The sequence below is a fragment of the Corynebacterium sp. USCH3 genome (genome assembly GCF_037619475.1).
Taxonomy (GTDB): Bacteria; Actinomycetota; Actinomycetes; order Mycobacteriales; family Mycobacteriaceae; genus Corynebacterium.
The window spans coordinates 169,601-284,943 of sequence record NZ_JAQPZT010000006.1 but is presented as its reverse complement, the minus strand read 5'-3'; the positions used below and the strand labels follow the sequence as shown (position 1 = coordinate 284,943).

Genomic DNA, 115,343 nt, shown 5'->3' with positions numbered 1-115,343 from the left:
CGTGATCGGCGATGCGGTGAACGCCGCCGCACGGCTGACCGAACTGGCCAAGGACACCCCCGGCCGCGTGCTGACCAACGCCGCCACCCTACGCAAGGCCAACGAGGCCGAGCAGGCGCGGTGGACGCTGATGAAGTCCGTGGAACTGCGCGGACGCAAGGAGATGACCCAACTGGCGAGGCCGGTCAGGTCGACGCTGGCAGAACGGGGTTAAACTCTCGCCGACGCCCCCCCCCACCAGGGAAAAGTCTGTTCCCGTGCACTCGGGATCCCGTCTGTCTTGCACGGGAACAGACTTTTTCCGTACCCGCCGGGGTGACCCCGCCTTTCCCCACGGCCGTCCCTACGCCTGGCCGGTGAGGGTCAACCAGATCAGCGCCACGTTCAGGGCGATGATCACCGCACAGATCACCGCCGCGAGCCCCGTCAGGGTGTGCGGGTTCGCCCACCGTCCCATCACCGATCTCCGCGCCGTCGCCGCCACCAACGGCACCAGCGCGAACGGGATACCCACGCTGAGCACCACCTGACTCATCACCAACGCCCAGGTCGGCTCCACTCCCGCACCGAGGATCACCAGCGCCGGCAACATCGTGAGGAAGCGACGCAACAGTAACGGGATGCGAACCTTCAACAGGTCGCGCATCACCATGTCGCCGGCGTAGCACCCCACCGACGTCGACGCCAGCCCGGAGGCCAGCAGTCCGACAGCGAACAGCACCCCGATCACCGGACCCAGTGCCCCCTCCACCGCAGCATGCGCACCCTCGATCGTGTCAGTGCCGTCGACCCCCCGCAGCGCCTGCGCCGCCAGGCACAGCATCGCGATGTTGACGGTCCCAGCCACCACCAGCGCCGTGCCCACGTCCCACTTCGTGGCCTTCAGGTGCAGCCGCATGCCGGCGTCGCCGTCAGGCGTGAACTTTCGGTCGCGGACCAGACCGGAGTGCAGGTAGACCGCGTGCGGCATCACCGTGGCGCCGAGCATGCTCGCGGCCAGGACCACGGAGTGCGTGCCCTGGAACCTGGGGACGATGCCCTGCACCATCTCACCCACGCTCAAGCCGGTGACGAACAGCCCGGAGAGGAACCCTACGGTGATCACCAACAGGAACGCCATGATCACGAACTCGAAGCGGCGCTGGGTGCGTCCCCCCTGCAGGGTGAGCATGCCGAGTGACACGACACCGACGATCACGCCACCGAGCACCAGTGGTGTCCCGAACAGCAGGTTCAGCGCGATGGCACCACCGACGACCTCCGCCACGTCCGTCGCCGCGGCGATGATCTCCGCCTGACCCCAGTAGGCCAGACGCCCCGCCTTACCCCGGCGCCGTTGAGCTGTCGTGCCGCGGCGCTCGCGTGCGTCGAACCAGTCCGCGAGGGTGGCGGAGAGTGACTTCGAGGTGACCAGCCCCAGTTTCGCCGACAGGTACTGCACTACCGCCGCCATGAGGTTGGCGACGATGAGCACCCAGAGCAGCAGGTACCCGTATTCGGCACCGGCTGACAGGTTCGCCGCGACGTTGCCCGGGTCGACGTAGGCGATCGCGGCGACGAACGCCGGCCCAAGGAGACTGGTCAGCCGCGGTGCCTGTGCCTGGCTTTCCGACTGCGCCTTGTCCTGCCCCAGATCGACCTTCGCCGCATCCACCGACATTGTTCGCCACCTGTCACCACAGAGTTCAATAGAGAGAACATCATGATAGGGCCGGCTGGAACAGTGGTCAAATGTCCGGCGGTATCCGCTCGGTACCCTGCTACACCACCCTCGAGGTCTGGATATGTGACCCGACCTTGGCTACGACGGCGACGATCAGGCCGGCGGCGGATAGCACTGTGCTGCACACCGCGCCGGCGAGCACATCCATGTAGACGACGTCCACCGTGGTACTACTCAACCCGTAACCACTGGATTCGGTGCCTCCGGAATTCGCGAAACAGACCACTGCCGCGATCGCCCCCACGATGAACAGGAGCATCCCGCAGGTCGACCAGACCGGGAAGGGGTCTTTCGGGGGAATCTCCGGCGCGGGATTCACCTTCGGTGACGGTGCACCGTGAGAGACCGGGGGCGTTCCGGCCGGTACCGGCCGACCCTCCGGCCTACCTGCCTGACTGTCGTATTCGCCCCACCGTCCGGGTACGTCCGCCGACTCAGCCATTCCTACGACTCCTCTCCGTCAATTTTCATGATGGAGACTATCGTAGCGGCCTGTCACAGAAAGGTCTGCGCCCGTGCACGTGTCAGCAGTCGAAACGTGCACGGGCGCAGACTTTTCCACGCAGAGGGAGTCCTCGCCGACCCCGATCAGCTCTTCTTGGCGGCGGCCTTCTTCGCAGCGGCCGAGGTCCCCTTCTTCACGGTGCGCTTCGTCGTCGACGTCACGGACTTCTTCGTACTCTTCTTCGAGGACTTCTTCGCCGTGCTCTTCTTCGCCGACGTCGCCGACTTCTTCGCCGGAGCTCCGCCGTCGGCGGCTTCCTTGGCACGCCGCTCACTGAGCAGCTCATTGCCGCGGGCGTCCGTCATCGTCTCCGGGGAGTCGCCGCGGCGCAGCGAGGCGTTCGTCGTGCCGTCGGTGACGTACGGGCCGAACCGACCGTCCTTCACCGTCATCGGCTTACCGGACACGTCATTGTCGCCCAGCTGCTTCAACGGCGGCTTGGCCGCAGCCCGGCCGCGCCGCTTCGGCTCGGCGTAGATCCGCCGCGCCTCGTCCAGGGTCACCGTGAAGATCTGCTCCTCGTTGGCCAGCGACCGCGAGTCCGACCCCTTCTTCAGGTAGGCCCCGTACCGGCCGTTCTGCGCGGTGATCATCTCGCCGTCAGACGGGTCCACACCGACCTCACGCGGCAGACTCATCAGCTTCAGCGCCTCGTCGAGAGTCACGGAGGCAGGATCCATGGACTCGAACAGAGACGCCGTCTTCGGCTTCAGCGTCTCCTGGAGGATCTCCTTGACCCGCTTGTCCTTCTTGTTCGCCGCGGTCTTGGTCTCCCGGCTCAGCGGCTTCTTGCCCTCGGCGGCACGGTCGGCGTCCTCCTGGTCGCGTTCCGCCTCCACGGTCTTCTCCGCCTCGGCGGTGACGCGGGCCTCCTCATCGTCCTTCACCTGCTCGGTGACGTACGGGCCGTAGCGTCCCTCGCGGGCCACGATCATCCGGCCGTTCTCCGGGTTCACGCCGACCTCGCGGCCGCTCTGCGGGGTCGCGAAGAGCTTCTCCGCGACCTCACGGGTCAACTCGTCCGGGGTGATGGTCTCCGGCAGGTTCGCCCGCTGCACCTCCGGCTCGGTGCCCTCCGGGGCCCCGTCCGGCACCGGCTTCGTGCGCTCCAGGTACGGACCGTAACGGCCCACCCGCACGATCACCGGGACGCCCTCGGAGTCGTCGAACAGGTGCAGGGAGTTCACCTGGCGGGCGTCGATGTGCTCCAGGTTGTCGCCGACCATGGTCTTCAGTCCACCCAGGCGGGCGATGGTCTCCGCAGTGGCGTCGGACGCCTTGTCGTCGCCGAAGTAGAAACCGCGCAGCCAGTGCGAGCGGTTCTCTTCACCACGGGCGATGCGGTCGAGCTCGTCCTCCATCGAAGAGGTGAACTCGTAGTCCACCAGTGAGCCGAAATTCTGCTCCATCAGCCCGACCACGGCGAACGCCACCCAGCTGGGGACCAGGGCGGAGCCACGGGAGACCACGTACCCGCGGGCCTTGATCGTGTTGATGATCGAGGCGTACGTGGACGGGCGCCCGATGCCGAGCTCCTCCATCGTCTTGACCAGGGAGGCTTCGGTGAAACGGGCCGGCGGGTTGGTCGAGTGACCGTCCGCGGTGACCTTGTCGGTGGTCAGGTCGTCGCCCTCGGCGAGCACCGGCAGCGCCTTCTCCGCGTTGTCGGCGACGTTGCGGCCGTCGGAGAGCTGGCTGGTCTCCACGTAGGCCTTGAGGAAACCGGGGAAGGTGATCGTGCGGCCGTTGGCCTGGAAGTCCGTCTTCTCCCCGCTGCTCGCCGTCCCGGAGACGGTCACCTTCATCGAGGTGCCACGGGCGTCCGCCATCTGGCTGGCCACGGTGCGCTGCCAGATCAGCTCGTAGAGCTTGAACTCCTCGGCGTCCAGCTGGCTGGAGAGCTTGCCGGGCGTGGAGAAGGTCTCGCCGGCGGGTCGGATCGCCTCGTGGGCCTCCTGCGAGTTCTTCACCTTGCGGTTGTACTGGCGCGGGGCGTCGGCGACGAAGCTCGGGCCGTAGAGCTCCCGGGCCTGCTGGCGGGCGGCGTCGATACCGGACTTCGACAGTGTCGTCGAGTCGGTACGCATGTAGGTGATGAGGCCGTTCTCGTAGAGCCGCTGCGCGATACGCATCGTGCGCTCCGAGGTGTAGTGCAGCTTCCGGCCGGCCTCCTGCTGCAGCGTGGAGGTCATGAACGGCGGGTAGGGACGCCGGGTGTACGGCTTCTCCTCCACCTTCGACACCGACATCGCCGCACCGGTGAGGTTCTCCGCCAGCGTCTCCGCGGTCTTCTGGTCGACCACGGTGACGTTGGTCTGCGCCTTGCCGGACTTCAGCCTGCCGTCGTCGCCGAAGTCGCGGCCCTGGGCGACCCGCTTCCCGTCGACGGCGACGAGGGAGGCGTCGAAGGAGGTGGGGTTGGCGGAGTCGGTTGCTCCCGCCGTCCCCTCCGTCGCCAATGTGGCGGTGAGGTCCCAGTACTCCGCGGACACGAACGCCATACGCTCGCGCTCGCGCTCCACGATCACCCTGGTCGCCACCGACTGCACACGGCCCGCGGACAGCCGCGGCATGACCTTGCGCCACAGCACCGGGGAGACCTCGTAGCCGTAGAGACGGTCAAGCACACGCCGGGTCTCCTGGGCGTCGACCAGGTCGATGTCCAGGTCACGGGTGTTCTCCGCGGCTTCCTTGATCGCGGCCTCGGTGATCTCGTGGAAGACCATGCGCCGCACCGGCACCTTGGGCTTGAGGACCTGCAGCAGGTGCCAGGCGATGGCCTCGCCCTCACGGTCGGGGTCTGTCGCGAGATAGACTTCGTCGACCTGCTTGAGCTTGCTCTTGAGGTCGGCGACCTTCTTCTTCTTGTCTGGGCTGACGACGTAGAGGGCGGTGAAGTCGTCGTCGACGTTCACGCCGAGGCGGGCCCACGGTTCCTTCTTGTACTTGGCGGGGACGTCCGCGGCGCCGCGGGGGAGGTCACGGATGTGTCCGACGGACGCGTCGACAATGTACTTGTCGCCGAGGTAGCGCTGGATCTTCTTCGCCTTCGTGGCGGACTCGACGATGACGAGCTTCTTCCCGCCACCGTTCTGGGTCTCCTGCGCTGCCATCGGTGTCTCTCCCACCTTCTCCTGTCGTTCCCGGTACCCCGTGAGCACATCTTGCGCATGTGGATTCAACTTTTCACGCAAGGGGGTTCGAGGTGAGACCCTACACGCCGTGGACGCAAGTGCGGGGAAAGCCCGTGCCCGCGGGGGGTTTCAGTCCGACTCAGGCGTCGGCGACGGTGAAACGGGTGCGGCGGTGGGCCGGGTTCTCGAGCTCGTCGAGGACGGCGCGGGCGAAGGTGCCGGTCGTGACGCTGTCACCGACCGGATGATCCTCGCCGAGCACGTACGAGGCGGCCGGCGCACCCGGGCCGATCTCCGGGGCCGGTGCCAACATCGTCCAGTCCAGCGCGTCGGGGGCCGCGCGGTAGAGGTCGAGGATCTCGGCGAAGGAACGGGCCTCGGCGGCGTAGGCCTCGGGGAAATCCGGGGTGTCCACGAGCATGGTGCCGTCCTCAGTCAGGGTCGCCCCTGCCCCACCCACGACGAAAACACGGACATCCTGGTCCGCCAGCGCGGGGATCAACGCGGCGTGGGCGTCGATGACGGGCTGGACTGAGCTACCGTCCCGCGGGCCCGGGACGGAGAGGACGAGGATGTCGGCCTCCTTCGCCGTGGCCGCCACGTCGGCGGTGTCCTGGAGAGTTCCTGTCACATAGGTGACGCCGTCGATCTGATTGTCCGGGTTCTCACGGCGTGAGACGCCGGTGACCCGGTGACCGCGGGAGACTGCTTCGCGGGTGATGTCGCTGCCGACCATGCCGGTGGATCCGTAAACGGTGATGTTAGCCATGCCCGGAAGCATAACCTCATTGCTTCCTTTTGTACAGTGGCTTCCCAAAAAGTATTCATGGTATGGTCGACACCATGACGGACACCGCATGGAACCCCGCCGCACGCGACTGCCCCAGCCGCGACCTGTTCACCACCCTCGGCGACCGGTGGAACATGTTGATCCTGCTCGCCCTAGAACACGGCCCGCAGCGCAACGGCGAGGTGCGGGCGGCGGTGGACGGCATCTCGGTGCGGGTCCTGTCCCAACGCCTCACCGCCCTGGTGTCGGACGGACTGGTCACCCGCACCGCCTTCCCCGAGATCCCCCCTCGGGTGGTCTACGAACTCACCGACCTGGGGCGCTCCGCCCTACCTCCGGTCCACGCACTGTTCGAGTGGACCGTCGCCCACATGTCGGACGTGGAGGAGCACCGCAGGGCAGACGGCACCGACATTCGCACCCCATAAGACCGGGATGCACATGAAACCCCAGGTCATATTTCAAGAAGTAGGTTAACGGGTGCGAGAACCCGCCACGCGCCCCAGCACAGGTGGCATGCCGCCACCCCACGCACGACGACGCCGCCCGGTGCCCACGGAATACTCCGCGGACGCCGGGCGGCGTCGGTGTTCCACTGCATGGTCCGGGGAATCACCCCCGGACCAGCGGGTTCAGCCGCAGCTCTTAGAGAGCGGTGACAGCCTGAGCCTGGGGGCCCTTGGCGCCGTCGCCGATCTCGAACTCGACCTGCTGGTTCTCCTCGAGGGTACGGAAGCCGTTGCCCTGGATCTCGGAGTAGTGGACGAAGACGTCAGCGCCACCATCGTTCGGAGCGATGAAGCCGTAGCCCTTTTCAGCGTTGAACCACTTGACGGTTCCCTGTGCCATGTTCTTTCCCTTACTTACATCTCGGTGATCGGTGCCCCGCCAACTTTTCGCGAGGCCACCGGGCCGATGCTAGAACCACCGATAAAGGTTGGTCCGTTCGCATGCAAACAACTCCCGCGAACGTTTTACCTACTGACTGCGGGTCTAACCGGTGATACAGCGAGCAAAGCGACGCACAGAAACTGTGACCGCCCACCAGTGTTCCACGTTTCGCGCCGCAACACCATACCGACGGCGGTATTTTCTCCCCCGAAATCCATGATTCGCAGCGCGCTCACAGCTTCCGGTTATACCTCGACCGTCGCATCGTCCCCTGAATCATCGCTGACCTGCACAGACAGCGAACCCTCGCCGCGCGCCACAGGGACACCGCGCAGACGACCTTAGACTGTTCACCATGAGCGAATCCTTCGGCGGCGAACTCCTCGAGTCTCTGCACCCGTCGTCGGGCCCCGGTGCAGGCTCCGGAACAGACCCGCTGACCCACGTCCGTACCGAGGCCGCCCGCCCGTCGTCCCCGGCGTCCTGGCCGGACTGGGTGCTGACGGACCTCCGTGACCACCTCGTGGACAACGGCATCCCCGCCCCCTGGTCGCACCAGGTCGCCACCGCGCAGCACGCCTGGGACGGCCGCGACGTCGTCGTCGCCACCGGCACGGCGTCCGGGAAGTCCCTGGGGTACCAGCTGCCCGTGCTCTCCCGCCTCGCCGCCGAACCCGCGGCGTCCTGCCTCTACCTCTCCCCCACCAAGGCGCTCGCCCAGGATCAGCGGACCACGCTGGCCCGACTGTGTTCGCAGGTCCCGCAGCTGCGCGGGGTGATGGTCGCGTCCTACGACGGTGACACCCCCACCGAGGCCCGTCGCACCATCCGCGACGACGCCCGCATCCTGGTCAGCAACCCCGACATGGTGCACGCCTCGATCCTCGGCCAGTCGCAGCGGTGGTCGCGGCTGCTGCGGTCACTGCAGTTCATCGTCGTCGACGAGTGCCACGTGTACCGCGGGGTGTTCGGCGCGCACGTCTCCCTGGTGCTGCGCCGTCTGCTGCGCCTGGCCGCCCGGGCGGGTGCGGAGCCGACGATCATCCTCGCCAGCGCGACGACCGCGGAGCCGGGGCGCCACGCCGAACGGCTGACCGGCCGTCCCACCGTCGCCGTCACCGGGGACGGTTCGCCCCGCGGTGAGCGCACCATCGCCCTGTGGGAGCCGGGGTTCCGCGAGGACACCGTCGGCGAGCACGGCGCGCCCGTCCGTCGGGCGGCCACGACCGAGTCCGCGGGCATCATGGCCCGGCTCATCGCCGAAGGCGCCCGGACACTGACTTTCGTGCGCTCCCGCCGCGGCGCCGAAATCACGGCACTGTCCTGCGCGGACGACCTCGCGTCGGCAGGACGCCCCGGCGACGCCGCACGCATCGCGTCCTACCGCGCCGGCTACACCCCGGAGGCCCGGCGCGACCTGGAACGCCGGCTCGACAACGGTGAGCTGCTCGGCCTCGCCGCGACCAGCGCCCTGGAGCTCGGCATCGACGTCGGCGGGCTTGACGCGGTGGTCTCCTGCGGGTTCCCCGGCACCGTCGCCAGTTTCCGGCAGCAGGCGGGACGCGCCGGACGTCGTGGCCAGGGGTGTCTGGTGGTCATGGTCGCCGGGGACAATCCGCTGGACACCTATCTCGTCCACCACCCCGAGGCACTGCTGGACACCCCGGTGGAGGCCAGCGTCTTCGACCCGTCGAACCCCTACATCCTCGCCGGCCATCTGCTGTGCGCCGCCGCCGAGGCACCGCTGACCGACGGTGAGGTCGGGAGCTTCGGTCCGACGGCCCGGCGTGTCGTCGACTCCCTCGTCGCCGACGGGTCACTGCGCCGGCGTCCCCGGGGTGTGTTCTGCGACCTCGAGATCTCCGGCGAGGTGCACGGCCGGGTCAGTATCCGCGGTGGGGCCGGGGACGAGGTCGTCATCGTCGACCAGCACTCCGGCCAGGTCCTCGGGACCGTCGACGCCGCCCGGGCGGTCAGCGAGGTCCACGACGGCGCGGTCTACGTCCACCAGGGCGAAAGCTACCTCGTCGACGAGCTGTCCCTGCCGGACTCGGTCTCCCTGGTGCACCCGGAGACCCCGGAGTGGACGACGCGGCCGGAGGAGACCGTGTCCATCCGGGTCGAGGGGGTGCGCCGCACCCGCGAGATCGGCGGCACGGAGTCCGCGCCGTCCGGCGTGTGGACCGCCGATGTCGACGTCGAGGTCTCCCACCAGGTCACCGGCTACCAGCGGCGTACCCTCGACGGCGAGGTGCTCACCACGGTGCCGCTGGACTACCCTCCGCAACGACTGCACACCCGCGCCGCGGCCTACACCGTGGATCCGGGGGTGCTGTTCGACCTCGGCATCGAGGAACCGCTGTGGCCGGGCACGCTGCACGCCGCCGAGCATGCGGCGATCGGCATGCTGCCGCTGCTGGCCACCTGCGACCGGTGGGACATCGGAGGGGTCTCGACGGTGCTGCACGCCGACACCGGGTTCCCCACGGTCTTCGTCTACGACGGCTACGAGGGCGGTGCCGGGTTCGCCGAGGCCGGGTTCGAGCGTTTCGCCCAGTGGATGGCGATGACGGCGGACACCGTGGAGGCCTGCGACTGTGAGTCCGGGTGTCCGTCCTGCGTACAGTCCCCGAAGTGCGGTAACGGCAACGACCCGCTGTTCAAGCACGGGGCGGCGGTGCTGCTGCGTGCGTTGGCGGAGGCCGCCGCCGCGGCCGGCGGCTGAATGCTGCGGTCCGGGAGTGAAACATCGCACGCCGGAGGTCCGGTGGGGCTACGGTGGGGGCACAGTAGTTTCCTGTCATGATGTTTTGAGCGCCCCCGAGGAATCCCATGCCCCGTCCTGTCCTGTCTGCACTCCGACGTCTCCTGGTTCCCGCGGCGGCGCTCGCTGTGGTCGGTGGTGGTCTCGTCCCCGCAGCCGGTGCGGTGGCTGCCGCGCCGGGGCCCGTCGGCTCCGCCAACTCCGTCGCCGGATCGGTGCCGGGTGATCTGGTCGACGCCGGCGAGCCGGCACGTCCGGCGGCCGCGAACGAGGTGGCACCGGACTGGTCGGGACTGGACGTCAGCGCCGGGGTCACACTTCCAGACCGGGTCGGCGTGCCCGTCGGCGAAGTCGCCCTCAACCCCGACCTGGGGCTCGGTTCCGCAGGTCCCCAACAGCGGTTCGTGTACTCGACAGTGGACCAGCACGGGGCGGTCGCCTCCTCGACCGCCGCGGTGTTCCTGCCCGACGGGCCTGCCCCGGAGGGCGGCTGGCCGGTACTGGCCTGGGCGCACGGCACCGTCGGGCTGGGGGACGAGTGCACCCCGTCCGCGCTGCCCCGCGGCGACCGCGACGCCGGGTACCTGAACCACTGGCTGGAACAGGGCTACGCCGTCGTCGCCTCGGACTACGTGGGGATGGGGACGCCCGGGTTGATGTCGTACCTCAACGGGTCGGTCAGCGCGGCAAACGTGATCGACTCGGTGGCTGCCGCCCGGTCTCTCGACTCGGTCGGGACCTCGCTGTCGTCGTCCTGGGCGGTGATCGGGCAGTCCCAGGGTGGTGGGGCCGCGCTGCATGTCGCCCATGCCGCGACACAGCGCAGCGGCGAACTCGGACTCGACTACCGCGGGGCGGTGGCCACCGGGGCCCCGGCCTACATCGAGGAACTCGTGCTCACCGGGTCGCCGTCGTTCCCACCGGTGGTGTTGCCGACCGGGTTGAACGTGTACACCGCCTACATCCTCGCCGGGTTCCGCGAGGCACACCCGGAGATCGACCTGGACTCCGTCCTGTCCGAGGAGGGGCGCCAGATCGCCGACATGGCCGAGACCGCCTGTACCCAGGCGTTGACCGACGCCCTCGACGGTGTGGGGCTGTCCCGGGCCTTCACGGCGCCGATCAGCTCGGTGCCGGGGTTGGAACCGGCGCTGCGTGACTACATGGCCACGCCGACCGACGGCTACGACAAGCCGGTCTTCGTCGGTCACGGGCTCCTGGACATGGACGTGCCGAGCCCGATCGGGGTGATCCTCAACTCGCAGATGTGGCTCAACCAGTTCCTCGGGTCCAATGAGCGGGTCGACGTGCACTGGTACCCCGAGGATCACAGCGGGGCGATGGTCGCCTCCATGGCGGACTCCACCCCCTTCCTGCGGTCGTTGTTCGCCTGAGCCGGCCCTACTGCACCGGGCCGGCCGCCGCCGAGGCGGTGCGCCCACCTATCGACACGGTGACATCCATCCCTTCCGCACCCGCAGGCCCGTGGTCTGTCTGTTCACCCCGCACCAGAGCACACGAGGTGAGCGTGGCTCCGTTGGCCGCGGCTACCGAAGCGGCCGCTTCGCAGGCTGCCTCGGGTCCCGCGCGGTCCAACACCGTTGCCGCGGACAACGCGGTCACGTCGGCGGCCGAGGAGGCACGCTGTCCCTGGACCAGTCCGGTGGCACCGGTTCCGATGAGCAGAGCCAGGGCAACGACCGCCAGGACGACCGCCGCGCCCGCGACGGTCGCCGACCCGGCTTCATCACCGCACAGTCTGCGGTTCACCGACGATCACCGCCGTCGCCGACACGTCGAACAGCCGCCCGGGGACGGTCACCCGCACGCTGAACAGCTGCTGGTCACCCGAGGGCCCGGTCGGCAGCGGACCGGAGTCCACCGCGACCGATGCCTGCGGGTCACGCTCCGCCACCACCGCGCGGGCGGCGGCCACGTCTCCGAGAGCAGCGGCCCGTGCCCCGTCACGGGCCATGCCCACCGCCCCGAGATACGCCGCCACGGTCAGCACCCCGGCGACAACGAGGCCGATGACAGCGGTCAGGGCGGTGAACACGATCGCCGCCTCGACGGTCACGTACCCGTCCTCGTCGCCCCATCTGCCCGGCACGGCACGTCCCCCCGGCTACTGGGTGTCCAGCGCGCGCTGGAAGATCGAGGTCAAGGCACCCTCCACCGCGTCCGAGGTCACCACCAGATACAGCAGCGCCCCGAGCGCCGCTGCCGCCACGCATCCCAGTGCGTATTCGATCGTGCTCATCCCGCGGTCGTCGGCGATGACGGCCGCGAGGATCCCCTCGGTTTCTTTCGTCTCCGGCACCTCGACGGCATCCACGGCATCCACGGCAGCGTTCCCCATGTCGTTTTCCGTGATGTTCTCGACTGTGTCTCGCATTGTTGTCCCCTTTTCGTTGGTGTATTGATGGTGGTTGATGGTGATTGTCATGCTCCGGCGAAACCGATGATCAGCGGAACCAGCCCCACCAGGACGAACGCGGGGAGGAAGCACAGGGTCAGCGGAGCGGCCACGGCCACGAGTACGCGTTCGGCACCCGCCCGGGCACTGTCCCCCGCCTGCCGTCGCAGCCGGTCCGCCTGGGCGGTGACCGCGCCCGCCAGGCGTCCGCCGTTCCTGATCTGTGAACCGGCCCGCCGTGCCACCGGACCGAAGTGCGGGTCAGACGCCAGATGCTCCCACGCGGCAGCCCCGGCGCCCAGCTCGAGCAGTCCGGCGACACGCAACAGTGCCGCAACTGCTGGGTCCGCATCATCCCGCGCTCCCTGCACCGACCCCTGCACCGCACCGTGCACCGCTGTCCGCCAGGCGGTGACGACAGGAAGCCCCGCCTCCACCGCTACGGCGAACACGTCGAGCACCCGGGCAGCGGCGAGCGCCCCGAGTCCCGGTTTCGCTGAGACCCCTGGAAGACGAATGCCCCCTGAGGCCCCTGCCTGTCCACCGGGCCCGGCGCGTCCGCCGACCCCGCCGAGCACCGTGACCGTCAACGACTCCACCCACAACACCCCCGTACAGGCCAACCCCGTACCGCACAGCAGCACCAGTGCCCCCACGGGATTACCGATGAGGAACGCCGCCGGTTCCAGGCCCATGGACTGTCCGATCCCCAGCGCTCCGACCGGCAGGAGCAGCAGGATCACCTCGGTCATCCGGGCACCGGCCAGGGCGCTGGACACGTGGCCCAGGTGGGTCAGCCGGGCATCCAGGTCCTCGACGACTCGTCCCATCAGGTGCCCCAGAGCAAGTCCGCGGCGTTCGGCGACCGCCCACAGCCGCAGCAACCTGCGGAGTTCCCCGTCATGCTGAGCGGGGTCGTCCGTCCCGCCCCCACCGTCAACCGGTGCGCCGAGCCGGATCCGGTGGATCTGGCGGAGCAACGGGCCGCTGATGCCGTGGCCGTCGGTGAGCGCCTGCTCTGCGGCGTCCACGGACCTCGCACCGACCAGGAGTTCGACGGAGAAGGCGTCCGTGAAGTCGCGGTACTCCCTGGTCTGCTTCCTGCCGGTCGCCAGAGCCACCGCGGCAGTGGCGACGCGCACCGCGGTGAACACCACCACCACGACGGCGCTGAGTAGCGCGGTCACGGTCACCATGAGGCACCCCACACGGGGTCGACCTGCAGGGAACCGTCGTCCCCACGGAGACGTCCGATCTGTACGACGCGGCGTCGCCCACCGGTCCGCTCCAGGTGCACGACCGTGTCGACGCCGTCGACGACCTGCCGCGCCACAGTCTCGGCGGGCATCCCCGCCAGTGCCCCGAGCGCGATGAGTCTGCCCGGGACGGCGGCGAGACTGTTGGCGTGCAGCGTGCCCGCACTGCCGCCATGACCGGTGTTGAAGGCCAGCAGCAGTTCGGCGATCTCGGCGCCACGGATCTCCCCGACGACGATCCGGTCGGGGCGCATCCGCAGGCTCTGCCGGACCAGCGTGCGCATGTCGACACCGCCGGCACCGTCCGGGCCTGCCTCACAGGTCCGCAGGCGCACCACATGCGGATGGTCCGGGAGCAGCTCGGGGGTGTCCTCGACCAACAGCAGTCGTTCGGCCGCGGACACGTGTCCCAGCAGGGCCGCGAGCAGCGTCGTCTTCCCTGCTCCCGTACCTCCGCTGACGAGGAACGACCGGCGCGCGTCGACGAGCTCTCGCAGCAGTGCCGCCCCCTCCTCCGGGAACATTCCCGCCGCCTGCAGGGCCGGGAGGTCGCGGTGGCTGCGTGACAACGCCCGCAGACTCACGCACGCCCCGGCACCGGCCGGCGGGTCGAGCAACGCATGGACCCGGACACCGGCCGCCGCCACGCCCGGTGGCAGGTCGGTGAGGATACCGTCGGCGAATGGTCGCGTGTCGTCGAGACGGACGCCGCAGGCCGCCGCCAGTCGCACCGCGATGCCCCGGCACGTGTCGGCGTCACCGATATGCAGGTCCGTCGACTCGACGCCCTGACCACGGTCGATCCACACCGGTCCCGGCCCGTTGATCAGGACGTCGGTGACGTCCGGGTCACCCAGCGGAATGGCCAGGTCACCCAGTCCGGAGAACTCCCGGGTGAGGATGCGCACCTGTTCCACCCCTGCCCCAGCGCCGTCGAGGTGGCCGAGCGAGCTGGGAGAGCTGGGAGAACTGAGGGAACTGAGGGCGTCAGCGATATCACCCGGGGACGGTGTCCGTACCGCACGGTCGACCAGTTCGTCGCGGACCCGGTCCAGCAGCACGACCTCCGGTGCCTGCACGGCGGCAGGCGCCGGTGTGACCGTCTGCAGTCGACGGCGCCCGATCACCGGATCAGCTCCAGCAACCGGGCGGCCGCAGCACCGGCGGTACCGGCCCCACCACCGGTGGTGCGGAAGTCACCGCGGTCGATGTCCACCGTGAGGAACGGGTCGTCCTCCCAGGTGACCGCAGGCGCTCTGCCGAGCAGGCTCAGTGTCTGGTTCCAGGTCAGACCGGAGCGCGGCAGTTCACGTAGCACCACGTGGATCCCGCTGCCGGTCTGCACGGCGTGCCGCGCCGCCAGCACCGCCGGAACGCTCTGGGGCACCACGAGCACCCGGTGCGTGACATCCTCCGGCACACCCGCGAGGTCGCGCCGTCCGCAGTCCCTGACGACGGGCCGGGACGGGGTCGCGGCGTACTCCGGGTCTCCTGAGCCGACACTCCCCCGGGTCTCCACGACGCCCACGTCGTCCACCCACGCCACCTCCGGTTCTCCGACGGTGTCCGCCCCCGTCTGTCCCACCGGTCCGACGTGCCCGTCGCCCTCGGCACCGAGTAACAGCCGCAGGTGACCCGGCCGGGACAACGGGTCCTCATCCACCAGGAGGGACTGGCCGGGTCCGTCGTCCCCGTCGCCGGCGACCGCCCCGGCGAGCGCGGCGGCGAAGACGCTGGTGCCCGCGCCCCCGACCACGCCGGCCACGGCGATGTCGCAGGGGTCGTGGCAGCCGATCGCGGCCGCCAACTGGTGCGCCGCCTCCGGGATCTGCAGCACCTCCTCGGCACCCTCGTCCGGCACGGAGGAAGCAACCACGGGGTCACCGCTGACCCGGATGACCCGGACGGCACGAGCGTCCGCACAGGCGCCCTCCACCACCGGCGCGTGCGGGGCAGGCGCATCGGTGACCACCACGAGCCCCGGCACCCCGGCGATTTCGTCCTCACGCACCAACCGCCGCCCGGTCACGGTGACGATCATGGCCACCTCGTCCACCAGGGCCGGATCGGTGATCTTCATCAGCACCGGCGCCGGCCCGGAACCCCGTCCACCGTACCCACCGTGTTCAGTGCCGATGCTGCGTCCGACAACTCCCCTGAGACCTCGTGTTCCCCTCATGGCGCACGATAGTGGCACCATGGCCCGTCCGGAGGGAAGCACCGCCCGAGGCCGACCGTCAACCTGTGGACAAGTTTGACCGCGTTTCAAGAATGTTGTCCACACCCCCTGTGGACAACATCTACAGACCGGAGAAAAGCGTGACGCAGGGTAACAAATGTGACCACTGGGACGTATGGTGGGCATGTGACTACGCCGCAGGGAGATCCACGCGAGCCGGACGACACCGGCACCAAGCGCGCCGAACAGGTGGAGCACGCCGACGGGGCCGACAGGGCCGACACAGCCGACAGCGCCGCCACCACCCCCGTCGCCGAGATCATCGACTCCATCACCACCGACCCCGGCACCGATCCGTCCACCGTCCTGGCCGTCTTCGACCTGGACAAGACCGTCATCGACACCTCGGCCTCCATGGCCTACCGCAAACCACTGGCCGAACGCGGGCTGATCACCACCACCGACATGCTGCGCATGCTCATGATGCTGGGCAACTACATGGTCAGCGGGCACGACGACAACTCCCTCAACACCACCCGCGACGCCCTCGTCGCCATGATCCGCGGCCGCAGCCAGGACGACCTCGCCGATGTCGCCCACGGCGCGCTCCAGGACGTCATCGTCCCGGTCATCTACTCCGAGGCGCGCACCCTCATCGAACGCCACCACGCCCTCGGCCACCGCATCGCGATCATCACCGCCTCCGCCCGCGTCCTGGTGACACCCATCGCCGATGAACTCGGCGCCGACCACCTCATCGCCACCGAACTCGCCGTCGACGACGACGGCCTGTTCACCGGCGACGTCCCCTTCTTCTGCAAGGGCCCCGCCAAGGTGGAGGGGCTGCACCGCCTCGCCCGGGCGGAAGGCTACAACCTCACCGCCAGCTACGCCTACACCGACTCCGCCACCGACCTGCCGCTGCTCGACGCCGTCGGCCACCCCACCGCCGTGAACCCCGACCGGGTCCTGCGTCGCGAAGCCGCCGACCGCGACTGGCAGGTCGCCCGGTTCGGCCGTAGCGAGACCCTGTTCACCCTCCCCGAACACACCGGTGCCATCGCCGGCACGTCCGCCGCCGTCGCCCTCGTGGGCACCGTCGCCGCGGGACTGCTGGTCTGGTTGCGGGGGCGTGAGGACGGACAGTAGGACGTCGGGACGCACGAAAGGGGACGGCTTCTCCCTCGCCGCCGTCGTGCCTCTGGCACAATAGCGTGGAGAACGTGACACCGTAGGACCAGCAACCAGGAGAGTGCGTAGTGAGCGACAAGAACAGCAACGGCCTGTTCACTGACCAGGACAGCTTCAACCCCAAGGTCAACTCCATCCCGCTGTCCGACGTGGACGCGCAGGCCGCCGGTCGCGGCGGCAGCATCGCCGACCTGGTCAAGGACGCCACCGCACAGGTGTCCTCCCTGATCCGGTCCGAGGTCGAGCTGGCGAAGACCGAGATCTCCGGCACCGCGAAGAAGGCCGGCATCGCCGTCGGCCTGTTCGGTGCCGCCGGTGTCGTGCTGGCCTACAGCTCGTTCTTCTTCTTCTTCTTCCTCGCCGAACTCCTGGACAACTGGCTGCCGCGCTGGTCGGCGTTCCTCATCGTCTTCGGCATCATGGTCGTCCTCGTCGCCGTGCTCGCCGTTGTGGGCGTGAAGTTCATCAAGGGTGTCAAGAAGCCCCAGGCGACCATCGACTCCGTCAACGAGCTGAAGTCCGTGATCCCCTCCGGGAAGCAGGACTCCCCCGCCGACAACGGGATGTTCACCTAAACCTTCCCACCTCCCTGGGCGACGATCACTGATGACCACCCCTGACGACGCGGCACACCGGTACATCCACACCCGGGGCATCCGGTTGCATGCCCTCGTCCAGGGGCCGGTCGACGCTCCCCTGGTCCTGCTGATCCACGGTTTCGCCGGCGGCCACTTCGACTGGCGTGAACTCATGGCGGAATTCCGGGACGCCACCCCGCCCGTCCGTGTCGCCGCCGTCGACCTGCGCGGCTACGGCCGGTCCGACAAGACCCCCCGCGGCTACGACCTCACCACCGCCGCCTCCGACATGTCCGGCGCCGTCCGTGCGCTCGGGCACACCGACGCCCTCGTCGTCGGCCACGGCGAGGGCGGCCTGATCGCCTGGACGATGGCCGCGCACGAGCCCCGGCGTGTCCGCGGCATCGTCACGCTGGCCTCCGCCCATCCTCTGGTCCTCGCCCGGTCAGTCCTGCTGCACCCGGTGTCGCAGTGGCCCCGCGTGCGCGCCTCGCTCTACGCCCAGCTGCCCCGCCTGCCCGAACGTGCACTGCGTAAGAACGGTTCCGCCGCCGTGGCCACCTCCTTCCGCCGCCAGGTCGCACCCGGGTTCCGGGGGACACAGGGCTGCGAGGAGCACGAGGAACTCCGCCGCGAGGCCATGCAGATCGACAAGGTCGCCCACCTGTCCTGCGAGTACCGCCGGTGGACCCTGCGCAGCCGGTTCCGTCCCGAAGGCGGGGACTTCAACCGCACCTTCCCGGCACGGACCGATGCCCCCGCCGTCTGTGTCGACGGTTCGATGGACCCGGCCTACTCCCGGCGGATCGCCCGTCGGTCCGCCGCCCGCGGTGCCGACGGGTCATCCACCGAACTGCTCTACGGTGTCGGCCACTTCCCGCACATCGAGGACCCACCCGCCGTCGCCGCGGTCATCCGCGCCGCCGGCCAGCACCGCTGACGGGCGTCGCTGACGGGCGTCACTGCCGGGCGTCACCAAGCATCCGGTCGACTGTCGTCGACTGGGGGAAGTCCAGGTGCGCGACACCGGGAAGAACCTCGAGCTCGACGTTGGCGGCGGAGTGCCGCCGGTACCAGACGGAACCGTCCCGGGCGGCACCGAGGGCGTCGAACCCGTCACTGCTGCGCGTGCCGTCGTCACGGTCCCCCACCGACCACCGCACCGGGGCGGTGAGCGCGCCGGCCGCACCGACGGGGAACTCGTCCGGTGCACCGCCGCCCGCCATCATCACCGCACCACCGCTCACCAGGTCCGGGGCACTGCGCAGGATCCCGTAACTGAGCATCTCCGCGCCACCCGAATAGCCCGACCACCACACGTCCCCGTCATCCAGCGGGCGGCCCCCTGCATGTCCCTCCGCAAGCAGATCAGTGACCAGGGCAGTCAACCAGGTGACGTTCCGGTCGAGTGCCCGCCACCAGGTCTGTCCCCGGTGCCGGTCCGGTGTGCGGGGGGCGACGAGCACCATGTCGCGCGACGCGGCGACCTGCGCCAGTTCCCCCAGCGTCGGGTCCGTGGCGGTGGTGTCGAATTCACCGGCCCCGTCGCCGTGGAGGTGGACCAGGACTCCCCGCGGTGTCGCCGACTCCGCGGCCGAGTGCTCGCACGCGTAGGTGTACACCTGGCTGCTCCTGCCGTGGTAGCGGACGTCACGGACCTCCGCCCGGCAGGAGTCGGCGGGCCTGTCCGAGACCAGCACCGGGGTGAGCACCGTGGCACCGACGGCGGCCGCCAGCATGGTGGAGCCTCTCCTCCACCAGGGTCGCGTGCTGCTGTCCGGTGTTCGGGTCACGTCCCCGAGTCTAGCTCTCCACCCCCTGTTGCAGGCCTCGAGCCGCTCAGTTCACCACACACTTCTGGGTGTCCACCGGCCTCCGGTACGAGGCGATGTCGCCGACGTGGGAGAGCACCTCGTCCCTGGTCAGGGCGTAGCCGGTGTCCGAGTCCCCGACGGCGGCGCCGAAGACCAGGCCGAGGACCCGGCCCTCGGTGTCGAGCAGCGGGCCACCGGAGTTGCCCTGCACGACCGTGCCGCGCAGCGTGTAGGCCTCGCGGTCCACGCGCGCGTCGGCGTAGATGTCCGGTCCGGAGACCGTGAACAGCTCGCGGATGCGTGCCGGGGTGGCCTGGAAGGGCCCGCCCAGCGGGAAGCCCATGACGATGGCGTCGTCGTTCTGGGCGGCGGGAGCGTCGGCCCAGTCCAGGGTGGGCAGCGTCGTGCCGTCCGTCGTGCGGATCAGGGCGATGTCCTCCGACGGGTTGTAGTAGACGACCTCCCCCTCGGCGTCGCCGTCGACGGTCTCCAGGGCGACCCGCCCGGTTCCCGCGACGACGTGGGCGTTCGTCATGACCAGGTCGGGTTCGACGGCGAAGCCGGAGCCCTGCAGGATCCGGCTGCACTGCTCGGCCTCCCCGAGCACCCGGACCAGCGACGGGCGCGCCTCGGCGACGACCGGGTTGTCCGAGAGGGCGGTGTCGGGGGCGTCGACCTCGGCGGAGGGCACGTCGTCGAAGGGGTCGGTGATGACGGGGAACCCGGAGTCGCTGAAGAACGACGCCGTCTGCTGCGGCAGCGCCTCCAGCCACGACGGGGCGACGTCGCTGACCCCGGAGAGGATCGACGAGCCGCGCACCGACTTACCCAGGTCGCCCGAGTTGTTCCCGGCCACCGGCACGACGATCAGCCACACCACGACCACGGTGGTGACGACCTGCACCAGCGCTCCGACGACGGAGTCGACGCGGAGCGCGAACCGGGTGCGGATGAGGTCCCGCAACCGCCCGCCGATGATCGAGCCGAGGGTGTAACCGAGCACGACCGATCCGGCGACGACAGCGAGTGCGGCGAGGAACCGTTGGGTGTCGCCGTCGACGTAGCCCATCACCCACGGCAGGATCCGCAGGCCGAGCACACCGCCGCCGAGCACGCCGGCCAGCGACAGCAGCGCGGAGAATCCGCCCTGGCGCCACCCGGACAGCAGCGCGAACACGGCGATGACGACCAGGGCGACGTCGACGATGACCGAGCCGCTCACCGGACCCCCTCCCCGCTGCCGAGCTCCCCGCCCATCCGGTCGCCGAGGGCCTCGGCGGCCAGGTTCTCGCCGTTGCGGGACGCCTCCAGCGCGGCGAACAGGTCGCCGACCGCGGCCGGCGCACCGTCGGACCAGGGGTCTTCCCAGGTCTCGTCCCACCCGGCGATCCGCAGCAGTGCGTCCACCACGCCGCCGGTGAAGCCCCACAGCAGGTAGCCGTCGACGTCGAAGGCGGGTCCGTGCCAGCCGAGGAAACCGATCCTGCTGCGTGACGCCGGCGCCGCCAGACGTGCCACCGGGTAGGCACGCACCCAGTCGGACTCCTGCGTCGCCGGGCGCACCGGACCCGGTGTGCGCCACCAGGCGATGACGGGGATGACCGCGTGGTTCGTCCGGTCGATGTACAGCGGGTCCATCACGGTGACCGGTACGACGGAGTCGGGGTCGAGGGCGGTCTCCTCCACCGCCTCACGCACGGCGGTGTCGACCGGGCCGGCGTCCTGGGGTTCCCGACGTCCCCCGGGGAACGCGATCTGCCCGGAGTGGGTGCGCATCCTCGGATTGCGGTGGGTCAGCAGCACCGTCGTCCCGCCGTCTGCGTCCTCACCGAGCAGCACGAGGACGGCGGAGTAGCGCGGCGGGGTGCCGTCCGGCCCCGTCTCCGGGACGGTGCGCGCGGGTTCGCTGAAGATTCCCGCGGCCGCGTCCTCACCGGACTCCGTCCGCGCGGCCGCCACAAGGTCGCGGACCCACCCGGGCAGGTCAGCGGGCAGATCTGGCTGCACCTGGGCGGCGTCCAGCCAGTCCTGCAGGGTGTGCTCCCGGTCGCTGGTGTCGGCGGGGCGCGCGGTGGGTCGGCTCATGAGTTCCCCATACTACGTGCCATGAGCTCCTCGACCTGCTCCACGGAGGTCAGCTCGCCGGGATGCATCTCCAGGCGCGAACCGTCGGTGCCGTAGACCACCGACAGCGGCACGACCGCAGGCAGGGATGCTGCCGCGGCGACGGCCCCGGTGGAGTCCTGGAAGCTGGCGAAGCGTACGTCCAGGTCGGCGAGCAGGTCCACGCCGGCCTGGCCGCGTTCGTTGGCGTGCACGCCGACAATGTTCCATTCCGGGTGCCTGTCGGCGACCTCCTGGAGAACCGGGAGTTCCTGGCGGCACGGTCCGCACCACCACGCCCACACGTTGACCAGGGTGGGACGCCCCGCCGCCAGCTCGGCGACCGACACCCCGGACTCGTCGCCGCCGTCGGTGAGACACGGCAGGACGACGTCGGCGAGCTCGGCGTCCGGAGCGAGCGGACCGTCCCCGTCACCGCCCTGCGGGCACGCCCGACGCTGTGCCGCGGGCACGGTGTAGGACGTGCCGGCCGGGTCCGGGGACGAGGTCTGCCCACCGGGCTCACCCGGCCCGGCCGTGCCGGTCGCACCGGCCGCGCCGGACGGCGCAGGGGACGCCGCCGGCGCCGGGGCGTCCTGCCCGCCGGTCAGCGATATGATCATCGGCACCGCCGCCACCGCCAGCCCGACGACGACCACCACGACCAGCAGAACGGTGCGCAGCCGTGAGTCCGGTGTCCCCGGCGTCTCTGGAGTCCCCGTCATGCCGGCTCCGTGATCTCGGCCGACGGGCACTGCGGTGCCAGGACACAGGCGGCGCAGTCCGGCCGCCGGGAGTGGCAGACCCGCCGGCCGTGGAAGATCAGCCGATGCGAGAACATCGTCCACTCCGTCTTCTCCACCATCGCGGTGATCTCCCGCTCGACGGCGACCGCGTCGGTCTGCGTGGTCAGCCCGAGACGGCGCAGCACCCGTCCGACGTGGGTGTCCACCGGGAAACCGGGCACCCCGAAGGCGTTGCCGAGCACGACGTTGGCGGTCTTGCGTCCGACACCCGGCAGGGCGTCGAGCGCGTCCATCGTGGCCGGGACCTCTCCCCCGTGGTCCTGGCACAGCGCCGCACCCAGCCCGATGAGGCTCGCGGCCTTGTTCCGGAAGAACCCCGTCGGCCGGATGACCTCCTCCAGCCGCGCCCGGTCGGCACCGGCGTACGCGGCGGCGTCGGGGAACTCGCGGAACAGCGCCGGCGTGACCTTGTTGACACGCTTGTCCGTGCACTGGGCCGACAGCACCGTGGCGACGAGCAGTTCCAGGGGCGTGGAGTAGTCCAGCTCGCAGTGCGCGTCCGGGTACTCCTGCGCCAGCGTCCGGTTCACCCGGCGGGTCCGACGGGTCCGGGCCAACGGGGTCTCACCGGAGAGGCGGTGACGCGCCGCGGAGTGTGATGGCTGTGAAGGTGACGTGGCGACCATGGTGGGGACAGTCTAGCCCGCGTTCCACAGAAGATGCCCCCTACGCTGTATTGTGTGGAGTGACCCTTTTTCACGCGCCGGTGTGACCAACCAGTCACACCCGGCCAGCACCGCCAGCGTGCCACCGCACAGCAGACGAACAGTACCAAGACCAGGAGTCAGACGAGCAAATGGGTGAAGTACCTGAGATCCTGTCTCGCGCCGGAATTTTCCAGGGTGTCGAGACCACCGCGGTCAACGCACTCATCGAGCAGTTGGAGTCGGTGACGTTCCCCCGCGGCACGACCATCTTCGACGAAGGCGAACCGGGCGACCGGCTCTACATCATCATCAGCGGCAAGGTGAAGCTGGCGCGGCACGCCCCGGACGGGCGCGAGAACCTGCTGACGATCATGGGCCCGTCCGACATGTTCGGCGAACTGTCCATCTTCGACCCGGGACCGCGCACCTCCGCAGCGGTGTGCGTCACCGAGATGACCGCCGCCACCATGGACTCGCAGATGCTGCACGACTGGATCTCCGACCACCCCGAGATCTCCGAGCAGCTGCTGCGCGTCCTGGCCCGTCGTCTGCGCCGCACGAACAACACGTTGGCCGACCTCATCTTCACCGACGTTCCCGGCCGTGTGGCCAAGGCGTTGCTCCAGTTGGCGAACCGGTTCGGTGTGCAGGAGGGTGGCGCGCTGCGCGTCCACCACGACCTGACGCAGGAGGAGATCGCCCAGCTCGTCGGCGCCTCCCGCGAGACGGTCAACAAGGCCCTGGCCGAGTTCGCCCACCGCGGGTGGATCCGGCTGGAGGGCAAGTCGGTGCTAATCTCCGACACCGAGCGGCTGGCCAAGCGCGCCCGCTGACGCTGGCTTCACGGTGGCTCTCGTCTCAGCGTGAGTTTCTGTCCCAGTTTTCTCCCCGGGTAACACCGGGAGAAGGGACGGACACTCACGCTTTTTGCCGTCCACGGACTACCGGCTCCGTGTGATTCAGGTGCCAGGATCTGTCGCCACAGCGCCGTTGAGCCGACCGATTCTGGCACCTGAATGACATTGCCGTACCCCTGGGTCTCGACTCTCCGGAAAAGTAGGTAGACTGATCTGGCTACTGAGAACGACCGAGGAAACCGGAGACCACCGTGCCCAATGCGCCGACCACCCGCCGTCGACCCGCCTACGGCCGCATCCTCGCTGCCGCCACCGACCTGTTCTACGAGAGAGGCATCGCCGCCACGGGCATCGACGCCGTCATCGAGCACGCGGGCGTCGCACGCAAGAGCCTGTACAACAACTTCGCGTCCAAGGACGAACTCATCGCCGCCGTCATCGAGCAGCGCCACCACCAGTGGCTGGAGTTCTACCGCACCCGGCTCGACGCCGCGGGGCCGTCGCCGCACGACCGGGTCCTCGCCGTCTTCGACGCCTACGCTGACCACGCCGAGTCGGACGGCGCCTGCTTCCGCGGCTGCGGCCTGCTCAACAGTGCCGCGGAGTTCCCGGCCGACTCCCCACCCCGGGCCCAGGTCAGCAGGCACAAGCAGGAGGTCGAGGACCTGCTCCAGACTGCCGTGCGCCCGGCCTGCCCGTCCGGTGAGATCGCCCAGGCCACGGCGGCGCACCTGTCCTTCCTGTTGGAGGGTGCGATGACCCGGTCCGGGCTCGACGGCACGACCGCACATCTGCACCGTGCCCGCGCCATCGCCGAACAGATCGTCCGCCACGCGGACACGACCGCGTGACACCGTCGCGCATCCCGGCGCTACTCGCCGTCACCGTCACTGCCGTCCTGTGGGGGACCACCGGCACCGCCGCCAGTCTCGCCGACGGCGTCGGCCCACTGGCGATCGGCGCGGTCTCCCTCGGTGTCGGCGGCCTGCTCCAGGCGGTGATCGCCGCACCCGACCTGCGCCGCACACGGACGTTGCTGCGCAGGCACCGGGGTCTGATCCTGCTCGGGGGTCTCGCCGTCTTCACCTACCCCCTGGCCTTCTACAGCTCGATGCATCTCGCCGGCGTGGCGGTCGGCACGGTGATCTCCCTGGCGTCGGCACCCTTGTCCGCCGGGGTGATCGAGAAGATGACGGCAGGCACCACCCTGGGGCCGTGGTGGTCCGGCGCCGCCGGACTCGGGATCACCGGGGCGGTGCTGATCAGCGTCGCCTCCGGTGGGGAGGACTCGGACGCGGACGGGGCACGGACCCTCGCCGGGATCGCGCTCGGCCTGCTGGCCGGGGTGTCCTACGCCCTGTACGCGTGGGTGGCGTTCCGGCTGATGCTCGTCGGGACGGGGCGCGCCGCAGCGATGGGCTCGGTCTTCGGTGTGGGTGGGGCACTGCTCGTGCCGGTGCTGCTGGTCACTGGCGCCCCACTCCTCGATTCGGCGACCACGCTGGGCGTGGCCGTCTACATCTCGCTGGTGCCGATGTTCCTGGGGTACGTGTTGTTCGGGTACGGACTCACCCGGCTCTCCCCGAGCACGGCGACCACGGTGACGTTGCTGGAGCCTGCCGTGGCGGCGCTGCTGGCGGTACTGGTCGTCGGCGAACGCCTCGCACCGCTGGGGTGGGTCGGTCTCGTCCTGATTGGACTGGTGCTGGTGCTCCTCGCACTGACACCGGAACGCGGACGGGACGGAGGCGCGCGCGCCGGCTGACCGGTCTACAGCTTGCCGAGGTGACGCAGCGCGACCCGGGTCGACTGCTTGGCGGAGTCGCGCAGGACCGGGTCGACGTCGGTGTAGATCTTGTCGACGATCTGCCCGACGGTGGCGTCCTCCCCCAGTGTCGCCACCGCATCAACGACCTGACGCAGACGGTGCTCCCTGCGTTGCAGGTACTTGACCGCCAACTGGGCGGTGTCCTCCCGGTCCGGTCCGTGGCCGGGGAGCATCCGCACCCCGGACCCGCGGCGGACCAGCAGGCGCAGTGTGTCCAGGTAGTCCCCCAGGTCACCGGTGGTCTCCGAGATCATCGTCGTGTGCCGACCGGCGATGGTGTCGCCGGTGAGGATGGCTTCGAGATCCTCCCGGGACTCCCCGCCACGGGTGTGCACGCCGAAACAGACGGAGTCGTCGGTGTGTCCCGGTGTCGCCATCACCTCGACGGACGGGGTGAGGCCGTCGTACCGGATGACCTCTCCGTCGACGAGGGGGTCACCGGCGATGCAGTAGCGCTTGTCGACGGCGCGCACAGGTGCCCCGACCAGCTGGCGGAGCCGGGCGGCACCGTCGGCGTGGTCGGGGTGGTGGTGGGTCAGGAGGATCAGCGCCACCTCCGCGCCGTCCTGGGTGGCTTTGCGCCGGAGAACGTTGAGGTGTCCCTCATCGTGCGGGCCCGGGTCGACGATCACACTCGCCGTGTCCCCGGGGGCACGGATGACCCACGAGTTGGTGCCTTCGAGTGCCTGGTAGCTGGGATTGTCGCACAGGACCACTCCGACGGAGGGGGTGACGGGACGCAACTGGCTGTACGCGGGATGCTCCATGCCACCGATCCTACTGCGGGTGACGCCGATCGACAGGTCCGGCGGGGGTGGGACTAGGACACGCGGACGGTCAGCTCGACCTCGACCGGGCTGCCCAGGGGCAGTTCGGCGACGCCGACGGCGCTGCGGGCATGCGCACCGGCCTCGCCGAAGATCTCACCGAGCAGCTCGGAGGCCCCGTTGACCACGCCAGGCTGCCCGCCGAAGCCGGGGGCCGATGCCACGAACCCGACGACCTTGACGATCTGGCGGACGTTGTCGACGCCCACCAGGTCGTCGATCGCCGCCAGTGCGTTGAGGGTGGCGGTACGGGCGTAGGCCGTCGCGTCCGCCGGGGAGACCGCTGCACCGTCCTCGCCGACGGCTCCGGTGGCCGGCAGTGCCCCGTCCGTGAAGGGCAGCTGGCCCGAGGTGAAGACGAGGTCACCGGTCTGCACGGCGGGGACGTAGGAGGCGACCGGTGCGGCGACGGGGGGAAGCGTGATGCCCAGCTCGGCGAGGCGGTCGGTGACGGTGGAGCCGGTGCCGTCCGTCATCTTACTTCTCCCGCTTCAGGTAGGCGACGTGCTGTTCACCGGTGGGACCGGGGAGGACGGACACGAGCTCCCAGCCGTCCTCACCCCAGTTGTCCAGGATCTGCTTGGTCGCGTGGGTCAGAAGCGGAACGGTGGCGTATTCCCATTGAGTCATGCCCACGAGTATACAAAGGCTCCGTCCCCGGGCCGCGACCCCGCGAGGGCGCCGGAGCAGGGGCCGGGACGGCTACTGGGTGGCTTCGAGCTGACCGGCGAAGAAGTCCGCCCAGCTCTCCACCTCAGGGTGCTTGCGCAGCAGGGCACGGCGCTGACGCTCGGTCATGCCGCCCCACACACCGAACTCGACCTCGTTGTCCAGGGCGTCCGCCCGGCACTGCAGCACCACGGGACAGTGACGGCAGATCGCCACAGCCTTACGCTGGGCCGCCCCGCGGACGAACAGCTCCTCGGGGTCGATGTTGCGGCAGTGTGCCTGGGTGATCCACTCACCCCGGTTGTTGAAGGATTCGCGGGTGGTGACCTGACCGGCCGTGCGGTGCAGGACGCCCTGGTTGCCGCTGCGCACCTCGGGGGTGGCGTCGGTGATGGTGTCGGGCTGTCGGAGTGAAGCGGTCATGATGTCCTTCCGCTGTGGATGGTGGCCGGGAGTTGACGATCCCCGGCTCCGGAGATCGAGGCCCCGGAAGTGATCATCAGCAAACTGCGTGTAAGTGTATTCACACAGATTTAGAAGTGTCGAATCGCACACGGTCCGAGAAAGTGTGTGGCACATCACCGCGCGGGACGGTGAGGCTCCCCGCGCCATCCCGCCGCGCCATCCCGCCGACGTCCGACCGGCGCCCCGCGCGCCGGAGCGGATTTTCCCGCCCTACAGCACACCCGGGGCCGCGGCGGGCCGGAATGGAACGAGCGTCCCAGAAAATGTGCTGGTCATCACATTAACGCCACTTAGATCACCGTACTGTGACTTCGGTCACCGATCCGCGTTTCCGCCACACGAACCCCCGCCGCACTGTTACCGCAGGCGCCGTGACCCGTCACCGTCGGCCTGTCGGGACGCCGTGACCATACCGCCGGGACGCCGCCCGCCCAGCCTCCCCAGCACCACCCCCGCACGCTCCCCCTGCCCGGCCGCCGTCCGGCCGCTGCAGCCTCCCCGCACCCGGATCCCGGGACAGGCTCCCCGGCGCCGACCCCATCCGATACCCTTTTCGTGTGACTTACCTCAGGAGCGCGGCCACACTCACCCTCGCCATCGTCTTGACCGGCGTGCTGACCGCCTTCGCCGCCGTACCCCTGGTCGGTGGTGCCGGCCTGGCGGTCAACGCCGGCTCCGACACCGTGGACAGCGACCTCGCCGACATCGACGACAACGAGTCCCTCCCCGAGGTCAGCACCATCACCGACCGCGACGGCAACATGCTCGCCACCCTCTACGACCAGCGCCGCTACCCCGTCGCCGAGGACGAGATCGCCGACAGCATGAAACAGGCCATCGTCGCGATCGAGGACCGCCGCTTCTACGAGCACGACGGCGTCGACGTCCGGGGCACCCTGCGTGCGCTCGCCGCCAACTTCTCCAGCGGCGGAGTGGAGCAGGGCGCCTCCACCATCGACCAGCAGTACATCAAGAACTACCTGCTGCTCATCGACGCCGCGAACGACGAAGAACGGGCCGCCGCGACCGAGACCTCCGCCACCCGCAAGCTGCGGGAGATGAAGATGGCCACCGACCTGGAGAAGCGCTACTCCAAGGACGAGATCCTTACCCGGTACCTCAACCTCATCTCCTTCGGTAACGGCGCCTACGGCATCGAGGCCGCCGCGCGGACCTACTTCTCCACCAGCGCCGCCGAGCTCACCGTCCCTCAGGCCGCGCTGCTGGCCGGCATGGTGCAGTCCACCAGCGCCCACGACCCGTGGGTGAATCCGGAGAGTTCGCAGGCCCGGCGCGATGCCGTACTCAACGCCATGGCCGACACCGGAGCGATCGGGCCGGAGGAGCGTGACCGTTTCCTCGCCGAGCCCCTCGGTGTCAACGACAACCCCGTCGGACAGGCCAACGGCTGCATCGGCGCAGACAACGCCGGATTCTTCTGCGACTACGTCCTGTCCTACCTCGACGACCACGACCTCGACACCGACGAACTCGCCCGCGGCGGGTACACGGTGCGCACCACCCTGGATCCCGACGCGCAGGACGCCGCAGTGAACGCCGTGCGCTCCCAGGCCGACGCCGCCGCCCCGGGGGTGTCGATGGCCTCGAACTTCATCGCCCCCACCGACGACGCCCACGAGGTCATCGCCATGGCCTCGTCCCGCACCTACGGACTCGACGCGGACGTCAGCGAGACCGTCCTGCCGGTCACCCACACACCCGAGGGTAACGGCGCGGGCAGTATCTTCAAGATCTTCGCCGCGGCCGCCGCCATGGAGAACGGCATGGGCCTGGACACCACCCTGGACGTCCCCTCCCGTATCGAGGTCGCGGGCATGGGCAGCGGCGGTGCCGCCGGCTGTCCCGCCAACCGGTACTGCGTGGAGAACGCCGGTGACTTCAAGAACCGGATGAGTCTGCGTGAAGCACTGGCCACCAGCCCGAACACCCCGTTCGTGGCGATGGCGGAGAAGCTCGGCACAGAACGGATGACCGACATCGCCGTCCAACTGGGGCTGAGGTCCTACGGCACGCCCGGGTCCTACGACGGGGAGAGCTCCGTCGCCGACTTCATCAAGGACAGCAACCTCGGGTCCTTCGTCCTGGGCCCGTTGGAGGTCAACCCGCTTGAGCTGGCGAATGTCTCCGCCAGTCTCGCCGACCACGGTCGGTGGTGCGAACCCTCACCTGTCCTGTCGGTCACCGACCACAACGGTGACGAGGTCGCCCTGGACACCCCGGACTGCGAGCAGGCGCTGTCCCGCGGGGTCGCCGACGCACTGGCCAACGGCATGGGCGGCGACGTCCGCAACGGCACCGCCTCCGACGCGGCCGACGCGTCGGGGTGGAACGGCCCGATCTCCGCGAAGACCGGCACCACCGAGACCAGCCTCTCCGCCGCCTTCCTCGGCTTCACACCGGGTCTGGCCGGAGCGACCTACGCCTTCAACGACGGCTCCCAGTCGTCGCCGCTGTGCACCTCACCGCTGCGCCAGTGCGGCGACGGCAACCTGTACGGCGGCAACGAGCCGGCACGGTCCTTCTTCACCGCAGCGAACTCCATCGCCGCGAGTTACGGCGGCACCGGTCTCCCGCGCTACAACCGCGACTACGACCGCGGCAACCCCACCCGGTACCGCAATGCGGCGACGTCCGCAGGCCCCGCCCCGGCTGCTGCCGCGCCGGCGGCACCGGTCACCTCAGCACCCGAACCGGAGAGCCCCAGCGCCGGGTGGAACATGACGCTCGACGAGTTCGAGTAGAGGCCCGGAGGGGCACCGGGCCCCACCACCCCACCGTTACACTGGGCAGGGTGAGTATCCGACGCAGCCCCGACCACCCGCCCGTCTCCCGCAGAGAGGCGTCCCGCGCACCGTCGCGTACGCTGTCCCGGGCGTTCTCCGTCGTGGGAGGGTTGGCCGCCGCCGGCGCCGCCACCGCCCTGGCCGCGTTCGCGGAGACACGTGCGTTCGTCCTGCACGAGGTCACCGTCCCCGTCCTGCCCGCCGGCACCCTGGCCGAGGGACAGGACGCGTTCACCATCCTCCACATCTCTGACCTGCACATGCTGGCCAACCAGCGGATCAAGCAGCACTGGGTCGCCGGGCTCGACGCCCTGGAACCCGACCTGGTGGTCAACACCGGCGACAACCTGGGCGAGGAGCAGGCGGTCCCCGCGGTCCTCCGGGCGCTCGGACCGCTGCTGCGCCGCCCGGGGGTGTTCATCTTCGGCAGCAACGACTACTACGCCCCGCACCCGGTGAACCCGTTCAACTACCTGCTCGGCAAGCGCAACAAGCCCAGCGACGTCGAGCTGCCGTGGAAGGGCATGCGGGCCGCGTTCGTCGAACACGGGTGGGAGGACGCCACGCACCGTCGGGTCGATTTCGCCACCGCCGGAGTGAAGCTCGCCGTGGGCGGCGTGGACGACCCCCACCTCGACCGGGACGACTACGACGCGCTCGGCGGCCCGCCGAACGCCGAGGCCGATCTGGCGATCGGACTGTCGCACTCCCCGGAGCCGCGGGTGCTCGACGAGTTCGCCGCCGACGGGTACCAGCTGATGATGTCGGGCCACACCCACGGTGGGCAGCTGTGCCTGCCCGGTGGCCGGGCGATCATCACCAACTGCGGCGTCGACCGGTCCCGTGCCTCCGGGCTGTCCCGGTGGTCCGAACGGATGTGGCTGCATGTGACCAACGGGCTGGGCACGTCGAAGTACGTGCCGTTCCGGACGTTCTGCCGTCCGTCGGCGACCGTGGTCAGGGTCGTCGAGCGCACGTCCTGACACCACCACTGTCCTGCTGTTTTGCCAGCGGGCCGATGACCCGTCTATAGTGCTTACCTGTTGCGACACAGCGATTCCCGTCAGGGATGAGGTGTGCCGTTCCAGACCGGGGTATGGCGCAGCTTGGCAGCGCGCTTCGTTCGGGACGAAGAGGTCGTGGGTTCAAATCCCGCTACCCCGACAGCCAGAGGAACACCCTCCGACCTGCACAGGCAGGACGGAGGGTGTTTTTCTCGTCCATATTCGTCGCTCAGCAGGGCCTGCCCCCACCCTCAGGGGTGTGTCCGACGACTCAGGTTCCTCCTAATGTTGTCCGGATGACACGTTTCACCCCGTCCAGCGAGCACCATGCCCCGCCGGTGCCACTACCGCCCACGGTCCGTCGGGCACGGGGCGCGGCGGTGCCGTCCGCAACCGGCACCATGCCTGACGGTCCGCCCGCCGTGTGGGGTGGGCGATGACGACCGTGCACGGCCCCGACAGCCTCGACGGTCCTGACAGCCCCACTGGCACAGTCGCGGCGATCTCGGTGGTGATGCCGGTACACAATGAGGCGTCGACGGTTGCACCGGCCGTCCGCGCGATCATCGGGGCTTCCCGGAAGGTGAATCTTCCCGTCACGCTGACCGTGGTCTTCGACCGCTGCACCGACTCCAGCGAGGCGCAGGTGGACGAGCTCCGGGCAGCCTGCGTCCAGCCGGAGATCCGGACGCTGTCCGGCTACTTCCCCCACGTCAACGCCGCGCGCAACGCCGGTGTGGCGGACGCCGCCGTCTGGGGAGCATCGGCCGGTGTCGCTCTCGGGTGCCACTGGACGGCGCACACCGATCCCGGTTCCCTGGTCCCGCCACACTGGCTGTCGCATCTCCGCGACGCCGCGGACGCCGGCCACGACCTGGTCATCGGCGTGGTCCACCCCACCGACGACGAGACACCGCATGCCGTCCTGCCGGGGCAGGCCCGACCGTCCCTCGGTGTGCGGCTCGACACGCTCCTCGCCGTCGGCGGGTTCGCCGACACGGCCACGGACGGAGACCTCGCAACCGTGCGACGCCTCAAGGAGCTCGGCGTGCCGTGGACGGCAACGGAGGACGGGCAGGGAGCACACTCACCTACCAGTTAATGCCTTTTCAATTTCCGGACAAGGTCGATTCTCCTCCAGTGCGGAGAATCGTCCATTGACGCATGTATTTGTGACATTTACCCCTGCACGTCAACCGGAAAATTTCGGTTGTCCGCACCCCACAGTGGAGAACTATTCACGTACAGTCGGACACTGACATTGTTTTCGACGATCGAAAGGAGACCCCGTGGGACTCGACGACAAGATCAAGAACAAGGCGGAGGACGCGACCGGCAAGGCCAAGGAAGCTGCTGGCGACGCCACCGGAAACGACCGTCTCAAAGGAGACGGCAAAACCGACCAGGCAAAGTCCAGCGTCAAAGACGCCGCAGAGAACGCCAAGGACAAGGTGTCCGAAGGCATCGACAAGATCACCGGAAACTAACACCCGACGACTTTTCCTGAACGGAGAATGACATGGACTCCACCACTCTCATCCTCGCGGCGGAATCAGCACCCCCGCTCGGTTTCATCGGCTGGATCATCGTCGGTGGTCTCGCCGGCTGGATCGGCTCGAAGATCATGGGCACCGACGCCTCGATGGGGATCCTCCTCAACATCGTCGTCGGTGTCATCGGCGGCTTCCTCGGCGGTTGGCTGCTGACGCTGTTCGGTGTCGACGTCGCCGGCGGAAACATCTTCTTCAGCTTCATCACCTGCCTGATCGGTGCGGTGATCCTGCTGTGGATCGTCGGCTTGGTGACGCGCAAGAGGTAGTCACGTCGACGACTGGCGTCCCACAGGAGAAGGCCCCGCCCGGAAAGCAACTGCTTTCCCGGGCGGGGCCTTCTCACGGAGCGACGGTCTACCGGCGCGCCGCCCCCAGCGCAAGCTACTGCGTGATTCGCTCCCGCTTCGGCGGAACCATACCGTGCTCCATCCCCCAGCGCACCGCCTGCGAACGCCGCTCCACGCCCATCTTCCGGTACGCCGAGCGGATGCACGACTTCAACGAGTTGATCGTGATGTAGCTCCGCGTCGCGATCTCCGCGTTCGTCAGCCCGCGGGTGATCAGCGCGACGATCTCCGCCTCCCGGGCGGTCAAGCCCTCCGCCTGACCCGGCCACGTCCCCCGTGCCAACGCAGGATCGGCCGCCGCACCCCCTCCCCGCTCGACGATCTCGGCGGTGTCCGAGACCAGGACGTCCCCCGCCCCGATCGCCTCGAGACACGCCACGAGCACCCCGGCGCCCATCGACTTGTCGAGGTAGCCCCGACATCCCTTGTCCAGGGCAGCCTGGATGAGATCCGCCTGCATGTTCCAGCTGTAGACCACCACGCGGCCCGCATCCGGGTCGGCGAGGACCTCGTCGATCTCGTCGCCGTCAGCCTGGGTCAGCCCGAAGGTGTCGTAGAGGGTGAGGTCCACCGTGCACTCACCGGTGGTGCCGACGTCGGTTTCCACGATCCGGATGCGCTCCGGGTACGGCGCAAGCATCCCCCGGAGTCCGGCGACCACTACCTCGTAGTCGTTGAGCAGGCGGATCCGGAGGGGCGACGGGGACGAGGACGGGGAAGACGGAGTAGTCACGCACCCGAGTCTACTGGTCAGCGACCTCCGACCCGGACGATACGGTCGACCCGGTGCACCCGGGCCACCCTGACGGTCAGAATTCCTCGTAGGTCGCCGGATCCTGCCCCTTGAGCCGACCGTCGGGGTTGCCCAGCGCGGTGATGGCGGTGATCTCGTCCGCGGTGAGCTCGAGTGTCAGGGACTCGAGGTTCTCCCGCTGCCGTGCCCGGGTCGCCGCCTTCGGGATCGCCAGTGAACCGACCGCCCGGTGCCACGCCAGGACCACCTGCCCCGGTGTCGCGTCGTGCGCCCGGGCGGCGTCCTGCACCGGCACGCTGTCCAGGGCCGCGCCGCGCCCCAACGGGCTCCAGCCTTCGGTGATCACCCCGTGCGCGGTATTCCACTCCAGCGCGCCGACCTGAGGGAAGGCCGGGTGGAGTTCGATCTGGTTGACCTCCGGCAGTTCACCGGTCTCCTTCTCGAGCACCTCCATGTGTTCGGGCAGGAAGTTGCAGACGCCGATGTGCGTGACCAGTCCCCGCTCGCGTGCTTCGATCAGGGCCCGCCATGCCTCGACGTAGTGCCCCTGCTTCGGGTTCGGCCAGTGGATCAGGTAGAGGTCGATCGGGCCGACGCCGGAGCGGTGGTAGGACTCCTCGACCGTGGCCAACGCTGACGTCCGCTCGTGGTAGCGCCCGGGGAGTTTGCTGGTGTAGATGATCTCCTCACGCGCGGCGACGCCACGCTCGACGGCGGCACGGATGCCTGCACCGACGGTGCCCTCATTCTCGTAGTTGTAGGCGGAGTCGATGAGCCGGTAGCCGAGCTCGAGGGCACCGGTGACGGCCTCGCTGCCGTCGGCCCCCCGCAACTTGTAGGTCCCGAAGCCGAGGGCGGGGAGCTCCAGGGGGTCGGACGTCGGCGCGGGTGCGGGTGATGATGTGGTTGACATCCTCCCGATGGTAACAACACCCACGGAACCGCCACTACTGCAAAGTGCTGCCCGTACCCGTGTCCGACACGCCTGTTAAACTTGTGACGTCGCATGAGGTGACCCGGGTTCCGAGCGGACCCGCCGGTCGTCCGGCCCGTGTCGGGCGGACATCCTTCGGGACCCCTGAGGCGTCTACCGAGTCAGAACAATTGTGAGGTGTTGGTGAGACCGTGACCTTGATCGTCGTTCCTGTGGTGCTTGCCATAGCTCTCGCACTGACCCCGGTCCTGGTCAAGACTCTCGACCGCAACGCCGGTTGGCCCCTGGCCGCGGTGTTCCTCGGGTTGGCCACCTACGTCCTCTCCCACGCCGGGGACGTCCTCGACGGGCGGGACTCCGTCTTCTCCGCCACGTGGATCGAGGGCATCGTCCCGGGCGCGGGCGGCGACGGGGCGAACCTGGAGTTCGCCCTGCGCATGGACTCGCTCGGCATGTTCTTCACCCTCCTGGCCCTGTTGATCGGTTCAGCGGTCGTCGCCTACTCCTCGCGGTACCTCCACCGCGGGGAGCACGTCATGAACTTCTACGTGCTGATGACCGCGTTCATGTTCTCGGTGGTGCTGCTCTTCCTCGCCGACGACGTCTCCGTCCTCTTCATCGGCTGGGAACTCGTCTCCCTGGCGTCCTTCTTCCTCATCGCCCGCGCCGGCCACACCGGCGAACCCGGTGCCGTGCGCACCCTCATCCTCACCTTCACCGGCGGGCTCAGCCTGCTGGTCGCCCTGGGCGTCTCCGTCGTGGCCACCGGCACCACCAGCATCTCCGGCATCATCGCCAGCGACGTCTGGGGTCAGGACGCCTCCCTCACCGCGACCGTCGCCGTGCTCATCGCCCTCGCCGGGTTCTCGAAGGCCGCACAACTGCCGTTCCACGTCTGGCTCCCCGAGGCGATGGCCGCCGCGACCCCGGTCTCGGCGTTCCTGCACGCCGCCGCCGTGGTCAAGGCCGGTATCTACCTTCTGCTGCGGTTCTCCGGCATCTTCTCCGACGTCCTGGTCTGGAACCTGATGCTGATCATCGCGGGCATGTCGACGGCCGTGATGGCCGCGGTCTTCGCCTACCAGCAGACCGACCTCAAGCGCCTGACCGCGTACTCCACCGTCTCCCAGCTCGGCTGGATCGTCGCGACCATCGGCATCGGCACCCCGTTCGCCCTCGCCGCGGCCGTGGTCCACACCGCCGCGCACGCGATGTTCAAGTCCTCGCTGTTCATGATCATCGGCGTCGTCGACCACCAGAACGGCTCCCGTGACATCCGCGAACTCGGCTCCATCTGGCGCCGGATGCCGGCCACCTTCACCGCCGCCGCCGTCGCCGCAGCCAGCATGGCGGGCATCCCCCCGACCCTCGGCTTCGTGTCGAAGGAGGGCATGCTCGAGTCCTTCACCGAGTCACCGCTGGTGCCGTCCTGGGAGATCGTCCTGCTGGTCGCCGCCGGCATCGGTGCCGTGGCCACCTTCATGTACTCCGCGAAATACCTCATCGGCGCCTTCATCGACACCGGCTCGGCCGTGGACGGCGCGGACGTCGTCCCCGTCGACGAGGTCAAGGAGGCCCCGGCCTCCTTCTGGTTGCCGGCAGCCATCCCCGGTGTCCTCTCTCTTCCGGTCGTCCTGTTCCTCACCTCCGTGAACTCCCCGCTGGACTCCGTCGTCGGATCCATCGGTTCCGGCGAATCACACTCCCACCTGGCCCTGTGGCACGGCTTCGGGATTCCGCTCTACATCACCGTCGCCGTCATCGTCGTCGGTGCCGTCCTCGTGGCGCTGCGCCACCGGGCGTACACGGACTGGATGGAGGACCACCGGCTGTTCCCCTTCACCGGCAACGAGTTCATCGCCTTCACACTGCGCATGGCCAGCCGGTGGGGACGACTCGTCAGCCGGCTGGGCAACGCCCTCAGCCCGAACACCCACCTGCTGTGGATCTTCGTGATGATCCTCGTCCTCACCGTCGCCGCCTTCTTCGGCCCCGGTGGCCTGGAGCAGCTCGGCGCCCTGCCGCCGCGGGTCGGCGGCATCGACAACATCACCGACATCGCCGGGCTGCTCATCATGTTCCTCGTGACCATGGCGATCATCTCCACCCGCTCGCGGATGGGCTCGGTCATCCTCGTCGGCGTCGCCGGCGCCGGTGTCTCCTGGATCATGCTGACGCTCGGAGCGCCGGACGTGGCGATGACCAACCTCATGGTCGAGTTCATCGTCACCGTGTTCCTCATGCTCGTGGTCCGGCACCAGCCGCGTCTCTACCTCAAGGAGGGCGAGAACCGCACGAAGTTTGCCGTCACCCTGGCCGCGGTCGTCGGTCTGGTCGTGTTCATCGGTGTCTGGCTGCTCATCGGCCGTCACCCGCGCCCCGAACTCGCCCAGTGGTACATCACCGAATCCCCGGAGGTCTCCGGCGCGAACAACATCGTCGCCGCAATCCTCGTCGAGTTCCGTGCACTGGATACCCTCGGTGAGCTCTCCGTGCTCGGCATGGCGGGCATCGTCATCGCCGCGATCGTCGCCTCGGTGCCGAAGTCCCCGGTGCCGGGCTACGGCCCCGGTTCCACCGCCGAGCTCTTCCGCAAGGAAGGCTCCACCAAGTTCCCCGACGTCCACAAGGTCCCCGAGCTCGCACCGTTCTACTCGAAGTACCTGCGCAGCACCCACCTCAACTCGATTCTGGGTCGTCAGGTCATCTGGCCGTTCCTCGCCGTGCTCGTGGTCTACTCCGCCGTCACGCTCTACCGCGGACACCAGGCACCCGGCGGCGGCTTCCTCGCCGCCCTGATGCTCGCCCTCGGCCTGGTCTTCTGGTACCTGGTGCAGCCGAACGCGAAACGTATCGGCGGCGCCGACCTGGGGTACCAGTTCGTCGGCGGCGGCATCGTGCTGGCCCTGGTCACCGGGCTCGTCGGCTTCTTCGAGGGCAGCTTCCTGGCACCGATCCACTTCTACATCGGCTCCGAGCACTTCAGTTCCTCCCTGTTCTTCGACGGCGGCGTCTACCTGGCGGTGATCGGCATCGTCACCATCGTGCTCAACTCCCTGGGCGGACGGGACCGGCCCGGTGCCGAGGCCGGGAAGCCGTCCAAGGCGAGCCCCGTCGAGTCCTCGAAGTCGATGTCCCAACGGCCCGAGCTCCAGGCGATCGCCGGCTCGAAGGTCGCGGTCACCGCCGGGGGATCCGCCATCCCGCTGAACCCGTCGGCCGTCGCCGAAGAGCAACGCAGGAAGGCGACGAAGAAGAAACAGGGCCGACAGGACCAACACGACCAACCCGACCCCGGTGACAACGCCGGCAACGACACAGGAAAGGACGGTGACAACCGATGATCATCGCGGCAATCATCGCCCTCCTCGTCGCCGCGGGCGTGTACATGGTGATGCAGCGTGGCATGGTCCGCGTCATCATCGGCACGACGCTGATGAGTCACGGAGTCAACCTGCTCCTCCTCGCCGCCGGCATCGGCGCCTGGCGCTCCGACCCGCTGGCGGACCGGACGCTTCCCGCGGAGTCCGCCGACCCGCTCCCCCAGGCGTTCGTCCTGACCGCCATCGTCATCTCGATGGCCACGACCGCCGTGCTCCTCGCCCTCGCCGCCCTCGGTCGCGACGACGACACCCGTTCCGGTGAGGACGTCCAGCGCGCCCGCCGCGAGTTCCGCACCCTGGACACGGTCGGCCGGCGCTCCGCCCACCGCATCCACGAAGACTCAGCCCAGGCACAGCGCCGCCGCGACCGAGAGGTGGACTACTGATGAACCCCGACACCGTCGGACCCCTCCTCGCGCTCTTCGTCGTCGTCCCGTTGATGGCCTCCGGCATCGCCGCGATCCTGCCGTGGAGCCTCCCCCGTCGCGCCCTCGGCCTGCTGGTCCCCGCCACCGGTCTCGTCGGCGGTGTCCTGCTGCTGACCCAGGTCTCCGGCGGGGGCGAGACCACCGTCGTCGCCGACAACATCGGCTCCTTCGTCGGCGGCGTCTCCATCCCCCTGGCCGCCGACACCCTGTCTGCGGTGATGATCGTGGCGACGTCCACCGTGGCCCTCACCGCCAACTGGTTCGCCGAAGCCGTCGGTGAATCCCGGGCACGGTTCTACCCGGCGATGACCTTGATGCTGCTCTCCGGTGTCTGGGGCGCGTTCCTCACCGCTGACCTGTTCAATCTCTTCGTCTTCATCGAGGTCATGCTCATGCCGTCCTTCGGGCTGCTGGCCATGACCGGCACATGGGCCCGCCTCGCTGCAGGCCGGACGTTCGTCCTGGTCAACCTGGTCACCTCGTTGTGTCTGCTGTCCGGAGTAGCCCTGGTGTACGCGGTCGTCGGCACCACGAACATGGCCGCCCTCGCCGGGGCCGCCGGGGAACGTGGGGCAGACGGGTTCGCCGACGGCATCTTCGGCACCCAGTGGCAGCTGTGGCTCGCCCTCGGCATCGTCCTGATCGCCCTCGCCGTCAAGGCCGGCGCCGCCCCGGTGCACACCTGGCTGCCCCGCGCCTACGGCTCCACCTCCCCCTCGGTGATGGCGCTGTTCTCCGGTCTGCACACCAAGGTCGGTGTCTACGCGATCCTGCGGGTCTACATGACCGTCTTCGAGGGCGACCAGCGCTGGGCCCTTCCCATCCTCGTCTTCGCCGTCATCGGCATGGTGATCGGCGGGTTCGCCGCCCTCGGGGAGACCACCCTGCGTGGCGTGATCTCCTACCAGATGGTCAACGGCATCCCGTTCATCCTCGTCGCCCTGGCCTTCCTCGGCGGCAGTGCCGAGCTGATGCTCTCCGCCGCGATCTTCTACATGCTCCACCACATGATCACCGCCGGAGCGATGATCATGGCCGCCGGCGCCATCGAGGAGACCTACGGCACCGGACGCCTGCGACGGCTCTCCGGCCTGATGCGCCGCGACCCGCTGATCTCCGTCGTCTTCGCCGCCGCAGCGATGTCGTTGATCGGGTTCCCGCCGTTCTCCGGGTTGTGGGGCAAGCTCATGCTGGTCTTCGCGATGGTGCGTGACTCCGGCCCGATGGTCTGGGTCGGGGTCGGTGCCGTGGTCATCGCCTCCGTCGGTGCGCTGCTGAGCATGCTGCACGTCTGGCGGAAGTGCTTCTGGGGCAAACCGATGGACAAGCAGGACATGGACCCCAGCCTGGCCGTCAGCGCCCGGCTCACCTTGCCGGGCGCCACGATGATGGTCATCAGCGTCGGCATGTTCCTCTTCATCGGGGTGTTCACCCAGATCACCGAGGACGCCGCCGCCTCCCTCACCGACACCACCGACTACGTCCACACCGTGCTCGGTGACCCGGATGACGCGGTGGGCGTCGTCCTCCCGTCCGAACAGTACGGCCTGGCGCACACGGAATCCGGATCAACCACCGCCGCAGACGCGGCGGCCGCCACGGAAGGAGCGCGGTGATGGGACTGAAGAACGTACTCCACCAGATCGGCCACGGGGCCTCCTACTCGGTCTGGCTGGTCGGGCAGATCGTCAAGGAATCGACGATCATGGCCTACGACACCTTCACCACCGGTCGTCACATCGCACCGGTGATGATCTACTACCCGCTGCGGCTCACCCGGGAACGTGACATCGCGGTCTTCATCGCCTCAATCACCATGACCCCCGGCACCCTGGCCCTCGGTGTCACCGGCCCCAAGGAGGTCGACGAAGACGCCGCGGCGGGCAAACGCAACCTCAACGACGCCAGTTCCGTGGCGACGTCCGAGTTCCGTACCCACGGGCTCACCCGGGTGCAGCGCTTCCTCGCCGTGCACGCCATGTACGGTGCCGACCCGCAGGAACTGCTGCACTCCCTGGCCGTCATGGAGGCGAAGATCTCCCCGTCGGTGCGCAAACGCAAGATCGAGTTCGACGTGGAGCACCTCGTCGAGCGCGGTGTCCCCGGCCCCCGCGGCTACCGCGGCAACCGTGGTGGACGTGCCAGCGAGGACGGCGTCTTCGACGTGGAGAAGGTCGACTCGACCCCGCACGCCGCCGCCTTCGTCGCCGCGATCATGCGGCAGGACGACAGCCTCGACGTCAACGACCTCGACAGTCTCTCCCGCGAACAACGCGAGAAGATCGCCAAGGCCAACGCCAAGAAGGCCGCCGAAGACAAACGACGCCGGATCGAGGCCGAGGAGCAGCGGCGGCGCCGGAAGCTCGCTGAGGAGCTCAGCCCGCCCGCGCTCGACCTCGACGACCAGAACGCCCGAGGCGACGGCGGAACCGAGGACGTCGACACCGGCGATTCCGAGGCCGGCATCGACCCGGCACGCGTCGCCCCGTCACAGGACGGCGGCATCTCCGCGCTCTCCGAGGCCGCCGAGAGCACCCCGGCGACCGGCGGCAGCCGGGCGTCCCGCAGCGGACGGCGTACGTCGCCGATCGCCTCGGTGGTCAACGCGCTCGAGGTGCGTTCCCGGCTGCCACAGCCGGACCTGGACCTCAGCGGCCGCCGGGGTCTCCCCGGGACACCGCTGTCACGGCTGCGGGGACGCCACGGGCACCCCCGCACCGACCACACACCCCCAGAGACGCCGGGCGAGAGCGACAAGAGAGAGGACGAGTCGAAGTGACACCGACACAATTCCTGTGGATCTTCGCCGGGATGGCGGCGGTCATCATCGCCGCCGCCATGGCACTGGTGCTCTGGCGGGCCGTCTCGACCCGCAACGACGCCCGACGTGCCGTCCTGGCCGACATGGTGTTCCTCACCATCATCGCCGGGTTCCTCGTGTACTGCCTGTTCTACAGCTCGTCCATCACCTACGACGTCGTACTGCTCGCCGGGCTGGGCGGCGCGATCAGCACCATGGCCTTCGCCCGGATCATCACCCGGGGACGCAGGTAGGAGAAGAAGATGCTCACAGAATCGATGCTCACACCGTCACAGTCCACCGTCCACCTGCTCGCCGCCGAGGCGGGTGTCGTCCGGGAGACCAGCGAAATCGGGTGGATCCCCGCCATCATCGTCAGCATCCTGGCCGTCGTCGGTGCCCTCTACGTGCTCGTCTCCGCGGTGGCCATGTACCTCGCGCCGGACGCGCTGAGCCAGGTCAACATGCTCGGTCCGGCCCTCGGCATGGGGCTGCCGCTGCTCGTCGCGGCAGACTTCGTGAACTCGTGGGCCACGGAAGGCTTCGTCGTCGGCTACCTCGTCCGCGGTATCGTCGCGATCCTCGCCCTGCTCGTGGTCCAGGCGGTGGGTTCCTACGTCATGGGACGCGCCTTGCACGCCACCCTGTGGGACCATACGGTGCCGCTGTCCGGCGGCGAGCGCGCCAGGGAGACCAACTAGCACCTCCCCGGCTCTCCCCTGACCCGACGACCACAGGAAAACCCCCGCCGCGGCGGGGGGTTTTCCTGTGTGGCGGGGATGACCACCGCCGACTCAGACGTGCGGTGCCACGGTCTCGGCGAGGAACTGCGAACCCCGTTCCGAGGGGTGGAACATCATGGTGTAGTTCGGGGTCGTGGTGTCGATGATGCCGGCAACGTAACGGTCGGCGTCCGGGGCGCAGGTGTCATGGCCACGGGCAGGGTCGATGACCTCGACGTAGGTCGCGCCGATGTCGTCCGCCGCCGTGCGCTGATTGTCCCGGTTCCAGTTCTCGATGTCACGCAGGACCGGGATCGGCAGACCCGCCGGCATGTCGGGCACCACGTTGACCGCACAGAACATGCTGCTCTGCCTGTCCACGGTCGGCAACGCACCGGACACCACCAGCGTCGCACCCGGGGCCACCGAGCGGATACGTTCGGCGGCGCGCGACATGTTGGTCCGGTAGTTCGCGGCGACGGACGCCGGATCCAGGATGTTCACCCCGTCGGCGACGGCGCCGAAGGGGCCCCAGTCGTTCATTCCGACCGCCATGACCACCGTCGAGTCGTCGGTGACCTTGCCGGCGCTGATCGCCTGGTTGACGCGGTGCAGCATCGTCCCCGAGGTCACCCCACTGCAGGAGTAGTCGTCGACGTGCTGTCGGGTGACCGCCGCCAGTTTGCGGGGGAAGTTGTCCGGTGACTGCAGGCACCCGGCGGTCTGCGGGTAGTCCGCCGCCCAGTCCCCCACGGATCCCGGCACACCGTTGAGCGTGTTACGGACGAGGTCCGGATTCGCCGTGAAGGAGTCTCCGAGGGTCACGACGTTGCCGGTGTCCGCCTGGGCGGCAGGAGCGAGGGCCGCGCCGAGCCCCAGGGCCGTCAGCAGGGAGGCCCCGACAGCCCGGAGACGGGTACGGGCAGGGGTATGGTCAGGGGTACGAGATGACATGTCGCTCCTCGCTGTACTTTCACTGAGACGAAGGGTGGTCTGACCACCACCCTATCGACAAGACTCAGCGAGGATTTTACTCAGGTTAACCTCAGTCATTCGGAGGGGAACCCGAGGAAGGGCTCAGCCCTAGCTCTGCTTGAGCTCGGTGTAGATCTCCTTGACGCGGTCGCGCAGGTTCTCGTCAACCTTGCCCCAGTAGGTCCAGCACTGCCCCTCGACCTGCTCGGACACCCCCTGCATCGCGCCGGCGATGTTACCCGCCAACCGTTCACGGGCCGCATCGTCCAGGACGTTGCGGACGAGGTTGCCGGGCTGGACGAAGTCGTCGTCCTCCGCATGGCGGATGTAGGCCCCGCGGGTGAGGTCGCCACCGTAGTTGTTGTCGAAGAGTCCGAGGTCGTCCGCCGGCCCGGTCGCGGACTCCTGCCCACGTCCGAACCCGTAGGCCGACTGGCCGGGCTCCACACCCTTCTCGACGGCACCGGAGCCGTCGGACACGTCCGCGGTTCCTTCACCGCGCTCGAAACGGTTCGGCGAGTAGACCGGCGTGCCGTCGGCGGGGAACTCGTAGGCGGCCGCACCGTCCTTCATGGTGTAGAAGTTGCGCTCCTCGACCACCGGACGGTTGACCGGCAGCTGCGGGTAGTTCGCGCCCAGCCGGTAACGCTGGGTGTCGGCGTAGGCGAACGCACGGGCCATCAGCATCTTGTCCGGCGAGAATCCGACCCCGGGGACGATGTTGGACGGGGCGAACGCCGCCTGCTCGATCTGCGCGAAGAAGTTCTGCGGGTTCGCGTTGAGCGTGAAGTGTCCGACGTCGATCAGCGGGTAGTCCTGCTGCGACCAGGTCTTGGTCAGGTCGAAGGGGTTCCAGCGGTAGCCCTCCGCCTCGTCCAGCGGCATGATCTGCACCTTGACGTCCCAGGTCGGGTAGTCGCCACGCTCGATGGCCTCGTAGAGGTCTGCACGGGAGTGGTCGAAGTCGCCGGAGCCGACGACCTTGCTGGCCTCGTCGTCGGTGAAGAACTCCCAGCCCTGACGGGTCTTGAAGTGGTACTTCACCCAGAAGCGCTCGCCGGAGGCGTTGATCCACTGGTAGGTGTGGGAGCTGAAGCCGTCCATGTGGCGGAAGTCCGTGGGGATCCCGCGGTCGCCCATGAGGTAGGTGACCTGGTGGGCGGATTCGGGGCTGCGGGTCCAGAAGTCCCACTGCATGTCCGCGCTGCGCAGGCCGTTGGTCAGCCGCTTCTGGGAGCGGATGAAGTCGGGGAACTTCATGCCGTCACGTAGGAAGAACACCGGGGTGTTGTTGCCGACGATGTCGTAGTTGCCGTCCTGCGTGTAGAACTTCAGCGAGAACCCGCGGACGTCGCGCACGGTGTCCGGGAAACCCTGCTCGCCGGCGACGGTGGAGAACCGGGCCAGCATCGGGGTGACACGTCCCTGCTGGAACACGTCGGCCTTGGTGTACGCCGAGACGTCCTCGGTGACGGTGAGCTCACCGAAGGCACCGGATCCCTTGGCGTGGACGTTGCGCTCCGGGATGCGCTCACGGTTGAAGTGGGCGTGCTTCTCGACGAGGTGGACGTCCGTGAGGGCGATCGGCCCTTGCTCGCCGACGGTGACCGAGTGCTCCTCGGTGGTCACGGGTGACCCGTTGGCGTTGGTGGAGTGCCCGGAGTACGGGCAGACGCCGCGGTGGGCGATGTCCTCGGAGCTGGGGGAGCCGGAGGCTCCGGTGGTGCGGTTGTCGTCGGTACTCATGTGTAAGACCCTCCTGGAGGCTGCCGTGGGGTGCACGGATCGCGCACGTGTCAGTCGTGGATGACGGCGGGGCGCACGGTGGTCGTGATCGTCGGTCACGCAGGGCACGGTGCCGTCAGTTCCCGTTATACACGCGACAGTTCAGGCTCGCACTATCAATTCCCCCCGATTGAACGGTAAAGGTTATTTGTGAGGTTGGCGCGATAGCGATACCGACAGAATCAAAGGTCACCGGGCCGCAGGGACGGTGCTAGACTGCGGACCGTGCGAAGAAGATCGCTGCCCCCAGCACGCGACGACAACCGTCAGGCAGGCCGTCAGGACGGCCGGAACGGCGATACCGCCGTGACCGACCTCGCCCTGCGCGCCGCCGGCGGCGACCGGCAGGCCCTCACCGACTTCATCGAAGCCACCCACGACGACGTCTGGCGCCTCCTGGCACATCTCGCGGACGCCGACCGTGCCGACGACCTCACCCAGGAGACCTACCTGCGCGCCCTCAGCGGTCTGCCACGGTTCGCCGCCCGGTCGTCGGCCCGGACGTGGCTGCTCTCGTTGGCCCGGCACACCTGGGTCGACAGCGTGCGCCACGACATGGCGCGCCCCCGTAAGTCCGCCGAACAGTGGGAGGACGCCACCGAGCTCACCACCTCCCCGGACACCACCGGGGGCCAGACCTGGGCGGAACTGGTGGACGCCCGCGCGATGCTCGACAACCTCGCCCCCGACCGTCGCGAGGCGCTGATCCTCACCCAGATCCTCGGCCACACCTACGCCGAGGCCGCGGACATCTGCGGGGTCCGGGTCGGCACCATCCGCTCCCGGGTCGCGCGCGCCCGGGCAGACCTGCTCGCCGCGTCCGGACGCAGCTCCGACGACAGCGTCACAGACGGCACCGGCACAGCTGACGGGCCGTCCCTACACTGGGGTGCGTGACCCACCGCTACCACCAACACCTCCCCTTCCCCCGCCAGGACGTCTGGGACTGGCACGCCCTCCCCGGCGCGGTGACCCGACTGACCCCGGGCTTCTCCCGCCTCGGGGTCACCGCCGAAGCATCCTCACTGAAGGACGGGACCACGGTGTTCTCCCTGCCCGGTGGCGTACCGGGTCTGCGGTCCTGGCAGGCACGGCACCAGCCCGGGGACTACGTCGACGGCCGCCTCTTCGTCGACGTCTGCGACAATCCGCCGCTACGTCAGCTCGTCCGCTGGCGGCACTCCCACGCCTTCCACGACGACGACACCGCGACGTCCCGCGGCACCCTCCTCACCGACACGGTGCACTGCACCGCTCCGGCGGCCCTGCTCGACCGGGTCTTCGCCTACCGCCACCGCCAGCTCAGCGCCGACCTGGAACACCGCGCACGCATCGGCGACGCCTCTGCCAGTGGCCACCACACCGTCGCGGTGACCGGGGCCACGGGACTGGTGGGGACCCGACTGGTCGCGCTGTTGCGGTCACTGGGCCACACCGTCATCCCCGTGTCGCGCTCCCCGCTGCCCGGCGAACCGGACGCCCGCGTCTGGGACCCTGACTCCCCCGCCCCCGACCTGTTCGACGGCGCAGACACCGTCGTCCACCTCGCCGGCGCGTCCATCGCGGGACGCTTCACGGAGAAGCACAAGGCCGCGGTCCGCGACTCGCGCATCGGCCCGACGCAGCGGCTCGCCGAACTCGCTGCGGCCACCGACGGCGTCAGGTCGTTCGTCTGCGCGTCCGCGGTCGGCTTCTACGGGCACCGGCGCGCGGGACGGGTCGGTGAACGTGCCGGTGCCGGCGAGGGATTCCTCGCCGAGGTCGTCTCCGACTGGGAGGCCGCCTGCGGTCCCGCCGCCAACGCCGGCCGCCGCGTGGTGAACGTGCGCACCGGGCTGGTCATGGCCGGCGGCTCACCCCTGCTCACCGCACTGGGGGCGTCGAGTCGACTCGGCGGCGGGGTCCTGGGCACCGGTCGTCAGCACTTCCCCTGGATCTCTGTCGACGACCTCGTCGACGTCTACGTCCGTGCCGTGGTCGATGAGACGCTCTCGGGGCCGGTCAACGCCGTCGGACCGCAGATGATCACCAACGCCGAGTTCACCGACACCCTCGCCGACCTGCAGCGGATTCGGGTACCGCTGAGCCTTCCCGTCCCCGCGGCCGCGCCGGCGCTGCTCCTCGGGGTCCAGGGTGCCGAGGAGCTCGCCCTGGCCGACCAGAACGTCGCCCCGTCGGTCCTCGAGGACACCGGGCACGTCTTCCGCCACCCCACCCTGCGCGCCGCCCTCGTCCACGAGTGGGGACTGCCCGACGAGTAGGATCATCGGCATGGCTGAGTCTGGCATGTCTGGCACCACCGCCCGCAGGGCGCTGCTCGTCCTCTCCTTCGGAGGGCCCGAGAAGGAGGAGGACGTCGTCCCCTTCCTCGAGAACGTCACCCGGGGACGTGGCATCCCCCGGGAGCGGCTCGTGGAGGTCGGCGAGCACTACTACCGCTTCGGCGGCAAGAGCCCCATCAACGACCAGAACCTCGAGATCATCGACCACCTGCGCGCCGAGATCGCCGACCGCGGTCTCGACCTCCCGGTGTACTTCGGCAACCGCAACTGGGAACCCTATGTCGAAGACACCACGAAACAGATGGTCGCCGACGGGATCACCGAGGTCGTCGTGTTCGCGACGTCGGCCTGGGGTGGCTACTCCGGGGACATCCAGTACCGGGAGGACATCGAGCGTTCCCTGCAGTCCTGCCGGGACGCCGGAGTCACCCCGCCGACGATGACGAAGATCCGCCCGTTCCACGACCACCCGCTGTTTCTGTCGTCCTTCGCCCGCCTGGTGGACGAGGCGCGGTCGTCGCTGCCGGCCGAGGCGCAGCAGGACGCGCGCCTGCTGTTCACAGCCCACTCTGTCCCGCTGTCCGCCGACGAGGCGTCGTCCGTCGACACCACCCACCGCTACTCCGGGCAGGTGCTCACGGCCGCACGGGAGATCCGTGCGCTGAGCAGCTTCGCCTCCGACGGCGACGACGGCACCGACGTCGAGCTGGTGTGGCAGTCGCGGTCGGGTCCGCCGCACATCCCCTGGCTGGAGCCGGACATCTGCGACCACCTGGAGGAGACCGTCGCCGACGGGGATGGTTCAGTCGGCGACCCCCGTCCGATCGTGCTGGTGCCGGTCGGCTTCATCTCGGACCACATGGAGGTCATGTGGGACCTGGACAACGAGGCCGCGAACACGGCCGCCGACTTGGGCGTGACGATGGTCCGCGCAGCAACTCCCGGGCCCACCCCGGAGTTCACAAGGATGGTGCTCGACCTGGTGGAACAGACCGGTCAGCGCCCCTGACCCTCTCCCCTCCGAACCACTCCCGCTGCCGCCGGGACGACACCTCTGTCATAGCGCCCCGTCCGCGCCTCCCACCCCGCAGAAAAACCTGGACCCGTGCACGTTCAGACCACTGACACGTGCACGGGCCCAGACTTTTCCGGGGACGGGCCTTGGGAGAAGGAGGGGAAGCTGCCGGGAAGACGCGGGATACCAGAGCTACAGCAGCAGCTCGGCGATCTGGATGGTGTTCAACGCCGCGCCCTTGCGCAGGTTGTCACCGGAGACCACCAGCACCAGGCCACGGTCCCCCTCGACGGACTGGTCCTGGCGGATACGTCCCACCAGCGAGGGGTCCACACCGGCGGCGGCCAACGGGGTCGGCACGTCGGTGAGCTGCACGCCCGGGGCGTCCGACAGGATCTCCTCGGCACGCTGCGGGGTGATCGCCGCATCGAACTCCGCGTGCACCGTCATCGTGTGGCCGGTGAACACGGGCACACGCACGCAGGTACCTGCCACGGGGAGCTCGGGGATGTGCAGGATCTTGCGCGACTCGTTGCGCAGCTTCTGTTCCTCGTCGGTCTCCCCCGAGCCGTCGTCGACGAGGTTGCCGGCCATCGGCAGCGCGTTGAAGGCGATCGGGGCGACGTAGGGGCCGAAGTCCTCGACCTGCAGGGCGGACCCGTCGGTGGCGAGGTTCTCCAGGACCTCGAGGTTCGCCCTGACCTGGTCGGCCAACGCCTTCACCCCAGCGAGGCCGGAACCGGAGACCGCCTGGTAGCTGGAGACGTGCAGGCGCTTCAGCCCGGCCTCGGCGTGCAGCGCGCCCAGCACGGGCATCGCGGCCATGGTGGTGCAGTTCGGGTTGGCGATGATGCCCTTGGGCACGTCCTTCGCGTCGTCCGGGTTGACCTCGGAGACGATCAGCGGGACCTCGGGGTCCTTGCGCCATGCCGAGGAGTTGTCGACGACGGTGGCCCCGGCCTCGACGAAGCGGGGCGCCTGGGCCTTGGAGGTGGATCCACCGGCGGAGAAGAGGGCGACGTCGATGCCGCGCAGGTCCTCGGTGGACGTGGCCTCGACGTCCTCGACGACGACCGTGCCGCCGTTGAACTCGATACCGGTGCCCGCGGAGCGCGCCGAGGCGAAGAACCGGACCGTGTCGATCTTCTCGAGCACGGACGGACGGTGCTCGAGGATGTCACGCATCACGCGGCCGACCTGGCCGGTGGCGCCGACGATGGCGAGAGTGGTCATGGCTTGGTGTCCTTTCGTCCTCAGCACTTACCGGCCGGTGCCGGCGTACACGGTGGCGGTCTCCTCGCCACCGAGCTGGAAACGCTCGTGCAGGGCGGCGACGGCGGCGTCCAGGTCGGTGTCCCGGATCAGTACGGAGATCCGGATCTCGGAGGTGGAGATCAGTTCGATGTTGATGCCGGCGTCCCGCAGAGCCTCGCAGAAGTCGGCGGTGACGCCCGGGTGCGACTTCATGCCCGCACCGACCAGGGAGACCTTGCCGACCTGGTCGTCGAAGAGCAGCTGGCCGAACTTCTGGTGGTCCTCGGTGCCCTGCAGGCCCTTGAGCAGCTCGACCGCACGCGGGGCATCCTCACGCGGGCAGGTGAAGGTGATGTCGGTGAGGTTGTCCGCCAGCGAGGAGACGTTCTGCAGCACCATGTCGATGTTGATCTCGGCGTCGGCCAGGGTACGGAAGACCCGCGCAGCCTCGCCCGGCTTGTCCGGGATGCCGAGGACGGTGACCTTTGCCTCGGAACGGTCGTGGGCGACACCGGTCAGGACTGCTTCTTCCACGGGGATATCCTCCAATGAGCCGGACACCAGCGTGCCGGTTTCGTTGCTGAATGATGAACGGACCCGGATCGGGACGTTGAACGCGCGGGCGTACTCCACACACCGCAGCATCAGGATCTTCGCACCGACGGCGGCCATCTCGAGCATCTCCTCGAAGGAGATCTTGTCCAGCCGCTTGGCGTTCGGCACGATGCGGGGGTCGGCAGTGTACACGCCGTCGACGTCGGAGTAGATCTCACACACGTCGGCGTGCAGCGCAGCGGCCAGCGCGACGGCGGTCGTGTCCGAGCCGCCACGGCCGAGCGTGGTGATGTCACGGGTCTCACGGTTGACACCCTGGAAACCCGCCACCAGGCAGATCTTGCCGGCGTCCAGCGCCTCGCGCACCCGGCCGGGGGTCACGTCGACGATACGCGCGTTGCCGTGGCGCTCCGTGGTGATCACACCGGCCTGGGACCCGGTGAAGGACTGGGCCTCGGCACCGAAGGAGTCGATGGCCATGGCGACCAGCGAGTTGGAGATCCGCTCACCGGCGGTGAGCAGCATGTCCATCTCACGACCCGGGGGGACCGGGTTGACCTGGTTGGCGAGGTCGAGCAGTTCGTCGGTGGTGTCGCCCATCGCGGAGCACACCACGACGACGTCGTGGCCCTGTTTCTTCGTTTCCACGATCCGCTGCGCGACGCGCCGGATACGTTCGGCGCTCTCCAACGACGATCCGCCGTACTTCTGGACGATCAGGGCCACAGTTCCCAGCTCCACCTTCCCGCACTGACGGGATAACTCGAGATTATTGCTCAGACCCTAGACAGAGTACCTGAGTACCGGGGCCGCCCGGAACCCGGCTGTGGTGGCCGTCACGCGCCCCCGGACCACTGTCGCCGGGTCGGTCACCGGGTCTGTCATCCCCGCGTGACGACGACGGCGTGACTGCCCCACCCGACCGGCATGTCGGCCACCCCGACCAGGCCGGCGTCGGCCACCGCACGGGACATGTCACGGGCCGTCGGCAGGCTGCGTCCGTTGACCAGCATCCGCGTGAGGTCCTCCTCGTAGTCGTGGTCCTCCTCCCCGCTCTCGGCGAGCAGACGGGTGACGACCACGACGGTCCTCGCCGTCGCCGCCGCCTCGGCGAGCAGGGCTGGGACGTCCTGTGGCGTGCGCAGTCCGAAGGGGTCCAGCAGGATGACGGCATCGGCGACGGTACCGGAGGTCGCTCCGGCGACGGCGCCGTCCCAGTCGCGCGCCTCCACGCGGGGACGTCGTGCGTTGCCGACCTCCCGGAGCAGGCGCTCCCGGGGACACCCGTCCGCGAGCGTCAGGACGCTGACCGTCAGGTCGTCGTCGGCGCGCAGGAGTTCATCGGCGTAGACGGCGGCCGCGACGCCCTCGGCGGCTCCGGCGACAGCGATGCTCGACGGGGCACCGCCCGGCAGTGCCCCCAACTGGCGTGCCAGCGCCGGGGCGACCCACTGGGCGCGGGTGGCCTCGGAGTCCGCCGCGGCGTCGGCGAGCGCCGGGTTCTGCTCCTTCACCGACACCCAGTCGCCGTGGGGACCGACGTCCACCGGTCGTCCGGTGCGCAGCCCATGGTCCAGATGCAGCCAGGTCAGGGACTGCAGGGCATCCGGCCCCGTCAACCGGGAGACCACGCCGTCCGGGTCCGCCAGTTCCGTGCCGAGGGTGGTCAGCCGGACGGTCGCTGCACCATCGGCACCGTCGGCACCGATCGACAGCAGGTCGACGGACTCGAGGTAGCGCAGGAAACGGATGAGCAGCGGCTCGTCCACCCCCACCGCGGCGGCGACGGCGCTGACCGGGGCGGGACCACCGGCGGAGTCCATGGCAGCGTCGACGGTCTCGAACAGCCGCAGTCGCGCCGCGGCCTGCAGAGCGAGTCCCGGCGCGATCTCGGTGAGTTCGTGGAGCTGCATCAGCACGGAGATGCTCGACGTTCCGGCACCGTCGCCTGTCGCCGTGGCACCGGTGGCACCGGCGTCCCCGCCGCCGTCTGCCCCGTCTCCCGGCACAGCCGCCGGCGCGTCATTCTTCCGCCAGTACCCGGTGATCTGCACGTGCTCGCGTGGTACGCCGAGGTCCTTGACGAAACGGCGCACGGTCTTCAACCGCCCGGCCTCGCCACCGGCCCAGACGAACGGCGTCCCGGCGGGCAGCGTGTCGCGCTGGTCGCCCAGGGCGGACACGACCTCGGTGAAGTCCCCACCCTCGGCGCGCACGACCCACCGCAGGTCAAGCGACCCCGCGCACGCGACCTCGGCGAGGTCCGGCTGAATGTCGGCGCGGTCGGCGACCTCGACCACGGCCACCACCCGGTGCCCTGCCGGCGTTTCCTCCAGGCACCGTCCGATGGCGGGCAGCGCGGTCTCGTCGCCGATGAGCAGCAGCCAGTCGGTGTGCACCGGCAGCGAGGCGCAGTTCTTCGGGCCGGCGGCGTAGACACGGTCCCCCACCGCAGCCGTGGACGACCACCCCTCCGCCAGTCCGGCGCCGTGACGGGCGAAGTCGACGACGAGTTCACCGAACTCGCCGGCGTCCGGTTCCCAGGACCGCACCGTGTACGTCCGGAACAGTTCGTTGACCTCGGCGGTCCAGTCCAGACGCCCGTCACCCAGGGAGGCAGGGTACGGACGCTCCCCGGTGGCGGGGTGCGGGAAGATCATGCGCATGTCGTCGTCGAAGCCGTCCGAGACGATCGCCGGGACGTCCTCCCCGTCGCGGACGTGGGCGTGCAGCCCCTCGCCGCCGAAGACGACGCGGCGCATGCCGGGGGTGACGTCCTCGATCCTGAGCACCTCCAGTTCACGCATGGTGATCGGGTAGATGTCGGTGTCTCGGCTGATACGTGGCACGTCGGGGAGGTCCTCACTGTTGATGGTGGTGTCGGCGGACGATGAGCAACGGTACCGAGGTTAGCATCACCTGAAATACCCCCTACCCGAAGTCCGGTGGGGTGGATAACATGTTCCCCGCACAACCTGCTTGACGGTCGTCGACCGTCATCCTGTTCACATCAAGGGAGAGAACCCATGACCCACCTGCCCACCCTGCGTCGACGGATCGTCGGCACCCTCGTCGCCTCCGGCGTCGCCGCCAGCCTCGTCGCCTGCTCCAGCGACGACGACAGCTCGTCCTCGGACGCCACCGGTTCCGCCTCCGAATCGGCGTCTGAATCCTCTGAGTCATCCTCTGAGTCGCAGGGCGAGTGGCCGCGCACCGTCGACTCGATCGCCGTGGACAACGGCCAGCCCACCGACAGGACCGACGAGGTCGAGATCCCGGCCAAGCCCGAGAAGATCGTCTCCACCTCGGTGACGCTGACCGGCAGCCTGCTCTCCATCGACGCCCCGGTCATCGCCTCCGGTGCCGCGAGCCCGGGACCGACCTCCGACGACAAGGGTTTCTTCTCCCAGTGGGCCGATGTCGCCGATGAGCGTGGTGTCAAGGAGATCGGGCAGCTGGAGCCGGACTTCGAGAAGATCGCCGCCGAGGACCCCGACCTCATCATCGTCTCCGCCTTCGGCGCCGACGCCGCCCCGGACCTGGCCGAGCGTCTGCAGGACCTCGCCCCCACCGTCGTCCTGGACTACTCCGACAAGGACTGGACCGAGGTCACCACCCAGCTCGGTGAGATCACCGGCCACGAGGAGGAGGCCGACGCCGCCGTCCAGGAGTTCACGGACCGCGCCGCCGAGGTCGCCGACAACATCGAGGAGCCCGAGCAGCCCGTCCAGTTCATCCTGCCCGCGCAGGACGGCGGCGTGAACTTCATGACCGGCGAGTCCGCCCAGGGCCGCATCCTCGAGGAACTCGGCTGGGACCTCGACGTCCCCGGCGACGACCTGGTCCGCAAGGACGGCAACTTCGCCGGACGCACCGACGTGGTGCAGGTCACCGACGAGAACCTGGACAAGGCTCTGACCGGCAAGACCGTCTTCGCCACCAACGCCGACGAGAGCAAGCCGATCAAGGAGGTCCTGGAGGAGAAGCCCACCGCACGCAACGCCTATGCCGTGGAGAACGACCGCATCTTCGAGTTCGGCGGCGAGACCTTCCGCATCGACTTCTACTCCGCGATGTACATGCTCGACAAGATCGAGGAGTACTTCCAGAAGTAGGGCCGGAAGTTAGGCCGGAAGTTAAGGCCGCTGGCACGTCGCTGTGAATCAGCGACTAGTCTGAGGTGCTGATGATGCACAGCAACCTGCTCGCTGTCGTCTTCGCCCTCCTGTCAGCCCTCACCGTCGCCTGGGGAACCATTCTCCGGCACCAGGTCGCCGAACAGACATCAGGCGATCGCGACAACGCCCACGGGACCCCGGTCCTCGCCGCCGTCGCCCGCCCGAAGTGGTGGGCCGGCGTGTTCTGCGCGCTGTCGGCCTACGGGCTGCAGATCGTCGCACTGGGCTTCGGGACGCTGCTGGTCGTCCAACCGATCCTCGTCCTGTCCCTGATGTTCACCCTGCCGCTGGCCGCCCGTTTCGACGGTCGTCGCGTCTCACGTCCCGAGATGGCGTGGGCGGCGCTGCTCACCGTCGCCGTCGGCGTGGTCGTGGTGTGGGGGCGCCCCCTGCCCGGCATCGACTTCCCCCCGCTGAGCCGGTGGATGGTCACCCTGGGGGTCGGGGTGGTCATCCTCATCGGTCTGATGTGGCTGGCCACCCGGCTCCGTCTGCGCACCCGCGCGCTGATCCTGGGTGCGGTGACCGGCGCGATCATGGGCTACCTCGCCGTGCTCTCGAAGTCGGTCGTCAACATCTTCAACCAGGAGGGGATCCCCGCCCTGCTGACCAGCTGGGAGGCCTACGGCCTGGTGGCCTGCGCCGTCATCGGCACGCTGGTCCAACAGGCCAGCTTCAATGCTGGTGCACTGAAGAACTCACTGCCCGCCATGACCATCACGGAGCCGATCGTGGCCTTCATCCTCGGCTACCTGGTCCTCGGTGAACGGTTCCAGGTCGAGGGCGCACAGTGGCTTATCATGGCGGGCGCCCTGGTCGTGATGGTCGTGTCCACCGTGGTGCTGTCGCGACGCGGCGTGGAGTAGTTTCCCCGGGGAGGATATTCTCGTCGGCATGGACTTTGTCGACCCGTCGATCAGGACGGTCTACGAGACGCTCGACCTGATCGGGGTGGTGCTCTACGGGATGATCGGGGCAATCATCGCCCGCGCCCGCAACCTGGATTTCATCGGGATCATCTTCCTGTCCATCATCACCGCGCTGGGCGGGGGCATGATCCGCGACGTCCTCATCGACAACGGGCCCCCGGCGGCGATGCAGGACATGCGCTACTTCGGCCTCGCACTGGCCGGGGCCGTGGTCTCGACGATGATCCACATGAACTCCCGCGGCTGGGAGATCTTCCGCGTCCACGGCGACGCCGTCGTCCTCGGTGTGTGGGCCGCGACCGGCTCCACCAAAGCACTGGCCAATGGCCTGCCGTGGTCGTCCGCCCTGTTCCTCGGGGTACTGACCGTGGTCGGCGGCGGCATGATCCGCGACGTGATGACCGGGTCGGTGCCCGCGATCTTCGGCGGGGCGACACTGTACGCCACCCCGGCGATACTCACCGCCGCGGTCATGGTCGGAATCTACGCGCTGGACCAGTCCGGGGTCGCAGGCGATTTCCCGGTGTTCCTCGTCGGGCTGATCGTCTCACCGTTCCTCGGTGCCGGCCTGATGATCACCGCCTACTGGCGGGGGTGGGTCCTGCCCGGCATGCAGGACCTGTCGTGGGCGACGCAGAAGAAGCTGCGTCAACCGATGACGCTGGCCCGCGACATGAGCCGCCGGCGGTGGCGGCTGCGGCGTCGCAAGGAACAGGCGGAGGAACGGGCGCAGGACGACCCCGCCCACTGACCTGCGCGACGGTGACGGAAGGTCGCTCAGATCGCGTACTCGAAATCGATGAGCATCTCCCCTGACACCCAGAACCCCAGTGCGCACCACAGCACCGCGCCGGCCCCCAACGCCACGCCCGCGGTGGCGACCGCCTGTGGCCGTGTCGCGGTCCTCCAGACCCGTACCAGCCCGACGACCAGGGGAAGTGTCAGCAGGAGCACCGGCACCAGCAGGAGCCGCGGACGGGAGTGCATGATCCCGTCCGACCCCAGGACGATGCCTGCCAGGACGACCGCAGGCAGCCACACCTGCCAGGGGATGCGCCCGGTGCACACCATCCACAGCGACACGACGCACAACAGGGACACGAGGATGATCGACCAGCTCGAGACCGTGTAGCCGGTCAGGTCGCCGGGCAGGTTGCCGGCGACCCACCGCAGGCTCGCCGCACCCATGTCCACCCCGGAATGCCACCCACGCTCCTGCGCGGAGAAGTACCCGCCGATCTCCGCGACCTTCCCGTCCGCCCAGGCCAGGTACGTGGCGATGCCGAGGGATCCCACGACCGGGGCGACGCACGCCGCGGCAGGGAACACCGCCGACTCCCGGTGGCGCCACCACCGCCACAGTTCCACGGCCGCCGTGACACACAGGGTGAGGATCAGGGCTGCGGCGGTCAGTCTGGTCGCACCAGCCAGCATGGTCAGCACGCCGGCGAGGACGTACCGGCGCCGCAGCAAGAAATACAGCGCCCACACCGTCAGGGCGGTGAACAGACTCTCGGAGTACGGCATCCAGTAGACGATCCCCATCGGGGCGCCCACCGCCAGCACCGTCGCCGCGGCGGACAGCACGACCACCGTCCTACGGTCCACGTCACCACCGGCCCGGCGCGGCGGACACCGGTGCCAGACGAGCACCGCCAGCATCGACACACCCCACGCCAGGACGACGGTGCAGACCGCCGACACCAGCAACGCCGCGAGATACGTCGCGTCAGCCACGTCCAGCACCGCCATCGGTGCGGCCACGATGCGTACCAGCACGGGATACCCGGGGAAGAACGCCACCGACTCCCATTCGACCGGGTCGGCGTTGTCGGGCGACATCACGAAACCGGTGTAGCCGTGCTCCGAGATCATCGTCATCCAGTACGCGTCCCACTGCATGAGGGTCTCGCGCAGACCGTGGCCGGCGCGGCCGCCCCACACCGCCATCACGATGAACTGCACGGCCCCGGTCAGTACCGTCACCACCCCGGCGACGACGCCCGTGACTCCGGCGGTGGGCGCCGTCGCCGACGCAGCGCGCGGCCCACCCCGGCGGGCAGCGTCCGGACCTGCGAACACTGAACTCTTCACGGTCGACCACACTACCGTCCCGGAACCGGCCCCGTCCCGCCCCCGGCGCCCAGTAACTCCCGTCACACTGACGCCTTGCACACCGCGCCCGTCACCGTGTTATGGTGGTCGCCATGAGTAACTCGCGCGCGCAGCTCCTCCTTCTCTGCCGCGGCGGGGTCAGGTTCTGAAAAACCGACCGGCTCCCCGTCGCGGAGTTGAGTCGTGCCGGTCGGTGATGACCATTTCTTCCTTCCACCGATCCAAGGAGCACCACCATGACCCCCACCGATTCCTTCATCTCGGCCCCCGCCCGCATCTCCACCCCCGCCGGTGAGATCCCCGCAGGCCAGAAGCCCTGGAACAAGCAGCGTCCCTCCCAGATGCCGGTACACCGCTACCAGCCGCACTTCACCGAGGTCGAGCACTTCCAGCTGCCGGACCGCACCTGGCCGGACAAGGTCATCGACACCGCACCGCAGTGGTGTGCGGTCGACCTGCGCGACGGCAACCAGGCGCTGATCGACCCGATGAGTCCGGAGCGCAAGCGCCGGATGTTCGACCTGCTGGTCCGCATGGGCTACAAGGAGATCGAGGTCGGTTTCCCGTCCGCCTCCCAGACCGACTTCGACTTCGTCCGCGAGATCATCGAGAACGACATGATCCCCGAGGACGTCACCATCCAGGTCCTGGTCCAGGCCCGCGAGCACCTGATCCGCCGTACCTTCGAGGCCTGCGAGGGCGCGAAGAACGTGATCGTGCACTTCTACAACTCCACCTCGATCCTGCAGCGTCGTGTGGTCTTCCGTAAGGACAAGGACGCCATCAAGAAGCTGGCGACCGACGCTGCGGAGCTGATCAAGGAGGTCGCCAAGGACTACCCCGACACCACCTGGCGCTGGCAGTACTCCCCGGAGTCCTACACCGGTACCGAGGTCGAGTACGCGCGTGAGGTCTGCGACGCGGTCATCGAGATCATGGAGCCGACGCCGGAGAACCCGATCATCATCAACCTGCCGTCCACGGTGGAGATGATCACCCCGAACGTCTACGCCGACGGCATCGAGTGGATGAGCCGCAACATCTCGCACCGTGACTCGGTGATTCTGTCCTTGCACCCGCACAACGACCGCGGCACCGGCGTCGCCACCGCGGAGCTGGGGTACATGGCCGGCGCGGACCGCATCGAGGGCTGCCTGTTCGGCAACGGTGAGCGCACCGGCAACGTCGACCTGGTCACGCTGGGTCTGAACATGTTCACCCAGGGCGTCGACCCGCAGATCGACTTCTCCGACATCGACGAGATCCGACGCACGGTGGAGTACTGCAACCAGCTGGTCGTTCCCGAGCGTCAGCCCTACGGCGGCGACCTGGTCTTCACCGCGTTCTCCGGCTCCCACCAGGACGCCATCAACAAGGGCATCGACGCCCTGGCCGACATCGTCGCCCCCGGCCACCACGCCAACGAGATCTCGGAGGAGGAGTTCCGCAAGATCCAGTGGGAGGTGCCCTACCTGCCGATCGACCCGAAGGACATCGGCCGCAGCTACGAGGCCGTCATCCGGGTGAACTCGCAGTCCGGCAAGGGCGGCGTGGCCTACATCATGAAGACCGACCACGGTATCGACATGCCCCGCCCGATGCAGGTCGAGTTCTCCGGCGTCGTCCAGGCCGTCACCGAGGCCGAGGGCGGCGAGGTCAACTCCAAGGCGATGTGGGACATCTTCACCGGCGAGTACCTGGAGCGTACCGCCCCGCTGGAGCAGATCTCCGTGACCGTCGACGGGCCGCAGACCGAAGGCTCCGAGACCAAGGTCACCGCCGAGGTCGAGTGGGAGGGGTCGGCGCGGACCGTCCAGGGCCGCGGCAACGGCCCGATCGCCGCGTACTGCAACGCCCTGGAGTCCCTGGGGGTCGACGTGGAGGTCCAGGAGTACTCCCAGCACGCCCGTACCGCCGGTGACGACGCCGAGGCCGCCGCCTACGTCCTGGCCGAGATCGACGGTCAGCAGGTCTGGGGTGTCGGCATCGCCGGCTCCATCACCTACGCCTCCCTGAAGGCGATCACCTCGGGTGTGAACCGTGCCCACGCCAAGGAGCCGGTCGCCCAGAGTGTCCCCGGCGGGATCTGAGCCCCTGTACCCGACGGGCCGGCGGTCGGCCTGACTGGCCTGCCCGCTCTTCTCACCGCGTCTTCGTACCGAGGTATCCCGTGCGTACCGAACAACAGGCCCTGCGGGTCTCGCTGGTCTCCGTCCTGATCCTGTCCTGCCTCGGCATCGGTTTCGGCCTGGTGTCCGGCTCCTCGGCGATCATGTTCGACGGCGTCTTCTCCCTGGTCGACGCCGTGATGTCGGTCGTGTCGATCGTCCTCGCCGGGCTGATCGCCGACTCGACCGCCCGCGGGCTCTCCCGCCGCTTCAGCATGGGGTTCTGGCACTTCGAGCCACTGGTGCTGTGTCTGAACGCGGTGGTGATGATGTCCGTCGCCGGGTACGCCCTCCTCCAGGCGGTCACCGCCGTGCTGGACGGTGGACGCGAGGTGGAGTTCGGGCCTGCGGTGGTCTACACGGTCGTCGTCCTGCTGCTGGCCGGTGTCACCGCCGTCGCCGAGCACCGCGCCAACCGGACGATCGGGTCCGCACTCGTCGCCATGGACGTCAAGGGCTGGGTGATGAGCGCCGGGGTGACCGGGGCGCTGCTCATCGCGTTCGTCATCGGCATGGTCATCGACGGGACGTCCTACGCGCACCTCATGCCCTACGTCGACCCGGTCGTGCTGATCATCGTCGCGACGGTACTGATCCCCGTCCCCCTGCGTACCCTGGTGCGCGCCCTGTCCGAGATCGCCCTGGTCACCCCGCCGGACCTGCATGCCGAAGGTCGCGCGGTCGCTGACCGCGTCGTCGCCGAGGAAGGGTTCCTCGGTGCGGACGTCTACGCCGCGCAGGTCGGACGCTCCCGCCAGGTGGAGATCGCCTTCCGCGTCTCCCCCGACACCCCGCCACGTCCGCTGACCGAGTGGCACGGGATCCGCCAGGCCGTCTCGGCGGAACTCGGCGGCGACAACCCCGACAACTGGATCGCGGTGTGGTTCACCACCGACAGCCCCGAAGTTCGGGAGCCTTAGCACCGGTGGCACAGCGGAACGTATGATGTCCTCCATGACTTCCCCCGGTTCCGGCCCCGACGCCGCCGACGGCGCCCCGCGAAGCGGGCAGGGCCGTTCCCGACGACGGCGTCGTCAGGTTCACCGACGCTCCGCACCCCCGTCCGCCCAGACCGTCGAGCAGGCCGGGCAGGACGCCGCCCCTGCTGCGGCAGCCGCGGATGACACTCCCCCTGCCACGCAGAATCCTCCGAGGCCCGGTTTCCGCAACCTGCCGAAGACCTTCCACGGCTCCCTGCCGAGCGTGGAGGACGCGCCCTTCGTCGAACTCACCGTCGCCACGTCGGGCATCCACCCCAGCACCTCCCGGATGGTCGCCTTCGCCGCGACCTTCCACACCGCCGACGGTGAGCTGGTCCGGTTCAGCGGGAACCGTCCCGCCTCGGCCCAGGCGGGCTCCGCCACCGCAGGCTCCCCCGGGGAGACACCTGCCGAGGACGCGACGTCGGTCACCGGCATCGTCCAGCAGATCAACCCCGGCGAGGACCCCGGCCCCTGGCACCTGCACGGGTACACCGAGGCCGACCTCGGCCAGGCCCCGGGATTCGCCACCGTGGCACCGCTCCTGTTCGAGCTGATCGACGGGCGCACGCTCATCTGCCACAACACCACACTGACGTGGGGGTTCATCCAGTTCGAGTACCGTCGCGCCCAGCGCGCCGCCAACCGTGGCAACCAGCGGAACAACCCGCGGGGCCGACGCCGCAACCAGCGGCGTCCGAAGAAGATCGCCGTCCCGACGCCGACGCGCATCATCGACACCCTCGCATCGGCCCGCCGTGCCGGGGTCCCGGTGGAGAACCCGCGGCTGCGCAGCATCGCCGGATACTACGGCCGGGACCACGGACTCGTCCTGCCCGACGACACACTGCCGCAGCTGGGGCCGATCGCGAGCCTCGAACGCGCCGACGTCGTCGCCGACGACCTCCTGCTCGCCGACACCCGGATCCTCTTCCCCCTCGTCGACATCCAGCGGACGCTCGCCGCGGGCACACCGGACAACACGCCCGGCGGCCTCGCTGTCGCGGATCCGGCTGACCTCACCGCCGACCGTTTCGGCCTGCAACGCAGCACCGTGCGGGTGGACGCGACAACGTCTCCGCGCCCCTTCGGCAACCCCGGGACGCCCGACGGTGCGCACCTCGTGCAGGGCATGGAGGTTGTCGTCAGCCCGGACGTCGGCGTGGACCCGGATGTCCTGATCAGCGCCGCGACCCGCGCCGGCCTGGTGTACAGCGAGAAGCTCAACCGGACCTCCAGCCTGGTCGTCTGCAACCGCAGCCACGAGCTGCGGGGCAAGGCGATGCACGGCGAGCGCAAGAACATCCCCCTGTTCACCGACGACGAGTTCCTCGCCGCCCTGGACGACGTCGCCGCCGGGTCCACCGAGATCGCGGTGCCGGACGCCCGCCCCGCCACTCCGCGGATTCCTGCCCCGCAGCGCGGGAAAGGACGGAACCAGGGTCGGAACCAGAACCGTAACCGGAGCAGGACCCAGTCCCGTGGCGGACGCGGGCGCGGCGGTCAGGGTGGTCAAGGCGGCCAGGGTGGCCAGGGTGGCCAGGGTGGCAAGAGCGCCGGCCAGCGTGGTCAGGCGTCCGATTCCTCCGGCACCGACACGTCCTCGTCCGGTCCGTCGGGCACACCGGCACCGTCCGGGAAAACCGCCGGTGACGGGTCTGGGCGGTCCTCCTCCACCCGGCGGCGCCGACGGCGGGGCTCCGGCCGGTCCGGCGGCGGCAACCAGAACCGCCAGAAGCAGAACCAGAACCAGAAACCGAACCAGAAACCGAACCAGAAACAAGGGTGATCGAAGCAATGGGTGTGTTGACCTCACTCGCTGTGCGTGCCGCAGACATCGCGACCTGGGCATCGAAGAAGACCGGCCGCGGTTCCGGAGGCATGATCGGCGGGCTCATCGCCAACGTCATTGACCCCAAACTCATGGAGCAGCTCGGCGACGGACGCCCCTGCACCATCGTCACCGGCACCAACGGGAAGTCCACGACGACCCGGATGCTCGCCGAGGCGGTCCGCACCCTGGGCACCGTCGCCACCAACGACGGCGGCGACAACATGGACGCCGGTGTCATCTCCGCCCTGTTGGCGGGGCGTGGCCGCGACCGCATCGTCCTGGAGGTCGACGAACTCCACGTCCCCGCGATCGCCGGGAAGCTCGACTGCGACGTTCTGGTCCTGCTGAACCTGTCCCGTGACCAGCTCGACCGCGTCGGCGAGATCAACAAGATCGAACGCGTCCTGCGCGAGTGCGTGGAGAAGCGCCCGGACATGACCGTCGTCGCCAACTGTGACGACGTCCAGGTCACCTCCGTGGCGTGGGACTGCCCGAACGTGGTGTGGGTCTCTGCCGGCGTCGGTTTCACCGGCGACTCCACCTCCTGTCCCCGCACCGGTGGCGCGGTGGTGCGCACGGAGAAGGCGGACGGCTCACCGGACTGGTTCGCAGTGAAGACGCTGCCGGACGGTCGCGAGTTCCGCCGCCCGACCCCCACCTGGACCATCAGCCCCGAGGGGCTGACCACGCCGTCCGGGGAACTCATGCCGATGTCGTTGAAGCTGCCGGGCAACGCCAACCGTGGCAACGCCGCCCAGGCAATCGCCGCCGCCGTCGCCCTCGGTGTCGACGAGACGTCCGCGCTGGCCGCCGCCGAACGTGTCGACGACGTCGCCGGACGCTACTCCACCGTCAACCTGGACGGTCGCGAGATCCACCTGCTGCTCGCCAAGAACCCGGCGGGCTGGCAGGAAGCTCTGTCCATGGTCGACCGGTCGGCCGACAGCCTCGTCATCGCCGTCAACGGGCAGGTCGCCGACGGTCAGGACCTGTCCTGGCTGTGGGACGTGAAGTTCGAGAACTTCGAGGACCTCAAGGTCGTCGCCGCCGGTGAACGCTCGGCCGACCTGGCGGTCCGGCTCGGCTACGCCGGGGTCGAGCACCAGACGGTGGCCGACACCGCCGACCCCCTCGCCGCCGTCCGCGCCTGCCCACCCGGTCGTGTGGAGGTGCTGGCCAACTACACCGCCTTCCGTGACCTGCGCAAGGACCTGCAGAAGGAGATCTCCCAGTGAACGCCGCCCGTGAAGCGACCCTGAACATCGGCCTCGTCCTGCCCGACGTGCTCGGCACCTACGGCGATGACGGCAACGCCCTGGTCCTGCGCCAACGCGCCCGGATGCGCGGCATCACCGCGGAGCTCCACCCCATCACCCTCGGTGACGGGGTGCCGGAGACCCTCGACATCTACACCGTCGGTGGTGGCGAGGACGTGGCCCAGATCCTCGCCGCCGAGCACCTGATCGCCGACGGCGCGATGGCACGCGCGGTGCAGGCAGGACGCCCCGTCCTCGCCATCTGCGCCGGTCTGCAGGTCTTCGGTACGTCCTTCCGCGCCTCCGACCGGATGGTCGACGGCCTCGGGCTCATCGACGCGACGACGTCCTCACTGCAGAACCGCATGATCGGTGAGCTGCGCTCCGACCCGAACCTGAAGGGGTTCGGGGTGACCGCCGGTTCCCTGGGCACCGCCGGGGTGCTGACCGAGCCGCTGACCGGCTTCGCCAACCACCAGGGGGCCACCCTGCTGGGCGCCGACGCCACTCCCCTGGGTTACGTCACCGAAGGTGTCGGCAACACCGACGCCCACGGTGCCCTCTCTGCAGGGCTGGGACATGACCGGGCAGGGAAGGAAGTGTACTTCGAAGGTGCCGTGCAGGGGTCCGTGGTGGCGACCTACATGCACGGCCCGGTGCTCGCCCGGAACCCGCAGCTCGCTGACCTGCTGCTTGCCGCTGCCATGGGCACCACCGTCGATGAGCTCCCCGAGCTGACCGGTGCCTTCGCCACCCAGCTCGACGGCGAGGTGGCCCGGCTGCGTGCGGAGCGGCTCAGGGCCTGACCCGGCGGAACCTGCCCGTCTGCTCCCCGAGATGGTCGCGCACCGACCAGCGTGCCGTGGGAGTGTCCGGGGTGTTGAGTTTCCACGGCGCTCTTCCGCGGCGGAACCGGTGTCTGAGGCCTCGCCTGTCATTCGTGGTCATACTCCGGAGTCTGCCTGCTGTCCTTGGCGTCGTCGTCCCTGACCCATGGGACGGCGGTAGCAGTCTCCTGCCAGTCGTCTGAGCCACCGCAGGGGTCAGCAGACAGGGGCTCTCAACACGGTGACCGGTACGACGCCTCGTTGTCCAGCACCCGCGAGTTCCCCCGACCCGAGGCCTCGGCGGAACACAGGCCGTCCACGTCATCGCCGTAGTCGACGACGACAGCGTAGACCCCGGCTCCGTCGACCTCCGGCCGCAGCGACGCACACGTCCCCGGCGCAAGGACGACAGCACCCGGGTTCGCCGCCAGTGCGGTGTCCACCTCCCGGTCGAAGGACGGGCTGTTGCTCATGACGGAGGTGACGACGAGAACATTGCGGCCGTCGCAGCGCAGGCCTCCGCCGGAATGCCCGCGGGAGGTACCTGATGAAGGCTCCTGCCCGAGCTCCGGTTCCGGTTCTGCAGTGACGGTCACGGTGTCGACAACCCTGGACTCCGGCGTCGACGAGGGGGATGTCGACGTTGCCGCGGAGGTCGGCACGGCGGTGAACGCCTGAGGGGCGGACCTGTCGCCGTCCTCGTCTGCGTCCCACAGGAAATACCACCCACCGACGGCGACGAGGACCACAGCGGCGACGACAGCGACGACGACCCCCACGATGAGCCCGGTCCGCCGTCGGGGCTGCGGCAGGGCAGGAGTCTCGGGGATCCGACCCCACGAGTTGGTCATGGCACTGTCTCCTCTTGTCGCCCGTTCTCGCCTGAATCGTCCCATACTTTCGGGGCTCCGTCGGAAGAACAGCCCCCTGGCCGCCTCACGGATGCATCTGAGTCACCGCCCAGGTCAGTACACGACCGTTTATTGACCTGGGCGGTGACTCAGATGACAAAGCACCCCGGAGCACGGAAGAGAAGTCTGCGCCCGTGCGCCTGATCAGGGAGATCAGGTGCACGGGCGCAGACTTTTCCCGGACGGACGGGGCACGACGGTAGCCCGGGGGCAGGGGCAGACTTACATCCGCCGCCACTCCCCGACCACGAAGGCCTGGGCGACCGGCCCGTCATGCGACAGGCTCAGGTGCCAGACGGCGTGCCCGTTGTCCGTGTTCCCCGGGGCACCGCCACCGAAGTGGCGGGACATCGCACCGGAGACCACGGACGCCAGCGGCTCGTGCAGGCGGATGAACGGTCGACCCCAGCGGTCCTTGACCACCTCGATCTGTGACCAGTCCATCGTCGCACCGGGAATCTCGTCCCCGGCCTCCGCCGCGGTCCACGCCTTGTAGAAGGCCTCCTTCGCCGCCCAACGGGCCGCGAGATGCTGGGCCTCGTTGCCACTGGTCTGCGCCTGCTTCGCGCAGGTGCGTCGCTCGGCCCCGGTGAAGGACGCGGCGAACCGCGACCCCGGCATGTCGAGCTGCTCGGCGAACGACGGGATGTCGACCACGTCGATCCCGACACCGACCACGAAGGAGGACCCGGTCACCGCAGCAGCCCGTCCTCGCCGGCGCGGGCCTGCGGGTCGAGCAGCATCGCCGGCTCAGCGTCGTCGATGGAGACGTCGTCGGCGAAGCGACGGTGCTCGATCTCCTCGAACAGGGCGCGGTGGCCCAGCATGCCGGCCTCACGGCGTCGCACACCGGCGCGCAGGCGTGCGGATGCGGTGGCGACCCACTTCTTCGCTGCGTCCTCACCGAGCTGGTTGGCGACAGCAACCCGGAATGCCTCCGGGTGCACCAGCGCCATCAGCGCGGACACGTGGCCGAAGCCCAGGGAGGTCAGCAGACCGGCCTTGATCGTGCGGTTGAGCTGCAGCGGCTCGCGCAGCCACACCAGGTTCGGCGCGGACGCCATCTCCGGGTCCACGCAGTCCAGCGAGCGGTTCGCCGGGATGCGTGAGGTCCGGAACATGTCGCCCAGGCCGGCGGTCTGGAAGACGGCGGCACCACCCTTGGCGTGACCGGTGAGCGTCTTCTGGGAGACGACGTACATCGGGTTGCCTTCGGTACGGCCCATGGCCTTCGCCAGGCGGGTGTGCAGGCGGGACTCGTTCGGGTCGTTGGCGTTGGTCGAGGTGTCGTGCTTGGACACCACGGAGATGTCGTCGGCGCTGACACCGAGCTTCGAGAGCTCCTTCGACAGCTTCGAGCCCTGGCCACCTCGACCGGCGGCCAACGCACCCATGCCCGGGGCCGGGATGGAGGTGTGCGCACCGTCGGCGAAGGACGCCGCGTAGCCGACCACGGACTGCACGGGCAGGCCCAGCTTCGCCGCGACCGAGCCACGGGTCAACAGGATCGTGCCGCCACCCTGGGCCTCGACGAAGCCGCCGCGACGACGGTCGTTGGCCCGGGAGTAGAAGCGCTCGTTGAGACCCTTGGCTGCCATGGCGTCCGAGTTGGCGGTCGCGTTCATCGAGGCGAACCCGCTGATCGACTCCACGGACATGTCGTCGGTGGCACCGGCGACCACGAAGTCGGCCTTGCCGAGCTTGATCTTGTCCACGCCCTCCTCGACGGAGACCGCGGCGGTGGCGCAGGCCCCGACCGGGTGGATCATCGCACCGTAGCCGCCGACGTACGCCTGCATGGTGTGCGCGGCGACGACGTTGGGAAGGGTCTCCTGCAGGATGTCGGACGGGATGTCCTCCTCCAGGAAGCGGTCGACGAAGAGCTTGCGCATCGAGGTCATGCCGCCGAAACCGGTGCCCTGGGTCATGGCGACGTCCGAGGGGTGGACGGCCTGCAGGATCTCTGCCGGGGTGAAGCCGGCGGAGAGGTAGGCGTCGACGGTGGCGACGAGGTTCCACACGGCGATCCGGTCGATGGCCTCGACCATCGAGGCCGGCACGCCCCAGCGGGTGGGGTCGAAGTCCGTCGGGAACTGGCCGCCGACCTTGCGTGCCAGGGTCGCACGACGGGGCACACGGGCCCGGGCACCCGGCAGACGGGTGACGGACCACTCGCCTGTCTCCTCGTCCAGGGTCGCCCGGGTGAAGTTCGGGTCGGCCTCGACGAAGGACTGGGCGTCCTCGGCGGAGTCCACGGAGAAGCTGACCTCACGGTCGAGGAAGATCTCCGCGGCCTGCGGGGTGTGCACGTCCTCCAGCGCGACGTCGTCGACGAAGGTACGCACACCGGCGCGGGCGGCGACCTCGTCCCGGTAGCGCGGGAAGATCTCCTCCTCCGGGACGATCTCGCCCTTGGCGTCGTACCAGCCGGCGACCGGGGTGTCCTTCCAGGTCAGCAGGCCGGTCATCCAGGCCAGTTCCAGCACCCCGGCGGCGGTGAGGTCCACCGACCCGTCGGCCTGGACACCGTACTCGGCCTCGAAGCGGGTGCGTCCGGAGCCCCAGGCGCTGACCTCACCGAGTCCGACGACGACGACCATGTCGTCGAGGTCGGCGGTGACCTCGCCCCAGGCCTCGTCCTGTGAGTCACCCGTACCACGGACGTCTCCGGCGACGGGCTGGGAGGCCCGCACCGGCGACGGCAGCGCGTTGACGGTGACCGGGGCCTCGGCAGCCTCGGCAGCTGCACCGGCACCGGCGTTGTCGAAGGCGCCGTCGGCCAGTGCCTGGTCGCGCAGTTCGGTCAGGTTGATCTTGTCCAGACCACCGGTGAGGTCGGCGTCGACCGGTCCGATGGACGCGGCGGCGCGGATCTCGGAGGAGCACAGACGGACCAGCTCACCGGCGATGTCGGACGGGGTCCACACACGCACGCCTGCCTCGACGGCGGCGTCGACCAGCGGGTCGTTGCCGCCCATCAGGCCGGTCCCGGAGACCCAGCCGATGCGCGGGTGGGCGATGGTGACGCGCTCCGCCCACGGCTCGTTGGACCACTTGTTGCAGATGGCGTCGAACGCGGCCTTGGTCTCACCGTAGGCACCGTCGCCGCCGAAGGTTCCGCGGTTCGGGGAGCCGGGCAGCACCACGTGCAGGCGGTGCGCCAGGTTGGCCTCGTGCCCGATGCGGGACAGCGCGGTGAAGGAACGCTCCACGCTCCACAGCAGCAGACGGGCCTGGGTCTCGGCGTTTCCACCGGCGTCCTCGACCGTGCCGGAGACCGACGGCGCAGCGAAGGGCAGGAAAAGATCCGGGACGAGCGCCGGCTTGACCAGCTTCTTCTCGGAACCGACGGTCTCGGTCTGCTCGTTGCCGATCCAGTCAACCAGGGCGTCGATGTCACGGTAGCTCGACAGGTTCGCCGGAACGAGCCAGATCTTCGCGTCCGCCGAGGCGTGCTCCCGGTAGAGCTTCTTGATGAACTCCAGGCGTGCAGCGCTGATCCGGGACGCGGTGATGACCACGGTGGCTCCCTGCGACAGCAGGTCGCCGACCACGCCACCGGCGATGGAGGCGGGGGTGACACCGGTGACGACGGCGACCTGTCCGGCGAAGTCGCCGGCGGTCTCCTCGTCGCGGGCGTCGGCGGCGATGCTGGTGAAGCGGGCCGCCAACTGGTCGTCGGCGGTGTGACCGGCCCACCAGTCGGCGTGCTTCGCGACGGTCTCGCCGGTGCCGCGGAAGGTCGCGGACTCCGCGATCTCCTCACCGGCGGCGAGACGGGCGATGTCCTCGCGGGCGGTGGCCCAGCGGTCGTCGATGAGGATGGCGCGTCGCTCGTCGAAGACCGGGGCAACCTGCTTGGGCCAGGTCGCACCGAGTTCTTCGCTGACGGCCTGCAGGATCGCGGCGGTCTCGTCGGCCTCGGGGTCGGCGAAGGACGCGGACTCAGGCACGTCCAGGTTCAGGTCGTGCAGGATGTGGCGGGCCAGGTTGGCCAGCACACCGTCGTCGCCGGTGACCTCCTCGGCGAAGGCGTCGAGGGCCGCGGAGTCCACGGTGCCTCCGCCGGAGCCACCGGCGCTGGGCTTCGCCACGGGGATGCCGTGGGCGGCACCGGCCTGGGACACCGCCTCGTCGATGATGGCGTTGACGTCGTTCATCGAGGTGGCGGAGGTCGGCAGGGTCGACAGGTCGCCACCGCGTGCGGAGGCCCCCTCGCGGGAACCGAGCAGGATCTGCGCGGTCGCGTGGTCGACCCAGCCCGGTCCGAGCTCCCAGGTGCCGGTGACGCGGTCGGCGATGGCGGTGGCCTTCGCGCCGGCGGAACCGAAGAGCTTGCGCAGCCGGTCCTTCACTGCCTCACTGAGCACCGGGCCGAAGGCCGCGTAGTTGTGCGCGGCGGCGTCCACGGTGGCGGACAGGGTCGTGACGTCGGCCTCGGCGGCACCTTCGACGCTGGACAGACCCAGCTCGGCGGAGATGTCCATGAGCAACTGGTTGAGCCGCGAGGACACGCCGTTGGTCAGTGTGCCGGTGGTGTCGGCGCCGCCGATCTGCTCCGGGCGCAGTTTGTTGGCGTAGGCCAGCAGGGTCTTGATCGCGTCGGACGCCTTGTAGGGCAGGTCCGCGGGGCGTTCGACCGAACCCGCTGGTGCCGGGGGCTCCGGGGTGGCGTAGCCCTCGTCGACGGCGGGCGACGGTGCGGAGGCGTCCGGGCGGGCCTCGGCGACGACGTCACCGGTCGGCACACTCTCACGCTCCGCCTCGGCCGGCTCGTCGACCGGGGCCTCGATGGTCTGGACGTCCTCGTGGTAGACCAGCTTCTCGTCGCGCTGGACGTTGCGCACGGCGACGTCGGCACCGGTGAACCGGGCCAGCTTCAGGGTCTTGGTGGCCAGGTTCGCCAGGGTCGGGGCGGCACCGAGACCGATCTCGACGAGCTCGTCGATGTCCAGACGGTCGCTGGCGAGCAGCAGGTCCTGGGTCTCGATCCAGCGGACCGGGGAGGCGAACTGCCAGCAGAGCAGCTCGATGAACAGGGTGCGGGCGACCGCAGCACGTCCGGCCTCGTCCGTGGTACGGGCGTCCCAGTCGTCCAGGATCTCCTGGGCGGGCTCGGCGGGGACGACGTCCAGGATGGACTGCACGAACTCGCGGGTGAGCTCGAACGGGCGGGCGACGAGGTTCGGGATGTAGCGGCCCTCGAGCACCTCGTGGTCGATGGTCTCCGGGAGCAGGTCGTCGAGCTTCTCGCGGAAGTCCGGCACACCGGGGTGCAGGACGCGCGAGTGGAAGGGCACGTCGATGCCCGGGACCAACATGAACGATCCCTTGCCACCGGCGGCGGCGGTCCGCTCGGCGGCGTCCTTCTCCAGGGCGGCGAGCCCGGCGACGGTGCCGGCGACGGAGTACTGCTCGCCGGCGAGGTTGAAGTTCACGATCTCGAGGAACTCACCGGAGGCCTCGGCCACGGAGTTGACGTACTCGACGACGTGGTCGTCGTCGACACCGAACTGGTTGGGACGCAGGGCGCCCATGCGGTAGTTCGAGCGGCCGTTCTCGTCCCGCGGGATGAGGTGGTGCATCGTGGAGCCACGGTGGAACACGACCTCGAGCACGGTCTCCAGCTCGATGGTGCCGGCGTAGGCCGACAGCGCGGTGTACTCGCCGAGGGAGTGACCGGCGTAGTAGGCGTCGGCGACCAGGGCGTCGGCCTCCCGCAGACGGGCGGTCTGTGCCAGCGCCAGCGTCGCCAGGGCGACCTGCGTGAACTGGGTGAGGTAGAGGACGCCGTCCGGGTGATGGTAGGTCACCCCGTTGGCGGTCAGCGACGTGGGGTTGTCGCGGACCACGGTGAGGATGGAGAAGTCCAGGGTCGCGCGGGTGTGTGCGTCGGCCTGCTCCCAGACCGCCGCGGTGGCCTTGGAGGCGGCGCGCTCGTCCAGGCCCATGCCCGTGGACTGGATGCCCTGGCCGGGGTAGACGTACGCGGTGGACGGTGCGGCGGTGACGGCGGTGCCCTGGGAGACCAGCTCGTCGTTGATGCGGCAGGTCACCTCGAGGAGCAGTCCGCCACCGGCGACGCGGCCGGTGCGCTCGACCTGGATGTCCACCGGGTCGCCCAGCTGCACCAGGCCGAACATGCGGTAGGTCCAGCCGAGGATGTGGTGGCCGGAGCCGGCGGCGGACGCGGCGTGCTGCGCGGTGGCAGACAGCCACATGCCGTGCACCAGCGGTGCCTGCAGTCCGGCGACGCGGGCGGCGACGTGGCTGGTGTGGATCGGGTTGAAGTCACCGGAGACCCAGGCGAAGGGGGTCATCTCCGCCGGGGCGTTCACCCGGGTACGCAGCAGGGTGGAACGCGGGGTGTCGGTGGTCTCCGCACCGGTGCCACCGGCGAGCTGCGGCTCGGCGGGCGGGGTGGTGCCGAAGGCACGGCCGCGGATGGCGAAGCGTTCGGTCTGGCGTCCCAGCAGGGTGCCCCCGGCGTCGTGCATGTGGTGGTGCACGGTGACGACGCGGCCGGAGGAGGACTCCTCGATGCCGGCGGCCCAGCTGGTCACGGTGATCTCGAAGGGGGCGCGCTCGGCGAGCTCCTCGGCGGAGACCTCGAGTGCCACGGTGTGGTCGAGGTGCACCGCGTTGAGCAGGCCCTCGATGACCGGGTAGTCGTTGACCATGGCGGAGCCCAGGGCGGCGTAGATCGCCGGCCAGCAGGTGCCCAGCAGGGCGTCCGGGACGATGGAGGCGCGGGTGGCGCCGCCACCGACCTCGGACAGGTCGCCCAGGCCGTCGCCGGTGACACCGGCGTGCTCGGAACCGAGGGACTCGGTGAGCGTGAAGGTGTAGTTGAACGTGCCGAAGGGGGCGGTCTCGGAGGTGGACCCCTCGACCTTGGCCGGCATGGCGGTGATCTCGTCACCGGTGACGGCGGTGTTGCCGACACCGGCCGTACCTGCGAGCAGGCCGTACATGGTGTCGGGCAGACGCTCCTCATCCACGACGGGCAGGCCACCGGTGATGCTGGTGGTGTCGAGGACCAGCGGAACGGGGAGGCTGCGGACAGCGTGGACCTGTGCGTCGCCACTGCCGGCGGCCGTGTCGTCCCAGAAGGTGTCCAGGTGCAGGTCGATGGTGACCTTGACGGGGTTTCCGTCGGCACCGTCGTTGATCACGACCAGGTCGTAGCGGTCCTCGTCGATGACGTGGGCCGGGTTGTCCATGAGGTGGCCGGTCCACGAGATGTAGGGCACGGCCTTGAGGAAGGACGCGACGTCGGCCGCGTCCTCGGTCCGGGACCACGCGCTCAGTGGCCCGGTGGTGGCGTCACTGTCGGCGATGCGGGCGCGGCAGGCCTCCTCGAAACGTCCGAGGAGGTCGGCGACGGGCTCGTCGACGGTGGTGATGCCGGAGACGGACACCGGACCGGGGATGATGCGCACCTGGTCGGCGGAGTACCGGTCGTCCTGGGCCTGCCAGAGGCAGTCCTTGCCCCACCAGGCGAGCAGGTCCTCGTCGATGGCCGGAACGAAACCCATGGGCTTGGGGTACTTGCGGCACAGGGCGATGAACCAGGCGGTGTCCAGCGGGGTCAGGGTGTCGACCTCGGCCGAGGGGTAGGCGGCGACGAGGGTCGCCACGGCTGCCTCGGGGTCCTCGGCGGACTCCACGGTCGGGAAGAGGGTCTCGACCGGGCCGTGCTCGGCGGTGGTCAGACGTGCCTCGACACGCTGCAGGAGTTCCTGGAAGCGCTGCAGCCAGGAGGGGTCGACCCACGGGAAGCTCAGCTCGGCGAAACGACGAACGACCTGCGCGTAGGTCATCTTCTCCAGCTCACCGAAGTACGGCTTCGCCGTCTTGTCCATGGCCTCGATGATCTCGTCACGGCGGGCGTTGACGGCCTCGAGGGAGCCACCGACCTCCTGGATCAGACGCATGCACTTCGCCGCGGAGTTGTCGATCTCGTGGATGTCGGCACGCAGGTGGGACAGGCCCGAGGTCGCGCCGCCAGCGGAGTGGCCGGGGGCGATCCAGCCGCCGTTGGGGGCGGTGAAGGCGGCACCGGTCTCGTCGGCGACACCGGGGGTGTCGACGAGCAGCTGCTTGATCTCGTCGGTGGTCTTGGCTTCCTTGGTGGTCATCGCCGCGGTACCGACGAGCACGCCGTCGACGGGCATGGACGGCAGTCCGAGGGCGACGGACCAGTCGCCGGAGAGATAGTCGGCGGAGCGTTCGGGGGTGCCGATACCGCCGCCGACACAGAGCACGACGTTCTTCTGACGTCGGATCTCCGCGTAGGTGGCGGTGAGCAGGTCGTCCAGGTTCTCCCAGGAGTGGTGGCCACCGGCGTGGCCGTCCTCGACCTGGAGGATGATGCTGGTGCCGGTGTCCTCGATCTGGCGGGCGATGCCCAGGCCGGCACGGATCTGGTTGACGGTGCCCGGCTTCAGGGCGATGTGGGAGAAGCCGGACTCGCGCAGCGCACCGATGACCTCGGGGGCCTCGTCGGGCTCCGGGATGCCGGCGGAGATCACGACACCGTCCAGCGGGGCACCGGACTCGCGGGCCTTGGAGACCACACGCTGACCGCCGAAGTGGAGGTTCCACAGGTAACGGTCCATGAACATGGCGTTGAACTGCACGGCGCGGCCCGGCTCGAGCAGGCCCTTGAGCTTGGTGAGGTTGGCGTCGAAGACCTCGGCGGTGACCTGTCCGCCACCGGCGAGCTCCGCCCAGTAGCCGGCGTTCGCGGCGGCGGCGACGATCTCCGGGTCGACGGTGGTCGGCGTCATGCCGGCGAGCAGCACCGGTGAGCGTCCCGTCAGACGCGAGAACGCGGTCTCCACGACCTGGCCGGTGGGCAGGTCGAGCAGGCGCGGGGCGTAGGTGGACCAGTCGACGGTGCGCTCGGGGTCCCCGCCGGGGGCGGCGAGGGTGTCGACGTCGTCGAGGCTGCCGGCGGCGACGATGCCGGCGCCGGAGCCCTCGATGATGTCGGAGGAGATCCGGGAGGCCACGACGCCGGGGCCGAGGTCCAGGAACCAGTCGGCGCCCTGTTCCCCACCGTCACGGGCGTCGGCGACCTGGGCGACCCAGTCGACGTGGTCGGTGAGCACGGCACGGGCGAATGCCTCGGCGCCCTGCAGGCCGCAACGCTCCGCCCAGGCCACGGTCTGCGCGACGGCAGGCTCCATGGAGCTGTGGTGGAACGGGACGGTGACCTCGAGGTACTCGGTCTGCGGGTTCAGCGGGGCACCGCCGCGGGTCTTGGACGCGAGCTCGGCGGCGTCCTTCTCGCCGAGCTGCAGGACGGTCTGCTCGACGACACCCAGGTCCTCCGGGGTACCGGAGAGGATGTAGCGGCGACGGCCGTTGTGGATGGCGACCTCGACGTCCACGCCGGCGTCGGCGATGACGGCGTCGAGGTGGGAACGCTCCAGCCCACGCACGGAGAGCATCGGGGTGTGCTCCCCGACGGCGAATCCTGCGGAGCGGGTGGTGCGTGCCGCGGCCGCGCCGATCAGGCGGGCGACGGCGAAGACCCGGGCGTCGGTGAGCCCGTTGTCGTTGACGAAGGCCGCACCGAGCACACCCTGGGAGTGCCCGAGCGCGGTCGCACGGCCGTCGGCGACGGCGGCCGCGGCGTCGTACCCGGCACCCTTGAGTGCGGAGAGCTGGGCGTACTGCACCGCGGTGATGCCGGGCACGGACAGCGCGGCGGAGACCGGGGCGGACGCCGCGGTGGCGAAGGAGCCGGTCCCGGCGAGGCGCTCGAGCGAGAGGGCACCGGCGGTGGCGGCGGTCAGCTCGGCGGCGACGGGGGCGAGCAGGTCGTCCGACGCGGCGATCAGGTCACGGACCTCGCCGGCGAGGGCGGGGTCCTCGGAGATCTGCGCGCAGGCGGGACGCCACGGGGTGGCCTGACCGCCGAAGAGCAGGGCGGTCTTCTCGCTGCCGCCGTTCAGGCGCGCGAGGAAGCTGGAGGAGGTGTCAGTCATGATGTCCTTAATCACCCTGTCGGTCACAGGGGCCCGTTGGAGTGGAACTTGAAGTGGCGGCGGTCGCGGTCCTTGGTGCGCAGCGAACGCAGGGCGGAGGCGAGGGTGTCCCGGGTGTCAGCGGGTGCCACGATGCGGTCGATCTCGCCGGTCTCCACGGAGAAGTTCGGGTTGATGTTCTCCGCCTGGTACTCGTCGGCGAGTTGCTTGGTGTACGCGGCCTTCTCCTCGTCCGGGACGGCGGCGATGTCGCGGCGGCGCAGGATCTGGACGGCGCCCTCGGCACCCATCACGGCGATCTCGGCGTCCGGCCAGGCGAAGGCGAAGTCCGCACCGATGCCCTTGGAGCCCATCACGATGTAGGCACCGCCGTAGGACTTGCGGGTGATCATCGTGACCACCGGGACGGTGCAGTTGCCGTAGGCGTAGATGACCTTCGCTCCGCGGCGGATGATGCCGGCACGCTCCTGCTCGGCGCCGGGCAGGTAGCCGGGAACGTCGACGAGGGTGACGACCGGCAGGCCGAAGGCGTCGCAGCAGCGCACGAAACGGGCGGTCTTCTCGGAGGCCTCGACGTCGAGGGTGCCGGCGTTGTGCATGGGCTGGTCGGCGACGATGCCGACGGGCTTGCCCTCGATGCAGGCGAAGCCGATGACGATCGAGCGGGCCCAGTGCTCCTGGACCTCGACGAACTCGCCGTGGTCGACCAGCGCCTCGATGACCTCGACGACGTCGTAGGGCATGCGGTTGTCGGCCGGGACGATGTCCCCGACCTTGCGCGCTGCGTCGGTGTCCTCGTCGGTGGCGACGTAGTCGTAGGACGGGGTGGCCTCGTTGCAGTTCTGCGGGAGGTAGTTGAGCAGGGCGCGGGCGTAGTCGATCGCGTCCTCCTCGTCCTCGGCGAGGTAGTGGGCCACGCCGGAGACGCTGTTGTGCATCTCCGCGCCGCCCAGGTCGTCCAGGCTGATCTGCTCGCCGGTGACGGCCTTGACCACGTCCGGGCCGGTGACGAACATGTGGGAGTTCTCCCGCGGCATGATCACGAAGTCGGTCAGTGCCGGGGAGTACACCGCACCGCCGGCGCAGGGGCCGAGGATCAGGGAGATCTGCGGGATGAAGCCCGAGGCCTCACAGGACTTGCGGAAGATACGGCCGTACCACGACAGCGCGGCGACGCCTTCCTGGATACGTGCTCCACCGGAGTCCAGGAGACCGAAGCAGGGCACACGCTCGGCGATGGCGCGGTCGATGAGGTCGGTGATCTTCTGGCCCTCGACCTTGCCCAGGGTCCCGCCCCGGATGGAGAAGTCCTGGGCGTAGATGGCGACGGTGCGGCCGTCAATGGTGCCGAAACCGGTGGCGACGGCGGACCCGGTGAATCCTGCGGCGGGGTCCCCGCCGAAGAACCGGCCGAACTCCACGAAGGAGCCCTCGTCGCAGAGCATGGCGATGCGCTCACGGGCGGTGAGCTTGCCCTTGCCGTGCTGGAACTTCTCGGCCTTCTCGTCGGCGGCGGCGGCGAGCGCGTCGTAGTCGACGGTGGTCTTCTCGGGAGCGGTCATTCCGCGGCCTCCTCGGTGTTGTCGGCGGTGTCGGCGGTGGCTGTGTCAGCGGTGTCGATGTGCAGCAGCGTGTCTCCGGCATTGACGTTCTGACCGACGGCGACGTCGATCGAGGCGACGGTGCCTGCTGCGGGGGCGTGGATGTACTTCTCCATCTTCATCGCCTCCAGGACGATGACCACGTCACCCTCGTTGACGGTCGTGCCGGGCTCGGCACCCATGCGCACGACGATGGCCTGCATCGGGGACTGCAGCGCACCCTCGGCGGTGAGGGACTCGCCGGCGGCGGCGGGGGCGGACGCACCGGCGTCCCCGCCGCGTCGACGCGACCCGCGCCGCGGCTGGCTGCGGCGGGACCGTGCCCCGAGCTCCTGGCCCTTCTCACCGAGGCTGCCGAAACCGCTCTGCATCATCGAGCCGAGGCTCGCGAGCCCCTCCGGCAGGGTGATCCGGTGACGACGCCCGTCGATCTGTGCGGTGAAGGTCCGCAGCGCTGCGGCGATGCCGCCCTCCTCGTCCCCGGAGGAGTCCTGGCCGAGCTTCCCCAGGTCCACGTCGGGCAGGAAGCTGGTCTCCAGCCACCGGGTACGCACGCGCAGGTCGCGGTGGCCGTTGGTGCCGTCGAAGTCGGGGTGGGCCATGATCAGGTCCAGCACCGGCGTGGACGTGGCGATGCCCTTGATGGACAACTCCCCCAGGGCCCGACGGGCACGGGCGATGGCACGCTCACGGGTGGGCCCGGTGACGATGAGCTTGGCGATCATCGAGTCGAACTCCGGGGACACCTTGTCGCCGAGCCGGACACCGGTCTCGATCCGGACGCCGTGGCCGGCGGGCCACTCGAGTTCCTTGATCTTGCCGGCGGTCGGGGTGAGGTCCTTCGCCGGATCCTCGGAGGTGATGCGCAACTCGATGGAGTGGCCGCGGACCTCGGGGACCTCGGGGATGTTGCCACCGTCGGCGATGGCGAACTGCGCCTCGACCAGGTCGAGACCGGTGACCTCCTCGGAGACGGTGTGCTCGACCTGCAGGCGGGGGTTGACCTCGAGGAAGAACAGTTCCCCCTCCTCGGTGAGCATGAACTCGCAGGTGCCCAGGCCGACGTAGTCGGTGTGGTCGAACAGCGCCTTGGACCAGGCGTTGAGGGTGTCGAACGCACCGTCCGGGAGGAAGGGTGCCGGAGCCTCCTCGATGACCTTCTGGTGCCGACGCTGCACCGAGCAGTCACGGGTGGTCACCACGGCGAAGTTGCCGTGGGAGTCGCGCATGCACTGGGTCTCGATGTGGCGCCCGGAGAGGATGAAGCGCTCCATGAAGAACTTGTCCAGGTCGCCACCGGCCATGGCGTGGCCCGCGGCGAACTTCTTGAGGTCGTCCGCGGTGCGGATGACCTCGATGCCGCGACCGCCGCCTCCGTCGGACCGCTTGAGCACGATCGGGTACCCGTGGGCGGCGACGAAGTCGTCGACCTCCTCCATGGACTGCACCGGGTCGGTCGTGCCGGGTACCGGCGAGACGCCGGCGGCGATCGCGGTCCGTCGTGCACTGATCTTGTCGCCGAGCTGACGGATGGTGTCGGCGGCGGGACCGAGCCAGGTCAGGCCGGCGTCGGCCACGGCCTGGGCCGCGTCGGGGACCTCGGAGAGGAAGCCGTAACCGGGGTGGACGGCGTCCGCCCCGGCACGCTGGGCGACGTCGATGATCTTGGCGATGTCGAGGTAGGTCTCCTGGAGGGTGGAGCCCTCCAGCGAGTACGCGTCATCGGCGAGAGCGACGGCGGGTGAGTCGATGTCCTGCTCGGAGTACACGGCGACGGACCGCAGTCCCAGGTCACGGGCGGTACGGACGACACGTGCGGCGATTTCGCCACGATTGGCCACGAGGATGGTGGACGGCATCGGGCTCCTTTCGGAGAGTCGGTTCATGGAGGCTCATCGCGAGGGCGCCGGGACAGGGACAGTCCTGTCTCCGACACAGGTCGCGTGAATAGGGATGAACTCTAGGAAGCGCCCCGGACAGCTCCGATCCATTCGGTTCTGCACATATATCCACCCCACCCCCGCCGCCTCCCTCCGACCCCGCCACACCGCCGGAGTTTCCTTAGGTCAACAAGCGTTTCCGCAGACCTCCCCCATGCGGTCCGCGCACCACCCCCGTGGCCCCGCCCGAGCGCCCCCGCAGCCACCACATGTGCGCTGCGTCACTCTATGCGGACACTATTACAGACATACTGATTATCAGAGTGTCGTCCCCCAAACGAAACAATGTCACCGGCTGCGGTGCCGGGGCTACCGCTCCCCCAGTTTCCGCGTGGAGAGGATCATCGGAACCTGACCCGCCACCCGTGCCCACCCGCCGATCTTCATCAGGGTGCTCTTCTTCCCGGACTTCTGCCAGTCCAGCGCCATCTTGATGTTCCCGGGCCACACGCCGAGCAGGAACAGCGTCGCAGGCGTCGCCGCGGTCGCACGGGTGGACGGGTTGGCGATCGCCGCCGCAAGTGCGAGCTCCACGACCCCGCTCCCCCACGTCCAGTACTTCTGCTCCCCGGGCAGTTCCTCGGGGACGAGGGAATCGTAGAACCGTCGCTGTGCGAAGTGCAGGACGCCGGCACCGCCGAAGACGGTGGCCCACACACGTGCCCGGGTCGTCGCCCGGCTGTTGTCAGATGTAGTCACGTAGCTCACGCTACGCCGTCCCGGCCCCCACGTCAGCGGTATCAGCGGATCGCGGTGCGCCCCTCGAACGCGCGCGACAGCGTGAGTTCGTCGACGAACTCCAGGTCGCCGCCCATCGGGATGCCCGAGGCCAGCCGGGACACCGTCAGCCCGGGGAACTCCTTGAGCAGTCGCCCGAGGTAGGCGGCGGTCGCCTCTCCTTCGGTGTTGGGGTCGGTGGCGATGATGACCTCGGCGATGTCCGGGGCGTCCGCCACCGTCCCGTCCGCGGCGACGACGTCGTCGACCCGTCCGCCGATGCGTTGCACCAGGGCGGTCACGTTGAGCTCCTTCGGACCGATGCCGTTCAACGGGTCGAGGGCCCCGCCGAGGACGTGGTAACGCCCCTCGTACTCACCGGTGCGCTCGATGACCTGGATGTCCTTCGACTCCTCGACGACGCACACGATGGTGGCGTCCCGTGTGGAGTCCGCGCAGATCCGGCACACCTCCTCGGAGGAGACGTTGTGGCAGATGCGGCAGTACCGCACGCCCTTCTGCAGACGTGACAGGGCACCGGTCAGCCGTTCCAGGTCCTCCGGCTCGGCCTGGAGGAGATGGAAGGCGATGCGTTGAGCGCTCTTGGGTCCCACGCCGGGCAGGCGGGAGAACTCGTCGATGGCGTCCTGGAGGGGACCTTCGAACACGGTGGTCGGGCCCTAGAAGCCGAGACCGTCGAGCCCCTGCGACAGGGGGCCCATCTTCTCGTTGGAGAGGCTCTTGAGGTTCTCGCCGGCATCCTGGTAGGCGCCGATGATGAGGTCCTGGAGGGTGTCGACGTCCTCCGGGTCGACGACGGAGGGGTCGATGGACAGGCTCTCGACTTCGCCGGAGCCGCGGAGTGCGACCTTGACCAGTCCGTTGCCGGCGGTGCCTTCGACGGTGGAGGCCATGATCTCGGCCTGTGCCTCCTGGAGCTGCTGCTGCATCTGCTGGGCCTGGGCCATGATCTGGTTCATGTCGGGCTGGTTCACGGTTTTTCCCTCCGGGGTCGGTACACGGGTCGTACAGGTCAGTGGTCTTTCGGTGAGCATTGCGCTCGGCGCGATGCCGCTACCCCGGAGAGTTTACCGGGGTGCCGCGCCACACACCTACCGGGTGCGTTCGGCTCCCAGGTGTTTCTCCAGGAGCTCTCCGGCGATCTCGATGGCGCTGCGGTGGTCGATGTTCGCCGAGGACGGGTCGTTGAGCTGAGCCATCGCCTCCTCCGCCTCCGCCATGTCGACGCCCTGCGGGCCCTCCGGGTCAGGCGGGACCCCACCGGGGCCATCGTCCCACGGTTCGGCAGGCTCCTCCGGGAGCGGGACGCCGTCGAATCCGTTCGGCTCCGCCCCGGAGCCACGCCGGGCGTCGATCTTCGCCCGGCGCGCCCGCCACCCGGACAACTGCTCCACCTGGCCCTGGTTGTTCGCCGCCGGCTGTTGCCGGGGTTGCGGCTGGGTCTGGGGCTGTTGCCGGGGTTGCCGGACCTCGGCGGGGCTGTCCGCCGGAGTCTCCACCTGCCGTGCCCGCTGCAGTGCCACCGACGCGGAGTCGGCTGGTTCAGGGTCCGGCTCGGGATCCCGTGGGCCTGGTGCCTGTGCCTCAGGCTCCGGCCGTGGTCCGGGTTGCGGTTCAGGTTCGGGGTCCGGCTGCGGATCCGCCGCAGCCTCAGCTTTTCCCGGCGACTCCTGTGCGACCCTGCCCCCGACACCGGCGGTGACCCGGACCGGTGACCCGGTGACCTTCTCTGTCGCACCGGTGTAGACCGCGGCATGCTCCGGAGCGTTGATGTAGTTCGCCAGTGCGCCGGTGTGGTGGAGCAGTGAGATGGCCGGCGTGCCGTCGTCACCGACCGGCCCCTCCTGCGCCGTCGCGTCGCGGGCGGCGATCCAGGCGGCGAGGTTGGCGTCCTTCACCGCCTCGAGGATCTCGTCCCACCGATGCACCGGGTGCGGTGCCTGCGCGACCGGCTCGTCGTCGTCCGGAGCGGCGACGGCCGGTTCCGCGACCTCCGGACGGCCGCCATCGCTCGGCCCGTCGGCACTGTCCGCGCCGACCGCGCCGACCGCCTCGTCGGCGGACGGACGCCGTCGCCGTCGCATGATCTCCCGGGCACGTTCCGCCTCGGCCCGTCGGGTGTCCTCCGGGGACGCTGCAGCCTCAGCCGGTGCCGGGGTGGAGACCGGCGCCGGTTCAGGCACCGCGTCCGGAACAGGAGCCCCGGCAGTCGACTGTGCCGACGGGACCGCCTGCTGAGCCGCCTGCTGGGCGCCCTCCGCCTCACGCTTCGACTTACGGACGTACGGTCGACCCGTCCCGGTCCCCGTAGCCGCACCAGCCCCCGCACCGGAGCCTGCCCCTCCCCCTGCCTCCAGTGCCTCGACGCGCTGCGCCAGAGCCTCGACGGTCATCCCCGCCGCCGGCAGCGCCATGCGTGCACAGAGGATCTCCAGCAGCAGCCGGGGCGCCGTCGCTCCCCGCATCTGCGCCAGCCCCTCGTTCACCAGCGACGCACACCGGGTCAACGTCGCCTGCCCCACGGCCTGCGCCTGGGCCGCCAGCACATCACGCTGGTCGACCGGCGCGTCCACCAACCCGGTGTCGAAGGCGTCCGGCACAGCCTGCACCACCAGGAGGTCCCGGAAACGGTCCAGCAGATCCATCGCGAACCGTCGTGGGTCGTGACCGGCGTCGATGACATCACTGACACAACCGAACAGCCCGGCCTGGTCCTGGTTCGCCAGCGCGTCCACGGCACGGTCGATCAGCGAGGTGTCGGTGAACCCCAGCAGCGCCACCGCCCGACTGTAGGTGACGCCCTCGTCACCCGCACCGGCCAGCAACTGGTCCATGATGCTCAATGAGTCACGCGGTGACCCCCCACCGGCCCTGATGACCAACGGGTACACCGAATCCTCGACGACGGCCCCCTCGTCCTCACACACCCTGCCCAGCAACCCCCGCATCGCCGGAGGGGTCAGCAGGCGGAAAGGGTAGTTGTGCGTCCTCGACCTGATGGTCTGCAGCAGCTTCTCCGGCTCCGTGGTCGCGAAGATGAAGATGAGGTGCTCCGGCGGTTCCTCCACGATCTTCAGCAACGCGTTGAACCCCGCCGAGGAGATCATGTGCGCCTCGTCGATGATGAAGACGCGGTACCGGGAATCCGCCGGAGCGTAGAAGGCGCGGTCGCGCAGCTCACGCATGTCCTCCACACCGTTGTGTGTGGCGGCGTCCAGCTCCGTGACGTCCAGAGTCCCCGGGCCCCCCGGTGCCAGCGCGAGGCAGGACGCGCACTCCCCGCACGGGGAGGACGTCGGCCCCTGCTCACAGTTCAGGGACCGGGCGAGGATCCGCGCCGATGACGTCTTACCGCAGCCGCGCGGCCCCGAGAACAGGTAGGCGTGGTTGATCCGCCCGCTGTCCAGTGCCGTCGACAACGGCTCGGTCACATGTTCCTGCCCCACGACCTCGGCGAACGTTGCCGGCCGGTACTTCCTGTAAAGAGCCACGGACCCAGCCTACAAGGCGGGGCGGACGGCCACCGAGGCTACCGCCAGACGTCGTTGAGATTCGCCTGCGAGGTGGCCAGCATCTGCTGCGCGGCCGTCGGCCCACCCTCCGAGGCAACCTGGTACTCCTCCTCGGTGAGCATCACCAGCTGCGCATACACCGTCATCCGGCCCGGATGGGTGTACTCGTGCTGGGTGCCGCCGCCGTGCCGGCCGCCGAAGTTCACCTCGTGCACGTTCGGCACCCCGTCCTCCCACAGGAACGGCGGCACCAGCAGTCCGTGCTGTGCCGTGATCGTGTCATCCACGTGCCACCCGAGCTTGGGCAGCAGCAGTCCCGGCTGCGGGGAGAAGTGGATGGGGTCCTTGGAGATCATCGTCGCCGCCGCCATCACCAGGTCCGCCGCCGCCCGACCGTGGCCGGTGGTCACCGTGATGAACTCCACGCGCAGGTCCGAACCGTCCTCGGTGACGAGCTGCGGTTCGATCCGGGCCGCGTCCAGCGTCGCCGCGACGGTCTCCGCGCCGTCCGCGTCCCCGTCGTCACTCAGCCGGAGCTCGGCGACGGTGAACTCCGGGAAGCTCTGGCTCACCCGGCGACGGGACGTCGTGAACTCACCGGGCAGCAGATCGGCCAACCAGTACGTCGTCTCCTCGAGATTCAACAGCTACTCTCCGGCGGCCTCGGCGGCCTCAATGGCGGCGAGCAGGATGCAGGTCGCCACGCCGTCCATCGCCACCTCGACCTCTTCGATGGGAGGCATGGAGGGGGCCAGCCGCAGGTTCCGGTTGTACGGATCCTTCTTGTAGGGGAACGTCGCACCGGCACCGGTCAACGCGATCCCGGCGTCCTTCGCCAGCTCGGCGACGCGCGACGCCGTCCCGTCCACCACGTCGACCGAGATGAAGTAGCCGCCTGCCGGTGTGGTCCACTCGGCGATGCCCAGGTACCCGAGCCGTCGCTCCAGGATCTCCGTGACCGCACTGAACTTCGGCGCGAGGATGCCGGAGTGCTTCCGCATCACCGAGCGCACGCCCTCGGCACTGCCGAAGTACCGGGCGTGGGCGAGCTGGTTGACCTTGTTCGGCCCGATACCGCGGGCCGATGCGATACCGCGGTACCAGTCCAGGTTCTCCTTCGACGAGTTGAAGAAGGCCACACCTGCACCGGCGAAGGTGATCTTCGAGGTCGAGGACATCGCCCAGAACCGGTTCGGGTTGCCCTCCTCCGCCGCCAGCGCCACGACGTCGATGATCTCCGGGAAGTCCTCGGTGAGGGTGTGCACGGCGTACGCGTTGTCCCACACGATGCGGAAGTCCGGTGCCGCGGTCTCCATCGCGGCGAGCCCCTCGGCCACCTCGCGGGAGACCGACCACCCGGTCGGGTTCGAGAACACCGGAACCGTCCACATGCCCTTGACCGCGGGATCCTTGACCAGCTCACGGACCGCATCCAGGTCAGGCCCGTGCTCCGTCATCGGGACCGTCAGCATCTCGTAGCCGAAGGTCTCGGTGATGGTGTGGTGGCGGTCGTACCCCGGGACCGGGCAGATCCACTTGACCGACTCGTCGGACCAGGGGCGCTCCGAGTCGTTGTTGCCGAAGGTGTGGGACCAGGAGATCAGGTCGAACATGATGTTGAGGCTGGAGGCGTCCCCGGCGATCAGCAACGCCGGGTCGACACCGAGAAGCTCGGCCCACAGTGCCCGGATGTCCATGATCCCGTCGCCGCCACCGTAGTTGCGGGTGTCGACGCCCCCCTCGGTGGTGTAGTTGATCCCGGGGAGGCTGAGCAGGTCCATGCCCAGGTCGAGCTGCTCGGTGGAGGGCTTCCCACGCGTGAGGTCGAGCGTCAGGTTCCGGTCCTTGAGCTCCTGGTAGGCCTTGTCTGCCTCGCCCCTCAGGGACGTCAGGGTGTTCAGCACGTCAGTGTTCGCGTGGGTGAGCTTCATAGTCCCGCAGGACCTCCTCGACTTCGACGGGTGTGTTCCGCTCGAGTGTAGTGGGACATGCCGAGAACCGACAGGATGTGGCTCCGCGACGCCGGAGGTCTGTCATCTGGGGCGGAGGACGGGGTCAGTCGCGGGGAACCCTGTTCCACAACTGATGGGTGAGCCCGGAGGACGTCCCCACCGTTTCGACGCTGAACCGCTCCTCCAGCCCGGCAAGCCCGTCCCACAGCCGCACCCCCGCCCCGAGGACGACCGGAATGGTGATGACGTGGAGGAAGTCGACGAGGTCCGCCTGCAGGAACTCACGCACCGTCGACGGGCCGCCGCCGATCCGCACGTCCTGGCCGGACGCCGCCGCACCCGCCAGACGCAGCGCCTCGGCGGGGGAGACGTCCACGAAGTGGAAACTCGTGCCGTTGGCGAACTCGATCGGTTCCCGCGGATGATGGGTCAGCACGAAGACCGGCGTGCGGAACGGCGGCTCCTCTCCCCACCACCCCTCCCACCCGTCGTCCGGCCACGGACCGGTCTGCGGGCCGAACTTCCGCCGGCCCATGATCTCGGCGCCGATCCCCTGGCCCCACATGCTGAACAGCGCATGGTCTGCGGTGACGGGACCGCCGCCGTCGCCGAGTCCCTGGATGCCGTCGATGACCCGGCCGTCGAAACGGCTGAACAGCGCGGTCGCGTCCCCGATCGGTTTCTCGAAGGTCACGTGGTCCCCGGCCGCGTAACCGTCGGAGGACACGAACAGGTTGTGGACTCTCGTGCGGGCCATCGTCGCTCCCGGAATGTTCGGTTGTCTGCTGAGGTGAACTATAGACCGGCCGGACCGCAGCCACCAGGACAACGACCCCGACCACAAAGTTCCCCCGGACCCCACCCCGGCACCCCGGGCACAACCAGGGGCAGAAAAAGTTCAAGGACACCGCGCACCCGCCAGAGCTCGTTGACCCTTGCTGCATTCCTGCCCTGGGGGAGTTCACAAGATGCACGCCGCGCGGCGTCCGGCCCTCATGGTAGCAAGTGGTCGCATCCGGAGCCAACATTGCGGCCGTCCCGACTCCGGACCGGCGCCGCCGAGGCCTGTCGTCGCACGGATCCCTCGGGCGAACAGCAGTTTTGCATCTCAGGCACCGTCGTGTGTATATTTCTCGGCGGAGGATTCGACTAGCGGCCTATGTCACACGCCTGGAACGCGTGCGGGAGTCACATCCCTCAGGGGTTCAAATCCCCTATCCTCCGCCACAGGAAACCCCCGGTCTTCGGACCGGGGGTTTTCGCGTTGCCGGGCAGGCGTGCGTGCGCGCGTACCCGATTCCACCGTCCGACGACAGCCGCAGGCCGGTTCCGGTACGCTCCCACGCACCACTCGCTCTACACTGGGTCGCCATGCAGACTCTCCGGGACTCACTGTCCTCCGACCGCGCCCGCGTCGTGTTCGATGATCTCGTCGCCGGCCGTCCCACCGTCTGGGTGCCCGGACACACCGACTCGCCGACCCCCGACGTGCCGTTCGACGACCTGGCCGGGGCGGTCGACGCCGCCGAGGAACGGTTCCGCTGGTTCGCCCCGCTCTTCGAGGAGCTGTTCCCGGAGACCCGCCCTGTCGGCGGGGTCATCGAGTCACCGCTGACCAAGGTCTCCGCTCTCAGCGCAACGCTCGAGGATGCGTTCGGCCGTGCCGTCCCCCGGAACCTGTGGGTCAAACGGGACGACGCCCTCGCGGTCAGCGGGTCGGTGAAGTCCCGCGGCGGCATCCACGAGGTCCTCGAGACCGCACTCACCGTCGCCACTGACCTGGGGATCGACGTCTCCGACGGCCCCCTCGCCTTCCTCGACCCCGCCGTCCGGCAGCGGATGGCGACGCGACGGATCGTCGTCGGCTCGACCGGGAACCTCGGCATGTCCATCGGCCTGATGGGCGCGGTCCTGGGCTTCTCCGTCACCGTGCACATGTCACACGACGCCAAACAGTGGAAGAAGGACAGACTCCGCACGTCCGGCGTGGAGGTCGTCGAGCACGAGACGGACTTCACCGAGGCGGTCCACGCCGGACGCTCCGCCGCGGAGGCGGACCCGGCCGCCCACTTCATCGACGACGAGAACTCCCGCAGCCTCTTCGCCGGCTACGCCGTCGCCGGACGCCGCCTCGCCGGACAACTCGCCGCGACCTCCGTCATCGTCGACGACGACCACCCGCTCACCGTCTACCTCCCCTGCGGCATCGGCGGCGCTCCCGGCGGCATCACCTACGGACTGTCCACCGTCCTCGGCGACGCCGTGCGCTGCGTGTTCGTCGAACCGGTGGACATGCCCGCCTTCCTGCTCGGCAGGCTCACCGGGTTGGACGACGCGGTCAGCGTGTCCGACATCGGCCGCGGCGGGCTCACCGTCGCCGACGGACTGGCCGTGGGCCGTCCCTCCGGTTTCGTCGGGGCGACCGTCGGCCACCTCATCGCCGGCTACGCCACCGTCACCGACGACGACCTGCTGCGCACCCTGGCGCTCGCGCGCGACACCGCGGACCTGCGTCTGGAGCCGTCCGCCTGCGCGGGTCTGCGTGCGGCGGGGTGCCTCGGCGACACCTCCGGCACCCACGTCGCCTGGCTCACCGGTGGTGCACTGATGCCGGACGACGAGTTCGCCGACCTGCTCGAGACGGGACGGCGACTGCTGACTCACGGGCCGAGGAGCGCCAAGGGCACGACCGCGACACCGTCGTCACGCCGGTAGGCGAACTCACCGGTGGTGACGATCACTTTGTCGATGATCCTGTCACTGAGTTGCTGGTGAAGCCAGTTGAGGTGCCTCACGTCACGGGACCCGACGTCCTCGGCGAGCTTCACCTCGACAGCGATGATGTCCCCCTCGTCCGACGTCAGGATCATGTCCACCTCGCGGTCACCGCCTTGGGTACGCAGGTGGGTCACCTCCAGGTCCAATGCCTGCGCCAGCACACGTACGGACAAGGTCACCAACGCCTCGAACAGTGCCCCGAGGAGTGGGCCGTCCCGGAACTTCCGGAACTCCGGCAGCCGGTCAGCATCGGTCGTGCTCCCCAGGAGACTTCGTTGCGTGGCCCCCAGAAGTCTCGCCGCCAAGGCAGGGTCCGCCAACTGGTGTTTGGGGGCGCTGCCAAGTCGCTTGACCCCCACTCCGCGCGGCGACCACGCGGGCACCGGATCAAGCAGCCAGAGGTTCGACAGTGCATCCCGGTAGTCAAGCACCGTGTCCTTGGAGGGCCGTTCCGTGGGCGAGACTGCGTCCGCGATGGACTGGAACGACGCTGTCGTCGAGGTCGCCGCCGCGTACGCCTGCAACCAGGAACGCAACGACTGTGGCCGACGGTGGACGATGCCCAGTGCGGGCACCTCCTGCGACAGCGCCAGGTCCAGGTAACCACCCAGTTCCCGCATCCTGAACCTGTCCGCGCCTTCCCGGATCCCCGGGAACCCGGAGGCGAGTATCTCGCGCGTGTAGTCCACGAGAGTGACCGCTGTCCGGCCACCGACAACCTCCTGCGTACCCTCCAGCAATCCGCGGAGACTGACGGTGGGGTTCTCCAGCTGCCGCTCGGAGAAACTCAACGGCCTCATCCGCAGGTTGACGATCCGACCGGCTCCTGAATGCACCCGCGTATCACGCGGATTCGCGCTGCCGGTCATGAGGAATCGCCCCGGTGAGCGGTCATCGTCGACGCTACGTCTCACCGCGTCCCAGATCGGAGGGTCCAGTTGCCACTCGTCGACGAGCACCGGAGGATCGAGACTGTCGATGACGCCACGGTCCGCCTTGAGCGTCTCCAGCTGTCCGGGGCGGTCAAGACGCAGAACCGACGTAGCGAATCGCTCGGCACTCGCGGTCTTCCCGACACCCTTCGGCCCCTGCAACGCGATGGCGGGGACGCCCTCAAGGAGCATCCTCAACTCGTCGTCAACGACCCTTGGCAAGTATGACACCATGCAGGCCACTGTACAGGGAAAACGCTGACTAGTCGACGGTTACGCAGCGTTCTACTCGACGGTTACGCAGGTTTCTACTCGACGATTACGCAGACTACGACAACGAGCCGGACTTCCAGTCGTCGACGAAGTCCGGGTTGTCGTCCAGCCACTCGGCGACGGCCTCGTCCATGTTCTCCCCGTTGTAGTTCTCCTCGGAGAACATCACGTTCTCCAGCGACGACAGGTGCTCGTCATCGAGGACGAGGTTCTTCAGCAGCTGGGACACGTAGGGGTTGTCGTCGGAGAAGCCGGTACGGGAGAAGTTGTAGATGTTCTCCGCCCCGCCCATCGCGCCCTCCGGGTCCTCCAGGTCACGGACCGGGAAGGCGTCGTAGGCCCAGTGCGGACGCCACAGCGTCACGGCGATGTTGTCGTCGGCGTCCGTGGCCTTCTTCAGTTCGGCGAGCATCGCCGGCGTCGACGACGTCTGGAAGTCGTAGTCGTCCAGGCCGTAGGTCGGGATCGCCTCCTCGCGGGTCTGCCTGGTCAGGCCGGCACCCTCGTCGATACCGACGATCCGGTTACCGTACTCGTCGCCCATGTCCGCGAGGTCGGCGATGGACTGTGCCGGTGAATCGTCGTTGACGGCGATGCTCAGGATGGCGTTGTTGTACCAGCAGCCCTGGGCCTCCAGGTCGTCACCGTACTGCTCGATGTAGGTGTCGTGGGTGACGGGCAGCCAGCCGTCCATGAACAGGTCCATGTCACCCTGAGCCACCCCGGTGTACGCCGGTGCGGCGTCGTACCCTTCGACGGTGACGGTGTAGCCGTCCTCCTCCAGGACATGCTTGAGCAGGTGGGAGGCGGCGAAGGACTCGTCCCAGCCGTTGAAGGCGGCGATCGAGATCTCCTTGTCGTCGTCGACGTCGAGGTCGGCGACGTCCGACGACTCCTCGCCGGGCGTGCAGTCGGCGAACGCCGAGGCACCCTCCGACGGGTCGGCGGTGTCTCCGTCACCGCCGCCCTCGTTGTCGGCCCCGCAGGCCGAGACGACCAGGGCGGTGGTCACGAGCAGTGCGCCGAGGGACGCTGTCCTGCGGGCGGTGCGTCCGGTGGTGGTTCTGACTGTGGTGGTCATTCTCTTCTCCTTGACGTTGTGGGTTGTCGGCCGTCACGCCGACTGTCTGGCTTTCGCCAGGGGTGTACGGTTGCCCAGACCGGCGGTCACCCGGTCGAGGAAGATCGCCAGGATCACGACGGCCACGCCGGCGTTCACACCGAGGGGGATGTTCAGGCTCTGGATCGCCGCGGTGACGTCCTTTCCCAACCCGGCCGCGCCCGCCATGCCGGCGAGCACAACCATCGACAGGGCCAGCATGATGACCTGGTTGATGCCCGCCATGATGGTGGGCAGCGCCAGGGGCAGCTCGATGCGGAACAGGATGTGCCGTGGTGTGGCACCGAAGGCGTTGCCTGCCTCGACGGTCTCCCGGTCCACCTGCCGGATACCCAGCTGGGTGAAGCGCACACCGGGGGGCAGGCAGAAGATCAGGGTGGCGATCATCCCCGGCACCTCGCCGATGCCGAAGATCACGATGATCGGTATCAGGTAGGCCAGGGCTGGCATCGCCTGCATGAAGTCCAGGACGGGTTTGACGATCGCCGACACCGTCCGCGACTTCGCCGCCCAGATACCCAGCGGCACCGCGATCACCACGGCGATGGCCACCGCCACGATGACCATGGACAGCGTCTGCATGGCCTGGTTCCACTCGTTGACCGCGCGCACCAGGTAGAAACCCAGCAGGGTGAACAGTGCCACCCGCCACCCGGCGGCGAACCAGGCGATGACCCCGAGGATCACCGTCATCACCAGGTAGACCGGAGCGCCGAGGACGGCGTAGACGCCGTCGTACATGCCGCCGAGCACCGTGCCGATGAAGTCCAGCAGGCCGGAGGCCGCGGAGGTGAACCAGTCGATGAAGTCCGCGACCCAGCGGCCGACGGGGATGTCCGGGTTGAGGAAGGTGTCCATGTCAGGCCACCTTCCCCGCCATCGTCCGCACCAGCGTCGACTGGTCGATGATCCCGACCACGGCACCGTCCTCGACGACCGCCACGCTCCCGCCGTCGGACCCGGCGGCGACGCCGCAGACCTCCGACAGGAGGCTGCCGACCGCGACCGTCGGGAGCGACGCCGTCGCGTCGGCCGTCTCCGGCCCCGTCGGTTCCATCAGGTTGCGCGCGGTGAGCACGCGCGTACGGTCGACGTCGGCGAGGAAGTCACGCACGTAGTCGTCGGCGGGACGGGTGAGGATCTCGTTGGCCGTGCCAATCTGGGCGATCCGGCCGTCACGCATGATCGCGATCCGGTCGCCGAGGCGCATCGCCTCGTTGAGGTCGTGGCTGATGAAGATGATCGTCTTGCCCAGGTCACGCTGCAGCTCGAGCAGCTGCCCCTGCATTTCCGTGCGGATCAGCGGGTCCAGCGCGGAGAAGGCCTCGTCCATCAACAGAATCTCGGTCTCCGCGGCCAGGGCGCGGGCCAGACCCACCCGTTGCTGCATGCCCCCGGAGAGTTCGCCGGGGAGGCTGTCGGCCCAACCGTCGAGGCCGACCTGGCGCAGCCAGTGGTCGGCCTGATCCTGCCGCTTCTTCTTCTCGACCCCCTGGATCTCCAGCGAGTAGGCGGCGTTGTCCCGGACGGTGCGGTGCGGCAGTAGGGCGAAGTGCTGGAAGACCATGGAGATGTGACTCTTGCGCAGGTCACGAAGTTCCTGTTTCCCCATCGCCGAGATGTCCTTCCCCGCCACCTCGATGGTGCCGGCGGTGGGCGTCCACAGCCCGTTGATCATGCGGATCAGGGTGGACTTCCCGGAACCGGACAGTCCCATGACCACGAAGATCTCACCCTTGTTCACCTCGAAACTCGCGTCGACGACGGCAGCGTTCCCCAGGGACTTCAGGTCTTTCCGGTCGACCCCGTCCTCGATGCGTCTGACCACCTCAGGGCCATTTCTCCCGAACACCTTGTAAACGTGGGATGCACTCACAACAGTCATGCGTTTCTCGCCTCCAACGTCAGGAATGCTCATCGCTAATGAACAAGCTTATTGACTACTGAAGGGGATTGCGAGTTTCCCGATGGAATACTGGGTTAATCCTGGAATTGTTCTGGATATTTTGGATCAGAAAATGCCTACCCACCAGCAACGACGGCGACCGGCGACACACCGTGACGTCAGGCCCCCACATCGGGGTAGGCGCGGTCCAGCTCCGCCAGCCACGCCCGTGCGTTACCGTCCGACGGCGCACGCCAGTCACCCCGCGGCGACAGTGACCCCGCCGGCGACACCTTCGGCCCGTTCGGTACCGCCGTGCGCTTGAACTGGGCGAAACCGAAGAAGCGCTGCAGGAACGTCCGCTCCCACGCCACGATCGTGTCCAGGTCGTAGGCGTAGCGGTCCCCGTCGGGGAACCCGGCCGGCCACTGCCCCACCGCCGCGTCCCGCCACGCGTGCCACGCCAGGAAGGCGATCGTGGACGGCCGCATCCCGCGCAGCACGTGCCACAGCGTGAAGTCGTGCAGGGCGTACGGCCCGATCGTGTCCTCGGTGGACTGCACCTGGCCGTCCGGCCCCGCAGGCACCAGCTCCGGACTGATCTCGGTGTCGAGCACCGAGCGCAGCACCGCCGCGGCGTCCTCCCCGACCACGGTGCCGTCGGCGATGACCCAGCGGATCAGGTGCTGGATCAGCGTCTTCGGCACCCCGGAGTTCACCGCGTAGTGGCTCATCTGGTCGCCGACACCGTAGGTGCACCAGCCCAGCGCGAACTCGGAGAGGTCACCGGTGCCCACGACGACACCGCCGAGGTGGTTCGCCAGCCGGAACAGGTAGTCGGTGCGCAGGCCTGCCTGCACGTTCTCGAAGGTCACGTCGTAGACCGGCTCACCCTCCCCCGCCGGGTGCCCCATCTGCCGGAGCATCTCCGTGGCCGCGGGCCGGATGTCCAGGGTCTCGATCGTCGCCCCCAGGGCCTCGGCGAGTGCCACCGCATTCGACTTCGTGTGGTCGCTCGTGGCGAAACCCGGCATGGTGTACGCCAGGATGTCGGAGCGCGGACGCCCGGTGCGGTCCATCGCCCGTGCCACGACGAGCAGCGCGTGGGTGGAGTCCAGCCCGCCGGACACCCCGATCACCGGGCGCGGGTTCCCGATGGCCTGCAGCCGCTGGACCAGGCCGGAGACCTGGATGTTGAAGGTCTCGTAGCAGTCCTGCGCCAGGCGTGCCGGGTCACCGGGCACGAACGGGAACCGGGCGACGTCCCGACGCAGGCCCACGTCCGCTGCCGGCGCGTTGAGCGTGAAACCGACGGTCCGGAAGGTGGCGTCCGACGTGCCAGCCATGGCACGGCGGTTGTCGTCGAAGGTGCCCTGCCGGATCCGCGCGGCGCGCAGCCCGCGGACGTCCACGTCGGCGACACTGGCCCGCGGGCCGTCGGGGAAACGCTCGGTCTCCTCCAGCAGCACGCCGCGCTCGTACACCATCGTCAGACCGTCCCAGGACACGTCGTTGGTGGACTCGCCCTGACCGGCGGCGGCGTAGACGTACGCCGCCAGGTTCCGGGAGGACGCCGAACGTGCCAGCAGGTGCCGGTCCTCGGCCCGCTGCACCGTGATCGGGCTGCCGGAGAGGTTCAGCAGGACGGTCGCCCCGTGCAGCGCCGCCACCGACGACGGTGGGACGGGCACCCACATGTCCTCGCAGATCTCGGCGTGCACGGTGAGGTCCGGGACGTCCTGCGCCTCGAAGAGGAGGTCCGTGCCGAAGGGGACGTCCACCTCCCCGACACGGATGCGGCCGCCACGCACGTCGTCGCCCGGCGCGTACCAGCGGCGCTCGTAGAACTCGCGGTAGGTGGGCAGGTGCGACTTCGGGGTCACGCCCAGGACCCGGCCGCGGTGGATCACGACCGCGCAGTTGTACAGGCGGTTGCCGTGGGCCAGCGGCGCACCGACGACCAGCACCGGGAAAAGCTTCTCGGACGCGGTGGTGATGGTCTGCAGGGCGTCGGTGACCGCGTCGAGCAGCACGTCCTGCATGACGAGGTCGTCGATGGCGTAGCCGGTGAGGCAGAGCTCGGGGAAGACGGCGACGGCGACGTGGTCGTCGTGGAGGTCCGCGGCGGTGTCGAGGACCGTGCGGGCGTTCGTGGCCGGGTCGGCGACGGCGACCGGGACGGTGGCGGCGGCGACCCGGGCGAAACCGTGGGCGTAGGCGCCGGTGGATGGAGTGTCAGGCATGGTGACCAGTGTGCCAGGTGTCCCCACCAGCGGGACGACCACGCCAGGGTGTTATGGCCGGCTCAGAACACCCTGGCGTGGTTGTCTCAGCCCGGACGACCGCTCACCGCACCCGGTGACGTCCGATCGGCAACACCAGCGGCGTGCCGGAGACCGGGTCCTCGATGATCCGGGACCGCAGCCCGAACACCGCCGACACCCGCTCCTCGGTGAAGATCTCGGACGGCGCACCGACCGCCTCCACTCCCCCGTCGGCGATCATCACCACCTGGTCGCAGTAGCGCGCGGCGAGATTCAGGTCGTGCAGCACCATCACGATGGTGATCCCCGAGGTCTCGTTGAGGTCGGTGAGCAGGTCCAGCACCTCGACCTGGTGAGACACGTCGAGGAAGGTCGTGGGCTCGTCCAGCAGCATCAGGTCGGTCTGCTGCGCCAGTGCCATGGCGATCCACACGCGCTGACGCTGACCGCCGGAGAGTTCGTCGACGGCGCGGTCGGCCAGCGCGGCGGTGCCGGTGGTGTCGAGGGCGAAGGCCACGGCCTCGTCGTCGGCGGTCGACCAGCGGGTCATGATGCCCTGGTGCGGGTGGCGTCCCCGTCCCACCAGGTCGGCGACGGTGATGCCCTCCGGGGCGATCGGTGACTGCGGCAGCAGGCCGAGGGTGCGGGCGAGTTCCTTCGCCGGGCGGGAGTGCACGTCCTTCCCGTCGAGCAGGACGTGGCCCGCGGACGGCTTGAGCAGCCGGGACATCGACTTCAGCAGCGTGGACTTGCCGCAGGCGTTCGCCCCGATGATGCCGGTGACCTTGCCGGGCAGGACGGACAGGTCGATGCCGTCGATGACGGTCCGGTCGCCGTAACCGAGGCGCAGGCTCTCGACGGTCAGTGCATGGTCAGCGGTCACAGCGTGCCTCCTGCGGCGGTGCGGCGGTTGGTGCGGATGATGAGGTAGATCAGGTACGGCGCGCCGAGCACTCCGGTGACGACGCCGACCGGGTAGCGGGCGTCGAAGGCCCACTGGCCGGCGACGTCCGCGACGAGGACGAGCAGCGCGCCCACAAGGGCCGCCGGGATCAGCAGGTTCGTGCCCGGCCCGACCAGGCGGGCGGCGATCGGTCCGGCGAGGAAGGACACGAAGGCGACGGGCCCCGCCGCGGCGGTGGCGAAGGCGATCAGTCCGACGGCGGCGACCACGAGCACCAGCCGGGTCAGGGAGACCCGCACGCCGAGGGCGCCGGCGGTGTCGTCGCCGAGCTGGGTGACCGACAGGTTGCGCCACTGCGCCAGGAGCACCGGAGTCAGGACGACCACCGCGACGAGGACGAGGCGGACGTCGTTCCAGGCGGCGTTGTTGAGGCTGCCGGTGAGCCAGCGCATCGCGGTCTGGGTGTCCCAGCTCTGCGCGGTGGACAGCTGCCAGTTCGTGAGGCTGGTGAGGATCGCGGACACGCCGATGCCGACGAGGATCAGCCGCGTCCCGGCGACGCCGCCTTTCCAGGCGAGGGCGAAGACCAGCAGTGCCACACCCAGTCCCGCGGCGATGGCGAAGGCGGAGACCGCCGCGCGGCTCAACGACAGCGCCAGGATGGCGAAGACCGCGGCGGCGGACGCACCGGAGCTGATGCCGATGATGTCCGGGCTGGCCAGCGGGTTGCGCAGCATGGTCTGGAAGACCACGCCGCCGAGGCCGAAGGCGAGTCCGCAGACCACGGCCAGGGACGCGCGCGGCAGGCGCAGACGTCCGACGGTGAAGCTCGCACCGGGCACTGTCTCGCCGGTGGCGACGCGCCACACGTCCCCCGGCGGGTAGAAGGTGTGCCCTACGCACAGGGACACCAGGTAGACGGCGGCGACGAGGATGGAGAGGACGGCGACGAGCGTCCACCAGCGGCGGTGGCGCCCGCGGCGTTCGGCGGCGACGGCAGCCACGGTGCTGACGGTGCTGACGGTTGTCACAGGGCACGCACCTTCTGACGTCGGACGATGGCGATGAACACGGGTGCGCCGATGAGCGCGGTGAGGATGCCGACCTCCAGTTCCGCCGGCCGGGCGACGATGCGGCCCAGGATGTCGGCGGCCACCAGGAGTGCCGCTCCCGACACGGCGGCGAACGGGATCAGCCACCGGTGGTCCACCCCGACGAGCAGTCGGCAGGCGTGCGGGACGACCAGACCGACGAACCCGACAGGCCCGGTCACCGCCGTCACCGCCCCGCAGAGGATCACCGCGCCGAGGGCTGCGGCGGCGCGGGTGACGGCGACCCGCTCCCCCAGCCCGGCGGCGAGTTCGTCGCCGAGGGCGAGGGAGTTCAGGCCGCGTGCGGAGAGCAGGCAGACGAGGAAGCCGACGACGAGGAACGGGGCGACCAGCCGGACGGACTCCCACGTCCCGCCGCCGACGCCGCCGATCTGCCAGTCGCGGGCCTGGTCGACGAGGTCGGTGCGGGTCAGCATGACCGCGCTGATGAACGAGGTCAGCGCCGCCGCCGTGGCTGACCCGGCGAGGGCGAGTTTCAGGGGTGTGGCCCCGCCGTGGCCCAGCGAGCCGATGACGTAGACGAACACGGCGGTGACCGCGGCCCCCGCCATCGCCACCCAGATCTGCTGCGACGCGGTGCTGATGCTGAGATAGACCATGCCCAGCACCACGGCCAGCGCGGCTCCGGTGTTCACCCCGAGGATGCCGGGGTCCGCCAGGGGGTTGCGGGTCACGCCCTGCATCACCGCACCGGTGACGCCGAGCGCCGCCCCGGCGATGACGGCCAGGACGGTGCGGGGGATGCGCGTGGCGACGGCCGCCTGGTCGTACCCCTCGACGGAGCCCCCGGCGGTACTCCAGTAGGCGGCGAGGATGTCGGAGAGTCCGACGCTGCGGGATCCGACGGCGGTGGACAGTGCCATGACGACGATCAGGACGACGACGGCGAGGAGCAGCCAGAAGGTGCGCAGTGTCGTGGAGCGGCGCAGGCGCTCCGCCGTCGTCGCGGCGGTGTCAGTTGTCACTCTTGGTGGCGGCGTCGGAGAGGGCCGTGACGTAGTCGTCGAGGATGTAGGGGATGCCGAGCGGGGTGGGCATCGCGGCGGTACCGAGCTCGTCGTTCCCCAGCAGGACCACGGCGTCGTTCCTGATGGCGGGGATATGGCCGAGCACGGGGTTGTCCTTCATCGCGTCGAGCAGTTCCCGGTCGCCGTAGGTGACGATGATGTCGACGTCGTCGAACACGTCCGCCTGCTCGGTGCTGACGGTGCCGCTGAAGGAGTCGTTGCCCTCGGAGAAGTCCTTGATGGAGTCCGGGGCCTCCATGCCCAGGTCCCCGAAGAACATCGGGCGGGTGTCGTGGGTGGTGTAGAAGCTGACCTTGCTCAGGTCGCCGATCTCCACGTGGGTGAGGAACATCGTCTTCTTGCCCTTGATCTCCGGGTGGGCGTCGGCGACCTCGGCGATCTGCGACTCGAGGTCGGCGATGAGGTCCTTGCCCTCGTCCTCCTTGCCGATGGCCTTCGACTCGATCTCGATGTTCTCGCGCCACGGGGTACCCCAGGCGACCTGGTCCTTGGGGAAGGGGACGGTCGGGGCGATCTCGGAGAGCTTGTCGTAGTCCTCCTGCGTAAGCCCGGAGTAGCCGGCGAGGATCACGTCCGGGGCGGTGTCGGAGACGGCCTCGAAGTCGATGCCGTCGGTCTCGTCGAACAGGACGGGGGCCTCGTCGCCGGTGGCACCGAGCTCGTCGAGCTTCTCCTGCACCCAGGGCAGCACGTCGGAGCCGCCGAAGTTGGCCTTGGCCATGCCCACCGGGACCACGCCGAGGGCCAGGGGGACCTCCTGGTTCTCGAACTGGACGGTGGCGACGCGGTCCGGCGTGCCGTCGATCTCGGTGGTGCCGAAGGCGTGCTCGATGGTGATCGTGCCGCCGTCACCCCCGGATCCGTCGGTGCTGTCGGTGCCGTCAGAGCCGTCGGACGAACAGGCGGTCAGGACGAGCCCGAAGATCGCCGTGAGGGCGACCAGCAGGATTCGGAGTGGTCTGGTCATGGTGAGGGACACCTTTCGGCAGGAGGAAACGTCAGGGACGCCCCGGGGGACTACCCCGTTTTTAGGCATGCCTGATCAAAGTAACCGCGGGAGGCACCCTGCCGCAATCGCTTATCGGGGACAGTCAATTGCTCAGAACGGACATGTCGTTCCCGTTCCCCGCGCTGGTCACGTCCCCGCCCCGGAACTGCCCCGGCGTGGTCCCGGTGACGCGGCGGAAGGCGGAGATGAACGCACTGGCCGACCGGTAACCGACCTGTTCGGCGACCTCGGCGACCTCCTGGCCGGCACCCAGCATCGCCACGGCATGCTTCACCCGGGCCATTGCCATCCACCGGCTGAACCCCAGACCGGTCTCCGCCTCGAAGGTGCGGGTCACCGTCTTCGAGCTCACACCGATGCGCCCCGCCCAGACGCTCAGTGTCGTCTGGTCCGCCGGATCATCGCGCACCGTCCGGACGATGGGGCTGATCAGCTCGGAGGACGGCAACTCCAGCACCAGCTCCCGCCCTGACGGCCGGATGACGTCAAGGACCATACGTTCGGTGAGCTGCCGGGACTCCTCACCGATGCCCTCGGTTCCGAGCCGGTCGATGAGCAACCCGAGCAGCGGGGTCAGCTCCACGGCAACCGGCCCGGACCCCAGGACCGGAGTGTCCAGCGTGAAGTGCACGGTACGCTGCCGGGACCCTGCACGGGCCCGCCCGGAGTGCACCAACCCGGCCGGGATCCACAGCGCGACCCCGCCGACGACGGTCCACAGACGCCGCCCCACCCGCACGACCCCGGAACCGGCGTCGTGCCAGAGCAGTTCGTGGGTCGGATGGGAGTGCTCACCCCAGACGGTGTCACGTGCCAGCACCTCGTCGCGACCGAAGGCCCGTACCGGGAACGTCAGCTCCCCCGCCCGGTAGACCGGAAGGTCCCTCCGGTCCGTCGTCACCGGTCACCGTCCAGGCTGATACGTTCGGCGAGCTCGGGATCACGGACGTCCCCACCTGCCTCGACGGCACGTCGGAAGGACACCAGGTCGGCGGCGTCCTGGGCCGTACCGTCACGCCCCTCCGTCCAGTAGGCGCGGGCGAGCATGTCCGCCGCAGCGACACCCCACCCGTTCTTCAGGACACCACGCAGATGGCGGACGACGGATGTTTCCGCAGCGATCCACCCCTGCACACGCCCGCAGGACCTCAGGTGCGGAAGCAGGTCGGGTCCGACCTCACCCAGGTCGTCCACCACATGCACGGACACCGTGTCGCGACGGGGGATCAACGCCAGGTCGCCGTCGTGCCGGACGTCCACCACCAGGTCCGCGGCACAGTCGGAAGGCAGCGCATCGACGATGGACGCCGCCGCAGGCAGGCCCGCCGGGTCAGCGCAGAGAACGACGCGGTCCACGGCATCCGGCAGCGCACGCAGCACGGGCTGCTCCCCCCGCCAGGTCGGCAGACCGTCTTCACCCCGGCGCGGGGCCTCCGTGTCGTCCGCGAGCATCAACTTGAACCCGTCCGCAGGGAACGGGTCCCGGTAGTCGGCGAGGGCGTCACCGGACAGCGTGACCCGGGTGAACCCCGGTGACAGATCCTCTTTTCCTGCCACTGTCACGGTCGGGCTGAACAGAGCGCGCTGCCGACCGGTCCCACGAATGACGGACTTCACGGACGTCAAGGATTCCATGGTGAAAGAACTTAGTATAGGCTTCGCTTCCATGACAACACTTGCCCCGCGCCACCGCCACGCCGCCGCCGGTGCCCTTCTCCTCACCGCGGTCGTCCTCACCTCCTGCTCCACGGACGATTCCGCGGACTCCGACGACGGGACGGCCGCCGACACCTCGGACACCATCTCCGTCACCCACTCCATGGGGACCACGGACGTCCCGACCTCCCCGGAGACCGTCGTCAGCTTCTCCCCCGCCTGGACGGACGCCTTCAGTGCCCTCGGGTCACCGGTGAGCGTGGAGTACCGGACCGAGGGGTACGACGCGGACTACCCGTGGGCCGGCAACGACTCCGGTGAGGTCAGGACCTACTCCTCGAGCGCCGACGGCCGTGGGGAGACCAGCGAGGACATCGCCGCCGTGGACCCGGACGTGATCTTCGTCAGTTGGGTGCCCGACCAGACGACCTACGACAAACTCAACGCCATCGCCCCGACGGTGGCCGTGGTCGGTGACAACACCCAGGGCGACGACTGGCGCGAGGTCACCGAACTTGCGGGGGAGGTCCTCGGGAAAACCGACGAGGCCGCCGACCTGATCAGGGAGGTCGATGACAAGGTCACTGCGACGAAGGACGCGCATCCGGGTCTGGACGGCGCCACCGCCGCCTTCGGCCAGGTCAGTGACCAGGGGCTCGCCGTCGTCACGTCGGACGCCGACCCGGCCAACGAGATCCTCACCGACCTCGGCATGACCATCCCCGAGGAGATCAAGGACGCCAGTCAGGACGGATCCCGCGCATTCATTGCCGAGGAGAACATCAACCTGTTGAACACCGACTTCCTGGCGATGTGGGCCATCGGCACCGACCCGTCCGAGCTCGACGGCTGGGACCAGCTCACCGCGGTCGAGAGCGGTGCCGCCTACCTGCCGGACGGCACCGCGGCCATGTCGTTGAGCCAGCCGACCGTGAAGTCGGTGCCGTGGACCCTCGACGACCTCGACGACAACTTCACTGCCGTCGACGAGGCACGTGGCTGACCGTTCCTGTCATCTGAGCCGTCGCAGGAGTCACCGAAACCGACCTGGGATGACCTGTGGGGTGACTCAGATTGCGCCCGTTCGCCCGCGGTGACGGGTTGCGTGCCCTAGCGTTGTCGCCATGACTGACCTTCCCACCCTCACCATCACCGACGGGCCGTCACGGATCGCCCACGTCCGGCTCAACCGTCCGGACAAGCTGAACTCCCTCACCCTGGAGATCCTCGACGAACTGGTGGCCATCACACACCGGATCCGGAAGGACCGGACGATCCGTGCGGTCGTCCTGTCGGGTGAGGGACGGTCCTTCAGCGCCGGGCTGGACTTCGGCACGGTGATGAAGACACCGGGGGCGATGGCGCTGTCGTTCCTGTCCCGCCCGTGGCGCGGCACGAACCAGTTCCAGGAGGCGTGCTGGGGGTTCCGACGCCTGTCCGTCCCCGTGGTCGCCGCTGTGCACGGCCACTGCTTCGGGGGCGGTCTGCAGCTGGCCCTCGCCGCGGACTGGCGGTTCACCACCGCCGACGCCCAGTGGAGCATCCTCGAGGCGAAGTGGGGCCTGATCCCGGACATGTCGGGCATGCAGACGTTCAAGCAGCAGCTGCCGGCGGACGTGCTGAAGAAACTCACGATGACCGGGGAGGTCTTCGACGGCCGGGCCGCGGTGGAGTACGGGGTGGCCAGTGAGGTCTCCGAGAACCCCCTGCAGGACGCCGAAGCACTCGCCGCCGTGATCGCGACACGCTCGCCAGATTCCGTGGCCTACACCAAGAAGCTCGTCGACGAGACCTGGTCGCGTGGCCCCTACGCCACATTCTTCCACGAGCGCATGCGTCAGTTCCGGCTGCTCGCCGAGAAGAACACCCGGATCGCGCAGAAAGCGGCGACGGAGAAGGTCGCCCCCGTGTTCCGGAAACGGTCGGTCCGCTGAAGGTGTGTCTCTGGGGGGCGTGTCCCTGAGGTCACCCCTCCCAGGTCACCGGCTCATGGCTCAGTAGCCTCGGGTCGGCCAACGCCGTCTCCCCGATCGAGCGGTCGATCCACTCCCGCGCGACGCGGCCCTTCTCCTTGAGCGTCTCGCCCGGCATCTCGCGCAGGGTGACCGCGCCGTCCCTCTTCGCCAACCGCTCGCCCGTGGGCCCGAGCACCAGGGGGACGTGTACGTACTCCACCTCCGGCAGCTCCAGAAGATGCGCCAGGTACGCCTGCCGCGGAGCGGAGCTCAGCAGATCGTCGCCACGGACGACCTGGTCGACACCGGCGAGTGTGTCATCGACGACGACGGCGAGGTTGTAGGCGAAACCGGTGTCCTGCCCGGCACCGCCACGCCGCAGCACCATGTCGTCCACGTCGCCGGTGTGGCACCCGCCCTCGACGGCGAAAGCTTCCCGCACCGTCCACTCACTCACCTGGGCACGCAGCCGCAGCGACGGCACCCGTCCTTCCGCGGCGAGGACGTCCCGTCGGCGCTCCCGCTCTGCCTCGTCAAGGTCCCGGCAGGTGCCGGGGTAGTGCCCGGGGACGACGTGCGGAGCGCGGGCGGCCTCGCGGACGTCCTTCCGGGAGCAGTAGCACTCGTAGACCAGGCCGTCCTCCTGCAGCCGTTCCAGTGCGACGGCGTACCGGTCGACCGTCCCTGACTGCCGCGCCACCGCCCCGTCCCAGGTCAGGCCCACCGACTCGAGGTCCTCCAGCTGACGGTCGGCGGACACCTCGGAGGAGCGGGACGCGTCGATGTCGTCGATGCGCAGGACGAACCCCCGTCCGGTCGTCCTCGCCCACGCCTCGGCGAGCACGGCGGTACGCAGGTTGCCGAGGTGCAGGTCGCCGCTGGGGCTGGGGGCGTAGCGGCCGTTGGCGCGGGGGCCGGACGAGTCAGTCATGGCGTTCAGGATAACCGGACGCTCCCAGGCAGCGTCCAGGGAACGGTTGTAGCGTGGGTGCCGTCCACCTATCCGTCACCAGGCGCATGGAGGCGCTGACATGGGATACTCTCACCAGAACCGATACGACGGCGCCCCGGACCCGGCGGCGCTGTGGAACCTCCTCGAGAACGTGCGGGGGTACCTCCCGTTCCAGGTTCCCTCCCCGGACCAGATCGAGCGGCCGCAGCGCCCGACACGCAGCGTGCACGCCGCGGTCCTCGACGTCCTCTCCCGCGGGCCCCGGCACGGGGGCCAGGTCGTCCGCGAAATCGCGGAGCAGGACGGCAGCGACGCCCCCGGCGCCGCGGACATCTACCCGGAGCTCCAGCTCCTCGTCGACGACGGGCTGGCCACCGTGGCGGAGTCGGACGGCCGTCGCACCTACACCCTGACCGACGCCGGACAGGCCGAGGCCAATGAGTCCGGGGGCTCCGAGGATGACGGCACCCAGACACCGTGGGACGCCTTCTCCCGGCTGTTCGACGGTCGTGGCGAGCTGCCGAAGTCCGGGGTGAAGCTGGGGCAGGCGGTGCACCAGATCGGCATCAGCGGCACCGAGGACCAGCGACGTCGTGCCACCGAGCTGCTCGACGAGACCCGCCGGAAGATCTACGGCATCCTCGCCGAGGACCACGGTGGCGACGACGACTGACCGGCACCTCCGCCGCCGCTACCGGCGCATCACCGCCTTCGGTGTGCGGCTGATGGTACAGATGTGGTGGTTCGAGCTGGTGCTGCCACGTCTCGGACTGCGCAGACTCAGCCAGCGTGGTCAGGAGCAGCGGCTCATCCGCGCCGCCGCGAGATTCCGCTCGCTGGCCCTCGGTCTCGGCGGGTTGATGATCAAGGTCGGCCAGTTCATGTCGACCCGGATCGACATCCTTCCTGCCGGTGTCACCGGTGAGCTCGCCGAACTGCAGGACAAGGTGCCGGCGGAGGGGTTCGCCGCCATGCGCCGGCTCGCGGAGTCCGAACTCGGGATGCCGCTCGACCACGCCTTCGAGGCGATCTCGTCGGAGCCCCTGGCCGCCGCGTCCCTGGGTCAGGCGTACAAGGCCCGGCTGCGGGCCACCGACGCCGCGGAGGCCGGTGTCACCGACGTCGTCGTGAAGATCCAGCGGCCGGGTATCGCCGACATCGTGGAGGTCGACCTGGCCGCGCTACGGCGCATCGCCGGCTGGCTGTCGCGGATCCGGTTCATCGCCGCCCGCGCCGACGTCCCCGCCCTGGTCGAGGAGTTCGCCCGCACCAGCTACGAGGAGATCGACTACCTGCACGAGGCGGCGGAGGCCGAAGCCTTCCGCACGGAGTTGTCCGGTGGCACGGACGCACCGCAGGTCGTGTGGGAACGCAGCGTCCGTCGCGTCCTCACGCTGCAGGACGTCACGGCGATCAAGATCAGCGACACCGCCGGCCTGTGTACGGCAGGCATCGACCCGTCGGACGTGGCAGAGCGACTCGCCGCGTCGATGTTCACCCAGCTCTTCGAGACCGGTCACTTCCACGCCGACCCCCACCCGGGGAACATCTTCGTCACTCCCACCGGTGGGAGAGGTGACTTCCGTCTGACCTTCATCGACTTCGGGATGACCGGCACCGTGGACGATGAACTCAAGGCGCACCTGCAGGACCTCGTCGTCGCCGTCGGCATGCAGGACGGGGCCGGCATGGTGGCCGCGATGAAGCAGCTCGGGGTACTGCTCCCGACCGCGGACACCGCGGAACTGCAGGTGGCGGTGACCGAGCTCTTCGCCCGCTTCGGCGGGATGGGGGTGATGGACCTGCAGCACGTCGACCCCCGGGAGTTCGAGGACTTCGCCCGGCGGTTCCGTGATGTCATCCGCTCGCTGCCGTTCCAGCTCCCGGAGAACTTCCTGCTGATCATGCGGGCGGTGTCGATGCTCTCCGGGCTGTGCTCCACCCTGGACCCCCGGTTCAACATCTGGGATTCGGTAGAGCCCTTCGCGGCGCGACTGATCCGGGAGCGGGCCGGTTCCTCGGCGAAGGACCTGGCACGTCGTGCGCTCACGACGACGGCGACCACGGCCCGGGTGCTCGGCCGCCTGCCCCGACGCCTGGACAACGCGATCACCATGATCGAGAGCGGCGACCTGTCCGTCAATACCCCGCAGGTCGAGCGGCAACTCAAACGTCTGGAACGTGCGGCGGTACGTGTCGTCGCCGCGATCATCTTCGTCGGACTGGTCATTGCCGGCGCGGTACTCCGCGGCAGCGTCCCGGCAGTCGGCACGGCCATGATGGTCGTCTCCGTCCTGCCGTTGCTCTACGCACTGGTCGGCGGTCGCGGGGCGGGCTGACCCCCCACGACCGTCGGTGGCCACGCCCACACGGCATCCGCCGCAGTGAATAGAACACACGTTCGATAAAGGACGTTCTTCCGGTTTTCGTGTCGGCCCTCTGCGATACAGTGTTCGTATCCGAGGAGGGGACACCATGACCAGCACCCACACCACCGAACCCACCACCGGCAAGACCTACACCACCCTGGCCAACCAGTACGCCGTGGCGGTCAACACCGCCGAACTCGACCTGGTGGCCTTTTTGACCACCATCCCAGAAGACACCCGTCACTCCACCGCCCTGGCCGTACGACGCAGAACACCGCGCGAAGCCCACCGCTACACCCACGCCGCCGACCTGGCGGCACGCATGCCCGACCTGTTCTCCTCCCTACGCACCGACGGGCGCTATTCGGTCGATCACCTGGATGCTATCTGGACCCGGATCAACCGGCACACCCGCGCCCTGGCCACCACCGGAGCACAGATACCCACCACCGTCGACGCTGTCGATGCCGCTGTCGCCCTGGGTGTGGCCAACTGGATCCAAAACACCGGCATCACCTGCCACACCGCCCTGGCCGACGTCACCGACGAAGTCCTGTGCCGAGTGGCCCCACTGATCGTGGAGACCACCGAGACACAAGAGGCCGGCGCTGTGTCGTTGACCCGCCGGGGCACCCGGCTGACCCTGGACTGCGGCAGTCAGCTCACCGCCGAGGCGGTGTGGTCGGCGATCAGCACCGCAGCCCTGGAGATCCGCCGGGAAACAATGACAGAGAAGACGGAGAGGACCCAGGTTGTCCCGCAGACCCCGTCAGCGCCGGTGATGGCCCACTGCCGTGGGCAGGTCGTCCTCAGCCTGCTCGGCGGACACCGTGACCAGTTGACCGTCACCGTGAACGCCTACCAGACCCACCCGGACCAGCCGTGCTACATCCTGGGCAGCGGATGGGCCAGCCCCACCACCGGCGCAGAACTCACCGCCCTGGCAACCCGGGTACGCGAACTGCCCGAGGCTGCGGAGATCCCCGATACCACCGCCTACCGGTTCACCACCGTGCAGAAAGCCTGGATCCAGGGCCGCGACGGGCACTGCCGCTTCCCCGGCTGCCTGGTGCCCGCTGACGGCTGCGAGCACGACCACCTGGTCAACTCCCCACACACCGACCCAGGAAGTGACGGGCCGACCAGTGTGGCCAACGGGATCAGTCTGTGCCGGACCCACCATATGCTGAAAACCGCCCGAGTCTGGCACCCCACCAGTCTGGATGACGCGGTCACACTGCACTGGGCCGGGCCCGGCGGGATACACACCACCACCGTCGCCGCCGGGCCACTGTCACCGGTGAGGCACCCCGACTGACCCCCGCCCCACAGGCAGGCGGGGCCCAGGCACACGTACTCGACGGTCACCACCCCTGACCGCCGAGCACACCAGCACGCCCGTAGTAACTCAGTCGACCTTGATGACGAGTTTCCCGAAGTTCCTGCCTTCGAGCATGCCGATGAAGGCGTCGGGGGCGTTGTCGAAGCCGTCGACGACCTGCTCCCGGTACGCGATCGACCCATCGGCGACCTTCGGCCCGATCTCAGCGAGGAACTGCGGGTAGTACTCCTCGGCGAACTCGGTCTGGATGAATCCACGGATCAGCAGACTCTGCGACAGGATGGTGCCCATCACCCGCGGCAGTCTGTCGCGCTCCCCCACACCGGTGGCGTTGTACTGGGCGACCAGGCCGCACACCGGCACGCGGGCGAACTTGTTCAGCAGCGGAAGAACGGCGTCCCATACCGCGCCGCCGACGTTCTCGTAGTACACGTCGACGCCGTCGGGGCAGGCCTCCGCGAGTTTCCCGGCGAAATCGGGGGCACGGTGGTCCACCACCGCATCGAAACCGAGCTCGTCACGGACGAAAGCGCACTTCTCCGGGCCTCCGGCAATACCGACGGCGCGGGCCCCGGCGAGTTGGGCGAGCTGCCCGACCATCGAGCCGACGGGGCCGGACGCCGCGGCGACGGCGACGGTCTCCCCCCTCTTCGGCTGGCCGATGACCTTCATCCCGGAGTAGGCCGTGAACCCGGGCATCCCCAGCACACCGAGGGCGGCTGTCGCCGGGGCACCGTGAGTCTGCAGGGTCCGGACGTGCGTCGCCGGGACCACGGCGTGGGTGCACCACCCGGTGTGCGCCTGGACGAGGTCGCCGACTTCGAAGTCGGGGTGACGCGAGACGGTCACCTCGGCGACGGTCTCCCCCGTCATGACTCCGTCGACGGGGACGGGCGCGGCGTAGGACTTCGCCGCACTCATCCGCCCCCGCATGTAGGGGTCCAGGGAGAGGTACTGCACCTTCAGTTCCAGTTCACCATCGCCGACCTGCGGCAACGTCACTTCCTCGGTGCGGAAGTTCTCCGCGGTCGGCGCCCCCTCCGGGCGGCTGGCGAGGACGATCTGGCGTGCGGTGGTCATGGAGGCATCTCCTTGATGGGGTCGGGACCGGAGTTCGTTTCTCCGCCCGCCGAGGGTAACCACCGAACCTGTCAACGGCACACAGGACGGGAACAGGACTCCGATAGACTCGACCACCATGACTGAGTCCGCCGTCCCCCCGGCCCCCACAGCTACCGACACCACCTTCGAGCTCGGCAGCCGCGTGGGCACCGTCGACGGCGCATCCGCCCACGGACGCACCGGTGTGATCCACACACCGCACGGTGACATACGCACGCCCGCCTTCATCCCCGTCGCGACGAAGGCGACGGTGAAGACCCTGACCCCGGAGCAGGTCCGGTCGACGGGTGCGGAGGCGGTGCTGTCGAACGCCTACCACCTCTACCTTCAGCCGGGCGAGGACATCGTGGACACCGCCGGCGGGGTCGCGGCGTTCGAGAACTGGCACGGCCCGACGTACACCGATTCCGGCGGATTCCAGGTCATGAGCCTGGGCGTCGGGTTCAAGAAGGTCCTCGCGATGGATGTCGCGAACCTCACCGAGGGCGACATCCGCGCGGCGAAGAAGGAGCGCATGGCCCTGGTCGACGAGGACGGCGTGGACTTCCGCAGCATCATCGACGGGTCGAAGCACCGGTTCACCCCGGAGAAGTCGATGCAGATCCAGCACGGACTCGGCGCGGACATCATGTTCGCCTTCGACGAGCTGACCACCCTGGTCGACACCCGGACCTACCAGGAGGAGTCGGTGGAGCGGACCCACCGGTGGGCCCGCCGCTGCCTGGTCGAGCACGACCGGCTGACCCGCGAACGCACCCACCGTCCACTGCAGTCGCTGTGGGGTGTGGTGCAGGGCGCGCAGTACGAGGACCTGCGCCGCAAGGCCGCACGCGGTCTCGTGGACCTCTCGACCGAGGCGCAGGACGCCGGTCTCCGTGGCTTCGGCGGCTTCGGGATCGGCGGTGCCCTGGAGAAGGAGAACCTCGGTGTCATCACCGGCTGGGTCTGCGATGAACTGCCGGACGACAAGCCCCGCCACATGCTGGGGATCTCGGAGCCGGACGACCTGTTCACCGCCATCGCCGCGGGAGCGGACACCTTCGACTGCGTGGCGCCGACCCGGCTGGCACGTCGCGGCGGGGTGTACACGCTGGACGGCCGGCTGAACCTCATGGCGGGACGCCACCGCCGTGACTTCATCCCGATCGACGCCGGACTCGGCGGCTACGTCTGCGAGAACTACACCCGGGCCTACATCCACCACCTGCTGCGTGCGAAGGAGTTCCTGGCGGGGACGCTGTGCACCCTGCACAACATCCACTTCATGGCCACGCTGACCCGCAACATCCGGACCTCCATCGAGGAGGGCCGGTTCGAGGAGTACCGCGACGAGTTCCTCGGCCGCTATTACGCGGACACTCCCCCGGAACTGCGCGGACGCCAGCCCTGATCCTCACGTATCGCGCCTCAGAACAGCTCCAGGGCCTCCGCGAGCATACGGTGCCCCTGGCGCTCGAAGGCGCGGTCCCCGACCTCCCGCGCCCAGACTGCCGTCCCCACCGCTTCCCGGACCTGGTTGACCGCCCACGTGCGCGGATCCCGGGGGTCGGAACCGTACCCCTCCAGAAAAGCCTGCTCAAGATGGGGGCGTCCCCGCCACTGCTGCACAGCGAGCCGGCCCAGATCCGATTCCGCACTCCGGACGTCGAAACGTCCGAAGTCGATGATCTTCAGTGTGGCGCCGTCGATCAGCCAGTTACGCGGCTGCCAGTCACCGTGTGTGGGGACCCGACGGGCAGGGGCCACCTGCGCGGCGCGTCGGGCGCTGTCGGCAAGCACCTGCCTGACCGCGCGCACGGTGTTCGCGCTGATCCGGTGGTTACGGTCGAGGAGTACCAGTGTCTTGGCCGTCATCCGTGACTCGTAGTCCGGGGAATCCATGCTCTCCGGCACCGGCTGCCGGTGGATCTCCGCCAGCAGCGCACCCGCCTGCCGGTGGACGCCCGGATCGTACTCGGCATCCGTCCCCTCGACCAGCTGACCATCGAGATAGTCGACGGCGACCACGTTCAGGTTCCGGTCGGCGGCAAGGACCGCGCCGACAGCTCCACGGCGGAGGAGAACAGTGGGCATGGTCCGCCGTCCCGTGATCTCCCGCCCGATATGTTTGTTCCGCCTACCGGCTGCCTTAACGATGATCGCCTGCCCGTTTGCCTCGGTGTGGAGTACGCGGGTGTCCGTCAATCCCCAGGACAGGTCCTCGACCAGCACGACAGACGGACACCGTCCGGCAATGCCTCTGACCTACCAGTTGTCACACCACAGCATGCTGTGCCGTCTCTCCTGTGTCCACCCTACTACCCGAGGAGTACCGACCATGGCCCACCTGGACCTGATGAAGACCCGCAAACGCACCTACGCCGCGGCGGGGGCGTTCGAACTCGCCGCACGCAGCGGCCTCGACCGCCGCACCCGCCTGCTCGTCGAACTCCGCGCCTCCTTCCTCAACGGATGCCGTTTCTGCATCGGCATGCACTCCGACGAGGCCCTCAAGCACGACTTCGGCCAGGACTGGATTGATGCGGTCCGGAACTGGACACCGGACGGGACCGACGCCCGCTTCAGCGCGTCCGACGACCTGGTCCTCGCGTTCACCACCGCCGGCACCCGGCTCAGCGAGGACGCCGACTTCGACGTCGACCTCCAGGAGAAGGTGCTCGAGGAGTTCGGGGAGAAGACCACCGGCGCACTGATCAGCGAGATCGCGGCGATCAACATGTGGAACCGGCTCGGCGTACTCTCGCAGAAATGACGGCTTCGCACACCTGGTCCCGGGAACGACCACGTCTGCTCGGCCTCGCCTACACCGTGCTCGGAACCTGGGAGGATGCCGAGGACGTGGTGTCCGAGGCATGGTTGCGCCTGCACCGGGCCACGGGGACCGCGCAGGAACCGCGGGACGTCGCCGCCTGGCTGACCGTCGTGGTGTCCCGCCTGGCCCTCGACGCCGCGACCACCGCGGCACGACACCGGGAGACCTACGTCGGCCCCTCGCTACCCGAGGTCGTCGTACAGGACGCTGACCCGGCCGACCGGCTCGTCCTCGGCGAAGGCGTCGACCTGGCGTTCGTCCGGATCCTCCAGTCCCTGCGTCCCGTGGACCGGGTGGTCGTCGTGCTCGCCGACGTCGCGGGGATGGCCCACCAGGAGATCGCGGAGGTGGTCGGCAGCACGCCGTCCGCGACGCGGCAACGTCTGCGGCGGGCCAGGACGGCGCTGGCCACACCACCGGCGGACGGACCCGTCCCCCGACTGGCAGAACGGTCGCACCTGGATGCCCTCGCCGCCGCCCTCGATGACGGCGACCTCCCCTCGCTCATCGAGCAGCTCTCCGAGGGCTGCGTCCTGTGGACCGACTCCGGCGGCCTCACGAAGGCCGCCCGCAACCCGGTCCACGGCAGCGACCGGGTCGGACGGTTCCTCGCCGGCCTCGTCGGCAAGTACGGCATGCCGCGGGTCTCGGTGGTCGACACCGTGGCCGGGCCGGTGCTGCGCGCCGTCTCTGCGGACATGACCCGCGTCATCGCCCTCGAGACCGATGAGACCGGTGGGGTCACCGGGATCCAGATCCAGCAGAACCCCCACAAAGTCAGGACGGCACGGGATGTCACCTGAGCCACCGCCGGGGTCACGGAACGGCTCCGGAATGACCCCTGCGGTGGCTCAGATTCACTTCTCCGGTGCGTCCTCCATCCGCCGGACCTTCCCGGAGGCGTAGGCGTCCTCCAGCTTCGCGCCCTCGACGTCCACCGACGGCAGAATCCGGTCCAGCCAGCGCGGCATGTACCAGGTGGCGCGTCCGCACAGGAACATCAGGGCGGGGATCAGGGTCATGCGGATGAAGAAGGCGTCGAACAGCACGCCGACGCCCAGGGCGAAGCCGAAGATCTGGATGAACGGCAACGGCTGGGCGATGAAGGAGGCGAAGACGCAGATCATGATCAGCGCCGCGGCCGTGACCACCTTGGCACCGAGTCCGAAGCCACCGATCACCGAGTCCTCGACGGCGTTGTACCTGCTGGTCTTCGCCGCCTCGTGACTGTGCAGGGTGAAGCGCTCCCTCATCCGGGACACGATGAACACCTGGTAGTCCATCGCCAGGCCGAAGGTGACACCGATGAGGAAGATCGGCATGAAGCTGATCAGGGGGCCGGGAGAGTTGATCAGGCCCCAGAGCCCCTCCTGCCAGAACAGCACGGTCACGCCGAAGGCCGCTCCCACGGACAACAGGAACCCCGCGGCGGCCATGACCGGCACCATGAGCGACCGGAAGACCATGAGCAGCAGCACCAGTGCCAGGCCGACGACGAGGGCGAGGTAGACCGGCATCGCGTCGGACAACCGGTCGGTGACGTCCTGCTGGATCGGGACCAGGCCGGTGATGCCCATGTCCACCCCGGTCTCGTTCTCCAGGACCTCCTGCTGGGTCCGGAGCTGCTGGATCAGTTGTGCGGTGCGTTCGTCGGTCGGGCCCGTCTCCGGGGTGACGAGGATCTGCGCGGTCGACCCGTCCTCGGACGCGGCGATCAGCTGCGAGTGCTTCACGCCGACGTTGTTGCCCAGCCGGTCCTTGACGGTGACGAACGCGGCCTGGGCCGGTTCGATCCCGCTGGAGACCAGCGGTGCCAGGGCGGCGGAGTCGGGGTTGACGTCGTCGGTGTTGACGATGACGAGGAACGGTGAGTTTCGGCCCGGACCGAAGCCTTCCTCCAGCATCTCCGCGGACTGGCGCTGGGTGCTGTCCACCGGGGAGGTCTTGTCGGACGGCAACGAGAGCTGCAGGTTCATCGCCGGCAGGGTGAGCAGCACCAGGGAGACGATCACGATGAGCAGGAACCCGCCGGGGGCACGGTGGACGAGCTGCACCCACCGGGTTCCGAAGGACACGCGTGCCTTCTTCTCGTGCTGCCCACGGGCCCGCCGCCGGGAGCCTCTGCTCCCGGAGGCCAGCGACGCCGCCACCGCGTCGTCGGCCTCCTCGACGGTCATGCCCTCGCGGACCTTCGCCCCGGTCGCCGCATCCTTGCGGAAGACGCGGCCGCCGAAGGCACCGAACAGGGCAGGCACCAGGGTGAGCGCCACGAAGACGGAGAGCAACACCGTCGCCGCGGCGGCGTAGCCCATGTAGGTGAGGAACTCGATGTTCGCCACGCGTAGGCCGACCAGGGCGATGATCACGGTCAGCCCGGCGAAGACCACGGCCGAGCCGGCGGTTCCCACCGCCAGGCCTGTGGCGTCGGGCCGGGAGCGACCGTGCCGGAGTTCATCGCGGTAACGGCTCATGATGAACAGGGCGTAGTCGATGGCGACGGCCAGGCCCAGCATGATCCCCAGCACCGGGGTGATGTTGTTCAGCGGGACGAAGGCGGTCGCACCGGTGATGCCGAGGGCCCCGATGCCCACACCGACGACCGCGCTGATCAGCGGCATACCGGCGGCGATGAGTGAGCCGAAGGCGATGAACAGGATGACGAACGCGGCCAGCAGGCCGATCGCCTCACTGATCGGTTCGATGACGATGGGGTCACCGAAACCGGCGCCGCCGGCCTCCGCCTTCAGCCCGGCGTCGCGGGCGATGTCGAGTGCCTCGTTGACGGCGTCCTTGTCCGCGGTGGTGACGTCGGCGGGAAGGTCGACGTCGAAGGCGAAGGACGTGGTGCCGGTCCGCCCGTCGGGGCTGAGGGTGGCGACGTTGGCGGCGTCGGCCTCGGCGACGTCACGCGGCAGCCCCATCTCGGTCGAGGTGTCGATGACAAGCCGGGACTGCTGCTCGTTGGTGTCGACCGGATTACCGAAGGACGAGTCGTCCCCGAAGTCGTCGACGGTGGTACGGACGGCCTCGACGACCTCGTCGAGGACACCCATGTACTTCTCGTCGCTGAGCCTCTCCCCCTCCGGTGCCTGGAACACCAGGTTCACGTCGGACGCCTCGGCGGGGTTGTCCGTGCCGGGGAACTCGTCCATGAGCATCCGGGTGGCGTGCTGGGACGGCACCCCGTCGATGCTGAAGACGTCGTTGTAGCCCTTCTGGATCACCAGCGACCCGCCACCGACGGCGGCGAGCAGGACCGCCCAGATCCCGATGACGAGCCACCGCCTCAGGTAGGACCACCGGCCGAGCCGGAACAGGAAAAGAGCCACGGAGAGGCCAGCCTTCCACGTAGGAGCACAGTGCGAGAGACAATCCTAGCCCGTGCCGCCGGCAGATGACCCACCGACAGAAAAACCCTCCCGGTCTCCCGGGAGGGTTTTCCACTGGCGGTGGCGGAGGGATTTGAACCCCCGGTCGCTGTTACACGACGCTCGCTTTCGAGGCGAGTACCTTCGGCCGCTCGGTCACGCCACCGCCGACAAAGCTACATCACCTGCACCCCGTCGGGCAAAACGCGGGATGCTACTTGCCGGACAGCTTGTCGAGTCCGCCCTTCAGCGTGTTCTTCGCCTTGTCCGCCTTGTCTCCGTCGGTGACCTTGTCGATGACCTCTCCGGCCTTCTTCTCGACCTGGTCACGGTTGTCGTTGACGGCCTTCTTGGCCTTGTCCGCCAGTCCTCCGAGATCCATGGTGTCCACCCTTTCCGTTGGGGACGTCAATCTGAGTCGTACTCTGACGAGAACCAAGAATAGATGCTCAGCGCCGTCCGCGGAAGAACCCGCGGACACGCTCCTCGCACTCGTCCACCAGCACGCCGCCGCGCACGGCGACGGTGTGCAGCGGCGACTCCCGGGCCACGTCGACCACGGACCCGCAGGCCCCGGTCCGCGGCTCGTAGGCGCCGAAGACGATCCGTCCGACGCGGGCACCGACGGCGGCACCGGCGCACATGGCGCACGGTTCCAGGGTGACGACGAGGGTGCAGTGCTCCAGCCGCCACGCGTCGCCGAGCGCCGTCGCCGCGGCACGCAGGGCGAGCACCTCGGCGTGGGCGGTGGGGTCGGCGTCCGCTTCCCGACGGTTCGTGGCACAGGCGAGTTCCCGGCCGTCGGGGTCGAGGACGACGGCCCCGACGGGGACGTCGCCGTCCGGTGTGGACGCGGCGACGGCGAGTGCCCGCCGCATCAGGGCGTCGTCCCGGGTCTCGCCGGCGGACCGGGGCAGACCGGAGCCGGTCACTCCCACCCGGTGTACCCGAGGCTGTCGAGGATCTCCGCGAGGTCGTCGTCGAACCCGAGTTCCTCGGCGACACGCATGAGCTGCTCGGTGGCGAGCATGTCGCCGTCGTCGAGGATGACCGACAGGACCTGGTCGCTGACGCCGAGGTCGGTGAGGATGTCGAAGTCGCCGTCGGGCCAGGGGGCGTCGGGGTCGTCGGCGTCGTCGATGTCCTCGTCGGTGGGGCCGTCGACGTCGAGTTCGGCGAGGATGTCACGGGCGAGGTCGATGCCGGGTTCGTCGTCGTCCTCGACGACGACGGAGGCGTCGCTGAGCAGCAGCTGGGGCCCGCGGGGACCGGGGCGCACCAGCGCACACCAGTCGTCCTCGACGCAGACCATGCCGAGCAGCACACCGGCGGCGCGCAACCGGCCGAGGTCGGCGAGCAGGGGCGGCAGACCGCCGGGGACCTTCTTCTGCAGGACGCGCAGGCGCCACGACGCGCCGCCGGAGTCACCCTCGGCGAGTTCGGCTGCGACGACGAATCCACTCATGGTCGCTAACCGTAGTCGCC

At 69.1% G+C, this 115,343-nt stretch carries 99 protein-coding genes, 3 tRNA genes and 1 other RNA gene (1 of these 103 cut by a window edge); 43 read left to right on the top strand and 60 right to left on the bottom strand.

Going from position 1 to position 115,343, the window contains the following annotated elements; all coding sequences use genetic code 11:
- Nucleotides 1-214 carry the end of an adenylate/guanylate cyclase domain-containing protein gene (locus tag PQI66_RS14145; protein WP_339999157.1) on the top strand. Its footprint begins 1,313 nt before the window's first position, so only the last 214 of its 1,527 coding nucleotides appear in the window; the start codon falls outside the window, past its left edge; the stop codon is at nucleotides 212-214.
- Between the two features lie 129 nt (nucleotides 215-343).
- On the opposite strand, the gene PQI66_RS14140 is transcribed toward PQI66_RS14145, so the two are convergent.
- The 4 genes from PQI66_RS14140 to PQI66_RS14125 form a co-directional block, all read right to left on the bottom strand.
- The gene (locus tag PQI66_RS14140; protein WP_339999156.1) at nucleotides 344-1,660 is read right to left on the bottom strand and encodes an Nramp family divalent metal transporter; all 1,317 of its coding nucleotides are present in this window, start codon (nucleotides 1,658-1,660) and stop codon (nucleotides 344-346) included.
- Nucleotides 1,661-1,760: 100 nt separating this feature from the next.
- Nucleotides 1,761-2,042: a hypothetical protein gene (locus PQI66_RS14135; RefSeq protein WP_339999155.1), complete on the bottom strand. Its 282-nt coding sequence runs from the start codon at nucleotides 2,040-2,042 to the stop codon at nucleotides 1,761-1,763.
- A gap of 269 nt (nucleotides 2,043-2,311) precedes the next feature.
- Nucleotides 2,312-5,341, bottom strand: a complete 3,030-nt coding sequence (gene topA / locus PQI66_RS14130) for a type I DNA topoisomerase (RefSeq protein WP_339999188.1) — start codon at nucleotides 5,339-5,341, stop codon at nucleotides 2,312-2,314.
- Between the two features lie 160 nt (nucleotides 5,342-5,501).
- Entirely contained in the window at nucleotides 5,502-6,131 is a 630-nt protein-coding gene (locus PQI66_RS14125) for an NAD(P)-dependent oxidoreductase (protein ID WP_339999154.1), read from the bottom strand.
- Between the two features lie 74 nt (nucleotides 6,132-6,205).
- Between PQI66_RS14125 and PQI66_RS14120 the strand changes: the two genes are divergently transcribed.
- Nucleotides 6,206-6,580 carry a winged helix-turn-helix transcriptional regulator gene (locus PQI66_RS14120; protein WP_339999153.1) on the top strand — a complete coding sequence of 125 codons (375 nt, stop codon included), beginning with the start codon at nucleotides 6,206-6,208 and terminating at the stop codon, nucleotides 6,578-6,580.
- Nucleotides 6,581-6,797: 217 nt separating this feature from the next.
- On the opposite strand, the gene PQI66_RS14115 is transcribed toward PQI66_RS14120, so the two are convergent.
- Entirely contained in the window at nucleotides 6,798-7,001 is a 204-nt protein-coding gene (locus PQI66_RS14115; protein WP_038546005.1) for a cold-shock protein, read from the bottom strand.
- A gap of 397 nt (nucleotides 7,002-7,398) precedes the next feature.
- Here PQI66_RS14115 and PQI66_RS14110 point away from each other — a divergent pair, with 397 nt between their 5' ends.
- Both PQI66_RS14110 and PQI66_RS14105 read left to right on the top strand, forming a co-directional pair.
- Nucleotides 7,399-9,768 carry a DEAD/DEAH box helicase gene (locus tag PQI66_RS14110; protein ID WP_339999152.1) on the top strand — a complete coding sequence of 790 codons (2,370 nt, stop codon included), beginning with the start codon at nucleotides 7,399-7,401 and terminating at the stop codon, nucleotides 9,766-9,768.
- 107 nt (nucleotides 9,769-9,875) lie between these two features.
- Nucleotides 9,876-11,201 (top strand): lipase family protein, encoded by a 1,326-nt coding sequence (locus tag PQI66_RS14105; protein WP_339999151.1) that lies wholly within the window; start codon nucleotides 9,876-9,878, stop codon nucleotides 11,199-11,201.
- Between the two features lie 7 nt (nucleotides 11,202-11,208).
- Here PQI66_RS14105 and PQI66_RS14100 read toward each other — a convergent pair whose 3' ends face one another.
- From PQI66_RS14100 to PQI66_RS14075, 6 genes are read right to left on the bottom strand one after another with little or no spacing between them, the layout of a single operon-like run.
- On the bottom strand, nucleotides 11,209-11,577 hold the full coding sequence (locus tag PQI66_RS14100; RefSeq protein ID WP_339999150.1) for an Rv3654c family TadE-like protein: 369 nt from the start codon (nucleotides 11,575-11,577) through the stop codon (nucleotides 11,209-11,211).
- On the bottom strand, nucleotides 11,555-11,917 hold the full coding sequence (locus PQI66_RS14095; RefSeq protein WP_339999149.1) for a TadE family type IV pilus minor pilin: 363 nt from the start codon (nucleotides 11,915-11,917) through the stop codon (nucleotides 11,555-11,557). The genes PQI66_RS14100 and PQI66_RS14095 overlap by 23 nt, the downstream gene beginning before the upstream one ends.
- A gap of 15 nt (nucleotides 11,918-11,932) precedes the next feature.
- Nucleotides 11,933-12,202: a DUF4244 domain-containing protein gene (locus tag PQI66_RS14090; RefSeq protein WP_445228039.1), complete on the bottom strand. Its 270-nt coding sequence runs from the start codon at nucleotides 12,200-12,202 to the stop codon at nucleotides 11,933-11,935.
- A gap of 47 nt (nucleotides 12,203-12,249) precedes the next feature.
- Complete coding sequence (locus tag PQI66_RS14085) at nucleotides 12,250-13,419, bottom strand: hypothetical protein (protein ID WP_339999148.1); 1,170 nt, start codon at nucleotides 13,417-13,419, stop codon at nucleotides 12,250-12,252.
- Nucleotides 13,413-14,606 (bottom strand): TadA family conjugal transfer-associated ATPase, encoded by a 1,194-nt coding sequence (locus PQI66_RS14080; protein WP_339999147.1) that lies wholly within the window; start codon nucleotides 14,604-14,606, stop codon nucleotides 13,413-13,415. The genes PQI66_RS14085 and PQI66_RS14080 overlap by 7 nt, the downstream gene beginning before the upstream one ends.
- Nucleotides 14,603-15,658 (bottom strand): hypothetical protein, encoded by a 1,056-nt coding sequence (locus PQI66_RS14075; protein ID WP_339999146.1) that lies wholly within the window; start codon nucleotides 15,656-15,658, stop codon nucleotides 14,603-14,605. The genes PQI66_RS14080 and PQI66_RS14075 overlap by 4 nt, the downstream gene beginning before the upstream one ends.
- Before the next feature lie 186 nt (nucleotides 15,659-15,844).
- Here PQI66_RS14075 and PQI66_RS14070 point away from each other — a divergent pair, with 186 nt between their 5' ends.
- The 3 genes from PQI66_RS14070 to PQI66_RS14060 all read left to right on the top strand — a co-directional run bounded on the left by PQI66_RS14070 (nucleotide 15,845) and on the right by PQI66_RS14060 (nucleotide 18,367).
- A complete protein-coding gene (locus PQI66_RS14070) occupies nucleotides 15,845-16,807 on the top strand; it encodes an HAD family hydrolase (RefSeq protein ID WP_339999145.1) in 963 nt (320 codons plus the stop codon).
- Between the two features lie 110 nt (nucleotides 16,808-16,917).
- Nucleotides 16,918-17,424, top strand: a complete 507-nt coding sequence (locus PQI66_RS14065; RefSeq protein ID WP_339999144.1) for a phage holin family protein — start codon at nucleotides 16,918-16,920, stop codon at nucleotides 17,422-17,424.
- A 31-nt stretch (nucleotides 17,425-17,455) separates the two neighbouring features.
- Nucleotides 17,456-18,367, top strand: a complete 912-nt coding sequence (locus PQI66_RS14060; protein ID WP_339999143.1) for an alpha/beta fold hydrolase — start codon at nucleotides 17,456-17,458, stop codon at nucleotides 18,365-18,367.
- Between the two features lie 19 nt (nucleotides 18,368-18,386).
- Here the strand turns inward: PQI66_RS14060 and PQI66_RS14055 are convergent, their stop codons facing one another.
- Genes PQI66_RS14055 through nth form a run of 5 tightly spaced genes read right to left on the bottom strand, consistent with a single transcriptional unit; the run spans nucleotide 18,387 to nucleotide 22,776 of the window.
- Nucleotides 18,387-19,220 (bottom strand): hypothetical protein, encoded by an 834-nt coding sequence (locus PQI66_RS14055; RefSeq protein ID WP_339999142.1) that lies wholly within the window; start codon nucleotides 19,218-19,220, stop codon nucleotides 18,387-18,389.
- Between the two features lie 46 nt (nucleotides 19,221-19,266).
- A complete protein-coding gene (locus PQI66_RS14050) occupies nucleotides 19,267-20,463 on the bottom strand; it encodes a MarP family serine protease (protein WP_339999141.1) in 1,197 nt (398 codons plus the stop codon).
- Nucleotides 20,460-21,326: an NUDIX hydrolase gene (locus PQI66_RS14045; RefSeq protein WP_339999140.1), complete on the bottom strand. Its 867-nt coding sequence runs from the start codon at nucleotides 21,324-21,326 to the stop codon at nucleotides 20,460-20,462. Before PQI66_RS14045 ends, PQI66_RS14050 begins: the two co-directional genes overlap by 4 nt.
- On the bottom strand, nucleotides 21,323-22,069 hold the full coding sequence (locus PQI66_RS14040; protein WP_339999139.1) for a TlpA family protein disulfide reductase: 747 nt from the start codon (nucleotides 22,067-22,069) through the stop codon (nucleotides 21,323-21,325). Before PQI66_RS14040 ends, PQI66_RS14045 begins: the two co-directional genes overlap by 4 nt.
- Nucleotides 22,066-22,776, bottom strand: coding sequence for an endonuclease III (gene nth, locus PQI66_RS14035; RefSeq protein WP_339999138.1), 711 nt, complete (start codon nucleotides 22,774-22,776; stop codon nucleotides 22,066-22,068). Before nth ends, PQI66_RS14040 begins: the two co-directional genes overlap by 4 nt.
- 170 nt (nucleotides 22,777-22,946) lie before the next feature.
- Here nth and glxR point away from each other — a divergent pair, with 170 nt between their 5' ends.
- The 3 genes from glxR (at nucleotide 22,947) to PQI66_RS14020 (ending at nucleotide 25,419) form a co-directional block, all read left to right on the top strand.
- Nucleotides 22,947-23,630: a CRP-like cAMP-activated global transcriptional regulator GlxR gene (glxR, locus tag PQI66_RS14030; RefSeq protein WP_339999137.1), complete on the top strand. Its 684-nt coding sequence runs from the start codon at nucleotides 22,947-22,949 to the stop codon at nucleotides 23,628-23,630.
- A 275-nt stretch (nucleotides 23,631-23,905) separates the two neighbouring features.
- The gene (locus PQI66_RS14025; protein WP_339999136.1) at nucleotides 23,906-24,505 is read left to right on the top strand and encodes a TetR/AcrR family transcriptional regulator; all 600 of its coding nucleotides are present in this window, start codon (nucleotides 23,906-23,908) and stop codon (nucleotides 24,503-24,505) included.
- Nucleotides 24,502-25,419: a DMT family transporter gene (locus PQI66_RS14020; protein ID WP_339999135.1), complete on the top strand. Its 918-nt coding sequence runs from the start codon at nucleotides 24,502-24,504 to the stop codon at nucleotides 25,417-25,419. The genes PQI66_RS14025 and PQI66_RS14020 overlap by 4 nt, the downstream gene beginning before the upstream one ends.
- Before the next feature lie 5 nt (nucleotides 25,420-25,424).
- Here PQI66_RS14020 and PQI66_RS14015 read toward each other — a convergent pair whose 3' ends face one another.
- The 4 genes from PQI66_RS14015 to PQI66_RS14000 form a co-directional block, all read right to left on the bottom strand.
- On the bottom strand, nucleotides 25,425-26,249 hold the full coding sequence (locus tag PQI66_RS14015; RefSeq protein ID WP_339999134.1) for an MBL fold metallo-hydrolase: 825 nt from the start codon (nucleotides 26,247-26,249) through the stop codon (nucleotides 25,425-25,427).
- Between the two features lie 53 nt (nucleotides 26,250-26,302).
- A complete protein-coding gene (locus PQI66_RS14010) occupies nucleotides 26,303-26,785 on the bottom strand; it encodes a RidA family protein (protein ID WP_339999133.1) in 483 nt (160 codons plus the stop codon).
- Nucleotide 26,786: 1 nt separating this feature from the next.
- Entirely contained in the window at nucleotides 26,787-26,939 is a 153-nt protein-coding gene (locus PQI66_RS14005) for a DUF4177 domain-containing protein (RefSeq protein ID WP_075814027.1), read from the bottom strand.
- A 72-nt stretch (nucleotides 26,940-27,011) separates the two neighbouring features.
- Nucleotides 27,012-27,401, bottom strand: coding sequence for a WhiB family transcriptional regulator (locus tag PQI66_RS14000; protein WP_339999132.1), 390 nt, complete (start codon nucleotides 27,399-27,401; stop codon nucleotides 27,012-27,014).
- 599 nt (nucleotides 27,402-28,000) lie between these two features.
- Here PQI66_RS14000 and PQI66_RS13995 point away from each other — a divergent pair.
- The 6 genes from PQI66_RS13995 (at nucleotide 28,001) to PQI66_RS13970 (ending at nucleotide 33,070) form a co-directional block, all read left to right on the top strand.
- The gene (locus tag PQI66_RS13995; protein WP_339999131.1) at nucleotides 28,001-30,205 is read left to right on the top strand and encodes a transglycosylase domain-containing protein; all 2,205 of its coding nucleotides are present in this window, start codon (nucleotides 28,001-28,003) and stop codon (nucleotides 30,203-30,205) included.
- A 122-nt stretch (nucleotides 30,206-30,327) separates the two neighbouring features.
- Nucleotides 30,328-31,230 (top strand): metallophosphoesterase, encoded by a 903-nt coding sequence (locus PQI66_RS13990; RefSeq protein ID WP_445228041.1) that lies wholly within the window; start codon nucleotides 30,328-30,330, stop codon nucleotides 31,228-31,230.
- A gap of 107 nt (nucleotides 31,231-31,337) precedes the next feature.
- Nucleotides 31,338-31,411 (top strand) — tRNA-Pro (locus PQI66_RS13985).
- Nucleotides 31,412-31,687: 276 nt separating this feature from the next.
- Nucleotides 31,688-32,353: a glycosyltransferase gene (locus PQI66_RS13980; protein ID WP_339999130.1), complete on the top strand. Its 666-nt coding sequence runs from the start codon at nucleotides 31,688-31,690 to the stop codon at nucleotides 32,351-32,353.
- Nucleotides 32,354-32,540: 187 nt separating this feature from the next.
- The gene (locus PQI66_RS13975) at nucleotides 32,541-32,738 is read left to right on the top strand and encodes a CsbD family protein (protein ID WP_339999129.1); all 198 of its coding nucleotides are present in this window, start codon (nucleotides 32,541-32,543) and stop codon (nucleotides 32,736-32,738) included.
- A 32-nt stretch (nucleotides 32,739-32,770) separates the two neighbouring features.
- Nucleotides 32,771-33,070 (top strand): GlsB/YeaQ/YmgE family stress response membrane protein, encoded by a 300-nt coding sequence (locus PQI66_RS13970; RefSeq protein ID WP_339999128.1) that lies wholly within the window; start codon nucleotides 32,771-32,773, stop codon nucleotides 33,068-33,070.
- A 115-nt stretch (nucleotides 33,071-33,185) separates the two neighbouring features.
- Here PQI66_RS13970 and PQI66_RS13965 read toward each other — a convergent pair whose 3' ends face one another.
- Both PQI66_RS13965 and PQI66_RS13960 read right to left on the bottom strand, forming a co-directional pair.
- On the bottom strand, nucleotides 33,186-33,884 hold the full coding sequence (locus PQI66_RS13965) for a response regulator transcription factor (RefSeq protein WP_339999127.1): 699 nt from the start codon (nucleotides 33,882-33,884) through the stop codon (nucleotides 33,186-33,188).
- 76 nt (nucleotides 33,885-33,960) lie between these two features.
- Nucleotides 33,961-34,818, bottom strand: coding sequence for an aldo/keto reductase (locus PQI66_RS13960; RefSeq protein WP_339999126.1), 858 nt, complete (start codon nucleotides 34,816-34,818; stop codon nucleotides 33,961-33,963).
- Nucleotides 34,819-35,030: 212 nt separating this feature from the next.
- Between PQI66_RS13960 and PQI66_RS13955 the strand changes: the two genes are divergently transcribed.
- From PQI66_RS13955 to PQI66_RS13930, 6 genes are read left to right on the top strand one after another with little or no spacing between them, the layout of a single operon-like run.
- Entirely contained in the window at nucleotides 35,031-38,183 is a 3,153-nt protein-coding gene (locus PQI66_RS13955) for a DUF4040 family protein (RefSeq protein ID WP_339999125.1), read from the top strand.
- Nucleotides 38,180-38,608, top strand: coding sequence for a sodium:proton antiporter (locus PQI66_RS13950; RefSeq protein WP_339999124.1), 429 nt, complete (start codon nucleotides 38,180-38,182; stop codon nucleotides 38,606-38,608). The genes PQI66_RS13955 and PQI66_RS13950 overlap by 4 nt, the downstream gene beginning before the upstream one ends.
- Nucleotides 38,608-40,266 (top strand): monovalent cation/H+ antiporter subunit D family protein, encoded by a 1,659-nt coding sequence (locus tag PQI66_RS13945; RefSeq protein WP_339999123.1) that lies wholly within the window; start codon nucleotides 38,608-38,610, stop codon nucleotides 40,264-40,266. Before PQI66_RS13950 ends, PQI66_RS13945 begins: the two co-directional genes overlap by 1 nt.
- Nucleotides 40,266-41,429 carry a Na+/H+ antiporter subunit E gene (locus tag PQI66_RS13940; protein ID WP_339999122.1) on the top strand — a complete coding sequence of 388 codons (1,164 nt, stop codon included), beginning with the start codon at nucleotides 40,266-40,268 and terminating at the stop codon, nucleotides 41,427-41,429. Before PQI66_RS13945 ends, PQI66_RS13940 begins: the two co-directional genes overlap by 1 nt.
- Nucleotides 41,426-41,704, top strand: a complete 279-nt coding sequence (locus PQI66_RS13935) for a monovalent cation/H+ antiporter complex subunit F (RefSeq protein WP_038545955.1) — start codon at nucleotides 41,426-41,428, stop codon at nucleotides 41,702-41,704. Before PQI66_RS13940 ends, PQI66_RS13935 begins: the two co-directional genes overlap by 4 nt.
- Before the next feature lie 9 nt (nucleotides 41,705-41,713).
- Complete coding sequence (locus tag PQI66_RS13930; RefSeq protein WP_339999121.1) at nucleotides 41,714-42,151, top strand: Na+/H+ antiporter subunit G; 438 nt, start codon at nucleotides 41,714-41,716, stop codon at nucleotides 42,149-42,151.
- Nucleotides 42,152-42,244: 93 nt separating this feature from the next.
- On the opposite strand, the gene PQI66_RS13925 is transcribed toward PQI66_RS13930, so the two are convergent.
- Together PQI66_RS13925 and PQI66_RS13920 are read right to left on the bottom strand one after the other, a co-directional pair.
- The gene (locus PQI66_RS13925) at nucleotides 42,245-43,126 is read right to left on the bottom strand and encodes a GDSL-type esterase/lipase family protein (RefSeq protein ID WP_339999120.1); all 882 of its coding nucleotides are present in this window, start codon (nucleotides 43,124-43,126) and stop codon (nucleotides 42,245-42,247) included.
- A 129-nt stretch (nucleotides 43,127-43,255) separates the two neighbouring features.
- A complete protein-coding gene (locus tag PQI66_RS13920) occupies nucleotides 43,256-44,893 on the bottom strand; it encodes a catalase (RefSeq protein WP_339999119.1) in 1,638 nt (545 codons plus the stop codon).
- A 279-nt stretch (nucleotides 44,894-45,172) separates the two neighbouring features.
- Here PQI66_RS13920 and PQI66_RS13915 point away from each other — a divergent pair, with 279 nt between their 5' ends.
- From PQI66_RS13915 to PQI66_RS13905, 3 genes are read left to right on the top strand one after another with little or no spacing between them, the layout of a single operon-like run.
- Nucleotides 45,173-45,829, top strand: a complete 657-nt coding sequence (locus tag PQI66_RS13915; protein WP_445228040.1) for an RNA polymerase sigma factor — start codon at nucleotides 45,173-45,175, stop codon at nucleotides 45,827-45,829.
- Nucleotides 45,826-47,193, top strand: coding sequence for a TIGR01777 family oxidoreductase (locus PQI66_RS13910; RefSeq protein ID WP_339999117.1), 1,368 nt, complete (start codon nucleotides 45,826-45,828; stop codon nucleotides 47,191-47,193). The genes PQI66_RS13915 and PQI66_RS13910 overlap by 4 nt, the downstream gene beginning before the upstream one ends.
- A 10-nt stretch (nucleotides 47,194-47,203) precedes the next feature.
- Nucleotides 47,204-48,223, top strand: coding sequence for a ferrochelatase (locus PQI66_RS13905; RefSeq protein ID WP_339999116.1), 1,020 nt, complete (start codon nucleotides 47,204-47,206; stop codon nucleotides 48,221-48,223).
- 198 nt (nucleotides 48,224-48,421) lie between these two features.
- Here PQI66_RS13905 and PQI66_RS13900 read toward each other — a convergent pair whose 3' ends face one another.
- From PQI66_RS13900 to PQI66_RS13890, 3 genes are all read right to left on the bottom strand, one after another.
- On the bottom strand, nucleotides 48,422-49,462 hold the full coding sequence (locus PQI66_RS13900; protein ID WP_339999115.1) for an aspartate-semialdehyde dehydrogenase: 1,041 nt from the start codon (nucleotides 49,460-49,462) through the stop codon (nucleotides 48,422-48,424).
- Nucleotides 49,463-49,489: 27 nt separating this feature from the next.
- Nucleotides 49,490-50,764: an aspartate kinase gene (locus tag PQI66_RS13895; protein WP_339999114.1), complete on the bottom strand. Its 1,275-nt coding sequence runs from the start codon at nucleotides 50,762-50,764 to the stop codon at nucleotides 49,490-49,492.
- 155 nt (nucleotides 50,765-50,919) lie between these two features.
- Nucleotides 50,920-52,887 carry a siderophore-interacting protein gene (locus tag PQI66_RS13890; protein WP_339999113.1) on the bottom strand — a complete coding sequence of 656 codons (1,968 nt, stop codon included), beginning with the start codon at nucleotides 52,885-52,887 and terminating at the stop codon, nucleotides 50,920-50,922.
- A gap of 177 nt (nucleotides 52,888-53,064) precedes the next feature.
- Here PQI66_RS13890 and fepB point away from each other — a divergent pair, with 177 nt between their 5' ends.
- From fepB to PQI66_RS13875, 3 genes are all read left to right on the top strand, one after another.
- The gene (fepB, locus tag PQI66_RS13885; protein WP_339999112.1) at nucleotides 53,065-54,153 is read left to right on the top strand and encodes a Fe2+-enterobactin ABC transporter substrate-binding protein; all 1,089 of its coding nucleotides are present in this window, start codon (nucleotides 53,065-53,067) and stop codon (nucleotides 54,151-54,153) included.
- A gap of 74 nt (nucleotides 54,154-54,227) precedes the next feature.
- On the top strand, nucleotides 54,228-55,082 hold the full coding sequence (locus PQI66_RS13880; protein ID WP_339999185.1) for a DMT family transporter: 855 nt from the start codon (nucleotides 54,228-54,230) through the stop codon (nucleotides 55,080-55,082).
- 28 nt (nucleotides 55,083-55,110) lie between these two features.
- On the top strand, nucleotides 55,111-55,896 hold the full coding sequence (locus tag PQI66_RS13875) for a trimeric intracellular cation channel family protein (protein ID WP_339999111.1): 786 nt from the start codon (nucleotides 55,111-55,113) through the stop codon (nucleotides 55,894-55,896).
- Nucleotides 55,897-55,922: 26 nt separating this feature from the next.
- Here PQI66_RS13875 and PQI66_RS13870 read toward each other — a convergent pair whose 3' ends face one another.
- Entirely contained in the window at nucleotides 55,923-57,239 is a 1,317-nt protein-coding gene (locus tag PQI66_RS13870) for a hypothetical protein (protein WP_339999110.1), read from the bottom strand.
- Nucleotides 57,240-57,496: 257 nt separating this feature from the next.
- On the opposite strand from PQI66_RS13870, the gene leuA reads away from it, so the two are divergent.
- From leuA to PQI66_RS13845, 5 genes are all read left to right on the top strand, one after another.
- The gene (gene leuA / locus PQI66_RS13865) at nucleotides 57,497-59,350 is read left to right on the top strand and encodes a 2-isopropylmalate synthase (RefSeq protein ID WP_339999109.1); all 1,854 of its coding nucleotides are present in this window, start codon (nucleotides 57,497-57,499) and stop codon (nucleotides 59,348-59,350) included.
- Between the two features lie 80 nt (nucleotides 59,351-59,430).
- A complete protein-coding gene (locus PQI66_RS13860; RefSeq protein ID WP_339999108.1) occupies nucleotides 59,431-60,348 on the top strand; it encodes a cation diffusion facilitator family transporter in 918 nt (305 codons plus the stop codon).
- Nucleotides 60,349-60,382: 34 nt separating this feature from the next.
- Entirely contained in the window at nucleotides 60,383-62,197 is a 1,815-nt protein-coding gene (locus tag PQI66_RS13855; protein ID WP_339999107.1) for a DNA polymerase III subunit epsilon, read from the top strand.
- Nucleotides 62,198-62,205: 8 nt separating this feature from the next.
- Nucleotides 62,206-63,477: a MurT ligase domain-containing protein gene (locus PQI66_RS13850; RefSeq protein ID WP_339999184.1), complete on the top strand. Its 1,272-nt coding sequence runs from the start codon at nucleotides 62,206-62,208 to the stop codon at nucleotides 63,475-63,477.
- A complete protein-coding gene (locus tag PQI66_RS13845; RefSeq protein ID WP_339999106.1) occupies nucleotides 63,474-64,304 on the top strand; it encodes a type 1 glutamine amidotransferase in 831 nt (276 codons plus the stop codon). The genes PQI66_RS13850 and PQI66_RS13845 overlap by 4 nt, the downstream gene beginning before the upstream one ends.
- A 254-nt stretch (nucleotides 64,305-64,558) precedes the next feature.
- On the opposite strand, the gene PQI66_RS13840 is transcribed toward PQI66_RS13845, so the two are convergent.
- From PQI66_RS13840 to ffs, 13 genes are all read right to left on the bottom strand, one after another.
- A complete protein-coding gene (locus PQI66_RS13840) occupies nucleotides 64,559-65,176 on the bottom strand; it encodes a hypothetical protein (protein WP_339999105.1) in 618 nt (205 codons plus the stop codon).
- 282 nt (nucleotides 65,177-65,458) lie between these two features.
- A complete protein-coding gene (acpS, locus tag PQI66_RS13835) occupies nucleotides 65,459-65,932 on the bottom strand; it encodes a holo-ACP synthase AcpS (protein WP_339999104.1) in 474 nt (157 codons plus the stop codon).
- Entirely contained in the window at nucleotides 65,929-75,234 is a 9,306-nt protein-coding gene (locus tag PQI66_RS13830) for a fatty acid synthase subunit beta domain-containing protein (RefSeq protein WP_339999103.1), read from the bottom strand. Before PQI66_RS13830 ends, acpS begins: the two co-directional genes overlap by 4 nt.
- 23 nt (nucleotides 75,235-75,257) lie before the next feature.
- Nucleotides 75,258-76,796: an acyl-CoA carboxylase subunit beta gene (locus PQI66_RS13825; RefSeq protein ID WP_339999102.1), complete on the bottom strand. Its 1,539-nt coding sequence runs from the start codon at nucleotides 76,794-76,796 to the stop codon at nucleotides 75,258-75,260.
- Nucleotides 76,793-78,721 carry an acetyl/propionyl/methylcrotonyl-CoA carboxylase subunit alpha gene (locus PQI66_RS13820; protein ID WP_339999101.1) on the bottom strand — a complete coding sequence of 643 codons (1,929 nt, stop codon included), beginning with the start codon at nucleotides 78,719-78,721 and terminating at the stop codon, nucleotides 76,793-76,795. The genes PQI66_RS13825 and PQI66_RS13820 overlap by 4 nt, the downstream gene beginning before the upstream one ends.
- A 363-nt stretch (nucleotides 78,722-79,084) precedes the next feature.
- Complete coding sequence (locus PQI66_RS13815) at nucleotides 79,085-79,474, bottom strand: DoxX family protein (protein WP_339999100.1); 390 nt, start codon at nucleotides 79,472-79,474, stop codon at nucleotides 79,085-79,087.
- Nucleotides 79,475-79,515: 41 nt separating this feature from the next.
- Nucleotides 79,516-80,160 (bottom strand): recombination mediator RecR, encoded by a 645-nt coding sequence (recR, locus tag PQI66_RS13810; protein ID WP_339999099.1) that lies wholly within the window; start codon nucleotides 80,158-80,160, stop codon nucleotides 79,516-79,518.
- A 12-nt stretch (nucleotides 80,161-80,172) separates the two neighbouring features.
- Nucleotides 80,173-80,487 (bottom strand): YbaB/EbfC family nucleoid-associated protein, encoded by a 315-nt coding sequence (locus tag PQI66_RS13805; protein WP_339999098.1) that lies wholly within the window; start codon nucleotides 80,485-80,487, stop codon nucleotides 80,173-80,175.
- A gap of 117 nt (nucleotides 80,488-80,604) precedes the next feature.
- Nucleotides 80,605-83,004 carry a DNA polymerase III subunit gamma and tau gene (locus tag PQI66_RS13800; RefSeq protein WP_339999097.1) on the bottom strand — a complete coding sequence of 800 codons (2,400 nt, stop codon included), beginning with the start codon at nucleotides 83,002-83,004 and terminating at the stop codon, nucleotides 80,605-80,607.
- A gap of 38 nt (nucleotides 83,005-83,042) precedes the next feature.
- On the bottom strand, nucleotides 83,043-83,669 hold the full coding sequence (locus PQI66_RS13795; protein WP_339999096.1) for a hypothetical protein: 627 nt from the start codon (nucleotides 83,667-83,669) through the stop codon (nucleotides 83,043-83,045).
- 3 nt (nucleotides 83,670-83,672) lie between these two features.
- The gene (locus PQI66_RS13790; RefSeq protein WP_339999095.1) at nucleotides 83,673-84,956 is read right to left on the bottom strand and encodes an aminotransferase; all 1,284 of its coding nucleotides are present in this window, start codon (nucleotides 84,954-84,956) and stop codon (nucleotides 83,673-83,675) included.
- Nucleotides 84,957-85,080: 124 nt separating this feature from the next.
- Nucleotides 85,081-85,734: a dihydrofolate reductase family protein gene (locus PQI66_RS13785; protein WP_339999094.1), complete on the bottom strand. Its 654-nt coding sequence runs from the start codon at nucleotides 85,732-85,734 to the stop codon at nucleotides 85,081-85,083.
- A gap of 138 nt (nucleotides 85,735-85,872) precedes the next feature.
- Nucleotides 85,873-85,969: signal recognition particle sRNA small type (gene ffs, locus PQI66_RS13780), an RNA gene on the bottom strand.
- Nucleotides 85,970-86,115: 146 nt separating this feature from the next.
- On the opposite strand from ffs, the gene PQI66_RS13775 reads away from it, so the two are divergent.
- Both PQI66_RS13775 and PQI66_RS13770 read left to right on the top strand, forming a co-directional pair.
- Nucleotides 86,116-86,204, top strand: a tRNA-Ser gene (locus PQI66_RS13775).
- A 144-nt stretch (nucleotides 86,205-86,348) separates the two neighbouring features.
- Nucleotides 86,349-87,692 carry a D-serine ammonia-lyase gene (locus tag PQI66_RS13770; RefSeq protein WP_339999093.1) on the top strand — a complete coding sequence of 448 codons (1,344 nt, stop codon included), beginning with the start codon at nucleotides 86,349-86,351 and terminating at the stop codon, nucleotides 87,690-87,692.
- Here the strand turns inward: PQI66_RS13770 and PQI66_RS13765 are convergent.
- The 11 genes from PQI66_RS13765 to PQI66_RS13715 form a co-directional block, all read right to left on the bottom strand.
- Entirely contained in the window at nucleotides 87,638-88,921 is a 1,284-nt protein-coding gene (locus PQI66_RS13765) for an ATP-binding protein (protein WP_339999092.1), read from the bottom strand. The genes PQI66_RS13770 and PQI66_RS13765 overlap by 55 nt on opposite strands.
- Nucleotides 88,922-89,015: 94 nt before the next feature.
- Nucleotides 89,016-90,041: a glycine betaine ABC transporter substrate-binding protein gene (locus PQI66_RS13760; protein WP_339999091.1), complete on the bottom strand. Its 1,026-nt coding sequence runs from the start codon at nucleotides 90,039-90,041 to the stop codon at nucleotides 89,016-89,018.
- 33 nt (nucleotides 90,042-90,074) lie between these two features.
- Nucleotides 90,075-90,938: an ABC transporter permease gene (locus tag PQI66_RS13755; RefSeq protein ID WP_339999090.1), complete on the bottom strand. Its 864-nt coding sequence runs from the start codon at nucleotides 90,936-90,938 to the stop codon at nucleotides 90,075-90,077.
- A 1-nt stretch (nucleotide 90,939) separates the two neighbouring features.
- On the bottom strand, nucleotides 90,940-91,965 hold the full coding sequence (locus PQI66_RS13750; protein ID WP_339999089.1) for a quaternary amine ABC transporter ATP-binding protein: 1,026 nt from the start codon (nucleotides 91,963-91,965) through the stop codon (nucleotides 90,940-90,942).
- A 179-nt stretch (nucleotides 91,966-92,144) separates the two neighbouring features.
- Nucleotides 92,145-94,208, bottom strand: coding sequence for an NAD(+) synthase (locus tag PQI66_RS13745; protein ID WP_339999088.1), 2,064 nt, complete (start codon nucleotides 94,206-94,208; stop codon nucleotides 92,145-92,147).
- A 103-nt stretch (nucleotides 94,209-94,311) separates the two neighbouring features.
- Complete coding sequence (locus PQI66_RS13740) at nucleotides 94,312-95,112, bottom strand: ABC transporter ATP-binding protein (protein ID WP_339999087.1); 801 nt, start codon at nucleotides 95,110-95,112, stop codon at nucleotides 94,312-94,314.
- Nucleotides 95,109-96,164 (bottom strand): FecCD family ABC transporter permease, encoded by a 1,056-nt coding sequence (locus PQI66_RS13735; RefSeq protein WP_339999086.1) that lies wholly within the window; start codon nucleotides 96,162-96,164, stop codon nucleotides 95,109-95,111. The genes PQI66_RS13740 and PQI66_RS13735 overlap by 4 nt, the downstream gene beginning before the upstream one ends.
- Entirely contained in the window at nucleotides 96,161-97,108 is a 948-nt protein-coding gene (locus PQI66_RS13730) for a FecCD family ABC transporter permease (RefSeq protein ID WP_339999183.1), read from the bottom strand. The genes PQI66_RS13735 and PQI66_RS13730 overlap by 4 nt, the downstream gene beginning before the upstream one ends.
- 91 nt (nucleotides 97,109-97,199) lie before the next feature.
- Nucleotides 97,200-98,240, bottom strand: a complete 1,041-nt coding sequence (locus PQI66_RS13725) for an iron-siderophore ABC transporter substrate-binding protein (RefSeq protein ID WP_339999085.1) — start codon at nucleotides 98,238-98,240, stop codon at nucleotides 97,200-97,202.
- Nucleotides 98,241-98,364: 124 nt separating this feature from the next.
- Nucleotides 98,365-99,183 (bottom strand): helix-turn-helix domain-containing protein, encoded by an 819-nt coding sequence (locus tag PQI66_RS13720; RefSeq protein ID WP_339999084.1) that lies wholly within the window; start codon nucleotides 99,181-99,183, stop codon nucleotides 98,365-98,367.
- Nucleotides 99,180-99,899: a siderophore-interacting protein gene (locus PQI66_RS13715; protein ID WP_339999083.1), complete on the bottom strand. Its 720-nt coding sequence runs from the start codon at nucleotides 99,897-99,899 to the stop codon at nucleotides 99,180-99,182. The genes PQI66_RS13720 and PQI66_RS13715 overlap by 4 nt, the downstream gene beginning before the upstream one ends.
- A 49-nt stretch (nucleotides 99,900-99,948) precedes the next feature.
- On the opposite strand from PQI66_RS13715, the gene PQI66_RS13710 reads away from it, so the two are divergent.
- The gene (locus PQI66_RS13710; protein WP_339999082.1) at nucleotides 99,949-100,941 is read left to right on the top strand and encodes an ABC transporter substrate-binding protein; all 993 of its coding nucleotides are present in this window, start codon (nucleotides 99,949-99,951) and stop codon (nucleotides 100,939-100,941) included.
- A gap of 121 nt (nucleotides 100,942-101,062) precedes the next feature.
- Nucleotides 101,063-101,872, top strand: coding sequence for a crotonase/enoyl-CoA hydratase family protein (locus tag PQI66_RS13705; RefSeq protein ID WP_339999081.1), 810 nt, complete (start codon nucleotides 101,063-101,065; stop codon nucleotides 101,870-101,872).
- 31 nt (nucleotides 101,873-101,903) lie between these two features.
- Here the strand turns inward: PQI66_RS13705 and gluQRS are convergent, their stop codons facing one another.
- Nucleotides 101,904-102,824 (bottom strand): tRNA glutamyl-Q(34) synthetase GluQRS, encoded by a 921-nt coding sequence (gene gluQRS / locus PQI66_RS13700; protein ID WP_339999080.1) that lies wholly within the window; start codon nucleotides 102,822-102,824, stop codon nucleotides 101,904-101,906.
- A 100-nt stretch (nucleotides 102,825-102,924) separates the two neighbouring features.
- Between gluQRS and PQI66_RS13695 the strand changes: the two genes are divergently transcribed.
- From PQI66_RS13695 to PQI66_RS13685, 3 genes are all read left to right on the top strand, one after another.
- Nucleotides 102,925-103,518, top strand: a complete 594-nt coding sequence (locus tag PQI66_RS13695) for a PadR family transcriptional regulator (protein ID WP_339999079.1) — start codon at nucleotides 102,925-102,927, stop codon at nucleotides 103,516-103,518.
- Entirely contained in the window at nucleotides 103,502-105,184 is a 1,683-nt protein-coding gene (locus PQI66_RS13690; protein ID WP_339999078.1) for an ABC1 kinase family protein, read from the top strand. The genes PQI66_RS13695 and PQI66_RS13690 overlap by 17 nt, the downstream gene beginning before the upstream one ends.
- 136 nt (nucleotides 105,185-105,320) lie before the next feature.
- Nucleotides 105,321-106,532 (top strand): HNH endonuclease signature motif containing protein, encoded by a 1,212-nt coding sequence (locus tag PQI66_RS13685; RefSeq protein ID WP_339999077.1) that lies wholly within the window; start codon nucleotides 105,321-105,323, stop codon nucleotides 106,530-106,532.
- A 90-nt stretch (nucleotides 106,533-106,622) separates the two neighbouring features.
- Here PQI66_RS13685 and PQI66_RS13680 read toward each other — a convergent pair whose 3' ends face one another.
- Nucleotides 106,623-107,636: an NADP-dependent oxidoreductase gene (locus PQI66_RS13680; RefSeq protein WP_339999076.1), complete on the bottom strand. Its 1,014-nt coding sequence runs from the start codon at nucleotides 107,634-107,636 to the stop codon at nucleotides 106,623-106,625.
- 118 nt (nucleotides 107,637-107,754) lie between these two features.
- Here PQI66_RS13680 and tgt point away from each other — a divergent pair, with 118 nt between their 5' ends.
- Entirely contained in the window at nucleotides 107,755-109,068 is a 1,314-nt protein-coding gene (gene tgt, locus PQI66_RS13675; RefSeq protein ID WP_339999075.1) for a tRNA guanosine(34) transglycosylase Tgt, read from the top strand.
- 17 nt (nucleotides 109,069-109,085) lie between these two features.
- Here tgt and PQI66_RS13670 read toward each other — a convergent pair whose 3' ends face one another.
- Nucleotides 109,086-109,751 carry a phosphotransferase family protein gene (locus tag PQI66_RS13670; RefSeq protein ID WP_339999074.1) on the bottom strand — a complete coding sequence of 222 codons (666 nt, stop codon included), beginning with the start codon at nucleotides 109,749-109,751 and terminating at the stop codon, nucleotides 109,086-109,088.
- A 244-nt stretch (nucleotides 109,752-109,995) separates the two neighbouring features.
- On the opposite strand from PQI66_RS13670, the gene PQI66_RS13665 reads away from it, so the two are divergent.
- Nucleotides 109,996-110,430 (top strand): carboxymuconolactone decarboxylase family protein, encoded by a 435-nt coding sequence (locus tag PQI66_RS13665; protein WP_339999073.1) that lies wholly within the window; start codon nucleotides 109,996-109,998, stop codon nucleotides 110,428-110,430.
- The gene (locus tag PQI66_RS13660) at nucleotides 110,427-111,293 is read left to right on the top strand and encodes a sigma-70 family RNA polymerase sigma factor (protein WP_339999072.1); all 867 of its coding nucleotides are present in this window, start codon (nucleotides 110,427-110,429) and stop codon (nucleotides 111,291-111,293) included. Before PQI66_RS13665 ends, PQI66_RS13660 begins: the two co-directional genes overlap by 4 nt.
- Before the next feature lie 54 nt (nucleotides 111,294-111,347).
- Here the strand turns inward: PQI66_RS13660 and PQI66_RS13655 are convergent, their stop codons facing one another.
- From PQI66_RS13655 to PQI66_RS13635, 5 genes are all read right to left on the bottom strand, one after another.
- Complete coding sequence (locus PQI66_RS13655) at nucleotides 111,348-113,819, bottom strand: MMPL family transporter (protein ID WP_339999071.1); 2,472 nt, start codon at nucleotides 113,817-113,819, stop codon at nucleotides 111,348-111,350.
- A gap of 115 nt (nucleotides 113,820-113,934) precedes the next feature.
- Nucleotides 113,935-114,024 (bottom strand) — tRNA-Ser (locus tag PQI66_RS13650).
- Between the two features lie 48 nt (nucleotides 114,025-114,072).
- The gene (locus PQI66_RS13645; RefSeq protein WP_339999070.1) at nucleotides 114,073-114,240 is read right to left on the bottom strand and encodes a hypothetical protein; all 168 of its coding nucleotides are present in this window, start codon (nucleotides 114,238-114,240) and stop codon (nucleotides 114,073-114,075) included.
- Nucleotides 114,241-114,307: 67 nt separating this feature from the next.
- Nucleotides 114,308-114,790: a nucleoside deaminase gene (locus tag PQI66_RS13640; RefSeq protein ID WP_445228038.1), complete on the bottom strand. Its 483-nt coding sequence runs from the start codon at nucleotides 114,788-114,790 to the stop codon at nucleotides 114,308-114,310.
- Nucleotides 114,787-115,323 carry a tRNA adenosine deaminase-associated protein gene (locus PQI66_RS13635; protein WP_339999069.1) on the bottom strand — a complete coding sequence of 179 codons (537 nt, stop codon included), beginning with the start codon at nucleotides 115,321-115,323 and terminating at the stop codon, nucleotides 114,787-114,789. Before PQI66_RS13635 ends, PQI66_RS13640 begins: the two co-directional genes overlap by 4 nt.
- Nucleotides 115,324-115,343 lie beyond the last annotated feature (20 nt).

Bases quoted from the DNA above. Each gene is read 5' to 3' on its own strand.
- PQI66_RS13950 (WP_339999124.1), top strand. From the start codon at position 38,180: ATGATCATCGCGGCAATCATCGCCCTCCTCGTCGCCGCGGGCGTGTAC.
- PQI66_RS13705 (WP_339999081.1), top strand. From the start codon at position 101,063: ATGACTGACCTTCCCACCCTCACCATCACCGACGGGCCGTCACGGATC.
- PQI66_RS13710 (WP_339999082.1), top strand. From the start codon at position 99,949: ATGACAACACTTGCCCCGCGCCACCGCCACGCCGCCGCCGGTGCCCTT.
- PQI66_RS13825 (WP_339999102.1), bottom strand. From the start codon at position 76,796: ATGACCGCTCCCGAGAAGACCACCGTCGACTACGACGCGCTCGCCGCC.
- PQI66_RS13930 (WP_339999121.1), top strand. From the start codon at position 41,714: ATGCTCACAGAATCGATGCTCACACCGTCACAGTCCACCGTCCACCTG.
- PQI66_RS13925 (WP_339999120.1), bottom strand. From the start codon at position 43,126: ATGTCATCTCGTACCCCTGACCATACCCCTGCCCGTACCCGTCTCCGG.
- PQI66_RS14110 (WP_339999152.1), top strand. From the start codon at position 7,399: ATGAGCGAATCCTTCGGCGGCGAACTCCTCGAGTCTCTGCACCCGTCG.
- PQI66_RS13670 (WP_339999074.1), bottom strand. From the start codon at position 109,751: ATGCCCACTGTTCTCCTCCGCCGTGGAGCTGTCGGCGCGGTCCTTGCC.
- PQI66_RS14105 (WP_339999151.1), top strand. From the start codon at position 9,876: ATGCCCCGTCCTGTCCTGTCTGCACTCCGACGTCTCCTGGTTCCCGCG.
- PQI66_RS14125 (WP_339999154.1), bottom strand. From the start codon at position 6,131: ATGGCTAACATCACCGTTTACGGATCCACCGGCATGGTCGGCAGCGAC.
- PQI66_RS13680 (WP_339999076.1), bottom strand. From the start codon at position 107,636: ATGACCACCGCACGCCAGATCGTCCTCGCCAGCCGCCCGGAGGGGGCG.
- PQI66_RS13945 (WP_339999123.1), top strand. From the start codon at position 38,608: ATGAACCCCGACACCGTCGGACCCCTCCTCGCGCTCTTCGTCGTCGTC.
- PQI66_RS13790 (WP_339999095.1), bottom strand. From the start codon at position 84,956: ATGAAGCTCACCCACGCGAACACTGACGTGCTGAACACCCTGACGTCC.
- PQI66_RS14040 (WP_339999139.1), bottom strand. From the start codon at position 22,069: ATGACGGGGACTCCAGAGACGCCGGGGACACCGGACTCACGGCTGCGC.
- PQI66_RS14085 (WP_339999148.1), bottom strand. From the start codon at position 13,419: ATGGTGACCGTGACCGCGCTACTCAGCGCCGTCGTGGTGGTGGTGTTC.
- nth (WP_339999138.1), bottom strand. From the start codon at position 22,776: ATGGTCGCCACGTCACCTTCACAGCCATCACACTCCGCGGCGCGTCAC.
- PQI66_RS13660 (WP_339999072.1), top strand. From the start codon at position 110,427: ATGACGGCTTCGCACACCTGGTCCCGGGAACGACCACGTCTGCTCGGC.
- PQI66_RS14140 (WP_339999156.1), bottom strand. From the start codon at position 1,660: ATGTCGGTGGATGCGGCGAAGGTCGATCTGGGGCAGGACAAGGCGCAG.
- PQI66_RS13970 (WP_339999128.1), top strand. From the start codon at position 32,771: ATGGACTCCACCACTCTCATCCTCGCGGCGGAATCAGCACCCCCGCTC.
- PQI66_RS14060 (WP_339999143.1), top strand. From the start codon at position 17,456: ATGACCACCCCTGACGACGCGGCACACCGGTACATCCACACCCGGGGC.
- PQI66_RS13980 (WP_339999130.1), top strand. From the start codon at position 31,688: ATGACGACCGTGCACGGCCCCGACAGCCTCGACGGTCCTGACAGCCCC.
- fepB (WP_339999112.1), top strand. From the start codon at position 53,065: ATGACCCACCTGCCCACCCTGCGTCGACGGATCGTCGGCACCCTCGTC.
- PQI66_RS14005 (WP_075814027.1), bottom strand. From the start codon at position 26,939: ATGACTCAATGGGAATACGCCACCGTTCCGCTTCTGACCCACGCGACC.
- PQI66_RS13770 (WP_339999093.1), top strand. From the start codon at position 86,349: ATGCAGACTCTCCGGGACTCACTGTCCTCCGACCGCGCCCGCGTCGTG.
- PQI66_RS13765 (WP_339999092.1), bottom strand. From the start codon at position 88,921: ATGGTGTCATACTTGCCAAGGGTCGTTGACGACGAGTTGAGGATGCTC.
- PQI66_RS13725 (WP_339999085.1), bottom strand. From the start codon at position 98,240: ATGACCAGACCACTCCGAATCCTGCTGGTCGCCCTCACGGCGATCTTC.
- PQI66_RS13685 (WP_339999077.1), top strand. From the start codon at position 105,321: ATGACCAGCACCCACACCACCGAACCCACCACCGGCAAGACCTACACC.
- PQI66_RS13820 (WP_339999101.1), bottom strand. From the start codon at position 78,721: ATGAACCGACTCTCCGAAAGGAGCCCGATGCCGTCCACCATCCTCGTG.
- PQI66_RS13900 (WP_339999115.1), bottom strand. From the start codon at position 49,462: ATGACCACTCTCGCCATCGTCGGCGCCACCGGCCAGGTCGGCCGCGTG.
- PQI66_RS13850 (WP_339999184.1), top strand. From the start codon at position 62,206: ATGGGTGTGTTGACCTCACTCGCTGTGCGTGCCGCAGACATCGCGACC.
- PQI66_RS13940 (WP_339999122.1), top strand. From the start codon at position 40,266: ATGGGACTGAAGAACGTACTCCACCAGATCGGCCACGGGGCCTCCTAC.
- PQI66_RS14120 (WP_339999153.1), top strand. From the start codon at position 6,206: ATGACGGACACCGCATGGAACCCCGCCGCACGCGACTGCCCCAGCCGC.
- PQI66_RS14010 (WP_339999133.1), bottom strand. From the start codon at position 26,785: ATGACGGACGGCACCGGCTCCACCGTCACCGACCGCCTCGCCGAGCTG.
- PQI66_RS13875 (WP_339999111.1), top strand. From the start codon at position 55,111: ATGGACTTTGTCGACCCGTCGATCAGGACGGTCTACGAGACGCTCGAC.
- PQI66_RS13695 (WP_339999079.1), top strand. From the start codon at position 102,925: ATGGGATACTCTCACCAGAACCGATACGACGGCGCCCCGGACCCGGCG.
- PQI66_RS14000 (WP_339999132.1), bottom strand. From the start codon at position 27,401: ATGACCGCTTCACTCCGACAGCCCGACACCATCACCGACGCCACCCCC.
- PQI66_RS13755 (WP_339999090.1), bottom strand. From the start codon at position 90,938: ATGGACACCTTCCTCAACCCGGACATCCCCGTCGGCCGCTGGGTCGCG.
- PQI66_RS13840 (WP_339999105.1), bottom strand. From the start codon at position 65,176: ATGACCAACTCGTGGGGTCGGATCCCCGAGACTCCTGCCCTGCCGCAG.
- PQI66_RS13960 (WP_339999126.1), bottom strand. From the start codon at position 34,818: ATGTCAACCACATCATCACCCGCACCCGCGCCGACGTCCGACCCCCTG.
- PQI66_RS13730 (WP_339999183.1), bottom strand. From the start codon at position 97,108: ATGGCACTGTCCACCGCCGTCGGATCCCGCAGCGTCGGACTCTCCGAC.
- PQI66_RS14045 (WP_339999140.1), bottom strand. From the start codon at position 21,326: ATGAGCCGACCCACCGCGCGCCCCGCCGACACCAGCGACCGGGAGCAC.
- PQI66_RS14115 (WP_038546005.1), bottom strand. From the start codon at position 7,001: ATGGCACAGGGAACCGTCAAGTGGTTCAACGCTGAAAAGGGCTACGGC.
- glxR (WP_339999137.1), top strand. From the start codon at position 22,947: ATGGGTGAAGTACCTGAGATCCTGTCTCGCGCCGGAATTTTCCAGGGT.
- PQI66_RS13905 (WP_339999116.1), top strand. From the start codon at position 47,204: ATGGCTGAGTCTGGCATGTCTGGCACCACCGCCCGCAGGGCGCTGCTC.
- PQI66_RS13750 (WP_339999089.1), bottom strand. From the start codon at position 91,965: ATGACTGTTGTGAGTGCATCCCACGTTTACAAGGTGTTCGGGAGAAAT.
- PQI66_RS13760 (WP_339999091.1), bottom strand. From the start codon at position 90,041: ATGACCACCACAGTCAGAACCACCACCGGACGCACCGCCCGCAGGACA.
- PQI66_RS14090 (WP_445228039.1), bottom strand. From the start codon at position 12,202: ATGCGAGACACAGTCGAGAACATCACGGAAAACGACATGGGGAACGCT.
- PQI66_RS13855 (WP_339999107.1), top strand. From the start codon at position 60,383: ATGACTTCCCCCGGTTCCGGCCCCGACGCCGCCGACGGCGCCCCGCGA.
- gluQRS (WP_339999080.1), bottom strand. From the start codon at position 102,824: ATGACTGACTCGTCCGGCCCCCGCGCCAACGGCCGCTACGCCCCCAGC.
- leuA (WP_339999109.1), top strand. From the start codon at position 57,497: ATGACCCCCACCGATTCCTTCATCTCGGCCCCCGCCCGCATCTCCACC.
- topA (WP_339999188.1), bottom strand. From the start codon at position 5,341: ATGGCAGCGCAGGAGACCCAGAACGGTGGCGGGAAGAAGCTCGTCATC.
- PQI66_RS14015 (WP_339999134.1), bottom strand. From the start codon at position 26,249: ATGGAGCATCCCGCGTACAGCCAGTTGCGTCCCGTCACCCCCTCCGTC.
- PQI66_RS14075 (WP_339999146.1), bottom strand. From the start codon at position 15,658: ATGAGGGGAACACGAGGTCTCAGGGGAGTTGTCGGACGCAGCATCGGC.
- PQI66_RS13635 (WP_339999069.1), bottom strand. From the start codon at position 115,323: ATGAGTGGATTCGTCGTCGCAGCCGAACTCGCCGAGGGTGACTCCGGC.
- PQI66_RS13830 (WP_339999103.1), bottom strand. From the start codon at position 75,234: ATGACTGACACCTCCTCCAGCTTCCTCGCGCGCCTGAACGGCGGCAGC.
- PQI66_RS13785 (WP_339999094.1), bottom strand. From the start codon at position 85,734: ATGGCCCGCACGAGAGTCCACAACCTGTTCGTGTCCTCCGACGGTTAC.
- tgt (WP_339999075.1), top strand. From the start codon at position 107,755: ATGACTGAGTCCGCCGTCCCCCCGGCCCCCACAGCTACCGACACCACC.
- PQI66_RS13665 (WP_339999073.1), top strand. From the start codon at position 109,996: ATGGCCCACCTGGACCTGATGAAGACCCGCAAACGCACCTACGCCGCG.
- PQI66_RS13920 (WP_339999119.1), bottom strand. From the start codon at position 44,893: ATGAGTACCGACGACAACCGCACCACCGGAGCCTCCGGCTCCCCCAGC.
- PQI66_RS13645 (WP_339999070.1), bottom strand. From the start codon at position 114,240: ATGGATCTCGGAGGACTGGCGGACAAGGCCAAGAAGGCCGTCAACGAC.
- PQI66_RS13745 (WP_339999088.1), bottom strand. From the start codon at position 94,208: ATGCCTGACACTCCATCCACCGGCGCCTACGCCCACGGTTTCGCCCGG.
- PQI66_RS13880 (WP_339999185.1), top strand. From the start codon at position 54,228: ATGCACAGCAACCTGCTCGCTGTCGTCTTCGCCCTCCTGTCAGCCCTC.